68 protein-coding genes and 1 pseudogene (1 of these 69 cut by a window edge) are annotated in these 81,977 nt (G+C 65.4%); 17 read left to right on the top strand and 52 right to left on the bottom strand.

Annotated elements, in window-relative coordinates:
* The 6 genes and pseudogenes from glyA to Q8M85_RS22455 form a co-directional block, all read right to left on the bottom strand.
* Positions 1–141 (bottom strand): annotated as a pseudogene (gene glyA, locus Q8M85_RS22480) (serine hydroxymethyltransferase); the annotation flags it as partial.
* Positions 142–159: 18 nt separating this feature from the next.
* Entirely contained in the window at positions 160–2,811 is a 2,652-nt protein-coding gene (locus Q8M85_RS22475; protein WP_305549014.1) for a phosphoenolpyruvate carboxylase, read from the bottom strand.
* Positions 2,811–3,779 (bottom strand): D-glycerate dehydrogenase, encoded by a 969-nt coding sequence (locus Q8M85_RS22470; RefSeq protein WP_305549011.1) that lies wholly within the window; start codon positions 3,777–3,779, stop codon positions 2,811–2,813. The genes Q8M85_RS22475 and Q8M85_RS22470 overlap by 1 nt, the downstream gene beginning before the upstream one ends.
* 14 nt (positions 3,780–3,793) lie before the next feature.
* A complete protein-coding gene (gene sucD / locus Q8M85_RS22465) occupies positions 3,794–4,687 on the bottom strand; it encodes a succinate--CoA ligase subunit alpha (RefSeq protein ID WP_305549007.1) in 894 nt (297 codons plus the stop codon).
* On the bottom strand, positions 4,687–5,877 hold the full coding sequence (locus Q8M85_RS22460; protein WP_305549004.1) for a malate--CoA ligase subunit beta: 1,191 nt from the start codon (positions 5,875–5,877) through the stop codon (positions 4,687–4,689). Before Q8M85_RS22460 ends, sucD begins: the two co-directional genes overlap by 1 nt.
* A 12-nt stretch (positions 5,878–5,889) precedes the next feature.
* Positions 5,890–7,137 carry an aminotransferase class V-fold PLP-dependent enzyme gene (locus Q8M85_RS22455; protein ID WP_305549001.1) on the bottom strand — a complete coding sequence of 416 codons (1,248 nt, stop codon included), beginning with the start codon at positions 7,135–7,137 and terminating at the stop codon, positions 5,890–5,892.
* A gap of 311 nt (positions 7,138–7,448) precedes the next feature.
* Between Q8M85_RS22455 and Q8M85_RS22450 the strand changes: the two genes are divergently transcribed.
* On the top strand, positions 7,449–8,051 hold the full coding sequence (locus Q8M85_RS22450) for a response regulator transcription factor (protein ID WP_305549029.1): 603 nt from the start codon (positions 7,449–7,451) through the stop codon (positions 8,049–8,051).
* An 81-nt stretch (positions 8,052–8,132) separates the two neighbouring features.
* Entirely contained in the window at positions 8,133–9,110 is a 978-nt protein-coding gene (locus tag Q8M85_RS22445; protein ID WP_305548998.1) for a CoA ester lyase, read from the top strand.
* 232 nt (positions 9,111–9,342) lie between these two features.
* Here Q8M85_RS22445 and Q8M85_RS22440 read toward each other — a convergent pair whose 3' ends face one another.
* From Q8M85_RS22440 to yajC, 4 genes are read right to left on the bottom strand one after another with little or no spacing between them, the layout of a single operon-like run.
* The gene (locus tag Q8M85_RS22440) at positions 9,343–9,699 is read right to left on the bottom strand and encodes an Mth938-like domain-containing protein (protein WP_305548995.1); all 357 of its coding nucleotides are present in this window, start codon (positions 9,697–9,699) and stop codon (positions 9,343–9,345) included.
* A 4-nt stretch (positions 9,700–9,703) separates the two neighbouring features.
* Positions 9,704–10,675 (bottom strand): protein translocase subunit SecF, encoded by a 972-nt coding sequence (gene secF / locus Q8M85_RS22435; protein WP_305548992.1) that lies wholly within the window; start codon positions 10,673–10,675, stop codon positions 9,704–9,706.
* Positions 10,676–10,687: 12 nt separating this feature from the next.
* Positions 10,688–12,355 carry a protein translocase subunit SecD gene (gene secD, locus Q8M85_RS22430; RefSeq protein WP_305548989.1) on the bottom strand — a complete coding sequence of 556 codons (1,668 nt, stop codon included), beginning with the start codon at positions 12,353–12,355 and terminating at the stop codon, positions 10,688–10,690.
* A gap of 10 nt (positions 12,356–12,365) precedes the next feature.
* Positions 12,366–12,698, bottom strand: a complete 333-nt coding sequence (yajC, locus tag Q8M85_RS22425) for a preprotein translocase subunit YajC (protein WP_305548986.1) — start codon at positions 12,696–12,698, stop codon at positions 12,366–12,368.
* Positions 12,699–12,882: 184 nt separating this feature from the next.
* On the opposite strand from yajC, the gene serS reads away from it, so the two are divergent.
* The gene (serS, locus tag Q8M85_RS22420) at positions 12,883–14,172 is read left to right on the top strand and encodes a serine--tRNA ligase (protein ID WP_305548983.1); all 1,290 of its coding nucleotides are present in this window, start codon (positions 12,883–12,885) and stop codon (positions 14,170–14,172) included.
* 62 nt (positions 14,173–14,234) lie between these two features.
* Complete coding sequence (locus tag Q8M85_RS22415; RefSeq protein ID WP_305548981.1) at positions 14,235–14,942, top strand: hypothetical protein; 708 nt, start codon at positions 14,235–14,237, stop codon at positions 14,940–14,942.
* Between the two features lie 60 nt (positions 14,943–15,002).
* Here the strand turns inward: Q8M85_RS22415 and der are convergent, their stop codons facing one another.
* The 5 genes from der to Q8M85_RS22390 all read right to left on the bottom strand — a co-directional run bounded on the left by der (position 15,003) and on the right by Q8M85_RS22390 (position 24,009).
* Positions 15,003–16,472 carry a ribosome biogenesis GTPase Der gene (der, locus tag Q8M85_RS22410; protein ID WP_305548978.1) on the bottom strand — a complete coding sequence of 490 codons (1,470 nt, stop codon included), beginning with the start codon at positions 16,470–16,472 and terminating at the stop codon, positions 15,003–15,005.
* 48 nt (positions 16,473–16,520) lie between these two features.
* On the bottom strand, positions 16,521–17,876 hold the full coding sequence (locus tag Q8M85_RS22405) for a PQQ-binding-like beta-propeller repeat protein (protein WP_305548975.1): 1,356 nt from the start codon (positions 17,874–17,876) through the stop codon (positions 16,521–16,523).
* 44 nt (positions 17,877–17,920) lie between these two features.
* A complete protein-coding gene (locus Q8M85_RS22400) occupies positions 17,921–18,577 on the bottom strand; it encodes a tetratricopeptide repeat protein (protein WP_305548972.1) in 657 nt (218 codons plus the stop codon).
* 81 nt (positions 18,578–18,658) lie between these two features.
* Positions 18,659–22,015 (bottom strand): caspase family protein, encoded by a 3,357-nt coding sequence (locus Q8M85_RS22395; protein WP_305548969.1) that lies wholly within the window; start codon positions 22,013–22,015, stop codon positions 18,659–18,661.
* A gap of 98 nt (positions 22,016–22,113) precedes the next feature.
* On the bottom strand, positions 22,114–24,009 hold the full coding sequence (locus Q8M85_RS22390) for an ABC transporter ATP-binding protein/permease (RefSeq protein ID WP_305548966.1): 1,896 nt from the start codon (positions 24,007–24,009) through the stop codon (positions 22,114–22,116).
* A gap of 83 nt (positions 24,010–24,092) precedes the next feature.
* Between Q8M85_RS22390 and Q8M85_RS22385 the strand changes: the two genes are divergently transcribed.
* Positions 24,093–24,461, top strand: a complete 369-nt coding sequence (locus Q8M85_RS22385; protein ID WP_305548963.1) for a helix-turn-helix transcriptional regulator — start codon at positions 24,093–24,095, stop codon at positions 24,459–24,461.
* Here the strand turns inward: Q8M85_RS22385 and Q8M85_RS22380 are convergent.
* The gene (locus tag Q8M85_RS22380) at positions 24,422–25,897 is read right to left on the bottom strand and encodes a LysM peptidoglycan-binding domain-containing protein (protein WP_305548960.1); all 1,476 of its coding nucleotides are present in this window, start codon (positions 25,895–25,897) and stop codon (positions 24,422–24,424) included. The two genes, Q8M85_RS22385 and Q8M85_RS22380, sit on opposite strands and share 40 nt — an antisense overlap.
* A 94-nt stretch (positions 25,898–25,991) precedes the next feature.
* Here Q8M85_RS22380 and Q8M85_RS22375 point away from each other — a divergent pair, with 94 nt between their 5' ends.
* The gene (locus Q8M85_RS22375) at positions 25,992–26,549 is read left to right on the top strand and encodes a TIGR00730 family Rossman fold protein (protein WP_305548957.1); all 558 of its coding nucleotides are present in this window, start codon (positions 25,992–25,994) and stop codon (positions 26,547–26,549) included.
* 56 nt (positions 26,550–26,605) lie between these two features.
* On the opposite strand, the gene Q8M85_RS22370 is transcribed toward Q8M85_RS22375, so the two are convergent.
* From Q8M85_RS22370 to Q8M85_RS22335, 8 genes are all read right to left on the bottom strand, one after another.
* A complete protein-coding gene (locus tag Q8M85_RS22370; protein ID WP_305548954.1) occupies positions 26,606–27,208 on the bottom strand; it encodes a superoxide dismutase in 603 nt (200 codons plus the stop codon).
* A 123-nt stretch (positions 27,209–27,331) separates the two neighbouring features.
* Positions 27,332–27,739 carry a hypothetical protein gene (locus Q8M85_RS22365; RefSeq protein WP_305548951.1) on the bottom strand — a complete coding sequence of 136 codons (408 nt, stop codon included), beginning with the start codon at positions 27,737–27,739 and terminating at the stop codon, positions 27,332–27,334.
* A gap of 113 nt (positions 27,740–27,852) precedes the next feature.
* Positions 27,853–28,398: a sarcosine oxidase subunit gamma gene (locus Q8M85_RS22360; protein WP_305548948.1), complete on the bottom strand. Its 546-nt coding sequence runs from the start codon at positions 28,396–28,398 to the stop codon at positions 27,853–27,855.
* A complete protein-coding gene (locus Q8M85_RS22355; RefSeq protein WP_305548946.1) occupies positions 28,391–31,309 on the bottom strand; it encodes a sarcosine oxidase subunit alpha family protein in 2,919 nt (972 codons plus the stop codon). Before Q8M85_RS22355 ends, Q8M85_RS22360 begins: the two co-directional genes overlap by 8 nt.
* Positions 31,306–31,641, bottom strand: a complete 336-nt coding sequence (locus Q8M85_RS22350) for a sarcosine oxidase subunit delta (RefSeq protein WP_305548944.1) — start codon at positions 31,639–31,641, stop codon at positions 31,306–31,308. The genes Q8M85_RS22355 and Q8M85_RS22350 overlap by 4 nt, the downstream gene beginning before the upstream one ends.
* Positions 31,642–31,666: 25 nt before the next feature.
* Positions 31,667–32,422 (bottom strand): FkbM family methyltransferase, encoded by a 756-nt coding sequence (locus tag Q8M85_RS22345; RefSeq protein WP_305548941.1) that lies wholly within the window; start codon positions 32,420–32,422, stop codon positions 31,667–31,669.
* A gap of 60 nt (positions 32,423–32,482) precedes the next feature.
* Complete coding sequence (locus Q8M85_RS22340; RefSeq protein WP_305548939.1) at positions 32,483–32,833, bottom strand: hypothetical protein; 351 nt, start codon at positions 32,831–32,833, stop codon at positions 32,483–32,485.
* Positions 32,834–32,936: 103 nt separating this feature from the next.
* The gene (locus Q8M85_RS22335; RefSeq protein ID WP_305548937.1) at positions 32,937–34,184 is read right to left on the bottom strand and encodes a sarcosine oxidase subunit beta family protein; all 1,248 of its coding nucleotides are present in this window, start codon (positions 34,182–34,184) and stop codon (positions 32,937–32,939) included.
* Positions 34,185–34,429: 245 nt separating this feature from the next.
* Here Q8M85_RS22335 and ccmI point away from each other — a divergent pair, with 245 nt between their 5' ends.
* The 3 genes from ccmI to Q8M85_RS22320 are packed head-to-tail and all read left to right on the top strand — an operon-like array spanning position 34,430 to position 36,332.
* Positions 34,430–35,626 (top strand): c-type cytochrome biogenesis protein CcmI, encoded by a 1,197-nt coding sequence (gene ccmI / locus Q8M85_RS22330; RefSeq protein WP_305548934.1) that lies wholly within the window; start codon positions 34,430–34,432, stop codon positions 35,624–35,626.
* Positions 35,623–36,105, top strand: coding sequence for a Holliday junction resolvase RuvX (gene ruvX / locus Q8M85_RS22325; protein WP_305548931.1), 483 nt, complete (start codon positions 35,623–35,625; stop codon positions 36,103–36,105). The genes ccmI and ruvX overlap by 4 nt, the downstream gene beginning before the upstream one ends.
* Positions 36,102–36,332, top strand: a complete 231-nt coding sequence (locus tag Q8M85_RS22320) for a DUF1289 domain-containing protein (protein ID WP_305548928.1) — start codon at positions 36,102–36,104, stop codon at positions 36,330–36,332. The genes ruvX and Q8M85_RS22320 overlap by 4 nt, the downstream gene beginning before the upstream one ends.
* 118 nt (positions 36,333–36,450) lie before the next feature.
* Here the strand turns inward: Q8M85_RS22320 and Q8M85_RS22315 are convergent, their stop codons facing one another.
* Positions 36,451–37,191: a hypothetical protein gene (locus tag Q8M85_RS22315; protein WP_305548925.1), complete on the bottom strand. Its 741-nt coding sequence runs from the start codon at positions 37,189–37,191 to the stop codon at positions 36,451–36,453.
* The gene (locus Q8M85_RS22310) at positions 37,185–38,003 is read right to left on the bottom strand and encodes a sulfite exporter TauE/SafE family protein (RefSeq protein WP_305548922.1); all 819 of its coding nucleotides are present in this window, start codon (positions 38,001–38,003) and stop codon (positions 37,185–37,187) included. Before Q8M85_RS22310 ends, Q8M85_RS22315 begins: the two co-directional genes overlap by 7 nt.
* Before the next feature lie 189 nt (positions 38,004–38,192).
* On the opposite strand from Q8M85_RS22310, the gene Q8M85_RS22305 reads away from it, so the two are divergent.
* Entirely contained in the window at positions 38,193–39,386 is a 1,194-nt protein-coding gene (locus Q8M85_RS22305) for a multidrug effflux MFS transporter (RefSeq protein ID WP_305548919.1), read from the top strand.
* On the opposite strand, the gene dusA is transcribed toward Q8M85_RS22305, so the two are convergent.
* The 5 genes from dusA to Q8M85_RS22280 all read right to left on the bottom strand — a co-directional run bounded on the left by dusA (position 39,365) and on the right by Q8M85_RS22280 (position 43,926).
* Positions 39,365–40,357, bottom strand: coding sequence for a tRNA dihydrouridine(20/20a) synthase DusA (dusA, locus tag Q8M85_RS22300; RefSeq protein WP_305548915.1), 993 nt, complete (start codon positions 40,355–40,357; stop codon positions 39,365–39,367). The genes Q8M85_RS22305 and dusA overlap by 22 nt on opposite strands.
* Before the next feature lie 151 nt (positions 40,358–40,508).
* Positions 40,509–41,114, bottom strand: coding sequence for an ABC-type transport auxiliary lipoprotein family protein (locus tag Q8M85_RS22295; protein ID WP_305548912.1), 606 nt, complete (start codon positions 41,112–41,114; stop codon positions 40,509–40,511).
* A gap of 3 nt (positions 41,115–41,117) precedes the next feature.
* Positions 41,118–42,023 (bottom strand): MlaD family protein, encoded by a 906-nt coding sequence (locus Q8M85_RS22290; RefSeq protein ID WP_305548909.1) that lies wholly within the window; start codon positions 42,021–42,023, stop codon positions 41,118–41,120.
* Entirely contained in the window at positions 42,023–42,817 is a 795-nt protein-coding gene (locus tag Q8M85_RS22285; RefSeq protein ID WP_305549026.1) for an ABC transporter ATP-binding protein, read from the bottom strand. Before Q8M85_RS22285 ends, Q8M85_RS22290 begins: the two co-directional genes overlap by 1 nt.
* Positions 42,814–43,926 carry an ABC transporter permease gene (locus tag Q8M85_RS22280; protein ID WP_305548906.1) on the bottom strand — a complete coding sequence of 371 codons (1,113 nt, stop codon included), beginning with the start codon at positions 43,924–43,926 and terminating at the stop codon, positions 42,814–42,816. Before Q8M85_RS22280 ends, Q8M85_RS22285 begins: the two co-directional genes overlap by 4 nt.
* A gap of 352 nt (positions 43,927–44,278) precedes the next feature.
* On the opposite strand from Q8M85_RS22280, the gene Q8M85_RS22275 reads away from it, so the two are divergent.
* Positions 44,279–45,280: a sensor histidine kinase gene (locus tag Q8M85_RS22275; protein WP_305548904.1), complete on the top strand. Its 1,002-nt coding sequence runs from the start codon at positions 44,279–44,281 to the stop codon at positions 45,278–45,280.
* On the opposite strand, the gene Q8M85_RS22270 is transcribed toward Q8M85_RS22275, so the two are convergent.
* The 3 genes from Q8M85_RS22270 to Q8M85_RS22260 all read right to left on the bottom strand — a co-directional run bounded on the left by Q8M85_RS22270 (position 45,277) and on the right by Q8M85_RS22260 (position 55,085).
* On the bottom strand, positions 45,277–53,799 hold the full coding sequence (locus Q8M85_RS22270) for a GH36-type glycosyl hydrolase domain-containing protein (RefSeq protein ID WP_305548901.1): 8,523 nt from the start codon (positions 53,797–53,799) through the stop codon (positions 45,277–45,279). The two genes, Q8M85_RS22275 and Q8M85_RS22270, sit on opposite strands and share 4 nt — an antisense overlap.
* On the bottom strand, positions 53,796–53,990 hold the full coding sequence (locus Q8M85_RS22265; protein ID WP_305548898.1) for a hypothetical protein: 195 nt from the start codon (positions 53,988–53,990) through the stop codon (positions 53,796–53,798). Before Q8M85_RS22265 ends, Q8M85_RS22270 begins: the two co-directional genes overlap by 4 nt.
* Positions 53,991–54,212: 222 nt before the next feature.
* Positions 54,213–55,085 (bottom strand): UTP--glucose-1-phosphate uridylyltransferase, encoded by an 873-nt coding sequence (locus Q8M85_RS22260; protein ID WP_305548896.1) that lies wholly within the window; start codon positions 55,083–55,085, stop codon positions 54,213–54,215.
* Between the two features lie 144 nt (positions 55,086–55,229).
* Here Q8M85_RS22260 and Q8M85_RS22255 point away from each other — a divergent pair, with 144 nt between their 5' ends.
* Entirely contained in the window at positions 55,230–56,099 is an 870-nt protein-coding gene (locus tag Q8M85_RS22255; RefSeq protein WP_305548893.1) for a B12-binding domain-containing protein, read from the top strand.
* A 407-nt stretch (positions 56,100–56,506) separates the two neighbouring features.
* The gene (locus tag Q8M85_RS22250; RefSeq protein ID WP_305548890.1) at positions 56,507–56,698 is read left to right on the top strand and encodes a hypothetical protein; all 192 of its coding nucleotides are present in this window, start codon (positions 56,507–56,509) and stop codon (positions 56,696–56,698) included.
* A 159-nt stretch (positions 56,699–56,857) separates the two neighbouring features.
* On the opposite strand, the gene Q8M85_RS22245 is transcribed toward Q8M85_RS22250, so the two are convergent.
* On the bottom strand, positions 56,858–57,772 hold the full coding sequence (locus tag Q8M85_RS22245) for a hypothetical protein (protein ID WP_305548887.1): 915 nt from the start codon (positions 57,770–57,772) through the stop codon (positions 56,858–56,860).
* 157 nt (positions 57,773–57,929) lie between these two features.
* Between Q8M85_RS22245 and Q8M85_RS22240 the strand changes: the two genes are divergently transcribed.
* Genes Q8M85_RS22240 through Q8M85_RS22230 form a run of 3 tightly spaced genes read left to right on the top strand, consistent with a single transcriptional unit; the run spans position 57,930 to position 60,487 of the window.
* Entirely contained in the window at positions 57,930–58,427 is a 498-nt protein-coding gene (locus tag Q8M85_RS22240; RefSeq protein WP_305548884.1) for a PepSY domain-containing protein, read from the top strand.
* Between the two features lie 45 nt (positions 58,428–58,472).
* On the top strand, positions 58,473–59,132 hold the full coding sequence (locus tag Q8M85_RS22235) for a response regulator transcription factor (protein WP_305548881.1): 660 nt from the start codon (positions 58,473–58,475) through the stop codon (positions 59,130–59,132).
* Positions 59,132–60,487 (top strand): sensor histidine kinase, encoded by a 1,356-nt coding sequence (locus tag Q8M85_RS22230; protein ID WP_305548878.1) that lies wholly within the window; start codon positions 59,132–59,134, stop codon positions 60,485–60,487. The genes Q8M85_RS22235 and Q8M85_RS22230 overlap by 1 nt, the downstream gene beginning before the upstream one ends.
* A gap of 130 nt (positions 60,488–60,617) precedes the next feature.
* Here the strand turns inward: Q8M85_RS22230 and Q8M85_RS22225 are convergent, their stop codons facing one another.
* The 16 genes from Q8M85_RS22225 to Q8M85_RS22150 form a co-directional block, all read right to left on the bottom strand.
* Positions 60,618–61,862, bottom strand: a complete 1,245-nt coding sequence (locus Q8M85_RS22225; protein ID WP_305548875.1) for a glycerate kinase — start codon at positions 61,860–61,862, stop codon at positions 60,618–60,620.
* Complete coding sequence (locus Q8M85_RS22220) at positions 61,862–62,860, bottom strand: LacI family DNA-binding transcriptional regulator (protein WP_305548872.1); 999 nt, start codon at positions 62,858–62,860, stop codon at positions 61,862–61,864. The genes Q8M85_RS22225 and Q8M85_RS22220 overlap by 1 nt, the downstream gene beginning before the upstream one ends.
* Positions 62,860–64,023: a dihydrodipicolinate synthase family protein gene (locus Q8M85_RS22215; protein WP_305548869.1), complete on the bottom strand. Its 1,164-nt coding sequence runs from the start codon at positions 64,021–64,023 to the stop codon at positions 62,860–62,862. The genes Q8M85_RS22220 and Q8M85_RS22215 overlap by 1 nt, the downstream gene beginning before the upstream one ends.
* Positions 64,024–64,183: 160 nt before the next feature.
* Positions 64,184–64,501 (bottom strand): Dabb family protein, encoded by a 318-nt coding sequence (locus Q8M85_RS22210; protein ID WP_305548866.1) that lies wholly within the window; start codon positions 64,499–64,501, stop codon positions 64,184–64,186.
* Positions 64,498–66,072, bottom strand: coding sequence for a GMC family oxidoreductase (locus Q8M85_RS22205; RefSeq protein ID WP_305548863.1), 1,575 nt, complete (start codon positions 66,070–66,072; stop codon positions 64,498–64,500). Before Q8M85_RS22205 ends, Q8M85_RS22210 begins: the two co-directional genes overlap by 4 nt.
* A gap of 97 nt (positions 66,073–66,169) precedes the next feature.
* Entirely contained in the window at positions 66,170–66,928 is a 759-nt protein-coding gene (locus tag Q8M85_RS22200) for a 3-ketoacyl-ACP reductase (protein WP_305548860.1), read from the bottom strand.
* A complete protein-coding gene (locus tag Q8M85_RS22195) occupies positions 66,925–68,412 on the bottom strand; it encodes a GMC oxidoreductase (protein WP_305548857.1) in 1,488 nt (495 codons plus the stop codon). Before Q8M85_RS22195 ends, Q8M85_RS22200 begins: the two co-directional genes overlap by 4 nt.
* The gene (locus Q8M85_RS22190; protein WP_305548854.1) at positions 68,413–69,525 is read right to left on the bottom strand and encodes an ABC transporter ATP-binding protein; all 1,113 of its coding nucleotides are present in this window, start codon (positions 69,523–69,525) and stop codon (positions 68,413–68,415) included.
* Positions 69,526–69,583: 58 nt separating this feature from the next.
* Positions 69,584–70,822 carry an ABC transporter substrate-binding protein gene (locus tag Q8M85_RS22185; protein WP_305548851.1) on the bottom strand — a complete coding sequence of 413 codons (1,239 nt, stop codon included), beginning with the start codon at positions 70,820–70,822 and terminating at the stop codon, positions 69,584–69,586.
* A 98-nt stretch (positions 70,823–70,920) separates the two neighbouring features.
* A complete protein-coding gene (locus Q8M85_RS22180) occupies positions 70,921–71,799 on the bottom strand; it encodes a carbohydrate ABC transporter permease (protein ID WP_305548848.1) in 879 nt (292 codons plus the stop codon).
* Positions 71,796–72,689 (bottom strand): carbohydrate ABC transporter permease, encoded by an 894-nt coding sequence (locus tag Q8M85_RS22175; protein WP_305548846.1) that lies wholly within the window; start codon positions 72,687–72,689, stop codon positions 71,796–71,798. Before Q8M85_RS22175 ends, Q8M85_RS22180 begins: the two co-directional genes overlap by 4 nt.
* A 115-nt stretch (positions 72,690–72,804) precedes the next feature.
* Positions 72,805–74,055, bottom strand: a complete 1,251-nt coding sequence (locus tag Q8M85_RS22170) for an ABC transporter substrate-binding protein (protein WP_305548843.1) — start codon at positions 74,053–74,055, stop codon at positions 72,805–72,807.
* Between the two features lie 40 nt (positions 74,056–74,095).
* On the bottom strand, positions 74,096–75,676 hold the full coding sequence (locus Q8M85_RS22165; protein WP_305548840.1) for an aldehyde dehydrogenase family protein: 1,581 nt from the start codon (positions 75,674–75,676) through the stop codon (positions 74,096–74,098).
* A 2-nt stretch (positions 75,677–75,678) separates the two neighbouring features.
* On the bottom strand, positions 75,679–76,458 hold the full coding sequence (locus Q8M85_RS22160) for an enoyl-CoA hydratase/isomerase family protein (RefSeq protein WP_305548837.1): 780 nt from the start codon (positions 76,456–76,458) through the stop codon (positions 75,679–75,681).
* Positions 76,455–78,026: an acyl CoA:acetate/3-ketoacid CoA transferase gene (locus Q8M85_RS22155; RefSeq protein WP_305548834.1), complete on the bottom strand. Its 1,572-nt coding sequence runs from the start codon at positions 78,024–78,026 to the stop codon at positions 76,455–76,457. Before Q8M85_RS22155 ends, Q8M85_RS22160 begins: the two co-directional genes overlap by 4 nt.
* Positions 78,023–79,024, bottom strand: a complete 1,002-nt coding sequence (locus Q8M85_RS22150) for a Gfo/Idh/MocA family protein (protein WP_305548831.1) — start codon at positions 79,022–79,024, stop codon at positions 78,023–78,025. The genes Q8M85_RS22155 and Q8M85_RS22150 overlap by 4 nt, the downstream gene beginning before the upstream one ends.
* Positions 79,025–79,183: 159 nt before the next feature.
* Here Q8M85_RS22150 and Q8M85_RS22145 point away from each other — a divergent pair, with 159 nt between their 5' ends.
* A complete protein-coding gene (locus Q8M85_RS22145) occupies positions 79,184–79,948 on the top strand; it encodes an HpcH/HpaI aldolase/citrate lyase family protein (RefSeq protein WP_305548828.1) in 765 nt (254 codons plus the stop codon).
* A 70-nt stretch (positions 79,949–80,018) separates the two neighbouring features.
* On the opposite strand, the gene Q8M85_RS23455 is transcribed toward Q8M85_RS22145, so the two are convergent.
* A protein-coding gene (locus Q8M85_RS23455) for an aminotransferase class V-fold PLP-dependent enzyme (protein ID WP_371135339.1) crosses the window boundary here: on the bottom strand, positions 80,019–81,977 show its 3' portion. The gene runs 15 nt beyond the window's last position; the window shows 1,959 of its 1,974 coding nt (coding positions 16–1,974); its start codon lies off the right edge, out of view — the gene reads right to left on this strand; the stop codon is at positions 80,019–80,021.

The following is an 81,977-nucleotide window of genomic DNA, read 5'->3' as shown; positions in this document are numbered from 1 at the left end:
GGAGACGATGTTTTCGCTGGCGATCAGCTCGATCTCGTGGCGCTGGCGGCCAAGTTCCTGAGTGACCGCGCCGAAAAGCTCGGGATCGCGCGAGGACAGGGGTTCGGTGAAAAAGCCGGTGTCGCGGTGGGAAGCGTTCATGGGGGGGCTCCTTTTGGGTCAGCCGGTCCAGCCGAGGCCGGAGGCGATGCAGGTCATGGATTGCATGAGGGGGACGGTCGTGCCGCCCGTCCCTTGGCGGGACTGGCGAAGAAGGCTGATCTGAAGTCGGTTCAGGCGGTCAAGCTGCGGGCGGATGTCCTCGCAACGGGCCTGCATCTTCGGGAAGCGGAGGCCAAGCACCGTGCCGGTGATGTCGCGCAAGCCTGCCAAAGCGGCAGAGTGCTCCGCCTGGATGCGGCTGAGGATCGGAGTACGGATGGCTTCGTCTTCGACAAGGCCCGCATAGGCCGCGGCGATGTCCATGTCGGTCAGCATCAGGGACTTTTCCACCTCGTCCACCATCAGGCGGAAGAGCGGGTGGCGCGTGTACATCTCGGTGAGGAGGTGGTCGGCGGCGGGGCCGCGGACCTGGCGGAAGGCGCGTAGGGCCGAGCCGAAGCCGTACCAGCCGGTGATCATGTGGCGGTTCTGCGACCAGGCGAAGACCCAGGGGATCGCCCTGAGGTCCGCCAAGCTGCGCGCGCCGAAGCGGCGGGCCGGGCGAGAGCCGATCTTGAGCATCGCCAGCTCCTCGACCGGGCTGGCCTGCTGGAAGTAGTCGAGGAAGCCGGGCATCTGCAGGAGGTTGACGTAGGCGGTCTGTGAAAGGCCCGCGAGGGCTTCCAGCGCGTCGATGTGTTCGGGATCGGCGGCAGGCTGGACGCGGATGGGGAGGTGGCTCAGGACCGAGGCGGCGAGGAGTTCGAGGTTGCCGACAGCGGTGCCGCGGTTGGCGTATTTCGACGAGACCACCTCGCCCTGTTCGGTGATGCGCAGACGGCCCTGCACGGTGCCGACGGGTTGGGCGGCGATGGCGCGGCCGGTCGGTGCCCCACCCCGACTGACCGAACCGCCGCGACCGTGGAAGAACACGGGCCGCAGTCGGTGGCGAGCGAGGCTTTGGGTCAGTCGGCGTTGCGCCTTGTCCAGTTCCCAGGTCGAACAGAGGAAACCGCCGTCCTTGTTGCTGTCCGAATAGCCAAGCATCACTTCGACCGTCGCGTCGCGGGACCGCAGGGAGCGTTCGGCGAGGGGGACCTTCAGGACAGCATCGAAGACCTCGGGCGAGCGGCGGAGATCGTCGATCGTCTCGAACAGGGGGACGACCTGGAGGTCCAGCTTTTCGGCCCCCAAGCCGGCGTGCCGGGCAAGAAGAAAGACGCCAAGGATGTCGTCGGCAGTACGGGTCATCGACAGGATGAACGGACCGATGGCCTCGGGGTCCTCGGACATGCGGGCGTGCCGCATCAGGGCGAGGAGGTCGAGGAGTTCGCGGGCTTCAGGGGTCAGCCGGTCCCGGTCAGCATGGGCGAGGTCGGCGCGGCCAAGTTCGTCGCGCAGGCGGCGGGACCAGTCGACAGTGCCGTAGGTGGGGGCGTCACCCGTCAGGGACCAAAGTTCTGTGATGACAGCGGTGGTCACGGTGGAGTTCTGCCGGACGTCGAGGGTGTGGGTGCGGAAGCCGAAGACCTGTGCCTGCCAGCGGAGCGGCGTTATGTAGCGGGCGGCCAGGCGGTCGGCGCGGATTGCATGAAGAGCGTCTTCCAGGCTGCGCAGGTCCGTCAGGAAATGGCTGATCGACGGGTAGCCCCCTGCCCCGCCGTCAAGCATCGCCTGAAGCCGGTCAGCGATGGCGGTGAGCGCCTGGCGAAAGATCTCGCCCGGGTTGCGGGTGGCAAGGTCGGTGGCGCGGAGGCCGAGGATGGCCTGGATTCGAGCGTCATGCGCGGCCGGGATCGGCATGATCCGGGTCGTGATGCTGATCCGCGCGGCAGCGGTCCGGGCGGCGTCGATGTAGCGATCGACGACCGCACGGCGCGACCGTTCAAGCGCGTCGCGGGTCGTTGCGGTGGTGACGTTCGGGTTGCCATCCCGGTCGCCGCCGATCCAGGAATGGAAGCGGACGCAGGGCATGATCGCCAGTCCCTCGCCGAAGCGGTCAGTGGCGGCGGCGGTGAAGCGGTCGAAAAGTTGCGGAATGGCGTCGAAAAGCGCGTCGCGAAAGAATTGCAGGCCCCATTCGATCTCGTCGGCAAGGCGAGGACGTTCGATCCGAAGTTCGCCCGTCATCCAGAGCAGGTCGATTTCGGATTCGATGTCGGCCAGAATGTCTTCGCGTTCGCGCGGCGTCCAACGCTGAGTTTCAAGCGAGACGAGGAGCCGGTAGATGCGGCGGTGAATCTCGAGGACGGTGACGCGCTTGGCTTCCGTCGGATGGGCGGTCAGTGTGGGGCCGACCGACAGACGGGTGGAAAGCTGGGCGAAATCCTCGCGGCTGAGGCCGGGGTCCATGGCCGCCAGCGCGGCAGAAAAACTGCCATCCACAGCTTGTGCGCCTTGCGTCGCCTCGATCAACCGGCGGCTGCGCATGGCAGCGTTTTCGTCAATTATTCTAGTAAGTTGGAACCAGATGTTCACAGCTTGCATCAACGGGATCGCAGCCTGATCAGACGGGAGATGGGCTGCCGGCGTCAACGCGGCATAGAGGACCTCGGGCGCGCGGCGCTGGATGACATTGCTCCACAGACGGCGGAGGTCCTGACGCAGGGACGCGGTATAGTCGTCGACGTCCTCGGCCAGCGGATCGGTCAGTTGTTGGGCGGCGGGCATCAGGCGACCCGGTCTCGGGGGGATCGACCGTCGAAGAAGGCTGTGAGGTTTTCAAGGACACGGAAGCCCATCGCCTCGCGCGTTTCGCGGGTGGCCGAGCCGAGGTGCGGAAGAAGGACGAGGTTGTCGGCGTTGAGAAGCGCGTCGGGGACGGAAGGTTCACGTTCGAAGACGTCGAGGCCCGCGCCGGCGATGGTGCCGAACCAGAGGGATTGGGAAAGGGCGTGTTCATCCACGACCTCGCCCCGCGCGGTGTTGATGAGGAAGGCGGAGGGCTTCATCAGGTCAAGGCGGCGGGCGTTGATCAGGTGCCGGTTGGCCGCACCGCCGGGGCAGTGAAGCGAGACGAAGTCTGCCTGCGGCAGGAGGTCCTCGATGGTGGGAACCTGGGTGGCGTTGTAGCGGGCAAGGACCTCGGGCGGGACCGGAGAGCGGTTATGAACGATGATCCGCATCCCGAAGCCGAAGTGGGCGCGTTGGGCCATGGCCTGCCCGATGCGGCCGAATCCGATGATGCCAAGCGTCGCGCCAGAGACCTTGGTGCCGATCAGGTGCGTCGGGCGCCAGCCGGTCCAGCGGCCTTCGCGGAGTTCACGCTCACCTTCCCCTGCCCGACGGGCGACCATGAGAAGGAGCGTCATCGCGATGTCGGCGGTACATTCCGACAGGACGTCGGGCGTGTTGGTGACGGCGATGCCGCGAACCTTGGCGGCCTCGGTGTCGATGTGGGCGAAACCGACGCCGTAGTTGGCGAGGATGCGGGTCCGGGGGCTGCTGTCGAAGACAGCCGCCGGAAGTTTGTCGGTGACGGTGGGGAGGATGGCGTCATAGCGGGTCATTGCGTCGCGGAAGTCGTCCTGGGACAGCGGTGTGTCCGCGCTGTTCAGGTCGACGTCGAAGTTCGCGGCCATCTGCGCTTCGACCGCCTGCGGCCAGCGCCGGGTGACCAGGACCTTGGGCTTTTGCATCCTCCCCTCCCCCATCACGCGGCGCGCTTGGCCATGACGCGTGCAACGGTTTCGCCGATGACCGAGGGGTTCTCGGCCACGGTGACCCCAGCGGCGGTCAGGATCTCCACCTTTTCCGACGCGCTTTCGCCGAAGGCCGAGATGATCGCGCCCGCGTGGCCCATGGTGCGGCCCTTGGGGGCGGTCAGGCCCGCGATGTAGGCGATGACGGGCTTGGTCATATGCTCCTGGATATAGGCGGCGGCTTCGGCTTCCTGCGGCCCGCCGATCTCGCCGATCATGCAGACGATGTGGGTGTCGGGATCGGTTTCGAACCGCTCCAGGATGTCGCGGAAGGACGAGCCGTTGATCGGGTCGCCACCGATGCCGACCGAGGTGGAGATGCCGATGCCCCGGTCCTTCAACTGCTGGGCGGCCTCATACCCCAAGGTGCCCGAGCGGCTGACGATGCCGACATTGCCGGACAGGTAGATGTGGCCCGGCATGATCCCCAGAAGCGCCTTGCCGGGGCTGATGGTGCCGGCGCAGTTTGGGCCCGTCAGGACCATGCGGCGTTCGCGGGGATAGCGCATCATGTAGCGCTTTACCCGGATCATGTCTTGGGCCGGGATGCCGTCGGTGATGCAGACGCAGTAGCGGATGCCCCCGTCGGCGGCTTCCATGATGCTGTCGGCGGCGAAGGGTGGCGGCACGAAGACGAGGGAGGTGTCGCAGGACGTGGCGGCGACGGCCTCTTTCATCGTGTTGAAGACGGGGATGCCCATGACGGTTTCCCCACCTTTGCCGGGCACAACGCCCGCGACGACGTTGGTGCCGTAGTCGAGCATTTCCTTGGTGTGGAACTGCGCCATGCGGCCGGTGATGCCTTGGACGACAACGCGGCTGGAACGGTCGAGAAAGATGCTCATCACACGGCCCTCATCATTTGCTTGCGGTCGTTCTGCCAGGCGATCACGGCGCGCTCGGCGGCCTCCATCAGCGTGTTGGCGCGGATGATCGGCAGGCCGGATTGGGCGAGGATCTTCTGGCCTTCCTCGACGTTGGTGCCGGAAAGGCGGACGATCACGGGGACGTCCACGGGTTCGGCGCGCAGGGCCTGGACGACGCCTTCGGCCACCCAGTCGCAGCGGTTTATACCGGCGAAGATGTTCACAAGGACCGCCTGCACGTTCTTGTCGGACATCACCAGACGGAAGGCCTTGGCCACACGTTCGGGGGTCGCCCCGCCGCCAATGTCGAGGAAGTTGGCGGGTTCGCCCCCGGCCAGCTTGATCGTGTCCATCGTCGCCATCGCGAGGCCCGCACCGTTCACGATGCAGCCGATGTTGCCCGACAGGCCGATGTAGGCGAGGCCCCGGTCGGCGGCCCGGCTTTCGCGCGGATCTTCCTGGGACTTGTCGCGCAGTTCGGCGATCTGCGGGTGGCGGAACAGCGCGTTGGTGTCGAAGGTCATCTTTGCGTCAAGCGCGAGGATGCGGTTGTCGGCAGTGACGACCAGCGGGTTGATCTCGACCATCGTCGCGTCAAGGTCACGGAAGGCGCGGTAGCAACCTTGCAAGGTGCGGACCATCTGCTGCGTCAAGGCAGCGGGGATGCCCAGCTTGTAGGCGATCTCGCGCGCCTGGAACTCCTGCAGGCCGACGGCAGGTTCCACTGTGGAGCGCACGATCGAGTCGGGGCGCGAGGCCGAGATTTCCTCGATCTCCATCCCGCCTTCGGAGGAGGCGACGATCATCACCCGCTGGGACGAACGGTCGAGGACGAAGCCAAGGTAGATCTCGCGGTTGAAGGCGACGGCGGCCTCGACGTAGACGCGGTAGATGCCCTTGCCCTCGGCGCCGGTCTGGTGCGTCACGATCTTGCGGCCGAACATGCCTTCGGTCGCTTCGTGGATGTCATGTTCGGAATTGCAGAGCTTCACGCCCCCCGCCTTGCCGCGGCCCCCGGCATGGACCTGGGCCTTGACGATCCAGCGGTCGCCCCCGAGTTCGCGCGCCCGGTAGGCCGCCTGTTCGGGGCTGTAGGCGAGCGCGCCCGCAGGCACGGCGACGCCGAATTTGGCAAGGATTTCCTTGGCCTGGTATTCGTGGATGTCCATTGGTTCCTCCCGTTATTCGGCGGCGAGGGCGGCGGCGTAGTGGGATTCCAGCGCTTGCAGCGCCAGGCCCACATCGACATTCGCGCCCATCGCGTTCATCTCGGCGGCAAAGCGGGTCACGATCTCGGTGATCGCGGCCTCAGAGAGTTGATTCAGGATGCCGATGCGGACCTGAACGGGTTCCGACAGCGTCGGCCAGATGCCGAAGCCCTTGGAGCGGGCCGATGCCACCAGTTCCTTCTCGCGGCCGGCAAGCGCGCCGGGCAGGTTCAGGACGACGAGGCTGGTCATGTTGGACGTGACCTCACACCCCAGGGCCTGCACAGCGGCGCGCAGGGCGGCCTCGTGGTGAGCATAGTCCGCGGCCTTCTGGGCGCGGCCGTGCTGAAGGTTGATGCGCAGCGCCTCGTGGAAGGCGGCGACGGCATAGCCGGAATGGGTGCGGTGATAGGTGCCTGCGGCCACGTCCTTGCCGTCGACGATGCCCCAGTGGCGGGCCTCGAAGATCGGGTTGTGGACGAAGGTGTAGCAGCCGTTTTCGCGCAGATGGGCGATGTAGCGGTCGGTGAAGCTGACCGGGGCGTAGGTCAGGGGCAGACAAAGGACGCCCTTCTGCGGGCATGAGGCCCAGCCGACGACACCGGGGAAGTCATCGATGGAGAAGTCCTCGATCCCGAGGGAGGAGACGGCGTCGACAAGGCCCATGACGTTGTGCTTGAGGCAGGCGTCCGAGAAGCCCTGGATGTCGTTGATCCGGCCCGAGCCGGTTTCCCAATGCGCCATCGTGGCCCAGGTGGGTTTGTGCTGGGCCAGCGCCTGTTCGATGATCTCGGCAGTGACCGACTGGCCGTGCGGGACCTGGATGACGGTCACGTTCGCGGGCTTGGGGTCCAGCGCGTTGGCCTTCAGGTCCTCACGGGTTGCGGCGCGGGTGCGGACGGTCAGGGCGTCGATGCCGGAAAAGGTGCCGTTCACGAAGCAGACCACCGTGTCGCCTGGCAGGATCGCGGAGAAAAGGGCGTCAAGGCCGCTCCAGCCCGTCCCGGCGACGCCAAAGGTGTAGGTGTTCGTGGTGCCCCAGACTTGGCGCAGCATGTGCTTAGATTCGATCATCCCACGCAGGACGTCGGCCTGCATGTGATCGGCCAGACCCGCATTGGCGAAGCTTGCCAGAACCCGCGCGTCGGTGTTGCCGGGACCGGGGCCAGCGGCCAAAGTCTCGGGGATGACAAGTTGCGGGAAAAGTTCGGTGTCGGTCATGCGGCGCCCCTCCCAAGGCCTGTGGCGTTTGGACCGTCATCTGGGCGGGACCGGCGACGCTTCCGGGTGCAGCGGAAGAAAGTGTCGCGGGGTCTGCCTGGACGTTGGTCCTTACGCATAGGAAAGCGGCAGTCGACAAATCCCGCAACAGTCGTATATCCTGCCAATGGATATCTATTTGGGTGGGTTTACCCCTACCTGAAGCGGTTGATATGCGGCGGTATACCGAAACTACCTACCCGAGTGGGTAGGGTCAGGAGCATCTTATGGCCCTTTGGGATGACGAGCAGAAGATGGTAGCGGTAACGCTGATGTTGGCGGACGCGAACCCCCTGATGCTGGCAGCCATGTCGGAAATCTTCGAGAAGGATCGCCGATTCTCTTTGGTGGCCACGGCGGCCACGGCCGAGGGGTTCCTGGGCATGGCCATGCGGATGCCGGTGCAGGTTGGGGTGATCGACTGGAACCTGCCAGCCTTGGGCGGCGCGCGGCTGATCGATGTTTTGCGCACCCAGGCAAATGCGCCGCGTCTGGTGGTCTATGCCGAAGACACCGGGGACATCCCCAGGAAAGCGATGGCGGCGGGGGCGGCGGGGTTCGTCTCACGCTCCGAATCGGTGGAGCGGCTGTTGGAGACCTGTGCGGCGGTGGCGAAGGGGCAGATGGTGTTCCCCTTCCTGGACGTTCGAGGGTTGAAGCAGGACCCGATTGAATCGCTGTCGCCAAGGGAGCGGACTTTGTTGGAAGCACTGTCGAAGGGGCTGACCAACCGGGAGCTCGCCCGGGACCTGGAAATCAGCGCGAATACGGTAAAGTTTCACCTGTCGAACCTGTTCGAGAAATTGTCCGTCAAGAACCGCGCGCAGGCGATTGCGTTCTATTATTCCAACCGGGCGTCGCGCGGAGAGATGTAGGTGTGCATTTTCCGGCTTGACGAAGTGGGCTTGCTTCGCCGATGCGTAGAGTGGGTGCAGCTCCTGACTTAGGAGCCCAACATGTCTTTCCACGTCATCACACAGGCGCCCGCGCGCCTGAACCGCAGCGAGCTGGCCGTTCCGGGCAGCGCCCCCCAGATGTTCGAGAAGGCCGCCGCGTCGGACGCGGATGTGATCTTTCTCGACCTCGAAGACGCTGTCGCGCCGGACGACAAGGCGCAGGCACGCAAGAACATCATCAAGGCGCTGAATGAGCTCGACTGGGGCAAGAAGACCATGTCGGTGCGGATCAACGGGCTGGACACGCATTTCATGTACCGCGACGTGGTGGATGTCGTGGAGCAGGCCGGCGAGCGGCTGGACCTGATCATGATCCCGAAGGTCGGGACGGCAGCCGATGTCTATGCGGTCGACATGATGGTCACCCAGATCGAGGACGCGAAGGGTCTGAAGAAGCGGATCGGGTTCGAGCATATCATCGAGACCGCGCTGGGTATGCAGAACGTCACCGAGATCGCGGGGGCGTCGAAGCGGAATGAAAGCCTGCACTTCGGGGTGGCGGATTATGCGGCCTCCACGCGCGCGCGGACGACGATCATCGGCGGGGTGAACCCGGATTATTCGGTGCTGACCGACACCCTGGAAGATGGCTCCCGCGCGGTCCACTGGGGCGATATGTGGCATTATGCGCTGGCCCGGATGGTGGTGGCAGCGCGGGCGAACGGGCTGCGGCCGGTGGATGGGCCGTTCGGCGACTTTTCGGACCCCGATGGCTACCGGGCAGCAGCGAAGCGGGCGGCGGTGCTGGGCTGCGAGGGGAAATGGGCGATCCATCCGTCGCAGATCGCGCTGGCGAACGAAGTGATGAGCCCTTCGGAGGCCGAGGTCACGCGGGCGCAGCGGATCCTGGCGGCGATGGAGCAGGCGGCGGCCGAGGGCAAGGGAGCCGTCTCGCTGGACGGGCGGCTGATCGACTATGCTTCGATCCGGCAGGCGGAAGTGCTGGTTCAGAAGGCCAGGCAGATCGCGGCGGGATAAGGGCTGTCCACGCAGGACGGGTCTGGACACCGCTGCAATTTCAAGCCCTTGGCTGTGGGCGTTCAGACCTGTTTAACCAAGCTCTGCTCAGAACTGCCGGATTGGCGGTCGCCCCCTGTCGGTCTGCCCGAATGATCTGTCGGATGCCTCCGGCGGGGATATTTGGGCAAAGATGAAAGCGGGAGCAGCCGGGCCTGTCACTAGCCCGGTGCCGATCTTGCGTAGGGGGGGCCTAGTCGACCGGCAGCAAGGCCACGGCGACGCGGCGGCCTTCGCCGAGGAGGACATTGTAGGTGCGGGCGGCGGTGGGGGAGGCCATGACCTCGACCCCGATCCCCTGCCCTTCCAGCGCGGCACGGAAGGCGCCGGGCACATGAGCGATGCCGGTGCCGGTGCCGACGAAGAGAACGTCGATCTTGTCCGCCAGGCTGAGGGGTGCTGCGGTATCCTCGAACCCGCCCCAGGGACCGGCGTCCCAGGGGGTGATCAGGCAGGGGCCGCGCAGGACGTGGCCGGCCACGCGGAAGAAGCCGGGGCCGTATCCCTCGATTGCTTTCGCGTTACCGTAGGTGACTTCGGTCAGGCGCATCGGATCAGGCGTCGACGTTGGCAAATTCACTCTTGTCGGACTTCTTCGGCTTGTCGCCACGGTCCAGCCCGATGAACAGTACCAGGTTCTTGGCGACGAAGACCGAGGAATAGGTGCCCAGGATGACACCCATGAAGATCGCGAAGGTAAAGCCGCGGATCACGTCCCCGCCCAGGACCAGCATCGCCCCGAGCGCAATCAGCGTGGTGCCCGAGGTCATGATGGTGCGGCTGAGCGTCTCGTTCACCGAGAGGTTCATCACGTCCTTCAGCGGCATTGCCTTGTACTTCTGCAGGTTCTCGCGCAGGCGGTCGAAGACAACCACCGTGTCGTTGATCGAATAGCCGAGGATGGTCAGCAAGGCCGCCACGATCGTCAGGTCGAACTTGATCTGGAAGATCGCGAAGATCCCGATGGTGATGAAGATGTCGTGGATCAGCGCGATGATGCCACCGAGCGCGTACTGCCATTCGAACCGCAACCAGATGTAAAGCATGATGCAGAAGGAGGCCGCGACCATCGCGATCACGGCTTTCCAGATCAGCTCGCCCGAGACCTTGGGTCCGACCGACTCGACGGATGGGAAGGTGATCGACGGCGCGATTTCCTTGAGCCGCTGTTCCACGGCAAGGATCGTATCTTCAGTCACCGATTCCTGACCGTCGAGCGGAGCGATGCGGATCTGGGCGACATGCTGGTTATCGGCGAAGCTGGGGTCGAAGACCTCGGTTATGGCGACATCGCCAACTTCCAGCCCGGAGAGCGCCTCACGGTAGGCACCGACATCGACGGGTTCAACGGCCTCGGTGCGGATGGTGGTGCCGCCACGGAAGTCGATGCCGAAGTTCAATCCCATCACCATCCAGGCGACGATGGCCACCACCGTCAGCATCATCGAGCCGCCGAAGGTCAGCCACTGGGCGCGGAAGAAATCGAAGTTGGTCTTTTCGGGAACGACACGGAAACGGAAGGCCATTGTTCTTTTCCCCTAGACGACGACAGTCGCAGGCTTGCGGCTTTGGTACCAAAGCTCGACGAAGACACGAGTTACGAAGATGGCCGTGAAGACCGAGGTGATGATCCCGATTCCCAGCGTGATCGCAAAACCGCGCACCGGGCCTGCCCCGACAAGGAATAGCACGACGGCGGTGATGAAGGTGGTGATGTTGGCGTCGATGATCGCGCTGCGCGCCCGTTCGTAGCCAAGCGCGATGGACCGTCCCGGGTTCTTGTTCGTGCGCAATTCCTCGCGGATGCGTTCAAAGACCAGCACGTTGGCGTCGACCGCCATCCCGATGGTCAGGACGATGCCCGCGATCCCCGGCAGGGTCAGGGTTCCGCCAATCGTCGACAGGACGGCGAAGATCAGGGCCATGTTGATGATCAGCGCAATGTTGGCGAAGAGGCCGAACAGGCCGTAGGACAGGAGCATGTACACGACGACCGCACCGCCGGCGACCATCGCGGCGATCTTTCCCGCGTCGATCGAATCCTGTCCAAGTTCAGGGCCGATGGTGCGTTCTTCGAGGAACGTCATCGCGGCCGGAAGCGCACCGGCGCGCAGAAGCACGGCGAGACGGGTCGATTCTTCGAGGTCGAAGTTGCCGGTGATGATGCCCGAGCCGCCGGGGATGTGGCTTTGAATGACCGGGGCCGAGATCACCTCGTCATCCAGAATGATGGCGAAAGGGGCGCCTATGTTGGCGGCGGTGTAGTCGCCGAAGGCACGCGCTCCGGTCGAGTCGAAGCGGAAGCTGACGGCGGGCTGGCCGTTCTGGTCGAAGGAGGGCTGGGCATCCACCAGATCCTCGCCCGAGACGACGGGCGTCTGTTCGACGATATAGTAGACACCCGCTTCGTCCATCGAGGGCAAGAGAAGATTGCGCGGACCCGGGTCGGCGGCAGCGTTCGTGGTGCGGCTGATCACGGCGTTGAAGGTCAGCTGGGCGGTCTGGCCGATCAGGGCCTTCAATTCTTGCGCCGAGCCGATGCCCGGAACCTGGATCAGGATACGATCCTCGCCCTGGCGCTGGATGGTGGGTTCGCGGGTCCCGGCCTCGTCGACGCGGCGGCGGATGATTTCCAGAGATTGCTGGATCGTGCGCCCGTCGGTGGCCTGCTTTTCGGCCGCTGAAAGCTGAACGACGATGTCGTTGCCTTCGGACGTGACGTCGATGGTACTTTCGCCGATCCCGGTCAGGGTTATCACGCTGGAGCCGAGGGCGCGGACGGCGTCGAGTGCGGCGGGCAGCCCTTCAGGATTCGAGATCGTCACCCGCAGCACGTCATCGGGCGAGGGCGCGCGGCGGACGGCGCCGACCTGGTCGCGCAGGTCGCGGAGGGTGTCGCGGACCTCGGGCCAGAGGCCGTCCATGCGGGTCTTGTAGACGTCTTCGACCTTGACCTCGGCCAGAAGATGCGCCCCGCCCCGAAGATCGAGGCCCAGGTTCATCAGCGCCGAGGGCAGGAAACCAGGCCATTCGGCCAGGGCATCCGCCTGTTCGGGGGTTGCGGTTCCTCCGGCGGCCTCGATGGCGGCTGCGGCGTCATTGTGGCGCTCGACCTGGGTGTAGAAAAGATTCGGAGTGGCGGCAATGAGGCCCCAGCCACAGACGAGCAGGATGAGCACGCGCTTCCACAGCGCCATCGGTTCCATGATGCGAGACCTAGTTCGCCGCCGGTTCGGTCTTGTTCAGCACGGTCGTGATGGTGTGCTTGAGGACCTTGACCTTGACGCCATCGGCGATCTCGACCTCGACCATGCCGTCGTCCTGGACCTTGGAGACCTTGGCGACGATGCCGCCCGAGGTCACGACCTGGTCGCCCCGGCGCAGGGCTTCGACCATCGCGCGGTGTTCCTTCATCTTCTTCTGCTGCGGACGGATCAGCAGGAAGTAGAAGATCACGAAGATCAGAATGATCGGCAGGAACTGCGCGAAGACGGCGGCGCCTCCGGGCGCGGCTGCGGCGTCCTGGGCAAAAGCGGGCGTGACGAACATGGGCATCCTTTCCTGCGGGGTCGGAGGGTCGGTCTTGCCGCCCACCTTCGAGATTGTCGGCTGATGTAAGGCCTTTCGCGGCGCTTTGCCAGAGGGGGGACGCGGTTACCGTGTGGGGCGACGGCTTCCACCCTGCCGCGATATCGGGCATAAGCGCCGGCGTACCATTCCACTGAGGTCCGCCATGCACGACATACGCTTCATCCGCGAGAACCCGGCCGCCTTCGATGCGGCCCTGTCGCGTCGGGGGTTGGCGCCGATGTCGGGGGAACTGCTGGCGATGGACGAGGCGCGGCGGGCGAAGATCCTGGCCGCGGAAACCGCAGCGGCGGCGCAGAATGTGGCATCGAAGGATGTGGGTGCCGCGAAGGCGCGCGGGGACACTGCCGAGTTCGAGCGGCTGCGGGCGCTGGTGGCCGAGAAGAAGGCCGAGGGCGCGCGGCTGACCGAGGAGGCCGGGGCCGAGGATGCGCGGCTGCGCGATGCGCTGATGCGGATCGCCAACCTGCCGCTGGACGAGGTGCCCGAGGGACCGGACGAAAGCGGGAATGTGGAGATCCGGCGCTGGGGTTCGCCGCGCTTCATGGACTTCAAGCCATTGGAACATTTCGATATTCCTGCGGCAAGGGACGGGTTGGACTTTCAGACGGCGGCCAAGCTTTCCGGCAGCCGCTTTGTCGTGTTGCGTGGCGCGGTGGCGCGGGTGCATCGGGCCTTGGCGCAGTTCATGCTGGATCTGCACACCTCCGAACATGGGCTGGCCGAGACCTGGACCCCGGTCCTGGTCAAGGAAGACGCCATGTATGGCACCAACCAGCTGCCGAAGTTCGCCGAGGACAGCTATCAGACCACCAACGGCTGGTGGCTGATCCCGACGTCCGAGGTGACGCTGACCAACTCGGTCGCGGGCGACATTCTGGACGAGGCCGCCCTGCCCCTGCGGATGACGGCGCACACACATTGCTTCCGGTCCGAAGCGGGAAGCGCGGGCAAGGATACGACAGGGATGCTGCGCCAGCACCAGTTCGAGAAGGTCGAGATGGTGACGATCTGCACGCCGGAAACCGCGCTGGCGGAACACGAGCGCATGACGAAATGCGCCGAGGCGGTGCTGGAGCGGCTGGGGCTGCCCTATAGGACCATCGTGCTGTGCACCGGCGACATGGGATTCGGCGCGCAGAAGACGCATGACTTGGAGGTCTGGCTGCCGGGGCAGAACACGTTCCGCGAGATCAGCTCGGTGTCGACCTGCGGGCAATTCCAGGCGCGGCGGATGAATGCGCGCTATCGACCGGCGGGCGGCAAGCCCGAATTCGTGGCGACGCTGAACGGCTCGGGCCTGGCGGTGGGGCGCTGCCTGATCGCGGTCCTGGAGAACGGGCAAGAGGCCGATGGCAGCGTGACCTTGCCAGCGGCGCTGGTGCCCTATCTTGGCGGCAAGACCCGGATCACGGCGGACGGTGTGCTGGTCTGACGCAGGAACCGGCCGAGGAGGGACGGGTTCCCCCTACCCTGTTGTTTTTATTGGAGGCCGGAATGTCCCGACCGCTTGCGCTGATCCTGTTGCTTGCCACCATCGCTTTCGCCGTGGCCCCTTTCATCACACCCCCCTTCACGGGATACCGGTCCGGCCAGTTTCCGGTCGAGATCCTGCGCCCGGCGATCCAACCTGCGGGATATGCCTTTTCCATCTGGTCGGTGATCTATCTGTGGCTCATCCTTCACGCGGGGTTTGGGCTGTGGAAGCGGCCTGACGACCCGGCCTGGGCGCGGGTGCGGCCCGCGCTGACGGTGTCGCTGGTGCTGGGCACGGTGTGGCTGGCGATTGCCGGAGCGAGCCCGGTCTGGGCAACTGCGGTGATCCTGGTGATGGCCGGCGCAGCGATCCTGGCCTTCCTCAAGGCCCCGACCGAGCCGGACCGCTGGCTTCTGTCCGCACCGCTGGCGATTTTCGCGGGGTGGCTGACGGCGGCTTCACTGGTATCGACGGGGATCCTGCTCGCAGGATACGGCTATACCGGCAATGAGGAAGCGGCCTATGACATGCTGGGCGTGGTGCTGATCCTGACGCCGCTGATCCAGTCGCGCAGGCCCCGGATGCCGGTCTACACCCTGACGGTGGCCTGGGCGCTGGTGGGCGTCGCGGTGGCGAACTGGGGCGCAGGGACCTATGTGGCCTGGGCGGCACTCGGTATCGGCGCCGTGGTGCTTGCGGCGGCGGCGTGGTTCTGGCGCCGGGGGTAATCGGGGCCAAATTCCTTCGAAGGAATTTGCAAAAGTTTTCGAAAACTTTTGCGCGCTCCGTTACTGCCCGGTGTTCTTTTCCTTGTGCTTTCTCAGTCGCGAGGGCGTGTGGAACTTACGGTCCTTCCACGGGTTCTCGTTGCCCTGTGAGCGCAAGAAAAGTCGGATCGGCGTGCCGGGCATGTCGAAGTGGTCGCGGAGGCCGTTGACCAGATAGCGCCGGTAGCTCTCCGGGAGTTCGTCGGGGCGTGAGCACTTGATCATGAAACCCGGCGGCCTGGTCTTGGCCTGCGTCATGTAGCGCAGCTTGATCCGGTGGCCGCCGGGGGCCGGCGGGGGGTGTGCCTCGGTCATCGCACCAAGCCAGGAGTTGAGCTTGGCCGTGGGGATGCGGCGGTTCCAGACGTCATGCGCCTTGCGGATCGCGTCATGCAGCCGGTCAAGGCCCCTGCCTGTCTTGGCGCTGACGGTGATCAGCGGCGCACCACGCAGCTGCGGCAGCAGACGGTCAAACATCTCCTTCAGCTCGGCCAGCTTTTCCTGCTTGTCGTCTTCCAGGTCCCATTTGTTCACCGCGACCACGACGGCCCGGCCTTCAGTTTCGGCGAAGTCGGCGATGCGGAGATCCTGCACTTCGAACGGGATTTCAACGTCGAGGAGAACGACGACCACTTCGGCAAAGCGCACGGCGCGGATGCCGTCGGAGACGGAAAGCTTTTCCAGTTTTTCGGTGATCCGGGCCTTCTTGCGCATGCCTGCAGTGTCAAAGATGCGGATCGGGGTGCCCTGCCATTCGGCACGGACCGAAATGGCGTCGCGGGTGATCCCCGCCTCGGGCCCCGTCAGCAGGCGGTCGTAGCCGAGGATCTTGTTGATCAGCGTCGATTTTCCGGCGTTCGGGCGGCCGATGACCGCGATCTGCAAGGGCTTCTTGACGGTCGGGTAGTGGGCGGTCTCATCCGCTTCCAGTTCGGCGTCGGCTTCGGAGAGGTCGATGTCGACTTCGGGGGCGTTTTCGGCCTCACGCTCGGCGAATTCGCCTTCGAGGGGTTTCAGTTCGCGGTAGAGGTCGTCCATCCCCTCGCCATGTTCGGCGGAGATGCGGATCGGTTCGCCAAGGCCAAGCGAGTAAGCCTCCAAAGCGCCGGAATCTCCGGCCTTGCCCTCGGCCTTGTTCACCGCAAGGAACACGCGCGCGTTCTTCTTGCGCAGGATGTCGGCGAAGACTTCATCTGTGGGGGTGACGCCAACCCGGCCGTCAATGACGAAGAGGCAGGCGTCGGCCATTTCGACCGCGCGCTCGGTCAGGCGGCGCATGCGGCCCTGCAAGCTGTTGTCGGTGACTTCTTCCAGCCCTGCCGTGTCGATCACGGTGAAGCGCATGTCGAAAAGCTTGGCGTCGCCCTCGCGCAGGTCGCGGGTCACGCCCGGCTGGTCGTCGACCAGCGCAAGCTTGCGGCCCACGAGGCGGTTGAAGAGCGTCGACTTGCCCACATTGGGGCGGCCCACTATGGCGAGCGTGAAGGTCATGGTCTTGGTCCGGCAATGGCGAAGCGGTTGCCATACACGGGATGGGCCTTAGCGGAAAGCGTGAAGTTGCCCGTTGCCGCCGACGACATAGAGCGTGCCGCCCGCGACGGCGGGTTGTGCTGCGGCCCCGCCGGGGATTTCGGCGGTGTAGGTGAGGGTGCCATCGGTCGGATCGAAGGCGCGAAGCAGACCGTCAGAGGAGACGACCATGATGCGGCCCCCGGCCAGGACGGGTCCGTAATGGGCGAATATCCCCTTGCGGCGCTTGGGTTTGTCGTTGGTGAAGTAGGGCATCTCGACGGACCAGATCACTTCGCCCGTTGCGGCATCAAGGCGGACGAGCCTGGCTTCGTCGTTGACCAGAAAGAGCGAGCCTCCCGCGACAGCGACGGGGCCAAGGGCACCTTCGCCAGCGGACCAGATGCGTTCGCCCGACGAGGCGGACATGGCGACGGTACGGCCATTGCCGGTGCCGGCGAAAAGCGTCTTGCCGGCGATGACGGCGTCGCCGGTGACGTCGGCGGTCAGGGCGTAGGCGCGGCCAAGGCGTTTGCCGGCCAGCGAGGATTGCCAGACCTTTGTGCCGCCGCCGATCTTGAGGACGGCCATGAGGTCCCCGGCGGCCGAGGGGAAGATCACCGCGCGGTCGCCCACAGTTGGGGCGGCCGTGCCGACGTAGGCCGTCTTGCCGGGAGTGCCGACGACCTGCCAGATCACCTTGCCGTCCGCGGCACTGATCGCCCAGGCAGACCCGTCGCGGCCCGAGACATAGACGGTCTGGCCATCAGTGGCCGGGGCGCCGCTGATCGGCGCGTCGACGCGCTGGCGCCAGATCACGGCACCGGAAGCCGCGTCGAGGGCGACGAGTTCTCCGTAGCCGGTGGTGGCGTAGAGCCGGCCGTTCGCGGTGGCAAGACCGCCCGAGGATTGGCCGCCGCTTTTGTCGAAGCTGGCGGTGAGGTCGGTGGACCAGAGCGTCGCGCCGTTGGTAGCGGTGGCAGTCACGCCGGTCCCGGCGTCGATGGTGAAGATGCGGCCGTCGGCGACGACGGGGGCGGCGGAGATGCGATTCTTGCGGCTGGAGCCGGAGCCTATGTTGGCCGACCAGACGCGCTGCGGCGTGGCCGACAGAGCGGCGTGCGGCATCAGGTGGCGGGCGTTGCCGGCGCGGTGCGTCCAGTCGCCGCCGGTCTGCGGTCCCAGCGAAATGGCGACGCTTTGATTCTCGGGCGCGGCAGGGGCGGTCGGGGCGGGTTGGCCTTCGACCGGGACAGAGGCCTCAAGGTCGGCGCGAACCGGGAAGCGTTCGCCGGAGAGGATCACTTCGCGCTGACCGCAGCCCGCCAGCAGCGCCAGAAGACCGATCCCGGTCACCAGCCTGCCGCCCATCCGTCTGACCTTCATGCCTGCCACCTGAATCGACCTTTCCGATCTTTCCATAACCCGCCTCAGCCGCCCGCGGTTTCGGGCAAGGTGCCACCAAGCGCAGTGACGACCTGAGCCAGCCGCGCGCGGAGCGAGGCCGAAGCCTCTTGATCCTGCATCAGGGTGGTCAGGGCGGTGATCGCCTCGTCCGGCTTTCCCTCTTCGATAAGAAGGTAAGCCAACTGTTCCTCGGCCAGCGCGCGGTAGGGGCGGCCCGGAGCGGCGATGCTTTGCAGGGCAGTCCGCCGTTCGGCAAGAGGCTGGTCGGCCCCGGCCACCAGCACGCGGCGCAGCGTCGCGAGGTCGCGGTAGGGAATGGCAAGCGTTGCATCCGCTGCCACCTTGTCCAGAGCAGCAAGTGTCGTGGCCTTGTCCTCGTCAGGGTCGGAGGCAAGGATAAGCTGCAGTATCGCAGTCTGCCCGGTATCCGAAGGAACGGCAGCCAGCGCCTCGCGGCGTTCCTCGGGTGTGCCCTGGTCAAGCGCGTCGATCAGGGCATCGCCGAAAGCTTCGGCCCTGGCGGCGTCGCGTGCGGTCGACCATTCGGTCCAGGCGGTGCCGCCGACGAGGCCCAGGATGATGACCACACCGACCCAGCCATATTGGCGGAAGAGCCGGAACAACCGGTCGCGGCGCACCTCTTCGGTGACTTCTTCGATGAAGCTGTCGGGATTGCTCAACGCCGTTGCCTCTGCTGTCGTTTGCCCCGTCTTACAGGCAAAGCCCGCACATTGCCAAGCCCTGCCCCGCCGCGTTGGCGGTCAGAAGTCCGTAGGCAAGCCCAACGCCTTGCGGAACCCGGCGATCCAGCCGTCATAGCCCTGCGGCAAGCTGCCGGTGGCCTGCATCTCTTCCAGGATCGCCAGCGCCTCGCGGTTCTGGGCTGCTGGGTCCTGCAGAAGGACGGCCGTCTGGTCCAGCGCGCGGACGACGTCGATCCTGTACCAGGGATCGTCCGGGTAGGCGGCGGCAAGATCGCGCATGATGCGCAGGGAATCCTCCTGATGCACAAGCGCGGTATCAAAGTCGTCGCGGTCGGACAGCGCCGTTGCGACATTGGCGTGGCTGAGCGCAAGGTTGCGATACCAGAGCGGATTGGACGGGTCCTGCGCCACCAGCCAGTCGCGCAACGCCAGCGCGTCCTGGTGGCTTTTCAGCGCGGCGGCCACGTCTCCCGTGGCGCTTTGCGCATTGCCAAGCCGGTCCAGCGCCAGCGCCAGATCATTGGCCCAAGCGGTGCTGTAGGGATCGACATCGAGAAGCCGATTGCCCTGGTCGACCATCGCCTTGAAGGACCGTACTGCGGCAAGGTTGTCGCCAAGGGCCACCTGCGCATCGCCCAGCCGGTTCAGGGTCACCAGCCTGTCATGCATGTGGTCCGGCACCTCTGGTCCCAGTTGCAAAAGCCGGTCGGCGGTTTCCAGCGAGGCCGTTGCCACCGAAACCGCCTCGCTGTTGCGGCCAAGCTGCATCAGGGTCGAGGCGTGGATGTTCTGGGCGATGGAAAGGTCGCGCAAGGCCAGCGTGTCACCCGGAGCCGCGCCCGCCAGCAGGGTCTGGCGCCCGACCGCGTCGGCGATCAGCGGCTCGGCGGCGGCGGGGTTGCCGTCCGCCAGGTCCAGTTCGGCCATCGCAATCAGGGAGAGGGCAGCATCGCGCTGGAGCCGGGGCAGCGGGTCGGCATCGGCGACGGCAAGGCGCAATGTCAGGGCAGATTGCAGCATGTCGCGGGCGCCGGCACTGTCGCCCATCGCGGCCTTGATGTCCGCGATCTTTTGCAGAGCAAGGCCAAGGTCGGCCTGCCGGGTCGGATCGTCGGGGCTGAGCGCGACAATGCTCTCGGCGATGGCACGTGCCGTTTCTTGCGCATCAAGGGCCGCAACGAAGTCGTTCGCCCCGAAATGCAGGTCGCCCATCCGGTCAAGGCTGACGAGCAGATCCTGCTGCCAGACCATGTTTGTCGGATCAAGCGCCGCCAGGTTCTGCCGGATCGACAGGGCCGCCTGATGCGCCAGCAATGCCGAATCCGTGTCGCCGATGAAACGCTGCGTATCGCCAATGCGGTCGAAGTTGATGGCAAGGTCGCGCTGCCGCGGCTTGTTGTCGGGGTCGAGCGCGGCCAGTTCCTCGCGGATGGTCAGCGCCTTGCCGTAGGTGTCCAGCGCGGCAGGGTAGTCGCCTTCATCGACCAGCATATCACCGATGCGTTCGTAGCTGACCGACAGGTTCCGGCGGATCACGGTGTCGCCGGGATAGTCGGCCACCAGGGCCTCGGAGATGGCAAGCGCGGTCTCGAAGGCGGCTTTCGCGCCCTCTTTGTCGCCAAGGTCAAGCTTGGCGTCGCCGATCCGTTCCTGGGTGTAGGAGATGTCCATTCGGTAGGTGACATTGGTCGGGTCGCTGTCGAGCAGGGTCTGGGCAATCCCCAGCGCCTCGACATGGGCGTCAAGCGCGCCCTGGCCGTTGCGGCGGGCCAGGCGGATCGATCCGACGCGGTTCACCGCCACCTGGCGGTCGCGCATCAGGTCGACGTCGTCGGGGCGCTGGTCGGCTTGCCACTGGGAAAATTCAAGCGCGCTGGAATAGGCGGTTTCGGCTTCTCTGAGGTAGCCCTGCTGCTGGAGCACGCTGCCAAGATCATTCAGCGACCAGACCAGTTCCCGCACCCAGTCGACGTCGGTGGGATCAGACTCGACCCTTGTCTGCGCGAAGGTCGCGCGGGCGCTGTAGGCGGACCAGGCGGCTTCGGTGTTGCCGGCGACGAGGTGCAACTCGCCCAGGCTGGTCAGGGCCGTGGTGTAAGAGAACTGCGCGTCGCGGTCGATGCCCTGGTCGGCCACCTCGGCGTAAAGGGCTGCGGCTTTCGTGAGGTCGGATATGGCAAGGTCGTAGCGCAGGTCGGTCCGGGCCGCGTTGGCGTTCAGCATGTGGGTCGCAGCTTCGGACAGGGTGCGGGAGAGGTAGGTTTCCTTGATCGTGGTCCGCGCGGTGGCGTCGATCTGGGCGGCATCCGTCAGCAGCGACCGGGCGGCGTCGAAGGCACCCAGGGTCAACTGTTCTTCGGCCTGGGCGCGCAGGGCGGCGACGCGGGGGTCGTCGGACTGGAACTTCTGCAACTCGGACTGGAATTTTTCATAGGACTGCGCCGCCTCGGTCAGCATGGCGGCGCGTTCCTCGGGAGTCTGGCGTTCGAGGTCGGCAGAAAGCAGGGCAGCGTAGAGGGGCGCGAGGGGCAGGTTGCGGGCGGTCGCAAGGGTTTCGACCTCGGCCCGGATGTCGGGGGTGAGGCTCGCCATCGCGATCAGAAGCTGGTCGCGTTCGGGTAGCGCGCCCTGGCCGGTGATGAAGACCAGCTCGGGCAGGCCGGATTCGATATAGGGAAGCTGCTTGCCACGGCTGCGGTCGTAGACGTCCTGCTGGACAAGGGTAAGGGCAGTGCGCAGTTCCACCCCGGCGGTGGCAAAGTGGCGGACCAGGGCCGAGGTGAAGGGCGAGTTCTGGCCGTCGCCGTCCGAGGCCGTTTCCCCCGGCGCGGCGGCAAAAGCGAAGAGGACACCGTCGGCGCGACCGATCCGGCCGAGGCCGGGTTTCGGCCTGGGCGCGGTGGGCGGGTCGTCGTCCAGCGCGGCGGCGCCCCGGCCTTCGGTGCCGCCGCCAGAGAACGGGTCGTCGCGGCAGGCGTCGAGGAGGATGATGGCGACCGGGGCTACGGACTGGATGGCCGCTTGCGCTTCGGCCAAGGGCAGAGATGTGGCGGCAAGCCGTTCAGCCGAAGAGGCATCGGCGTCGGTGGGCAGAAGGTAGTTCACCCCATCGATGGCGACGCCATGCCCGGCGAAGAACAGGAGTGCCACGTCGGCCCCTGCAGCATCTTCCTTGAAATCCTCCAGCGCGCGGCGGGTGCGCTTCAGGTCGCGGTTCGTCTCGATGAAGACCTGGAAGTCGAGCTTCTCCAGCACCGCTTCCAGCGCGCGGGCGTCATTGGCGGGGTTCGCGAGGGGACGGATGTTGCGGTAATCGTCGGCCGCAATCAGGAGCGCCACGCGCTTGTCGGCCAGCGCGGCGGTCAGGCCGCAAAGCCAGAGCAAAAGAACCAGTCCGATACGCCGGAACAGCATCGCCCACTCCCATCGGGTGCCGGCAGAATGGGGAAGCCTGACCGGATGGTCAAAGGAAAAAGCCTGTCATGTGGCGGGCTTCACGGCAGCGAGAGCAATCAGGACCCGGCTGCCAGGCGCGCGACCGGGGGCTGGTCCTGGGTCGGATCCAGTACCCCGTCCTCGATCTCGATTTCGCCTTCCATGACCTGTCTTTGCCACATGGCAAAGTAGACGCCGCCAAGGTCCAGAAGCGCATCATGCGTGCCGCGTTCGATGACACGGCCTTCGTCCAGCACCAGGATCTGGTCGGCGTCGGCGATGGTGGACAGCCGGTGCGCGATGGTGATGACGCTGCGACCCTGCCCCATCTCAGCCAGGCTTTCCTGGATCGAGCGTTCGGTCTGGGTGTCAAGCGCACTGGTCGCCTCGTCCAGGATCAGGATCGGCGGGTTCTTCAGCAGCGTCCGGGCGATGCCGACGCGCTGCTTTTCGCCGCCCGAAAGCTTCAGCCCACGCTCACCGACCTTGGTTTCATAGCCTTCGGGCAGTCGGGTCACGAAGTCGTGGATGCGCGCTGCGCGCGCGGCGGCAACAATCTCGGCCTCGGTGGCATTGGCTTTGCCGTAGGCGATGTTGTAGCGGATCGTGTCGTTGAAAAGGACGGTATCCTGCGGCACGACGCCGATGCTTGCGTGAAGCGAGGACTGCGTCACGTCGCGCAGGTCCTGCCCGTCGATCCGCACAGCGCCCGAGGTCACGTCGTAAAAGCGGAAGAGAAGCCGCCCGATGGTGGACTTGCCGCTGCCCGAATGGCCGACGAGAGCCAGTTTCTGACCAGGTTTCAAAGTGAAGGAGACGCCCTTCAGGATCTCGCGCGTCGGTTCATAGCCGAAGTGGACGTCGTCAAAGGTGATCTCGCCTGCGCTGACGAGCAGGGGCTTGGCGTCGGGTGCATCGATGATTTCGGCGGGCTGGCCGAGAAGCCCGAACATTTCGCCCATGTCGACCAGCGCCTGGCGGATCTCTCGGTAGACAGTGCCAAGGAAGTTCAAGGGCATGGTGATCTGGATCATGTAAGCGTTGACCATCACGAAATCGCCCACGGTCAGCGTGCCAGCCTGCACGCCAAGGGCGCTCATCGCCATGACGATGACAAGGCCGGTGGTGATCAGCGTGGCCTGGCCCATGTTCAGGAAAGACAGCGACAAGCCGGTCTTGACCGCAGCGGTTTCATACTGGCGCATGGCCCCGTCATAACGGTCGGCCTCGCGCTGTTCGGCGTTGAAATACTTGACGGTTTCGAAGTTCAGGAGGCTGTCGATGGCCTTCTGGTTGGCATCGGTGTCCTGGTCGTTCATCTCGCGCCGCAGCTTCACGCGCCATTCGGTCACCTTGAAGGTGAAGAGGACGTAAAGCGTGATCGTGATGATGACGACCGCCGCATACTGCCAGCCGAAGACCCAGGCGAAGATACCCGCGACCATCGTCAGTTCCAGGATGAGCGGCCCGATGGAAAAGAGCATGAAGCGCAAAAGGAAGTCGACGCCCTTGACCCCGCGTTCGATGATGCGGCTGAGGCCCCCGGTCTTGCGGGTGATGTGGTAGCGGAGCGACAGCTGGTGGATGTGGGTGAAGGTCTCGATAGCAAGGCGGCGGATGGCGCGCTGGCCGACGCGGACGAAGACGGCGTCACGGAGTTCGCCGAAGACGACTGCGCCCAGACGGGCCAGGCCATAGGCGACGACCAGACCCACGGCCCCAAGGCCCAGGATCATCCCGGTATCAGGGGCAACGCCGCCCAGCCGGTCCACGGCAAGCTTGTAGACATAGGGGGTTGTGACCGACACAAGCTTGGCCAGAAGCAGGAAAACCAGCGCAATGATGACGCGGCGTTTCACCCAGGCCTGCCCTTCGGGCCAGAGATAGGGGGCGACACGGCGCAACGTGGTCACGGCGGGGGAGCGGGCGGTCCCCTGGTCGGAGGAGGTGGCAGTCGAGGTGGTGCGGCGCATCGGTTTTCCTGGCCCGCCAACGGCGTTGCGTGACGGTCGTGATTGGGGTAATGTCAATTCAAGGTTTCTTGAATAGTTGAACGATGGACCGAAGTAAAGCCCTCGCCGCCCTTTCGGCACTTGCGCATGAGACGCGGCTGGACCTGATCCGCCTGCTCACTCCGCAGGGCGATGACGGTATGGCCGCGGGACAAATCGCCGAGACCCTGGGCATCGCGGCACCGCGCCTGTCGTTCCATCTGTCCGCGCTGGAGCAGGCCGGTCTCTTGCGGTCGCGCAAGGTGGCGCGGAACGTCTTTTACAGCGTCGATCCGTCCGGGATCGGGCAGACGATTTCCTATGTCCTGAACGATTGCTGTTCGGACCATCCCGAGGTGCTTGCAGCCTGCACACACAAGGTCGCGGGCTTGGCTCAGGGTGGACTGGCGGTTTCAGGGACCGAGAAGACCTGACCGGGGTAGATCAGGTTCGGGTCCTTGATCTTGTCCTTGTTCGCCTCGAAAACCTGAACGTACATCACCCCGTCGCCGTAGCGGTCCTGGGCAATACCCCAGAGAGTGAAGCCGGGCTGCACTGTGACGGTTACCGGGGCCGCAGCGTTGGCCGGGGCGTCAGCCTGGGCGGCTGTCGGGGCATCAGGGGTCTGGGGCGTGGCAGCGGGCTGGTCCAGAGCGGCGATCTCGGTCGGGTCGGCTGCAGGGTCGGTGGGGTCCTCGGGCATCGCGGGCTGGGCCGGGGCTTCGGTGGCGGCGGTCTCCTGCAGCGCCGGTTCGGAGGTCGTCAGTTCGGAGGTCACCGGTTCGGAGGTCGTCAGTTCGGAGGTCGTCAGTTCGGGGGCCTTGCCCTGGACTTCGGCAAGCGCCTCCAGCGTCTCGCGCTTGAAGGGGGTCTCGAAGCGCGAGGTGACCTTGCCCGCTGCGTCCAGTTGATCGACCCGCAGGGAGTAGACCCCGGGGGCGGTGTCGGGCAGCGTCGTGCTCCACAGGCCCGTGTCGGGGATCTGCAGGGTCAGCTTTTCGGCATTGTCGAGATAGATCCGCAGGCCCGACCCGGCCGCCCCGCGTCCGCCGACCTGAACTTCGCCCTGGGGCGTGTAGGTTATGGTGTCGATCATCACGGTGGTCGAAAGCGGGAGTTCGGGGCGGGAGGGTTCCTGCAGGACCACAGCGCCTTCCTCGGACAGCAGAAGAGCGGGAGGATTTGCGGCAGGGTCCGCGGTCGCGGCAGCATCGGCGGCTGCGACCTCGGTCTCAGGCGTGGTCTCGGCGACGGCCGCGAGGGTCGGTCCCGCGATGGGCCCAAGCGCCACCATCTGAGCAGACAGGACGGGGGGCTGGTCCGCCACCGACATGGACAGCCACATCAAACTGGGCATGGGGTTGGGCGCCAGGGTGAACAGGATGGCAAAATCGCCCGAACCCGTGGCCTCGCCACTGGCGACAACCGTGTCGTCCACCACGACCGAGACGGTCGCGCCCGGCGCAGCGCTGCCCGAGACGACCGCGGCACCATCGGAGGCGACGCGCCAGGTGTCGATGATCGGCCCGGCGAGGGGGGCGGTCGCCTCGGCTGCGGCGGGTTCCGGGGCGGGTTCGGGGGCGGGTTCGGGGGCTGATTCCGGGGCAAGTCCGGTGACGGCCTCGGGGGCGACCTCGGGGGCGACCTCGGCGGGGGCTGATTGACTGGCGGCGGCGATTTCGGTGCCGGTCGCACCGGGAGCGGTATCGGCGGCAGCGGGTTCGGAGGCGGCGAGGTCTGTTGGGGCCACCGACGTGGGCGTGGGCCGGAGGGCTTGCCAGCCGAACCACCCGGCCCCGGCCAGAAGCGCCGCGGTCAGTGCCACGACAGCCAACCGCGTTCCTCGGCCCAAGGCCCCGAATTCCGACATCCCCGTCTCCCCCCGGCGCTTCCCGCCGCTTTGCGTTTCTTGTGATCAGGAATCTCTATATGACGGTGCAAAGCAACCATTTTCAGGCCCGGTCATGTCCCTTCGCTCTGTCTGCGTCTTTTGCGGCTCTCGCGCGGGCCGGAACCCTGCCCATGTCATCGCGGCCCGCGAGACGGGCGAGATGCTGGCCCGCAACGGCTGGCGGCTGGTGTTCGGGGCGGGAGATGTGGGCCTGATGGGCGAGGTGGCAAAGGCGGCGGGCGCGGCGGGCGCGCCGATGCTGGGAGTCATCCCGGTGCATCTTCTGGGCCGCGAACGGACGGACCGCGACCGCGCCGCGCTGGTGGTCACCGAGGACATGCATGAGCGCAAGAAGGTGATGTTCATGAATTCGGACGCAGTGGTGGTGCTGCCGGGCGGGGCGGGATCGCTGGACGAGTTCTTCGAGGTCCTGACCTGGGCACAGATCGGCCTGCACCGGAAGCCGATCCTGCTGCTGGACGTGCAAGGCTACTGGGAGCCGCTGTTGGGGTTGATCGACCACGTGATCGCGGAGGGCTTCGCGGACACCTCGCTGAAAGGGCATTTCCGCGCGGTGTCGGATGTCACTGCGCTGGAGGCAGAGTTGACCCTGGCGTTGGAACAAAGCTAGAATCGACAACGGCCCGCAGAGCGATCTGCGGGCCGTATTTCATTCTTTTCAACCGACTAGAGAGCCGCGGCGACAGATTCCCAGTTCACCAGCTTTTCCAGGAAGTTGGTCAGGTAGGCGGGACGCTTGTTGCGGAAGTCGATGTAGTAGGAATGTTCCCACACATCACAGCCCAGAAGCGCGGTCTGGCCGAAGCACAAGGGGTTCACGCCGTTCTCGGTCTTGGTGACCTTGAGGCTGCCGTCCTTGTCCTTGACCAGCCAGGCCCAGCCCGAGCCGAACTGGCCGGCACCGGCGGCGGAAAAGTCGTCCTTGAACTTCTGCACCGAACCGAAGCTGTCAGTCAGCGCCTTTTCCAGCGCGCCCGGCATCCCCTTGTTCTCGCCCGGAGCCATCCAGGTCCAGAACATGTTGTGGTTCCAGTGCTGGGACGCGTTGTTGAAGATGCCGTTCTGCGCGACGGCACCGGCCTGGTAGGTGCCGCGTATGATGTCCTCGACGGACTTGTCTTCCCATTCGGTGCCCGCAATCAGCTTGTTGCCATTGTCGACATAGGCCTTGTGGTGGAGGTCGTGGTGATACTCCAGCGTCTCCTTCGACATGCCAAGCGAGGCGAGCGCGTCGTGGGCATAGGGCAGATCGGGAAGGGTGAAGGGCATGGGAGTTCTCCTGTTGAGTGCTTGCGACGAATAAGAGGGCTCGGCGCGGGAAGGTCAAGGCCAAGCGGCATCAAGAGAACGGTTGGCAGGAGGAAGAGGTTCCCGGAAGGATGCCCGGTCAGGTCAGACCGGCCTGCAACGGCCGCGGCCTTCGAAGGTGTTGCTGTAGTCTCCTCCCGGCGCGGCGCGGACAACAAGCGTCTGGTCGCCTTTGAAGAACGACGCGCGGAACTGCATGTTGGCGGTCTGGCCGGTGCGGTTGGTCATGCGGACTTTCCAGGTGAGGACCAGCTTCTTGGCCGTGTCCTCGGCGACCTGGGCCGTCATCGGCTGTTCGTCGTTGAAATAGAGGATCAGGCCGTCCGAGACGATCGCCTGTCCGCTGGCCGCATCATGCTGCAGGATATAGACGTCGGTGATGTAACCGCCCCCAGCGTTCGAGCGGTTGATGCTGCATTCCAGGGTAAGGGCCTGCAAGAGCGAGGGAAACGCCATGAGGGCTGCAGATAGCACAAGGCTGCGACGGGTCATGCGATCACTCGTCCGGGTTACGGGGGTCCAGTGAAGGCGAACGGCGACAGCCCCGTCAAGGGAGCCGTCGCCGCAGCTGGTTCAATGCCCGGTCATGCCTGTCGTCGTGCCTGTCAAAGCTCGCTGCCCGGCTGGGCCGAGTGGGTCAGAAGACCCATCACGTAGCCCGCGACCGAGCGGAAGCAGACCACGGTGAAGCCTGCGTCCTGCGCCCACATCGCAGCGGCGACCTGGGCGGCACGGGTGCGGCGAAGCTCTCCGGGTTGCAGCATCTCGAAATCGACGGGCGAGAGCTTGCGCAGGACGTCGGCGGCCTTGTCGCCCTCGACCCGGAAGATCGCGCGGGCGTCCGACACGTCGACGGCAAGGTGATGCTCACCCGCCAGGGACTTGGCCAGAGAGGCGAGGGTTGCGGAGACCTCGGCGTAGGGCACGATCAGCAGGTATTCGTCCGGGCTCATCCAGCCACAGGCCTTTTCGCCGTTGATCTCGATCCGGCGCGGCGCGGGAAGCTTGGTGTCGGTGACAGCCTTCACCGCCTTGTCCAGCGCCTTCACTCCCTTGGCACGGAGCGTGATCATACCCAGGGGGCCGATTTCCCGAATGGTGGCAAAGCCGTGGAAGCTGGCGCCACCCAGTGCGCTGACTGGTTCAGACATTCTGCTTCTCCCCATCCTTGTCAAAGAAGACCGCGTCGCGGACGCGGGCCTTCACGGTGCCACCGGCGGCGGTGTTGAACTCCACGATCTCGCCCATGCGGGTCGGGCCATGCTTCAGAAGCCCCATCGCGATGCCGCGCTTGAGGGTCGGCGAATAGTAGGTCGAGGTCACGCGGCCCTGCACGTTGCGCTGGCCGTTGCCGTTCACGCCATCGGCGATGATGTAGCTGCCGTCCGGGACGACCGAGCCGTCAAGCGTGTCGAAGCCCACCAGTTTCCAGCGATCTGGGCTGGCCAGGAAGGTGCGTTCCTGGCCGCGCTTGCCAAGGTAGTCTGCCTTCTTCTTCGAGATCGCCCAGTCAAGGCCAAGGTCCTGCGGGATGACGGTCCCGTCGGTTTCGTCCCCGATCATGATGAAGCCCTTTTCGGCCCGCATGATGTGAAGACATTCCGTGCCGTAGGGCATGGCGCCAAGAGCTTTTCCTGCTTCGACACAGGCGTCCCAGAAGGCCGCGCCGTGGCTGGCGGGGACGGCGATTTCGTAGGAAAGTTCACCCGAGAAGCTGATCCGGTAGGCACGGACCGGGAAACCGCCAAGGGTGCCGTCCACCCATTGCATGAACGGGAGCGCCTCTTTGGAAACATCCATGCCGCCAAGGACTTGGAGGAGTTTCCTTGCGTTCGGGCCGACGACCGCGACCTGGGCGTATTGCTCGGTCACGTTGGCGGTGTAGACCTTCCAGTCCCACCATTCGCATTGCAGCCAGTCCTCCATCCAGGCGTGGATGCGGTCGGCCCCGCCCGAGGTCGTGTGGCAAAGCCAGGTGTCCTCGTCGATCCGGGCGACGACGCCGTCGTCCGAGAGGAACCCCTGTTCGTTGCACATCAGCCCGTAGCGGCATTTGCCGATGGGAAGCGTGGACATGACGCCGGTGTAGAGCATGTCGAGGAATTTCCCGGCATCGGGGCCCTTGACGATGATCTTGCCGAGCGTCGAGGCATCCAGCAGGCCGAGGTTCTGGCGGGTGTTCAGGACCTCGCGGTGGACGGCCTGTTCGTGCGTCTCGCCAGCGCGCGGGAAGCAGTAGGGGCGGCGCCAGAGGCCGACGGGTTCGAAGTAGGCGCCTGCCGCTTCGTGCTGGGCGTGCATGGGCGTGCGGCGGAGCGGCTGGAAGATGTCTCCGCGCGATTCGCCTGCCAGCGCGCCGATGGTGACGGGCGTGTAGGGCGGGCGGAAGGTGGTGGTGCCGACCTGCGGGATCTCTTGACCCAGACTGTCAGCAAGAACGGCGAGTCCGTTGATGTTGCTTAGTTTTCCCTGATCGGTCGCCATGCCAAGCGTGGTGTAGCGCTTGGTGTGTTCGACGGAGACATATCCTTCGCGGCTGGCGAGTTGGACGTCACTGACCTTCACGTCGTTCTGGTAGTCGAGCCACATCTTCGAGCGCAGTTGGATCGGTGCGCCTTGCGGCATGACCCAGACGGGCGGGATTGTGACGGTCGCGCCCGTAAGGGTGAGGTCCCCGGCGGCGCTGCCTACGACTTCGACCATTGCCGAACCGTCGTGGTTCAGCGGCGGGCGGGAGGGGTCGGGGATGAAGGCCGAGAGGGTCTCGTCCCAGGTGAGCTTTCCGCCGCAGTGGCTCCACAGGTGGACGACGGGGGACCAGCCGCCGGACATGGCGACGGCCTCGCAGGCGATTTCTTCCTGGACCGAACCTTCTCCAGCTTGCGCGCAGACGGCGACGCCGGTGACGCGCTTGCCGCCTTTGACCTTGGCGATGGCCTTGCCGGTCAGGACGCGGATGCCAGCGGCGCGGGCGGCTTGCGGCAAGGCGCCGTCAGCGGTTTCGCGGGCGTCGAGGATGGCGGGGACGTCAAGGCCAGCGGCCTTGAGCGCCAGCGCTGTCTGGTAGGCAGAGTCGTTGTTGGTGACAACGACGGTACGGTCGCCGGGCGAGACGGCGTAGTTCACCACATAGTCACGGACCGCGGCGGCCAGCATCACGCCGGGGATGTCGTTTCCGGCGAAGGACAGCGGGCGTTCGATGGCGCCAGTGGCGGTGACGATCTTGCCCGTGCGGATGCGCCAGAGGCGGTGCTTCGGGCGACCGTCGCCGGGTGTGTGGTCTGCGACGCGTTCGTCGGCCAGGACATAGCCGTGGTCATAGACGCCGAAACCGCAGGTGCGGGTGCGGATCGTCACGTTGTCGCGGGCCATGAGGTCGGATTCCATCGCGGAGATCCAGTCCTCGACCGGCTTGCCTTCAACCTCGGTGTCATCGACCGGGGCACGGCCGCCGAGGATGGGCGTCTGCTCCAGCAGGATCACGCGTTGGCCCGCGTCAGCGGCGGCTTTCGCGGCTTTCAAGCCTGCGACCCCTGCCCCGACAACCAATACGTCGCAGAAGGCATATGCCTGTTCGTAGCGGTCGGCGTCACCTTCGGTGGGCGCCTTGCCCAGACCGGCGGCACGGCGGATGATAGGCTCGAAGAGGTGCTTCCACGCCGGGCGCGGGTGGATGAAGGTCTTGTAGTAGAAGCCTGCGGGCATGAAGCGGGCGGCGTAGTTGTTCACCACGCCCACATCGAATTCCAAGCTGGGCCAGTGGTTCTGGCTGGTGGATTCGAGGCCGTCGAACAGCTCGGTGGTGGTGGTGCGCTGGTTCGGTTCAAGCCGACCGCCCGCGCCAAGGTTGACCAGCGCGTTCGGTTCCTCTGGCCCAGCGGCGACGATGCCGCGCGGGCGGTGATACTTGAAGCTGCGACCGACAAGCATCTGGTCGTTGGCCAATAGGCCAGCGGCGAGGGTGTCGCCCTGGAAACCCTTCAGGCGCTTGCCGTTGAAGGAGAATTCGACAGGCTGGGTCCGGTTGATCAACCGGCCGCCCTTGGCGAGACGCGTGCTCATTTCGTGACCTTCCCATCAGGCTGCCAGCCGGGGCGGCGGGCCTGGATCTTTGCGATGATGTCGGCGGGGGGTTCGGAGACCTGCGCGGGGTAGGTCCCGAACACCTCAAGCGTGGCGGTGCAGCGGGCGGCAAGGAACCATTTGCCGCAGCCGTAGGTGTGCCGCCAGCGTTCGAAATGGACGCCCTTGGGGTTCTTGCGGGCGAACATGTAGGCTTCGAATTCTTCCGGCGAGGCGCCGGGGCCGAAGCGCTTCAGGTGCGCCTCGTAGCCGGGCGAAAGTTCGGTCTCTTCGGCCTTCACGCCGCAGTAGGGACATTCAAGGATCAGCATGAGGGTCTTCCCAATTGTGCGGGGGTCATTCTTCGTCGTCCTGCGCGGCACCAAGGCCCTTGCGGAAAAAGGTGAGCAGCTCTTCCAGCGGGATGGACAGGCGGTCGGGTGCGACGCCAACAAGCCAGTCGGCAACCCGGAACGGCACCATGTTGGCGGCGGCAAGTTGTGCGATGCAATTGTCCTCGCCCGAGGTGCCCGGCGTGGTGTGGACCAGGACCAAAGACGGGCCGAGGGCCGCGAGGTCGAAACTTTGCATGACCTGCACCTCATGGCCGCCGGCATTGATCGCGACTATCTGAGTGCTGGCGACACCCAGTTCGCGCAGGACGGCATCAAGGCGCAGGAAAGGGACTTCAGTCGCAACGACAAGGTCGTCCGGCGTGTCCGACGGCACGATGCGGTCACGGATCAGCGAGGCCCGGCCACGTGGACCGCGACGACTGCGCGCTTCAGCCTGAGGCGTGAGGGAATAGAGCGGCAGGTTGGCCGGGACGTCCGACACACCGAGGTTCAGCACTGCCACGCGGTCGCTGGCGGAGTGAAGCTCTTCCAGGCGGGCGAAACTGGCGGGGTGCGGCTCGACCAGAAGGCCGGACCAACCGTCATCACGGAACCGCTGCAGGAAGGGAAGCCCGGCCTCGCCGGTGCCGCAGCCGATGTGCAGCACGAAGACCCGCCCCTTGTGTCGATCATGCACCCCGTTCAGCAGCATCGCCAGGATCGCCGTGTCCAGCTTGTGCGCCCGGCGCGGGGTGAAGGGGCCAAGGTCGCGGATCATGGCCGCGCCCCCGGCCAGGACAGGGCGCGCGCCGCTGGGCGCGCGCCACGAAGGCCCGTGTTACGGGTTGGTTGCAGGTGCTGCCGGAGCGGTCTCGACCGGCTCGGCAGGGGCAGGCTCGACCGGAGCGACCGGTTCGGCAGCGGGCTCGTCCGCGTCGATGGTGACATTGGTCGTGCTGTCGGCAGGCGCAGCTGGTTCGACAGTGACATTCGTGGTGCCGGCAGCCGGGGTGTTGTCGACGACAGAGCCGCCGGTGTTGCCGAAGACGAGCCAGAGGATGAAGCCCACAGCGACGACAAGGCCGCCGACGATAAGGGCCATACTGGCGCCGGAGCCTTCGGTCGTGCGCGTGTCGCGGACGTAGGTTTTGGTTGTGTCGTAGGTTTTGGTCGTGTCGTTGTCGGCCATTGGAGCATCTCCATGCACAGTTGATCTGGCATGGAAACGCGGGCGACGGACGCAAGGTTCCGCCCGGTCAGAAGATCGGCAGGGAGTCGCCGATCCTGGGTCATCAGTGCGCCACCCCGGCGGCGACGGATTCGTCGATGAACTGGCCTTCCTTGAAGCGCCACATGCTGAACTCGGCCGCAAGTGGCCCGGGCTCGCCCTTGGCCATCAGTTCGGCCATCGCCCAGCCCGAGCCGGGGATCGCCTTGAACCCGCCGGTGCCCCAGCCGCAGTTGATGAAGCAGTTGCCAAGCGGCGTCTTGGAGATCAGCGGTGAGCGGTCGCCGGTCATGTCGACGATGCCGCCCCACTGGCGCAGCATCTTGAGGCGCGAGATCATCGGGAAGGTCTCGACCAGGGCGCGGAGGGTTTCCTCAATGTGGTGGAAGGACCCGCGCTGGGTGTAGTTGTTGAAGCCGTCGGTGCCACCGCCGATCACCATCTCGCCTTTGTCGGATTGCGACATGTAGCCGTGGACGGTGTTGGCCATGACGACCACATCCATGCAGGGCTTTATCGGTTCGGAGACAAGCGCCTGAAGTGCCACCGCTTCAATGGGCAGGCGGAAGCCGGCCATCTCGGCCAGTTGGCCGGAGTGTCCGGCGACGACCATGCCAAGCTTCTTGCAGCCGATGAACCCGCGCGTGGTGTCGATGCCGGTGACCTGGCCGTTTTCCGACCGGACGCCTTTGACTTCGCAGTTCTGGATCACGTGCATGCCCATGGCCGAGCAGGCGCGGGCGTAGCCCCAGGCGACCGCGTCGTGGCGGGCAGTGCCGCCGCGCGCCTGGTAAAGCGCGCCGAGGATCGGGTAGCGCGGACCGTCGATGTTGATGATCGGCACCAGTTCCTTGACGCGTTGCGGCGAAATCCATTCCGTCTGCACGCCCTGCAGGGCGTTGGCGTGGACTGTGCGCAGGTAGCCGCGCACCTCGTGGTGGGTCTGGCCCAGCATCAGAAGGCCACGGGGGCTGAACATGACGTTGTAGTTCAGGTCCTGCGACAGGGTCTCATACAGGCTGCGCGCCTTTTCGTAGATCGCGGCCGACGGGTCCTGGAGATAGTTTGAGCGGATGATCGTAGTATTCCGGCCGGTGTTGCCGCCGCCAAGCCAGCCCTTCTCGATGATCGCGACATTGGTGAGCCCGTAGTTCTTGCCCAGGTAGTAGGCGGTCGCGAGGCCATGCCCCCCTGCCCCGACGATGATCGCGTCGTAGGACGCTTTCGGCTCGGGCGAGGCCCAAGCGCGTTCCCAGCCCATATGGTAGCGGGCAGCTTCGCGGGCGATGGCAAAGACCGAATAGCGCTTCATCGGGGCCTCTTGTCGGACGGAGTGCGCCGGACAGTCCGGCTGTGATGTCTTGGAACGGTTGTGGGTTATAGCCACACCCCACTGCGGCACAATCGGGAAAAATGCGACATTCGATGCAGGCAGGCAGGGGGCGTCGGTCGCAGCCGCGCCCGCTGCGGCCGAATACCCCTTTCTTGGCCAGTCTGGAAACACTATGTCGGGCGGGAAAAGTGGGCGGAGTGAAAGTGGGCGGAGTGACGGGCACCATGACAGCGGGAGTGTTCTGGGCAGTGGCCATCGGCCTGGCGGCTTTGGTCGCCTATATGCTGATCGGAGCCTTGCGCCGGGTGCCTGGCCAAAACAACAGCGCCGAAGCCGACTTGGCCGTCTACCGCGACCAGCTGGCCGAGATCGAGCGCGATCTGGCGCGCGCAACAATCGCGGCGCCGGAAGCCGAGCGGCTGCGTGCCGAAGTCGGCAAGCGCGTGATCGAGGCGGACAAGGCACGCATGACCGGATCTGTCACGGCGGGAAGCACTTCGACGGCGGTCCTCGTCGCGGTCATCATCGCCGTCGTCGTGCCGGGGGGCATGGCGGCCTATTGGGCGCTGGGTGCCCCCGGCTATCCCGACATGGCGCTGGAACCGCGGCTGGCCGGGCTGGATGACGCGATCCGGGCTCGCCCCTCGCAGGAGGCCGAGCTGGCGACCCAGGGCCGCACACGCGACATGGCGCTTGATACGCGGCTGTCGGCCGAGCTTGCGGCAGCGACCGATACGGAAGCACTGCGCGCCCGTTTCCAGCAACATTTCGAGGCTGGCGAGATGCAGGCAGCTGTCCGGGTGCAAGAGCGCCTGATCGCCCTTCAGGGCGAGGCCGCCTCAAGCCAGGGATACGCGATGCTGGCTTTGGCACTGACCCTGGAAGCGCAAGGCTACGTGTCACCGGAGGCGGAGGGCGCTTTGCGGGCCAGCCTCCAGCGCGACGCCTCGAACGAGATTGCGCGCTATCTGGTCGGCGAGATGTTCCGCCAGGGCGCGCGCTTTGACCGGGCCTTCCAGTTCTGGCGACCCATCGCCGAGAGCGGCACTCCGGGATCGCCCTTTGTTGCGGACGTGCGGGCCAAGATCGAGCAAGTCGCGGAACTTGCGGGAGTCCGCTATGCCCTGCCGGCCTCCGTCGCCTCTGGCCCGACAGCCGGTGATGTGGCGGCCGCGGCGGAGATGGCGCCCGAGGAGCGCCAGGCGATGATCGAGGGCATGGTGGCGCAGCTGTCGGACCGGCTGGCGACCGAGGGCGGTAATGTCGAGGACTGGAACCGGCTGATCCGGTCGCTGGCGATCCTGGAACGGTTGCCTGAAGCGCAGAAGATCTACGACGAGGCGAAGGACAGATTCCAGGGACGGCCGGCGGAGTTGTCGTTCCTGCGGCTTGCGGCAGTCGAGACGGGGCTGAGCCCGTGATCTGCGCGACGGTCGAGGCGTTCCTGGCCTCCCTGCCCCCGAACCGGGCGATTGCTGGCCTGGACCTTGGCGACAAGACGATCGGCGTGGCGCTGTCGGACCTGCGTCGGCGGGTGGCGACGCCGATCGAGGTGATCCGGCGCGAGAAGTTCACTGTGGATGCCGCCAAGCTATTGGCGCTTCTGGAGGCACGGGGGGCCTTCGGGATCGTGCTTGGATTGCCGCTGAATATGGATGGATCGGTGGGTCCTCGCGTACAGGCGACGCAGGCCTTTGCGCGGAACCTTGAGAAGCTGACGGCACGGCCGATCTGCTATTGGGATGAGCGTCTGTCGACAGTTGCGGCAGAAAGGGCACTCCTGGAGGCGGATACGTCAAGAAAGCGTCGCAAAGAGGTGATCGACCAAGTGGCAGCGGGCTATATCCTGCAAGGCGCGCTGGACCGGATGGCGCATATGGGGCGGGGTGAGCTTTCGTGAAGGACGATGTCTGGAAGCGTGACGAAATCGCCTCGCCTTGCGTGAAGCTGTGCGTGGTCCACCCCGAGGCGCGGATCTGCGTCGGCTGCTTTCGGTCGATCGACGAGATTTCCGGCTGGTCGCGGATGACGCATGAGGAGCGGGCCTCGGTGATGGCCGAACTGCCTGCCCGCGCGCCGACGCTGGCCAAGCGACGCGGCGGGCGCATGGCCCGGCTGGAGCGCTAGCTGAGCGGAGCGCCTTGCGGCGCGGAGTCTTCAGGTCGCCTGCGCGGGACTTGCGCCCGCTTGGCTTCAGATGGGGGTTTCACCCCCAAACCCCCAGGATATTTGTGGACAGGAGAAATCAGGGCTGGGTCAGCCAGGCCTCGACCGTCACAAGCTGCGGACGGAGGTACGCGATGATCCGGCCTTCGGGCGGGGCTTCGTCCTGGGGTTTCCAGGGAGCGACGCCGTGCAGGGTGAGGCGGTGGAGGAGCGTGGCTTCTCCGGGTCTGGCGGGAAGTTCGATGCGGCGGCAGGTGGCGAAGATTTCGCGGCGCGCCTGTTGGTAGGGTTCTGTGATGTCGATTTCGCCCCAGGTTTGCGGGGGGTGGGGCTTGAGCGCCTTCAGCAGCGCGGTGCGGATCAGTTGGTGGCTACCCTCCCAGACGGTGAGCGGCGAGGCCCGGGTGTCGTTCAGGGGCAGGCCCAGGATCCAGGCGTGGGGTTCCTTCACCATCCGACGCTTGTCGGGGCCGACCGGGAGAAGGCCGTCAAGATGGGCGGCATCGCGGTCGCGGCGGAAGGCGAAGGCGGCGGGCCTTTCCTCGGGCGAGGGCTGCGGGTAGCCGGGGCGGATGACCGACAGCTGGGCCTGGTGCAGAGGTTCGGGCGTGAGCGGCAGAGCGTCCCAGGGGAAGGGCGTGCCGTTGATCGCGCCATAAGGAGTGTTGGGCAGGGCATCTACGCCGACGAACCAGGTGCCGCCGCAGCGCCAGCGTTCGGTCGTGGTGGCGAGGGTGTCAAGGGCGGCTGCGCGGGCAGTGTCCGCCCAGGCGGTGATCGCCGGGTGTGGACCGATCTTCTGCCAACCCGTCCCTACCATCCCAGGACCTTGCGCAGCATGTTCAGAGCGACAAGCGTCAGGAAGACAGCGAAGGCGCGCTTCAAGGGTTTGGGGTTCATCGCGTGGGCAAGGCGCACGCCCAGCGGCGTGGTCAGTAGCGTCGTGCCGATCACCACAAGGAAAGCGGGAAGGTTCACGGCCCCGATGGTGTAGGGGGGCGCGTCTGCGATGGAAAGGAGCAGAAAGCCCAGGACCGAAGGCACGGCGATCAGGACTCCGAAGCCCGAGGCGGTGGCAACGGCGCGGTGGATCGGCATGGCGTAAAGTGTCATCAGGGGTACGCCGAAGGTGCCGCCGCCGATGCCCATCATGGCGGAAAAGAAACCGACGGCCCCCGCCAAGAGGCTGCGGACCGGCTGGCCGGGCATCTGGGTGCCCAGCCGCCAGTTGTCACGGCCGAAAGCCATCCAGAGGCCGGCCAGACCCGCGAGCGCCCCGAAAACCGCCTGCAGCGTCATCGATGAGACCTTGCCGGCCACGAACGTCCCGATGGCGGCGGCGATCACCAGACCCGGGCCCCAGGTCTTCAGCACCTCCCAATCGACCGCGCCCTTCTTGTTGTGCGAGGACACCGACCGCAGCGAGGTGATGACGATGGTCGCCATCGAGGTCGCGACGCAGACCTGCATGAGCTGGTCGCCGCCATAGCCCAGGTGGCCGAAGGCATAGAAGAAAGCCGGGACAAGGACGATCCCGCCGCCAACCCCAAGTAGGCCGCCGACCACGCCTGCGAAGGCTCCGATCACCAGAAGGACTGCGAGCATGGGAAGAAGGTCGGCAAGTTCGGGCATGGGTCACCTTCGGTCTTGGCCCTTGGACATAGCCCGGAGCACAGCGCGTGGCCAGTGGCGAAAGGGGGGGCGAAAGGGGGGGCGAAAGGGGATGGCCAACATGGATACCGAATGGTATGTAGCCGGTCCCACAGGCGAGTCGAGGTCGACCGGCCCATCCGCCGAAAAACGCGTTTCACAGGTTTCCAAATGTCTGACCGAATTCTTCGCCCGGCGCTGGTGCTGGGGTTATTGTCGTCGATCGGGCCTTTCGCCATCGACATGTACCTGCCCGCGATGCCCGAGATCGGGGCGGCCCTTGGCACGACGGTACAGGGGATGCAGGGCACCATCGTGGCCTATTTCATCGCCTTCGGCCTTGCGCAACTGATCTACGGGCCCTGGGCCGACCGTTCGGGCCGCAAGCCGCCGCTTTATGCCGGGATTGTGGTTTTCATCCTTGGCTCGCTGGTCTGCACCTTTGCGCCGACGGTGGAGTGGTTGCTGGTGGGCCGGGCCATTCAGGGACTGGGTGGGGCCGCGCTGATGGTGGTGCCCCGCGCGATCATCCGCGACCTTTATACCGGGCATGCGGCGACGCGGCTGATGGCGGCGGTGATGATGGTGATCTCGGTATCCCCGATGCTCGCACCCCTGGCGGGATCGGGGCTGATGGCGGTCGCCGACTGGCGCTGGATCTTCGGCGCGCTGGTTGTGGCGGCGGTCGCAAGCCTGACGATCCTGGCCTTGTTCCAGCCGGAGACATTGCACGAGGCGGACCGGCAACCCTTCAACCTGGCCGCGATGCGGCGGGGGGCGGGCGTGTTGTTCACCGATCCCCTGTTCATGGGACTGACGTTCCTGGGCGGGTTTGGCATGGCAAGCTTCTTCGTCTTCATCGCCAGCGCAAGCTTCGTCTACACCGGGACTTTCGGGCTGTCGCCCACGGGCTTCTCGCTGGCCTTCGCGGTCAATGCGATCGGCTTCTTTGGTGCCTCGCAGGTAGCCGGGCCTTTGGGATTGCGGCATGGCGCGCCGAAGGTAATGGCCTGGGCCTCGGCAGGGTTCGCGGTTTTTACGGTGGTGCTGTTCGCGCTGGCGCTGGCGGGGTTCGTCAGCCTGTGGCTTTGCATGGTCGGACTCTTTCTGGCCAATGCCTGCCTGGGGCTGATCATCCCGACGGCAATGGTGATGGCGCTGGACGAGCATGGCGATATCGCGGGGCTTGCCTCGTCCTTGGGCGGCACGCTGCAGATGCTGGCGGGCGGGCTGATGATCGTCGCGGTGGGACCGTTCTTCGACGGAACCGCCGTGCCGATGCTGGGCGCGATCGCCTTGTGCGGCGTGCTGGTTCTGGCGCTGTCTCGGCTGGTCCGGTCGCGTCAGGCGGCGGCGCTGGCCTGAAGCTCAGCCATCGCGCGGTCGATCACGTCAAGGCCCGCGCCTGTGCGTGAGGCGTTTTCCGACAGAACCCGGCGCCAGCCTCTGGCGCCAGGTTTTCCCGTGAAAAGGCCCAGCATGTGGCGGGTGATCTGGTGCAAACGGCCGCCATTGGCGAGGTGCTCGGCGATGTAGGGGCGCATGGCGTCGACGACGGCGAAGGCGTCTGGCGCATAGGCATCACCCCAAAGCGCGTCGGCCCCGATCAGAACCGAGGCTGGGTCGTGGTAGGCCGCGCGGCCAATCATCACCCCGTCAAGGCCCTGATCGAGCAGGCCTTTTGCCTGGTCAAGGGTCGTGACGCCTCCGTTGATGCAGATCGTCAGTTCGGGGAACCGCTGTTTCATGCGCAGGACAAGGGCGTGGTCGAGGGGCGGGATCTCGCGGTTTTCCTTGGGGGAAAGGCCCTGGAGCCAGGCCTTGCGGGCGTGGATGATGATGTGGCGCACCCCTGCCCCGGCGATGGTCTCGACGAAGGCGGGCAGAGCGGTCTCGGGGTCCTGCTCGTCGACGCCGATCCGGCATTTCACTGTAACAGGGGCTTCGGTCTCGGCCTGCATGGCGCGAACGCATTCGGCAACGAGGCCGGGGCGTTCCATCAAGACGGCACCGAAACAGCCGGACTGCACCCGGTCAGACGGGCAGCCGCAATTCAGGTTGATCTCGTCGTAGGCCCAGGGCTGCGCGATCCGCACCGCCTCGGCCAGTTCACGCGGGTCCGAGCCACCGAGTTGCAGCGCGACCGGGTGTTCGACCGCCGAGTAATCCAGGAGCCGGGGCTTCGGGCCGTGCACGATAGCAGGGGCGGTGACCATCTCGGTATAAAGCATCGCCCGCCGGGTCATCTGCCGGTGAAAGACACGGCAATGCCGGTCCGTCCAGTCCATCATGGGCGCAACCGATAGCCGAAATGCCACTTTCTCTTTTTCAGTCAATGGTTTATTCCGACACTTTCGGTTTGCTGAACGCTGACTCCAGTCAGTGCCGCCCAATTGCACAAGGACGGAACGCTTGGGTATACCGTCGGCGTTCAGATCAAGAAAGTCGGAAAGTTTCCGGCACGCGCCCGAACCAGTCGCCCGGCCATTATCTGGCCGTCCATGCAACGATTTCAAGCAGCACACTCTGCAACGCACTGTCGAATCCACTGACCAAAGTCCGAGTGTCGTCGGATGCAACCGTCTTTGCCGCGGAAAAGCGCCGAGAGGTGACGATCTGGCGGTCGGCCTCACGGATCAGAGTCATCATCATGCTGATCCGAATGACGAACTCACCCCCTTCCGGCCCCAAGGGTTCAACCTGAAAGTCCTGAAGCTCGGTCATCAGCGTGTAATCGGGGTTAAGTCCGTTTGCGGTCCGACCAACCAGTTCGAACCCTCCGAGGTTCTGAAACGATGCGACGAGGAGGGTTTGCAGAAGCGCCGGAGCGGGTTCGGACCATCGGCCGTCAGGCAGATATTGCGCCTGATAGGGGACCGGCTTGATCAGTATCCGGTCGGTAGCCAGCGCACCGGCAGAGCTTGGCAATTCGACAATCAGGTGCCCTCTGCCGCCTCTTGCCGTTCCAACGCTGCGGGCGGGCGTCAAGGTATAGGCATCAAGCTCGGCACCTGCCTTGGAAAGGGAGGACAGCGCCCCGCAACCCGAAACCGGGGAAAGGGCGATGACAAGGGCGGTAGCAATCCAGCGCATCTTTCAATTCCTGTATTCGGGGGTCTGAGTGCCAAGAAGGAAGCGACCTGGGTCACGTCCGATACGGTCGGCCACGGCGCCGATGTTGGCAATGACCTTGCGCGCGTCAGATGCAAGGTCGCGATATTGCGGCAGGGCAGAGCGCGCAAAGGTCTTCAGTTCGGTCGCGGTGGCTCCGACGTCGGCGACGGTCGATTTCAGTTCGTCGACCAGACCGGGGATGTCACCAGTGATCACAGCATCCGCACTTGAAAAGGCGGCCTCTGCCTTGCCCAGCGCCGCATCGGCGCGGGCCAGTGTCCCTTCGGCGGCCGTAACCAGCCGTTCTGCGCGCGCTGCTATCGCATCGACGCGGGAGCTGACAGTCTCGACGTTCTTCAGGATCGCTGCAACGGCCTCGCGGTTCTGTGGAGTGGTGAACTGGCGCACGTCTTCGATCAGGGCGATGGCCTCTTTCAGAAGATTGGGGGCGGCGTTGGTCAGTTCCTGCACGACCGAGGGCTGCGAGACGATGACCGGGACCTCGGCGGGGGGGATCACTTGCAACGGGTTGGACATCGGGCTGCCGCCCTCTAGCGCAACGAAGGACACTCCGGTCACACCTTGCGACGAGAGCGTCGCCCTGGTGTCCTGCCGTACCGGGGTGGTGGCGCGGATTTCGATCCGAACGCGCACGAACTGGGGGTTCTGACGGTCCAGATCGATCGACAGGACCTTGCCTACATCGACGCCATTGTAGCGCACCACGCTGTCCTGGCTAAGGCCCGAGACAGTCTCGAACACGATGTCATATTGCGCATAGGAGCGGTTGATTTCAAACTGAGCCAGCCAAAGCAGAAAGCCCAAGAGCGCTGCAATGGCGCCAAGGGTGAATGCCCCGACCAGAATGTAGCGGGCTTTCGTTTCCATCAGGTCGCCTCTTGCAGCTGGGCCGCATGGGCGCGGGGTCCGTGGAAGTAGGACCGGACCCAAGGGTCGTCGACCTGCATCATCTCGGCCATCGTGCCGGTCACCAACACTTTCTTCTGCGCCAGAACGGCGATCCGGTTGCAGGTGGCGTGCAGCGTGTCGAGGTCGTGGGTGACCAGAAATACCGTCAGCCCCAAAGCCTTTTGCAGCGAGATGACAAGGTTGTCGAACTCCGACGCGCTGATGGGGTCAAGGCCGGCCGTGGGTTCGTCCAGAAACAGGATCTGCGGATCAAGTGCCAGGGCACGCGCCAGCCCGGCACGCTTGCGCATGCCGCCGGAAAGCTCGGAGGGATAAAGATCGCCAGCCGTCGCGGGCAGGCCCACCATCGCGATCCTAAGATCCGCCAGCGCGGCACGGGTCGCTGCATCGATTGCCAGCTTCTCGCGCATCGGGGCTTCGACGTTCTCGCGGACGGTCAGCGACGAGAACAGCGCGCCGTCCTGGAACATCACCCCCCAGCGGTTCTGCACCGCTGCCGGGTCGCGGGTATCTGGTTCCGTCCGGGTGGGCGGATCGGTCAGCACCTCGGTCCCCAGGACGGTGATCGTACCTGTCGCAGGTTTTTGCAGGCCGACGATGCTGCGCAACAGGACGGACTTGCCGCTGCCCGAAGCGCCAACCACGCCCAGCACCTCGCCCCGTCGCACATCGAGGTCAAGGTTCTGGTGGACGGTGGTCTTGCCGAACCGGTTGGTCAGGTTTCGCACGGTGATGACCGCATCATCCATCAGACCCCCCAGACCGAAAAGAAGATCGAGGCCAAGGCGTCGACAACGATGACCAGGAAGATCGCGACGACCACGGACCGCGACGTGCGGCTGCCAAGCGAGTCGGTGTTCCCCTCGACCTGCAGCCCCTGGTAGCAGCCGACCAGGGCAATGATCATTGCGAACACGGGTGCCTTTGACAGCCCGACCAGCGCGTGACTGACCGTCGTGTTGACGGCCAGCTGCGTGCGAAACATCGCGGGCGAAATCCCGAGGTCGATCCAGGCCATGAGAGCGCCGCCCAGAAGACCGGCCATGTTGGCCACAAATCCAAGGATCGGGAGCAGGATCAGCAGGGCCAGGACACGGGGAATGACCAGAAGTTCGATGGGATCAAGGCCCAGCACGCGCATCGCATCAATCTCTTCGCGCATCTTCATGGACCCGATGGCAGCGGTGAAGGCCGAAGCCGACCGTCCGGCAACGATGATCGCGGTCAGCAGGATGCCCAGTTCGCGCAGCATCGAAATCGAAATCAGGTCGACGACGTAGATTTCGGCGCCGAACTGTTCCAGCTGTGACGCCCCCTGGAAGGCCAGAACGATCCCGATCAGAAACCCCATCAGACCGACGATGGGCACAGCGTTCAGACCTGCCTGCTGCATGTGATGGGCAAGAGCGGTCACCCGCAGGCGCGAAGGACGCAGGATGGTCGTGGCAAGCCGGGTCAAGACCAAGCCCAGGAAGCCGAGCGTCTTGCCAAGTTCGACCGCGAACACCGAAACCGACCTGCCAAGCTCGAACAGCATGTCGCCGGCCTCGTGGTGAGGCAGGCGGCGACGGCGCTTGCGGCTTGCGGGCATCGCATCGGCGACGGTCTGCAAGAGCAGCACCTGCGCGCTGGTGGCATTGTCTATGGCAACCTCTCGCCCTTTGGACTTTTGCGCCATCTGGAACGACGCGATGGCCCAGGCACCGGCGGTGTCAAGCTGGGTGACTTCGGACATATCAAGGACGCTGACCCCCGATTGTCCGTCAAGAAAGCTGCGCTGCGTGGCCAGGTTGGTCAAGGTAACAGCGCCGACGAGTCTGGCACGGTCCGCTTTTCCGTCTTCGGGACTTTTCGTGGACATCGATCAGACTTGAACGGACCGGCGTCCGACATGGACTGCCGCGCCATGCGAAAAGCGCCGTTGCATGACAGCCTTTTCCACTTAACCACCTATCCCCCTAGAACCTTGAAAAAGCGCAGGCTGATTGCGCCGGAAAAGCCGCGCCGGACCGAGCCTTCTCGGAACCTAACGAAACCAAAGCGCAAACGGTTCCCTGCGGGCTGCCGTGGCCTGCGAGGGGGATGTCGCGTGGCCGCGCGGGATTGCGCGGGTCCGAAGGCCAAGTGTCCCCTCCGGGTCATTGACCCCTTGGACCCGAAGCCCCATAAGGCGCGGGCCGGCCGACCCTATCAGACCGTTAGTGGAGGCTATCATGACCACCCGCAGCAGTTTCCATGCACCTTGGGGAGAAGACGCCCTGCGACGGGCTGTCGACGCTGCGGGCATTGCACTGTGGGAATGGAATGTCGACACCGATGCCTTCGTCATGGACGAACGCGGCTTCGAACTGTGGGACGTCTCATCGGTAGAGGCCCTTACGTTCGAGCATCTGTCTGCCAAGATTCACCCCGCCGACCGTGACAGGGTCCGTGCGGCCTTCTTTGCGACACGTGCAGTTGTCGGCCCCTACGAGATTGACTTTCGCACGCTGGTCGGGACCGACGTTCGGTGGATATCGGCGCGGGGGCGGGGCAGCGACGAGGACATCGTCAAGCGCGCGATGGTCGGCGTGTTTCTGGATGTAACCGGGCGCAAGCAGGCCGAAGAAAGCAGCGAACTTCTTGCCGGCGAAATGAGCCATAGGGTGAAGAACCTCTTGACCATCGCGTCCTCACTTGCGCGCATCACGTCCCGGTCGTCGTCCTCGATCGAGGATATGCTGGCCCAGTTGACGAACCGGCTGACTGCCCTTGGCCGCGCACATGATCTTGTCCGGCCTTTGCCGGGACACGAAGGTGGCGCTGCGCTGCTTGGCGACATCTTCACGGTCCTGCTGGCACCCTATGACGATCAGGGTGCGTTTGCCGGTCGTGTCCGCATTGCCGTTCCCCGAATGGGCGTGGGTGAACGGGCGGCGGCCGCGTTGGCCCTCGTGGTCCACGAACTGGCCACCAACTCGCTGAAATATGGTTCGCTTTCCTCGAACGAGGGCGTTCTGGATGTGTCCGGCAGTCTGGCGGACCAGCACGTCACCCTGACCTGGACCGAGCAGGGTGGCCCCGAGATTGCGACACCTTCCGAGACGCAGGGCTATGGCAGCAGACTGCTTCGCGCCACGGTGGAGGGGTCTTTGGGCGGGTCGCTGACCTATGATTGGCTGAAGACCGGGGTCACGGTCGCCTTGGAACTGAACAGCGAGCTTTTGTCGGTCTAGCCCGACTGGTCCACCCCTGCGGCCAAGGCGGGAGAGACGGTGTTCCGCGACGGCGCTGCCGACGCTGGTTGGCTGAGGGTGACCACAAGCAGATGGCTGCCGTCCCGCAACGGCCAGGACAGCTGGCCCTCGGTCACGGCCAAGGGTGCTCCATTCAGGTCAGCCGACCCGATGCCTTGTCCGGTTCCGCCAGGATTGAGGATCGTGATCCCGTAGCGGGCAGCACCAAGCGCGATGGTCAGGGACAGTTCGGGCCAGGACGGCGGGAGGCACGGATTCAAGGAAAGGGTGTCGCCGTTGCGGGTCAGCCCGACGATACCCTCGATGCCCGCGCGATACATCCAGCCGGCCGAGCCGGTATACCAGGTCCAGCCGCCTCGACCGGCGTGCGGCGGGGTCGAGTAGACATCGGCTGCAATGACGTAGGGTTCGACCTTGTAACGCTGGGCATCGGCGTCTGTCAGGGCATGGTTGATCGGGTTCAGCATGGCAAAAAGCTGGTGCGCGGCGTCCCCCTGCCCCAGTCTGGCCTGCGCAAGGATCGCCCACATCGCGGCGTGGCTGTATTGGCCGCCGTTTTCGCGCAGGCCGGGCGGGTAGCCCTTGATGTATCCGGGGTCTGCCGCCGTCCGGTCGAAGGGGGGCGTGAACAGCAGGGCGATGCCCGCGTCGAGCCGGACAAGGTGCTGTGTCATCGACGCCATTGCAGTTCGCGCGCGATCCGGGTCCGCAGCCCCGGAAAGGACCGCCCAGGACTGCGCAATGCTGTCGATGCGACATTCCTCCGAGCTTGCCGATCCCAGCAGACTGCCGTCATCATAAGTTCCCCGCCGGTACCAGGCACCATCCCAGCCCCGTGTTTCGATGGCCTCCAGTACCGATTTCGCATGGGCGCGCCAGCGTGCCGCCCGCCCAGGGTCACGGCTTTCGGCGAAGGGGGCCATCAGGTCGATGGTCGCGATCAAGAGCCAGCCAAGCCATACACTCGTGCCCCGGCCGCCCTCGCCGACGCGGTTCATCCCGTCATTCCAGTCGCCAGTGCCGATCAAGGGCATGTCGTTCTCGCCAGTCAGCAGAATGGCTTGATCCAGGCCCCGCGCGCAGTGCTCGAAAAGGCTTGCCGTATCTTCGGATGTGTCCGGCCGGAAGAAGTCGTCATGCGCTTCCGGTGGCACGGGCGGACCCTGCAGGAAGGGCACCTGCTCATCCAGGATCGCCGTGTCGCCGGACACGGCAATATAGCGCGCGACGCCGTAGCCGAGCCAGACGCGGTCGTCGGAAATGCGGGTGCGCACGCCCTGGCCGGAATGTGGCAGCCACCAGTGCTGGACATCGCCTTCCGGGAACTGTCGCGAGGCGGCGCGCAGCAGGTGGGCACGCGTCATCTCGGGGCGCGAGAAGGTCAGGGCCATCCCGTCCTGCAACTGGTCCCGAAACCCGTAGGCGCCGCTGGCCTGGTAGAAACCGGCTCGCGCCCAGATGCGGCAGGCCAGGGTCTGATACATCAGCCAGCCGTTCAGCAGGATGTCCATCGCGCGGTCTGGCGTGCGAACCTGGACCGTGCCCAAAAGTGAGGCCCAGTGGTCCTTGACCCGGGACAGCAGCTCTTTTGCATCGGTCGCGCGAAGGCGCTGGACCAAGGCGCTGGCGGCAGCTTCGCTTTCGGCTTGGCCGATCAGGAATGTCAGCGTCACCGTCTCGCCCGGGCGAAGTGTCAATTCCCGTTGCAGGGCCGCGCAGGGGTCCAGGCCCGGCCCCGTCGCACCGGACAGGGGTCTGCCCTGCACGCCCGCTGGCGCGGAAAGTGACCCGCCCGTTCCGATGAACTCGACCCGGTCGGCGGTCAGGCTGTTTACTCCCGCACCGAAATCGGCAAAGGCGATGCGCCCCGGAAAGGCAGTGCCAAAACTGTTCTGCGCCAGGATCGATCCGGTCTCGGGATCGGTGTGGGTGATGATATAGGGTGCGCTTGCCCCGCGCGATGTGCCCAGGACCCATTCGGCATAGGCCGTGACCGACAGGCGGCGTGGCGTCGGTCCCGCATTGCGCAACTGGAGACTGGTGACCTTGGCAGAGGCATCCAGCGGCACGAACTGGGTCATGTCCGCCGAAATGCCCTGGGCGTCGTGCTGGAAGCGAGAATAGCCGAAGCCGTGGCGCGCGATGTAAGTTCCGGGTCCCCGGATCGGCAGCGCGGTCGGAGTCCAGACATGGCCGGTTTCCATGTCTCGCAGATAGATCGCCTCGCCCGTCGGATCGCACACCGGATCGTTCGACCAGGGGGTGATCTGGTTTTCGCGGCTGTTTTCCGACCAGACGTGCCCGCTGCCCTCGGCCGAGACCTGGAAGCCGAAGCCCGGGTTGGCGACGACGTTGATCCAGGGGGCCGGGGTGGTGCGCCCGGCTTGCAGGATGGTCACATACTCGCGCCCATCGAGGTCGAAGCCGCCAGTCCCGTTGAAGAATTCAAGTTGCGGAAGTGTCGGCGCCGAAGCTGCGGCTGGAAGTGGCAGGGCGCTTGCGGGCCTGCTGATGGGCCGGGCAAGAAGCCGCGCGAGTTGACTGGCAAGGTCGCCCCGGCTGGCAACCAGAATGATCCGCGCCACCGAAATCAGCTGCTCGCGTGCGCCCAGATTCAAGAGGTCGGTCCGCAGCACGTGGATCGTCCCGTTGACCGGCGCGTGCACCCCGGAAGCCCGGGGCCGCGACCGCGCGGCGCGCACGGCACTTTCGATGGCGATCTGCAAGTCCTGCACATAGGACGAGGTCCGGTCGTTCAAGACGACCAGGTCCACTGCGTGCTGATGCACCTGCCAGTATTCATGCGCGCTGATCGCCTGATGCAGGACAGAAATGTCGGCTGCATCGTCGATCCGCAACAGCACGATCGGCAGGTCGCCCGATATGCCCAGCGCCCAAAGCGCGGACTGCAGCGCCGCACCGGACACGATCTGCCCAGGCGAAGCGCGCAGGCGCGCGTCATTGCGGATCAACATCCCGCCAAGTGTCTGGAAATCGGCCGCATCGGCATGCGTGATGCCCAGATGCCGCAACTGCACCTGCGCCTGGGTCCAGGCCAGAGTGGCGGCGCGCGCGAAGGCCGAAGGATCGCGGTGCCGGTCCACCAGATCAAGCAGCGCGTCCGGCGTATCGGCCACCATCGTCCAGAAGGTGACCCGCGTCGTGCCGCCCGCCGGAACCCTGACCCGACGGCGGATCGAGAAGATAGGGTCCAGCACGGTGCCGGTGGTCCCGGACAAGGGCTGGTCCATCATCACCGCCGAGCCGATATCCCGTCCGCGCCCGATGAACCTGGCCCGGTCCGTCTCGATCTGGATCGGCGCGGTATCCTCGCCTTCCACCACGGCGATATGGGCGGCCCAGACCTCGGGATCAGACGGAGAGCGGCGACGCCGGGTTGCGATGACGACCCCAAGTTCGGGAAGATAGTCCGTCACCACAAACATCTTTGAAAAGGCCGGGTGCGCCTGATCGGCCGCCGCAGCGGCAAGCACCAGTTCGGCGTAGGAGGTCACGTCGATCTCGCGGTCGCGACGACCGCTGTTGGTCAGCGTCACGCGCCGCGCTTCGGCATCGTCTTCGGCCGAGACGACAACCTCGGTCAGCGTGGTCAGCCGCGGCATCTGATGGGTGAAGGCGGCATGGTGTTCGCAGAAGACAGCCCGAGGACCCTCGTCCCCGACCCCTGTCGGTTGCAGGCCCGCGGACCATACCTCGCCCGAGGCAGTGTCTCGCAGGAACAGGAACGACCCAAGCGCCGCCTGCGCCGCTTCAGCCCGCCAGCGGGTGATCGCAATGTCGCGCCAGCGGCTGAAGCCTTCGCCCGTCGCGGTCAGCATCACCCCGTAGTTGCCGTTGGATAGAAGATGGGCGGTCGGCATTTCGGACCCGGGGTTTTCGAAGGTCCGCACGGCGGGCGCGTCGTGGTGTTCGACCGGGGCCACCAGCACTTCGGTCGCGCGTGGCGGGGCACTGGCGACGTCGCGCGGGATGCGCTCTTGCAGCAGAAGCTCGACGCCCTGGATCATCGGCTCGGCATGAAACCTATCTCGCAGGCGGCCATGCAGCAGGGTGTTCGCGATTGCGGTGATCGTCATCCCCTGATGGTGCGCCATGAAGCTGCGGACGATGACCTGGCTTTCGTTCGACGGCACGCGCGCCGGGGTGAAGTCCACAGCCTCATAAAAGCCGTGACGCCCTTCGGCCCCAAGCTTGGCCAACGCGGCATAGTTCTGCACAGCGGCCACCGGGTCGATCATCGCGGCAAGCCCTGTCGCATAGGGTGCGACCACGCGGTTCTCGCTGAGCCCGCGTTTCAGCCCAAGCCCCGGAACGCCGAAGTTGGAATACTGGTAGGTCATGTCCAGATCGCGGGCGTTGTAGGAGGATTCAGAGATCCCCCAGGGAATACCAACGGCCGCTGCATAGCTGCGCTGGCTGGCCACGATCAGGCGCGTGGTCTGTTCCAGCACCGATCCCGCCGGTGCCCGCATCACCAGCGACGGCATCAGATACTCGAACATGCTGCCCGACCACGAGATGAGTGCCGACCCCGATCCGACCGGGGTTGCCGCACGTCCCAACCGGAACCAGTGCCGCGTCTCGACATCCCCTTTGGCGATGGCGAACAGACTTGCCAGACGCGCCTCGGAGGCCAAGAGGTCGTAGCAGTTGGTATCCAGCCGATTGTCGGCGACGGAGAATCCTATGGAGAGAAGCTTCCGGTCAGGCTCCAGCAGGAAAGCGAAGTCCATCTCAAGCGCCAGGGTGCGGCAGAGGGTCTCCACCTCGCCCAAGAGCGTTGTGTCCACCGCGGCGGCCCGGTCTGCCAGATGATCGGCAAGCGCGGACTGCATGGCAAGGGTCCAGAACTTCGCATCCGACGCCGTGTCTCCGGTCAAGGCCACGGCGCTGTCCATCGGACCTGTCAGCGTGGCGAGGGGCGTCGATGGATCGGCCGCCGCCGCGGCAATCGCGGCAAGGGCGCGGATCAGGTCCAACTCTTCGGCATCTACGCCAAGCGACCGGCGGGCCAGGACAGCGCAGTCGCCCATCGCCTGACGCACGGCCGCCTCGGTCGTTGCCGCGCCTTCAGCCCAGTCGTGACACGCCCGCGCCACGGCGATGAGGTGTCCCGCAAGGTTTCCGCTGTCGACCGAGGACACATAGGCCGGGTCCAGGACCCGCAGGTCGCGCGTGTCGTGCCAGTTGTAGAGGTGACCGCGAAAACGCGGCATCCGCTGGATGGTGCGCAGGGTGTCGCGCAGCCGCTGCAAGGCGGCCTGGCGCCCGATCCATCCCATATCGTGCGCAGCCACAGTGGACAGCAGGTAAAGGCCGATGTTGGTGGGCGAGGTCCGAGTAGCAATGGCGGGCCGGGGGATCTCCTGGAAATTGTCCGGCGGCAGGAAGTTCTCTTCCGGCGTGACGAAGGTCTCGAAATAGCGCCAGGTGCGGCGGGCGATCAGCCGCAACTCTTGCGCCTGCGAAGCGGAAAGCGCGGCCACGGGCAGTTGCGCGCGCGGAAGGCTGATTGAACGGGCAATGGCAGGTGCTGCAGCCCACATCAGGCCGAAGATGGCCGGCAGTGGCCAGACCACGGGGTTCAGGACCCAGGCCAAGGCGCAGGCTCCAACGCCAAGGGCCAGTCCGGGAAACATCGAGGCATATTGGCCGAGGACCCCGGGACGGGCGCTGCCGCCAATCTGAGCCGCTGTCATCCATTCCAGCAGATGCCGCCGCGAGATGCGAAGCCGCCACGCGGTCCGCACGACCGCGTCCAGCATGGTGGCCGCCGTATCGGCAAGCAGCACCAGGCTGACCACGAACTGACCCAGCGCAATCAGGGTATCGGTCCAGAGGGCCGCGAAATGGCTGCTGAGCGTGACCCCACTGCGCGAGGGGAACAGGCCGAACGGCAAGGCCAGAAGCCGCGGAAGCGCAAGGATCGACAGCGTCAGACCCGTCCACATCAGGGCAAGGGGAAGCGGCAGCATCCAGCCCGCGACAAGCGACAGCAGCGCCACGGGCGCCAACAGCGACCGGCGCAGATTGTCGATCATCTTCCAGCGCCCGATTGCCGGGACTCCGCCCCGATCCTGACTCCGATTGCCAAAAATCCACGGCAGAAGCTGCCAGTCCCCGCGGACCCAACGGTGCTGGCGGCGGATGTCGACATCGTGGCGGGCAGGATAATCCTCGACCACTTCGATGTCCGAGGCCAGAGCGGCCCTGGCGAAGGTGCCCTCGAAAAGGTCATGGCTGAGAAGGCAGTTCTCGGGCACGCGCCCGTCCAGAGCGGCCTCGAAGGCATCCACGTCGTAGATGCCCTTGCCGGTGAAGGTGCCCTCGCCGAAAAGGTCCTGATAGATATCCGACGTCGCCGCTGCATAGGGCTCGATCCCACCCGGGCTGGAGAAGAGCCGCTGGTAAAGCGAGCCGTCCTGACCGGTCGGCAGGGAGGGGCTGACCCTGGGTTGCAGGATGCCATAGCCGCCCGTGACCCGCTGCAAGCCCGCGTCCAGCCGCGCGCGGTTCAGGGGATGCGCGATCTTGCCCACCATCTGCGCGACGGTCCCGCGCAGAAGGCGGGTATCGGCATCCAGCGTGATGACATAGCGCACATTGCCCGGCAAAGTGCTGCTGACCACGGCAAAGGTGGTATCGGTCGCGCCGCGCAAAAGCCGGTTCAGTTCGACCAGCTTTCCGCGCTTGCGTTCCCATCCCATCCAGACGCCCTCGGACGGATTCCACAATCGACGGCGGTGCAGGAAGTAAAAGCGCTGGCCGTCCTGGCTGGGGTAACTTGCGTTCAGCCGGGCAATCGCCTCGGTCGCGGCGGCGGTAAGCGCTGCATCATCTGCATTGGTCTCTGTCCCGGAGTCTGGCCCATCCGAGAGCAATGCATAGTGCACGGCACCACCCGCACTGGACAAGTGGTGGATCTCCAGCCGCTCGATCTGTTCGGCAATGTCGTCCGCGCGGGTCAGCAGGACCGGGACCGCAACCAAGGTTCGCAGTTCGTTGGGAATCCCCTTCATCAGGTAAAGCCCCGGCAAGGGTCTTGGCGGCACCGACCGGGTGATCACGGTGTTGACGATCGCCGTTGCCAGGTCCCCCGCAAGCCACAGAGCCAGAATACCAAGAAACAGCAGGCCCATCGGCCCGGCGCCTGCGTTCGCCATCACCAGCATCGGCGGGATGAAGATGACCACGGCGACCACCGCAATCGCCGTCAGATAGCCGCGCAACCCCCACCGCCCGATCTGTCGAAATGCCGCCAACCGGGCAGGTGGGCGGAAACCGATCGCATCTTCCAGCTCGGCTCTTCCTTCACCGATCAGCCAGTGACCTGCGTCCCGCCGATGCTCCTGGTCGCTGTTCGCCGCGAGGTCCAGGGCAGCATCGGTCACTTCGCCTTCGGTCATGGGCGCGTTCTGGGCAAGGATCTCGATTTCGGTCCGGTATTGGTTCCGCGTGGCGAAATCCATCGCGGCATAGGTTGGGCTGTCGCGCAGGCGGGCATCAACCAGGCTTACCTCTTCGAAGAAGTCGGCCCAGTCCATCTCGGACGCCAGCCGCATCGAGGTGACGATGTTGCGCATGGTCACGTTGGAAGCGCCAAGGCGGGTCTGCGTGTTGGTGATCACCTCTTCGACTGACGTGCCCTGACGGGACAAGCGGTCCTCCAGCCAGCCCAGAAGCGGGGTCTGCAACGGGTCCAGGCCCCGCAACCGCTTGGCGATCTGGCTTGCGACGATTTCGGGAAGCGGGCCGGCCTCGTAACGCTCGACCGCGCGCTGCATCACCGAGAACGCGGACGATGAACTGACTGTGCTGCCCAGCACCACGTCGACGAGGGCGTCCGCCTCCAGCCGCAAGGCGTGTCCTTCGACGATCTGCTGCGCCAGTCTCCGCATATTCTCGATCAGGACGATTCTCAGGGTGATGGCGACAGCCCAAAGCTCGCCGATCATCAGCGGCTGAACCTGCTGGTAAGCCTGGACAAAGCGTTGCAGGACCGGGCCGGACATCAGGCTGTCGGTGTGCGCGACATAGGCCCAGGTCAGCCCGAACACCCGCGGATAGCCTTCGAAAGGACCATCGGCCAGTTTCGGAAGCTGTCGATAATACCCAGGCGGCAGATCGTCATGGATCTGCCGCAACTGCTGCTCGACAAGATGGAAGTTGTCCAGAAGCCACTCGGCGGCAGGAGCGATCACCTGGCCCGCTTGCAAAGCGCCCGCACAGGTCCGATAGGCCGCCAGAAGGACGTCGGCATTCTCCTTTACTCTGCGGCTTAGCGGCTGAACCCGCAGCGACGGACCCGCAGTGACCGGTTGGGCCGCCGCCAGGCTGAAGGCGTGATGCTCCAGCCGTTCGGTACCGAAAAGGTCTTCCCGAATCGGAGCGCTATCCTGCCAGACGCCGGGGACCGTGGTGAAACCTGCGCGGACCGACCTTCGCAGGCGGCGGATCTTGCCTTTCCAGTCCGTCACTTAGCAGAAGTCTTGAACTCGGCGTCCGTCACGGCAGCTTTCTGGCTGTCCGCTATCGTGGCTGGCAACGGGTCTTGACGTCTGATCGTGCGAAGGCCGACGCCAACCGCGTCAGTCCGCTCGTCACAGAGGTCGGCCCGAATGCGCCGGGTCATCAGCGCCCATTTGGTTTCGATCTGATCCCATTTCATGTTTCGTTTTCCTTTCGGGTCATGGCAGTGCCCACGTCGGGACGTGACATCAGGCTGATTGCCACAGTGCGGCATCCTGTTTCGTCACGTCGGTCTTGTGATCGCAATCGTTGGATAGCCGACAGATCGGAGGCCCGAGACGGGCCTCCTGCATGTCGCGTCGCTGCTGGTTGGCGATGCGTTGTCTGCCAGCCGAAAATTCGCTGTGCCAGAACACTCTTCCTATCCTGCAACTATAGCATGAGCCGGGGCCGCAGGGGTAGCGGAATGCGCCGTCATTTTACCGGCCACGGCAGTTTCCTGCCGGACGGCTGCCTGGCGCGCCACTGCTGCCGCCAGCAATCCGTCATGATTGCCGCAGTCATGCCGTGTCCCACTGAATTTGAAGGCGACAAGGGGAACAATACGCCCAGCCATCGTGATGGCGTCGGTCAACTGGACTTCGCCTCCCTTGCCACTCGCCGTGTTCTCGAGCACGTCAAAGATCATCGGATCAAGGATGTACCGACCAACCGCGCCAAAAGACGAAGGCGCCAGACCGGGTGAGGGCTTCTCGACCATACCGGCAACGGGCAGACATCTGCCCTTGGGCAACCCGCCAAGCCGGAAAATGCCGTACTGCGAAGTTTCCTCGGGGCCAACCTGCATCGCGGCGATCATGTGGCCATCGGTATACTGCGATGCCATTTCCGCCAGGCAGTTCGGACCCATGACGATGTCGTCCGGTAGCAGCACCGCGAATGGACCCGGTAACGTCACATCCCTGCAGCAAAGGACAGCATGCCCCAGGCCAAGTGGAAGATCTTGGTGGACGAAGATGATCTCGGGGCCGATCCCGCGTGGATCACCTGACAAGCAGGGATCGTGACCAGGCGCATGGTCCGCGAGATAGGCCTGGATCGCCCGCTTGGCAGCGCTGATCACCACGACAATCCGCTCTGCGCCAAGGCCAACCGCCTCGTCGATGGCAAAGTCCAGAACCACCCGGTCATAAACGGGCAGTAGCTCTTTCGCCGTCACTTTGGTCGCGGGGAGAAGGCGGGTGCCAAAGCCGGCAGCTGGAATGATGACCGTCCTGATCGACGTGTCTGACACGGCCGCCTCCGCTGGTGTTAGAATGAATGTCCGACGCAACGCGCCGGAAGAGGCTTTGGTTCCCGCGGCCAGCTTGGGCACCTGCAGTTTTCTTTCCGCCCCTGCGCCAAGAACGAACTCCGACAGGTCGGTTGGGAAACTGTCTTGATCGCAGGGCTGGCTGAGCTACTCTCCCGAATTGGGGGGACGTCCATGAAAAGAAATCTGGCTTCACTCGACATCGACGTGTTCGCGCGCACGGCATCGATCTTCTCGGCCAAGCGCGCGACCTTGGCCCCGGAAGCTGTCGAGGTTGTGGCAGGCGACATTGTGCGACGCCTTGCACAATCAACGACTGGCACGCCCAATTTTGATGTCCCGCCGATACCCGAGGAAAGCCTGGACGCCTTTTGCGATGCCTTGATCCTGCCCGATCCTGATGCGGCGCTGCACTTTATCGAGGATCGCCGCGCCGAGGGCATTTCACTGCCTGGCGTATACCTCGGCTACATCTCGGGCGGAGCCCGCTGCCTTGGAGAACGCTGGGAAAGGGACGAACTTTCTTTCCTGCAGGTCACTTGCGGCACCGGCCACCTTTACGCCCTGATGCGGGCACTGAGATCCGAGATCTCATTTGCCAGTCGCAAGTTCGACAACCGCCGGGTCGCGCTGTTTGCGACAGTTCCGGGCGAAGAGCACGGGGTCGGAATCACGGTTGCCGCGGACTTGTTCCGGGAGGCTGGATGGGAGATCGACCTGGAAACCGGAACTGAGCATGACGAACTTGTCGCTCATGTCGAAAAGACGCGACCACACATCATCGGACTATCTCTTAGCACCAAGCACCGGCTGGATGCTCTGGTTCGGCTGGTCGTGGCCCTGCGACTTGTCGTGCCTGGCGCGATCGTCGGTGTCGCCGCTTCAGCTAGCGTCGATGCGGAACACCTTCGCGACCTCGTGGATATCGACCTTGTCTTCTCGGACGCACCGTCGGCCTTTCGTGAACTGGATCGGCTCATGCGGCTTCGCGCCTGAAAGGCCCGAACGCGGACAAGGGCCGCGGGCCGCCGTCTTTTGCCAGGACTATAGGACCGGTCGCCTGCAGTCAGTGCCCAAGACCGGGGTGCGGCATGTGCTTGTGAAAAGACTTCCCTGGGTCGCGGACTTCAACACCAGGCCATCCCATTCTGCACTCCGCTGTCAAACACCCGCAGGTTTCGCGCGCCAAGCCGCGCCGCGCCCCGAGGCCCTTTGCCTCACCCAAGAAATGGCCAGAGACCGGAAAGTGGGCACCGCCGTGGCGGAATGCGGGCCGGATGAAGATGAACCGAAGATGAACGCCAGGTTCGCGACACATTAAACATGGTTTTGGCAGAGTGATTCCAAGATGAGTCGCAATCCGCCAGCAAGAGCGAACGACATGTGTATCTGTGGGGGAAGTCATGCTGCGTTCGTCGACCGAGGAAAATCGCCTGTACCTGACTGCCGACCTGCGGGCCTTTGATGGCCAGCCGCTTCAGAAACGCCAGAAATCCTCGGGCAGCATATTCCCCGCGGATCTGAAGCGGTTCCCGCCGGTCGAGGACGTCGTCGCCGCCCTTGACCGGATTGCCTCCCGGGCGTTCGCCGCCTGAGGTTTCCTGTTCTCCGTTGCGAAGCGAAGGCCATCCGGGTTCCGGGTGGCCTTTTTCATTTGCAACAGTCGATCTTCCAGGGCGGCCAACGCCACAGCGATCGTCTGAAACGCAAGACGGCCGACGGATGGCCGGCCGTTTGCAGTCTGTGTGGTGGAATCAGAGGCCGAGCAGCTTCTTGACCGCGGCCTCGACCTCGTCGGTCACTTCCTTGTTCGCCGCAGCTTCCAGAAGCGACCGCTCCAGCGCAGGCTGGTCTTCGATCTTCTGGGTCAGCTCGTCGATTTCGGCGTCCACCGCTTCATAGGCGACGGCATTGTCATACTCGGCCTGAAGCCCTGCTTCTGCCAGTTCGGCAGCAGTCAGCGTCTCGCGTGCCGTGACAAGCTGGGCATTGATCGCGTCGATTGCGACGGTGTCGGCCGGATCGGTGTTCGCAAGCTGGGTTTCCAGAGCGGTGACGTTGCCCGCTGCGGTTCCCGATTCTTCGACCGCAAGGTCAAGGTCGGTCTTGATCAGGTCAGCCCCGCGCGAGGGCAAGTCCAGTCCAGCAAGCTCGGCTTCCTTCAGCGCAAGTTCATCGGCCAGGGCCTCTCCGGCCAGCACGGAATCGCGGTAGGCGGCGATTCGGCCGACGCGCGAATTCGGCGAGGCGTTCTTCAGCGCGTTCTCGTTGGCATGGGCCGCGTTCAGCGCACCCAGTTCGGACGGATGGACGCCAAGTTCCCCGGCAAGGTCCTTCTTCTTCGGTTTTGCCTTGGCTTTGGCTTTGGCCTTTTCCTTGGTCTTCGACTTGGCACTGTCGCCGCCGGACTTCTTCTTGTCGGCCTTGTCCGACTTGCCGGACTTGTCGGACTTGCCCGCCTTGTCAGCCTTGTCAGCCTTGCTGCTGCCGCCCGACTTGTCAGAGTTGCCTCCGTTGCCGTTGCCGCCGCCATTGCCACCGCCATTGTCATTGCCCGACTTGGCGAACGCCACGTCCGGCATCGACACAGTCGCGACGATGGCGACCGAGCCCAGGAGGGCCACCGAAAGCGAGCATGCCTTCAGGAATTGCAGGGACGTCTTCTTCATCTCTTACCTCTAATGAATTGGTGCGACCTGCTGGGCAGAGTCGACCGGGCCGAACCCGAGTCGCAGGTCCATAACGGCACTAGACACCACGGGCGTTTAACTCATAGAGAACCGGCTATTCATCTTCAGTTCATATCGAATCTGCTAGATCAGCCTCATGAAACTTGGGCTAACCATAGTTCTTATATCGATGCTCGCCGCGGCGGGACCCAGCCTTGCGGCCACTGTCCGTGAGCTGGATGCAGCGGAACTGCGTCAGGCGGCGCGTTCGGGCGACATGATCAGTCTCAAGCGCGTGATCGAAGCGGTGGCGCAGTCGACCGGCGGCGAGCCGATCGAAGCGCGCGCGTTCCAGATCGAGGACGTCTTCTACCGGATCGTCCTGAAGAAGGCGAACGGGTCGGTCATCAGCGTCATCATCAATGCCCGCACGGGCGAGCAGGTGGGCAAGAATTCCGCCATCGGCCGTGATCTTGCTGCCGCAGCCGAAGGTGGCAAGGGTAAGGGCAACAAGGGCAAGAGCCAGACTGCCGGGTCCAATGGCAAGACCGGGGGCAATTCCGGTGGTAATAGTGGCGGCGGCAACGGTGGCGGCGGCAACGGTGGTGGCGGCAACGGTGGTGGCGGCGGCAACGGCGGTGGCGGCAAGAACTGATCTTCGCCTTAATTGTTGCCAAATTGGGGTGTAATCCCTGACGCCATGAGAATTCTCCTTGCTGAAGACGAAGTGGTCCTATGTGACCAGATAAAACGGCTCCTTGCTGCCGAGGGCCGGATTGTCGATGTCGCGCATGATGGCCAGGAAGCGGGCTTCCTTGGGGCGACCGAACCTTACGACATGATCATCCTCGACATCGGCTTGCCGATCCGGGACGGGATATCGATCCTGAAGGAATGGCGCGGGAACGGGGTCACGACGCCGGTCCTGATCCTGACGGCGCGGGATGGCTGGTCTGATCGGGTCGATGGCCTGGATGCCGGTGCGGACGATTACCTGACCAAGCCATTCCACCTGCCGGAGCTGGCGGCCCGGGTCCGCGCGGCGTTGCGCAGAAGCTCAGGGCGGACCAATCCGCTGTACGAACGCGACGGCGTGGTGTTTGACACCCGGCATGGGCGGGCGACGGTGCAGGGCGTTCCCGTGGACCTGACCTCGCAGGAGGTCGCGGTGCTCACCTATCTGATCCACAACGCCGGGCGGCTGATCTCGCGCACCGAGTTGTCCGAGCATATCTACGAGTATGACGGGGACCGCGATTCCAACACCATCGCGGTGTTCATCAACCGGCTTCGCAAGAAACTTGGACCGGATCTGATCCAGACCATGCGGGGCCGCGGATACATGATCGACGCCCCCTGATGCTGTCCCTGCGCAAACGGGCGTGGATCAGCGGTGGCATCGCGGCACTGGTATCGCTGACGATCGGGACCTTCCTTTTGTATTCCTTCCTGAACCAGCGGGTCCTGCAGCGCTTCGACAGGGCGCTGTTCGATCGCCACACGCAGATCGTCGTCGCGCTGAACTCGGTATCCGAGGACGCGGGCCAGCTGGGTGATCTCTTGTTCGATCCGGCCTATCAGACGCCTTTTTCCGGTCGTTACTGGCAAGTCACGCGACCGGATGGGCAGATCTTTACTTCGGCATCGCTTCTGGACGCGACATTGCCCGGTCCGGCTGTCGCATCTACGGCGTTGAACATCCTGTCTGCGGCAAACCCCGACGTCGAAGAGGTGCGTCTGGCCCAGCAACTGATCACGCTGGAGGATGGCAGCACCTGGACGGTTGCGGTGGCCGAGACGCTGGCCGAACTGAACGCCGAACGGTTGGAGACACGGCGGAGCCTGGTCGTGGCCTTCGCTCTGGTTGCTGTCATCGGGTTGGCCAGCGTGCTGGTGCAGACGGCGTCCATCGTGCGCCCGCTGGACCGCCTGCGCCGCGACGTGGCACACCGCTGGGACCGCGACGAAGAGTTGAGCGAGGCGGATTACCCCGAGGAAGTCGCCCCCCTGGTTGCCGACATCAACGGCCTGCTGGCGCGCAACCGCGAGATCATCAGCCGGTCGCGTCGGCAAGCGGCGGATCTGGCCCATGCGCTGAAGACGCCAAGCGCGATCCTGCGCAACGAATTGTCAGTGCTGGCCGAGGGCACGCATGACATGGACAAGGCGCTGGAGGCGCTGGACCGGGTGGATGCGCAGCTGGGACGATCTTTGGCGCGGCTTCGGGCGGCAAATTCCGGCGAGGCGACGCAGTCGCGGACCGATCTCAGCCATTCGGTTGGCCGGTTCGGGCGGATGTTCGGCATGCTGGCCGAACGCGAGGGGAAGGCATTTCGCATTGCCTGCGACCCAGGCCTGACGATCAGGATCGATGCGCAAGACATCGAGGAAGTGCTGGGCAACCTTCTGGACAATGCCCTCAAATGGTGCCGGTCGGCGATGTCCTTGACTGTCCGCAAGCGGCCGGCGGGGATCGAGATCCTGATCGAGGATGACGGGCCGGGCATCCCCGAGGCCGACCGCGCCGAAGCGATGCGCTCGGGCGCGCGGCTGGACACCTCGAAGCCGGGCACGGGGCTGGGGCTGGCCATCGCAAGCGACCTGCTGCAGGCCTATGGCGCGACGATCGCGCTGGAGGAGAGCCGGACGCTGGCGGGGCTGGCAGTACGGATCACCCTGCCCCTGCCCCGGGCGCGGCCGTCGAAAAGGGGCTAGGCGGCGGACCGTGCAAGACATGTGTCCACGGTGGACAAAACCTGATTCATATTTAAATTCAATGAATTGCTTGCGGACGTTAGGGGATTGTTAAGATTTCCCGCCACCACCCTGCCCGCCCGAACTGCCGTCACTCCGGCGGCAGGATCAGGACCGCGCGGAAGTCGTTGACGTTGGTCAGCGTCGGCCCGGTCACGACCTGCGAGCCAGCCTTGGCGAACCAGCTATGGGCGTCGTTGCGGGCCAAGGCATCGGCAGCGCCGGGGGTGTGCAGCGTGACAGGGGAGACCAGCGCGCCCGCGACCTCGGCCGCGCCATCGACGCCGTCGGTGTCGCAGGCGAGCGCGTGGATCTGCGAGTGGCCGTCAAGGGCGAGGGCCAGCGCGAGGCAGAACTCGGCGTTGGGACCCCCTACCCCGTCGCCGGTGCGGGTCACGGTCAGCTCTCCGCCGGAAAGCAGAAGGACCGGGCGGTCCCCCGGCTTCAGGCTTGCCGCGATGTCCCTGGCCATCGCGGCCTGATCTCGGGCAACCTCGCGCGCTTCACCCTCGATCCGGTCGCCAAGGGTGCGGACCTTTGCCAGGGGCGCGGCAAGCTCGGCCGCGGCGGCAAGGGACTGGGCGGGGGCGGCATAGATCACGTTTTCGGTGCGTGACAGGCGCGGATCGCCAGGCGGGACGACGCCCGATTGCGCAAGGGCCGCGCGCGCAGAGGTGGGGACCGGGATTGTCCAGCGGTCGAGGATGGCACGGGCATCATCGGCAGTGGTGCCGTCGCCCACGGTGGGGCCGGAGCCGATGAAGGCGGGATCGTCGCCGGGCACATCCGAAATCATCAGCGCAAGCATCCGGGCCGGGTAGGCGGCGGCCGAAAGCTGGCCGCCTTTGACGCAGGACAGGTGCTTCCTGACCGTGTTCATCGCGACGATTGGCGCACCCGAAGCAAGGAGGGCCGCGTTGACCTGCTGCTTTTCAGCCAGCGTCATGCCATCGGCCGGGGCGCAAAGGAGCGCCGAGGCCCCGCCAGAGATGAGGGCCAGGACGAAATCGTCTTCGGTGAGGTCTTCCAGAAGCTTCAGCATCCGTTGGGTCGCATCGACCCCGGCCTGGTCGGGGACCGGGTGGGCGGCACAGACGATCTCGATGCCCTTGCAGGGCCGGGCGTAGCCGTAGCGGGTGATAACGAGGCCCTGGCACGGACCCCAGGCAGATTCCACCGCCTCGGCCATGCGGGCCGAGGCCTTGCCCGCGCCGATAACCAGGACGCGTCCGCTGGGCTTTTCGGGCAGGAAACCGGCAAGCGAGCGCATCGGGTCGGCGACCTCGACCGCACGGTCGAAAAGGCTGCGAAGGAAGTGGGCGGGGTCTGGGATCATCAGCCGATGCTCGACGCGCGGGGGATCAATGTGACGGGTGTAACGGTTTCCGGCGGCGGGCGATGGTCATTTTCCAGCCATTCCAGCACCGTTTCCGCCATCTGCCGCCCGAACCCGGCGATATCACAGCGGACCGAGGACAGGGCGGGATAGGCCTGGGCGCAGTCTTCGATGTCGTCGAAGCCGACGATCTTCAGCGCCGAGCCGACCGGGCGGCCAAGCTCGGTGCAGCCGGTCAGCAGGCCAAGCGCGGTAAGATCATTGAAGCACAGCACGGCGTCGACCGTCGGGTGTTCCTGCACCAGCCAGCGTGCCGCCTCGCGCCCGAAGGCGCGGCCGGGGCGGCCGGGAAGGTGCAGCGGTTGCAGGCCATGGGCGGCGAGGGTGGCCCGGTAGCCCGACATGCGCAGTTGCGTGACCGCCCGGCCTTCAAGGCCGCCGACAAACGCGATGCGCTGCGCGCCCTGGGCCAGAAGGTGTTCGGTCGCAAGGCGACTGCCGGTCGGGTAATCGGGGGCGGCGAAGGGGAAGCGGTCCGAGGCGACGACCTGGCGCAGGACTTGCAGCACCGGGACATTGGCGCGGGCGACGGCGTCGAAGGCGGTCTCGTCGCCATAGGCCGGCGAAACGATCAGGGCCGCGACCCCGTGTTCCAGCATTGCGCCGACGACCTGGGCTTGCAGGGCGGGGTCTTCGTCGGTGTTGGCCAGGACGGTGGCGTAGCCCCTTGCGGAAAGCGCCATCTGCAGCGAGGTGGCGAATTCGGTGAAGAACGGGTTGCGCAGGTCGTTGATCACGACACCGATCAGCCCGGCGTTGGAGGAGCGCAGGTTGGCGGCGGCGCGGTTGTAGACGTAGCCAAGCTGGGCCATCGCGCGGCGGACGTCCTGACGGGTTTCCTCGCGGACCAGCGGGCTTTGTTGCAGGACCAGGCTGACGGTCGATTTGGAGACGCCCGCAAGCGTCGCCACATCGATGATCGTCGGCCGTTTGTCCATCAGTCCTGGTCAATCCCGTGGAGAGAAAGAAGGGTCTTCATCCGCGCTTCTGCCAGATCGGGGCGGGAAAGCAAGCCTGCGGCGTCGGCCAGGCGAAAGACCTGGGCATAGTGGGTGATGTCGCGGCTGGACTGGAAGCCTGCGGGCATGATGAAATGCGACTGGTGGCCGTTCAGCCAGCTGAGGAACGCGATCCCGGCCTTGTAGCAACGAGTGGGGGTACGGAAGATTTCGCGCGACAGCGGGACAGTCGGGGCAAGGAGGCGGTGGTAGGTCGTCGCGTCGCCCTGGGCGAGGGCTTCGAGAGCCTGGGCGGCGGCCGGGGCAATGGCGGCGAAGATACCGAGAAGCGAGTGGGAAAAATGCGTCCCGTCCCCTTCGATCAGTGGCGCGTAGTTGAAGTCGTCGCCGGTGTAGAGGCGGACTCCATTGGGCAGGCGGGCGCGGAAGGCTTCCTCATGGTGTTGGTCGAGGAGGGAGATCTTGATGCCGTCGACCTTGGCGGGGTTTTCCTCGATCAGGGACAGGACGAAGTCGGAGGCCTTGGCCACGTCGGTGCTGCCCCAGTAGCCGGTGAGGGCGGGGTCGAACATAGGGCCGAGCCAGTGGAGGATGACCGGGTCGCGCGCCCCGTCGATCAGACGGCGGTAGACCGTGTGATAGGTGTCCGGCGAGGCGTTGATGGCGGGGAAGGCGCGGGAGGCCATGAGGATGAGCTGGCCTCCGGCGGCCTCGATCGCCTCGGCCTGGGTCATGTAGGCTGACAGGATGGCGTCGGAGGTGGTGAGATCGGCCCTGTGGTCGGTCCCTGCCCCACAGGCCACGCGGGGCTGCATCGGGTGGGCCCTGGCGGCGCGCATGGTCCGCTGGATGAGTTCCAGAGCCGTCGGCCAGTCGACGCCCATGCCGCGTTGGGCGGTGTCCATCGCCTCGGCGAGGTGCAGGCCCTGGTCCCAGAGCTGCTGGCGGAAGTGCAGGGTGGCATCCCAGTCGACGGCGGGGCGGCCGTCCCAGGGGTTCCGCTCGCGCAGGGGGTCGGAAACGACGTGGGCGGCGGCGAAGGCGGTTCGGGTGAGCGGGGTGCGGGGGGCGCGGGGACTGAGGGGGGTGCCGGAGAGCCGGTAGGGTTCCAGGCGGGCGTCGGTGGTGGGGAGGGTCAGCATGGGGTTGCCTCGTGGGCGGAATGGAAATTGAGCGCTGGCGCGCGCGGTTCTTGTCTCGTCGGCGCGCGTTCGCGCTTCTCCTCGGGGCTTGGGGGTTTTCCACCCCCAAACCCCCGGAGGATATTTGGAGCCAGGTGAAAGGCGCTTTTCGAGTGCGATGTCATCGGTCCGGGCCTTCGAGCGGCAGATCAAAGACGAGGATGCCGTTGATGCCGCCTTCTGCCGCGGCAACGAGGGCGGCTCCGACGCGTTTGTGGTCGGGGTGGACCTGGTAGGCGGCGAGAGCGTCCCAGTCGGCGAAGTCGATGGTGAAGCCGTGGAGGTAGCCGCGTTCGATCTTCTCGGGGCTTTCGGAGCGGCCGGAGTGGATGGCCAGGATGCCGGGCAGGTTGAGGGTGTGGAGGTCGGCGAAGATCGCGGCGATGTGGGCATTGGTGACCTCGGGGCGGGCTTTCAGCAGGACGATGTGACGGATCATTTGCGGGCTTCCTTGATGAGGTCGGCGGCTTTTTCGGCGATCATGATGGTGGCGGCGTTGGTGTTGGAGGAAACGACGGTGGGCATGATCGAGGCATCGACGACGCGGAGGGCGTCAATGCCGTTGAAGCGGAGGGTGGGGTCGACGACGGCCTCCATGTCCGCGCCCATGCGGCAGGTGCCGGCGGGATGGTGGTCGGTCTTGGCGTTCTTCACGGCGTAGGCGAAGTAGTCCTTGTCGGTCTTGACCTGCGGTCCCGGCAAGCGTTCGGCGAGTACGAAGTGTTTCAGGGCCGGTTGGCGCATGATCTCTTGTGCGAGCTTGAGGCCCTTGATCGACATCTCGCGGTCGTAGGGGTCTTCCCAGTAGTTCGGGTCGATCAGGGGGGCGGCTTTGGGGTCTTTTGACGCGAGCCGCACCGTGCCTCGGCTGCGGGGGCGCAGGAAGGCGGAGTTCAGGGTAACGCCGCCTTGGGGCATGGCGGCGACGCCGGCCTCGATCCCGGAGCCAAGGCCGAGGTGGAACTGGATGTCGGGGCTGCGGGCGGAGGGGTCGGCGTACCAGAAGCCGCCGGTCTCGAAGAGCGAGGAGGCGACGGGACCTTTGCGGGTCAGCAGGTATTGCAGGCCTGCGAGGGCCGACCAGTGCGGCTTGGCGTAGCGGTCATAGGTGTGCGGGCCGGTACATTCCGCGATCACAAAGAGGTCGAGGTGATCTTGCAGGTTGGCGCCGACCTGCGGCCGGTCGAGGACCACCGGGATGCCGAGGCGTTGCAGATCGTTCGCAGGGCCAATGCCGGAAAGCTGCAGGAGGCGGGGGGAGCCGATGGCGCCAGAGGAGAGGATGACCTCCCCGTTCGTGCGGTGAGTGGTGTCGGTGGTTTCCACGCCGACCGCCCTGCCCTTTTCGACCACGATCCGCAGGACATGCTGGCCGGTCTTCACGGTCAGATTGGGGCGGTTCAGCGCCGGCTTCAGGAAAGCGGTCGAGGTGGAGGACCGGCGATACCAGCGTTGGGTGAGCTGGTAGTAACCGAGGCCGTCCTGCGTCTCGCCGGTGAAGTCGTGGTTGCGGGGGATACCGATCTGGGCCCCGGCGGCGAAGAAAGCCTCGCAGATCGGCAAGGGCGCGCGGGGCTGGCTGACGCCGAGGGGCCCGTCCTTGCCGTGGTAGCGGTTGTCATGGGTGTCGTTCACCTCGGACTTGCGGAAGTAGGGAAGGACGTCCTCATACCCCCAGCCGGGGCAGCCCATCTGACGCCAGTCGTCGTAGTCCTGTGCGTTGCCCCGGGTGTAAAGCTGGGCGTTGATCGAGGAGCCGCCGCCGATCACCTTGGCCTGGGTGTAGCGGATCTGCATGCCCATCATGTGGCGCTGCGGCACGGTCTGCCAGCCCCAGCTTCCGATGCCCTTGGTCATCTTCGCAAAGCCTGCGGGCAGGTGGTAGAACGGGTGACGGTCGCGGCCCCCGGCTTCCAGGAGCAGGACCTTTGCGCTGGAGTCCTCGGTCAGCCGGGCGGCGAGGACGCAGCCTGCCGAGCCGCCGCCAATGATGATGTAGTCGTAGGTCATTGCAGCGCCTTTGTGCGGCCGGGGGATCGGAATTTTCGAAAATTCCGGGCAAAATTCTTCGAAGAATTTTGCGGTGCGCGGGGTGGAGACGGCATGCTTAAAGCCTTTCGATGGAAAGCCCGCCGTCGACGGGGATGACGGCGCCGGTGGCGAAGGCGAGCTGGCCAGTGACGATGGGGACAACGGCCTGACCAATGTCCGACGGCTGGCCCCAGCGGCCTGCGGGGACGAGGCCATCGGCGATGCGGGTGTCGTATTTGTCCTTAACGCCTGCGGTCATGCCCGTGGCGATGATGCCAGGGCGAAGCTCGAAGACACCGATGTTGTGCGGGGCGAGGCGCAGGGCGAGGGTCTGGGCGGCCATCGCGGCGGCGGCCTTGGAGATGCAGTAGTCGGCCCGCTCGGGGCTGGCCATCTGCGCCGAAACGGAGGTGACGAAAGTGATCGAGCGGTAGTGGCGGCTTGCGGTGGCGAGCATCCGTCTGGCGACCTGTTGGGCAAGGAAGAAGGCCCCGCGCAAGTTGATGCCCATGATCCAGTCGAAGTTTTCGGGGGTGAGGTCCAGCATGTCGCCCCGGACCCTGGCGGCCACTCCGGCGTTCTGGATCAGGGCGTCGAGGGAGCCTTGGGTGGCTTCGATGCTGTCCAGGAGTGCCGGAAGGACGGCAACGTTGGAGAGGTCATGCTGGTAGTAGCGGGCCTCGGGACCAAGGGTGTGCAGGGCCTCTATCACAGTCGCGTCCTGAGGGGTGGAACGGGAGGCGATGGCGAGGCGGAAGCCTTGTTGGGCAAGCGCCTGGGCGATGCCGAGGCCGATGCCTTGCTGGCCTCCGGTGACAAGGGCGAGGGGTTTCATGGCAGGGCTTTCGCGATGTGATCGCCCGCGCGGAGGGCGAGGGCGGCGATGGTGAGCGAGGGGTTCACGGCAGCGGAGGTCGGCAGGACCGACGCATCGACGATGTAGAGGTTGTCAAGGTCATGGGCCTTGAGGTTGGGGTCCACGACGGAGGTCCGCGGGTCCGCGCCCATGCGGTTGGTGCCGCATTGGTGCGAGGGTTTGGATTTGGGAAAGCCTCGGGCCAGGGTGATGGGCCAGCCTGCCTTGCGCATGGCTTGCTTGAGCCGCTGGACGAGGAGGTCGTGGGCTTTCGTGTTGGTCTTCTTCCAGTCAAGGACGACTTCGCCATTCCGCCAAAGGACTCGGGAGTTGGGGTCGGGCAGGTCCTCGGACATGGCCATGATGTGGATGGAGTGGTCGGCGATGTGGTGAGACAGCCAGAGCGGGAGGTTTGCCTCGCCCGCAAGGATCGGGCCGGTAATGCGGCCGAGCATCTGGATATTGCCGAGGGGCTCGCAGTTGGGGCCGCCGGTCAGGTAGAAGTCGTTGATCTGGATGGTTTTCTCATAGGTGGTGCGGTTCCGGCGGAAGGGGTTGTAGGCGACCATGCCGGTCAGGTTGTGGTTCATGAAGTTGCGGCCGACCTGGTCGGATTTGTTCGCAAGACCGGTGGGGTGGTCGTCGTTGGCACTGGCGAGGAGGAGGGCGGAGGAGAGGATGGCTCCTGCGGAAAGGACAACGACGGGAGCGGTGAGGGTCTCGCGGGTGCCCTGGCGGTCGACCTCGACCCCGATGACGCGGCGGCCTTCGGAGAGGAGGCGGAGGGCTTTCGTGGAGGTCTGGAGGGTGACGTTGGGGTGTTTGAGGGCGTGAGCCAGGGCGCAGGATTCGGCGTCGGATTTGGCCCCGGTCGTGCAAGGGAAGGCGTCCCAGCCGGTTTTGGCGCGTTTGAGCCAGGCGTCGATGTCGACGCCCAGGGGGAGGGCGGAGACGTGGAGGCCCTGGGCCTGGAAGGCCTGACGGAGGCGTTGGATGTCGGGCTCGTCGGGGACGGGAGGGAAGGGATAAGGGGCGGAATGGGGCGGCTCGGAGGGGTCGTTCGTGACGTCGCCCCGGACGCGGTAGAGGGTTTCGGCCTGGGAATACCAGGGTTCCAGATCGGCGTAGCTGATCGGCCAGCCGGGGGTGGTGCCTTCGATGTGGCGCAAGGGCGCGAAGTCCTCGGCCCGGTAGCGAAGAAGGACGGCGCCGTAGAACTTGGTGTTGCCGCCGACATAGGCGTAGTTGCCGGGGTGCAGGGGCGCCCCCGAGATGTCGCGCCAGGTCTCGTTCGGCTTGAAATGGCCGCGCTGGAAGATGGCGGCGGGGTCGCGGGCCTCGGGGCTATCCTTCAGGCGCTCGCCGCGTTCCAGGATCAGGATGCGGCGGCCGGTGGGGGCCAGGGCGGCGGCGAGGGTCGCGCCGCCCATGCCGGAGCCGATGATGATGATGTCAGGGGTCATTCAGGGGGTGATCCGTTCCTCGGTGGTCGGATCGAAGGCTACAGCCTTTTCCATGTTCACTGCGAACTCGAATGTCTGCCCGGCAGCGACAGCGGCGTCGGCGCGCATCCGGGCGATGGTGTCGCGGCCCGAGAGGGTCATGGTGACGAAGGTGTCGGAGCCTGCGGGTTCGGTGACGGTGACGCGGTTGGTCAGGGGCTGGATGTTGCCGGACTTGCGGTCAGCGCCTTCGGGGTCGGTGATCGCCTCGGGGCGGATGCCGAGGAGGATGGGCTTGCCCTCCCACCGGGCGAGGTTGGGTTGGGAGAAACGGAGGTTGCGCGGGGTGCCGTCGGCGTCGGTGATCGCGGCGTGGGGGTGGCCGTTTTCCATGACGACGGTGGCGGGGACGATGTTCATGGCAGGCGAGCCCATGAAGGTGGCGACGAACAGGTTCGACGGTGTGTCGTAAATTTCCTTCGGGGTGCCAAGCTGCTGGACGTGGCCCTTGTTCATCACCGCGATGCGGGTTGACAGGGTCAGCGCCTCGATCTGGTCGTGGGTGACGTAGACGATGGTGGTGCGCAGCTTCTGGTGCAGCTTCTTGATCTCGGTCCGCATGTCGACGCGGAGCTTGGCGTCGAGGTTGGAGAGCGGTTCGTCGAAGAGGAAGACGTCGGGGTTCCGCACCAAGGCGCGCCCCATCGCGACGCGCTGGCGTTGGCCGCCGGAGAGCTGGCCGGGTTTGCGGTCGAGGAGGGTCTCGATCTGCAGGAGTTTGGCGACGTCGGCCAGCGCGCGGTCACGTTCGGGCTTCGGGACGCCGTGCATTTCAAGGCCGAAGGTCATGTTCTGGCCGACGGTCATGTTGGGATATAAAGCGTAGGACTGGAATACCATCGCGATGTTGCGCTTTGACGGATGGACCCCGTTCACCACGCGGCCCTTGATTGCGATCTCGCCGCCCGAGATGCCTTCCAGCCCGGCGATCATGTTCAGCAGCGTGGATTTCCCGCAGCCCGAGGGGCCGACGAGGACCAGGAACTCGCCCTCCTCGACCGCGATGTCGATGCGGTGCAGGACCTGGACCGGCCCGTAGGATTTGGTGACGTTGCGGATGTCGAGAAAGCCCATTTTGGTCCTCATGTTTTGGTGGCCCCATCCCACGGGAGGGAGGGATGGGGCCGTTGCCTTACCGGGCCGCCGCAATGGCGTCGGCAAGGGCGGTTGCGGCCTCTTCGGGGGTCTGATCCGAGTTGAAGAAGGCGGTGATGGCGTCGGTTGCGGCCCCCACGACAGCAGCGTTGGCGGCGTGGGTTCCCGCGAAGGTAGGGACGGCGGTGCCTGCGGCGTCGTTGGTCTTGAGGGCTACGGAGGTGGCTTGCGCACAGGCGTCCATCGCCGCAAGGTCGATGTCGGTGCGGGCCGGGATCGCACCCTTGGCCTGATTGAAGGCGATCTGGACGGCGGGGTCCATGATGGCGCTGGCAAGCACTTCCTGACCCTTGATCAGGTCGGGGTCGCTCTGGGTAAATAGGCTGAGCGAGTTTACCAGATAGACGAAGGCATCGCCCTTGGCTTTCGGCACGGGGATGCAGGCGTAGTCGTCGCCAGGCTTCTTGCCTGCGTTGGTGAATTCGCCCTTGGCCCAGTCGCCCATGATCTGCATCGCGGCCTCGCCGTTGATGACCATCGCCGAGGCGAGGTTCCAGTCGCGGCCTGGGGCGTTGGGGTCGACCATGCGACGCAGTTCGGCCATTTCGGCGAAGACGGCGACCATTTCGGGGCCGCGCAGGGTGGCGTCGTCGAGGTCGATCAGGGCCTTGCGGTAGGTCTCGGCGCCAAGGATGCCAGAGGCGACGGCTTCGAACATGTAGGCCTCTTGCCAGGCCTGTCCGCCGTGGGCGAGCGGGATGATCCCGGCCTCCACGAACTTTGGCGCAAGGGCGTTCAGTTCTTCCCAGGTCGTCGGATAGGCCGCGCCGATCTTGTCGAAGGCGGCCTTGGAGGCCCAGATCATGTCGGTGCGGTGGACGTTGGTCGGCACGGAAACGTAGTGGCCGTCGATCTTGGTCCAGTCCTTGACCGCCTGCGGCAGGGCGGCGTCCCAGCCTTGGGTTTCGGCCAGAGCGTCCACGTTGCCCAGCATCCCCTCGGCGGCCCAGTCGGTGATCGTCTGGCCCAGCATCAGCATGGCAGCGGGCGGGTTGCCGCTGGCGATGCGGGCCTGAAGCGCAGTCTTGGCTTGGTCGCCACCACCGCCCGCGACTGGCGCGTCGGTCCAGATGACGCCCTCGGCTACGACCTTGTCGCGGACGGCCCCAAGGGCGGCGGCCTCGCCGCCGCTGGTCCAGAAGTGCATGACCTCGACCGAAGGGTCGGCGCAGGCGGGGGTCGCGAGGATTAGGGCAGTTATGGACAAGGCTCTCATATGCAGTAATCCTTCCGGTGTTCGCCCTTGTTGGTCGTGAAAGCGGGCTTGGGTTGAACAAAGACCGTCGGGCGGTTGCCGCCGCCCGACGGTCGGCCTTACCCCTTCACTGACCCCGCCATCAGCCCGCGCACGAAGTAGCGGCCTGCGACGATGTAGACGATCAGGGTGGGAAGGGCGGCAAGGATCGCGCCCGCGAAGTGGACGTTGTATTCCTTAACGCCGGTCGAGGATTGGACGAGGTTGTTGAGTGCGACTGTCATCGGCTGGCTGGTGCCGCCGAAGCTGACGCCGAAAAGGAAGTCGTTCCAGATGTTGGTGAATTGCCAGATGACCGAGACGACGGCGATGGGGCCGGAGACCGGGAGCAGGATGCGCCAGAAGATGCGGAAGAACCCTGCCCCGTCGATCATCGCGGCGCGGACAAGCTCGGTAGGGAACGACGCGTAGTAGTTGCGGAAGTAAAGCGTGGTGAAGCCGATCCCGTAGACGACGTGGACAAGGATCAGTCCGGGGACGGTGCCTGCGAGGCCAAGCTTGCCCAGGACCACGGCCATCGGGATCAGGACGATCTGGAACGGGATGAAGCAGGAGAACAGCATCAGCCCGAAGACCCAGGTATCGCCCCGGAAGCGCCATTTGGTCAGCACATAGCCGTTCAGCGCACCGACGATGGTGCTGATCGCAACGGCTGGCACGACCATGAGGATCGAGTTGAGGAAATAGGGCTTTAGGCCCGTCGGTTCGACCCCGATCTGGGCGGTGGACCAGGCGGACCGCCAGGGGTCCAGCGTCCACTCGGACGGCAGCGCCATCATGTTGCCGCCAGTGATCTCGGCCAGGGGTTTCAGGGAATTCACCCCCATCACGTAAAGCGGCAGCAGGTAGAACAGCGCAAAGAGGAGGAGCGTGAGGTAGATCAGCGCCCGCGTCGCGCGGCCGGTGGAGACGGCGGTGTCTTGCGTGGCGACGCTCATGCCTTCTTCTCCTTCAGCTCGGCGTAAAGGTAGGGGACCATGATCGCGGCGATGGTCATGAGCATGATCACGGCGGAGGAGGCGCCGATGCCCATCTGGTTGCGGGTGAAGGTGTAGGAATACATGAAGGTCGCGGGCATCTCGGTCGCCCGTCCCGGCCCGCCGCCCGTCAGCGCGATGACCAGGTCGTAGGACTTGATCGCGAGGTGCGACAGGATCACGAAGGCGGACAGGAAGGCCGGGCGCAAGAGCGGAATGACGATCCGCCGGTAAAGCTGCCAGTTCGACGCGCCGTCGATCTGGGCGGCTTTCAGGATCTCGTTGTCGATGCCGCGCAGGCCGGCCAGGAACATCGCCATCACGAAGCCACTGGTCTGCCAGACGGCCGCGATGACGATGGTGTAAAGCGCCATCTGGCTGTCCTTGATCCAGGTGAAGGTGAAGCTTTCCCAGCCCCACCCCTGCATGATCCGTTGCAGCCCGATGCCGGGGTCGAGAAACCATTTCCAGGCCGTGCCGGTGACGATGAAGCTGAGAGCCATCGGGTAAAGGTAGATCGGTCGCAGCACGCCCTCGCCCCGGATCTTCTGGTCCAGAAAGATCGCCAGCATCAGGCCGATCACGGTGCAGATGACGATGTAAAGCGTGGCGAAGATGGCGATGTTGGTGATCGCGGTGGTCCAGGCGGGCAGCGCGAACAGCTTCTGGTAGTTCTCGAACCCCACCCAGTCATAGCGGGGCAGCATCTTGGACCCGGTGAAGGACAGGACCACGGTGAAAAGGATGAAGCCGTAGACGAAAAGCAGGGTCACCGCGAACGAGGGCGCAAGCACCAGCTTCGGCAGCCAGTTCTGTAGCGTTGTGCGGAAATCGGCCTCGGTGCTGGCCATCTTGTCCCTCCCCTTTTGTTCTGGTGGCCAAAATCCTTGGGCAAGGATTTTGACAAATTCCTTGCTTAAGGAATTTGGTGCGGGGGGCAGCGCGGTGCCGCCCCCCGCCAAAGGCTTACTGCGCGGCGGCGACGGCTTCGGCCAGCGCGGCAGCGGCAGCGGCCCCGTCGGCATACTCGCCGTTGAAAGCCGCGGTGATCACGTCATAGGTCGCGTTCTTCACCGAGGCCGGGGCCGCGTGGCCATGTGCCATCGAGCCGAAAAGTGTGCCCGAGCTGTTTGCCTCGGCCAGGTCGGCCATGCCCTTCTTGCCGCAGTCATCGAAAGCGTCGTTTGACACGTCGGTCCGCGCCGGGACGGACCCTTTGACCACGTTGAACGCCGACTGGAAGGCCGGATCCATGATCGCGGACGCCATCGCAGCCTGGGCATCCTTGGCGGCATCCGACCCCACGTTGAACATCGCGAACTGGTCGGAATTGAAGGTCACCGCCCCTTGCGTGCCGGGGAAGCGGATGCAGACGAAGTCGGTGCCGGGGACCTTGCCGGCCTTCAGGAACTCGCCCTTGGCCCAGTCGCCCATCATCTGCATGCCCGCTTCGCCGTTGATCACCATGGCAGAGGCGAGGTTCCAGTCGCGGCCCGAGAAGTTGGCGTCGACATAGGTGCTCAGCTTGATCAGGCGGTTGAAGGCTTCCGCCATCTGCTCACCGCCCAGCGCCGCCGGGTCAAGGTCGATGAAGGCCGCCTTGTAGAAGTCGGTGCCCATGCCCAGCACGATTCCGTCGAATACGGTCGCGTCCTGCCAGGCCTGGCCGCCGTGGCCCAGCGGCGTGATCCCGGCTTCCTTCATCTTGTCGAGGACCGCGACCAGGTCTTCCCAGGTCGCAGGCTCGCCAAGGCCGGTCGCATCAAGCGCTGCCTTGTTGATCCAGACCCAGTTGGTCGAGTGGACGTTGACCGGCGCCGCGATCCACTTGCCGTCGGACTTCGAGAAGCCCTGCAGCGCTGCCGGAACCACGGCATCCCAGCCTTCGGCGGTGGCAACTTCGGTCAGATCGCCCAGCGCACCCTCGCCAGCCCAGTCCAGGATGTCGAAGCCCAGCATCTGCACTGCGGTCGGCGGGTCGCCGGCCGTGACGCGGGCACGCAGCGCAGTCATCGCCGCCTCGCCGCCGCCCCCGGCGACGGGCATGTCGACCCAGCCGATCGACTTGGTGCCAAGGTCGTCCTTCAGCACGTTCAGCGCGGCCGCCTCGCCGCCCGAGGTCCACCAGTGCAGGACCTCAACATCCTCGGCCATCGCAAGCGAGGTGGACATCACCAGCGCGGCGGTTGCAGTCAGGGTTTTTCCGAAAAGGCGCATTTGGTTTCCTCCCATTTGGTGCGCGTATCTTGCCCGCCGTTCAGCGGGGTCTTACCCAAGGCGCACGGGTGCGGCCGATCCGCATGACGAGCGACTTGATCTCCATGAATTCGTCGAGGCCCTGGCGACCGATTTCGCGGCCAAGGCCAGACTGCTTGACGCCCCCGAAGGTCACTTCTGGGAAGCCATCCATCCAGGTGTTGGTCCAGACCGTCCCGGCCTGAGCGCCGCGGGCGAAGGTCAGGCAGGTGTGTATGTTCTCGCTCCACACGCCCGCCGACAGGCCGTAATCGGCGTCGTTCACCAGATGCAGCGCCTCGTCCAGGGTGCGGAAGGTCAGGACGGTCAGGACCGGACCGAAGACCTCCTCCCGAGCGATGGCCATGTCAGGGGTGACGTTGGTCACGATCGTGGGCTGGTAGAACTGGGGGCCAAGACCGGGGACCTGCAGTGCAGCACCGCCGAGGGCGACCGTGGCACCAGCTTTGCGGGCGGCGGTGACATAGGCATCGATCTTGGCGCCGTGGTCGCGGCTGACGATGGCCCCAACTTGCGTCGCGGGGTCGAGCGGGTCGCCGAAGGCCACCCGGCGCGACAGTTCGACGACGCGCGCGGTGAAGGGCTTGGCGATGTCTTCGTGGACGATGATCCGGCTGCCGGAGTTGCAGCACTGGCCGGTGTTGAAATAGACGCCGAAAACCACGGCATCGGCGGCGGCGCCGAGGTCGGCGTCGGGGAAGATCACCTGCGGGTTCTTGCCACCGAGTTCAAGGGCGACCTTCTTCAGCGTGCCCGAGGCCGCTGCTGCGATCCCGCGCCCCACGGCGGTCGAGCCGGTGAAGGTCACCATGTCGACGCGGGGGTCCTGGGCCAGCGTCGCGCCGACGGGCTGGCCGTAGCCGAGGACGATGTTCACGACACCCGCCGGAAGGCCCGCTTCGATCAGCAGCTCACCAAGGATCACCGTGGTGGACGGGGTAAGTTCGGAGGGTTTGACGACACAGGTGCAGCCTGCGGCAAGAGCGAAGGGCAGCTTTTGGGACAGAATCCAGAACGGGAAATTCCAGGGCGTGATGATCGAGACGACACCGATTGGTTCCTTGAGGACCACGGCGAGCATGTCCGGTCCCAGGGAGTTGTGGCTGTCGCCGTGCAGCGTCCGGGCCAGCGCGGCGGCATAGCGCCAAAGGTCGGCGGCGCCTGTGATCTCTCCCCGGGATTGCGTGATGGGCTTGCCGGACTCCAGTGTCTCGATCAGGGCCATGCGGTCCGCGTTCGCCTCGATCAGGTCGGCGACTTTCAGAAGGACGGTGGCGCGCGCCTTGCCGGACAGCGCGCTCCAGCGACCATCGTCGAAGGCGCTGCGGGCGGCGGCGATCGCAAGTTCGGCAATTTGGATCGTTCCAATCGGCGCGCGGCTGACCACAGTGCCATGCGAGGGGGAGAGACGCTCGATCCAGCCCGAGTCCCCGTCCCGGGCTTGACCCGGGACCTCGGGGGTGACGGCGGAGGTCCCGGGTCCAGTCCTGGACGGGGTAAACACGCCATCGATCAAGTGCCGGTTGATCCGCACCTCGGGAAGGGTCGCGCCGCTGGCGGGGATCACAGTCAGGTCAAGCATCCTCAGGTCCCCGGAAATTCTGGTTTGCGTTTGTCGCGGAAGGCGGCGACGCCCTCCTCGCGGTCGGCAGTTGCAGCGATGGCGGCAGAGCCGAGGGCTTCGATCAGGGCGGCGCTGTCCTCGCCCCGGCCGGCGTGGATCATCGCCTTGGTGATCTCGGTCGCGCGGGGGGAGAGGGTGACGGCCTTCGCGGCGATGGTCTGGGTGGCGGCACGGGCGTCGTCGGCCACTTCGGCGACGAAGCCGCAGGAGAAAAGCCTTCCGGCCCCGATGCGGCGACCGAAGAGGGCCATTTCCTTGACCATTCCTTCCGGGACGAGGCGGGCAAGGCGTTGGCTTCCCGACCAGCCGGGGACGATGCCGACGCCCGCTTCGGGCAGGGCAACGGTGGCATTGGGGGTGATGACCCGGATGTCGCAGGCTGCGGCGAGTTCGAGGCCGCCGCCGAAGGCATGGCCGTTCAGGGCGGCGATGGTGGGTTTCGACAGGCGCGCCAGGCGGTCGAAGATGCGGTGACCGCTGCGGACCCAGTTCCTTGCGAAGTCGGCGGGGGAAAGGCCGCCCCACGCATTGATGTCGGCACCAGAGCAGAAGGCGCGGTCGCCCTCGCCCGTCACGATCACGGCGCGGACGTCGGGACGGCCCTCGATGACGTCCAGGTGGCTGGCAAGCTGGGCCAGCATGTCCACGGTGAAGCAGTTGAGCTTGGCCGGGTTGTCAAGCGTGAGCGTTGCCAATGGTCCATTGATGTGAAGGCGCACGCCAGCGGTCTGGTGGGTCATGGCTGCCACCCCATCGGGCCTTCCGTGAGGAGGGAAAGCGGCATGAGGGCCGCGTTTTCGGCCACTGCAACCCGGCCCTGAGACGCCGCGATGATGTCGCGGGCCGGGTCAATGCCGGGCATGATCTCGGTGGCGACCAGGCCCGTGTCAGTCAGCCGGATCACGCAGCGTTCGGTGATGTAGAGGACCTCTTGCCCGGTGGCGCGGGCGCGTTTGCCGGAGAAGGTGACGTGCTCCACGCGGTCGACCATCTTGCAGAACTTGCCGGGGGTGGTGACAGTCAGCCCCTGCGGCCCGAGCGAGACCCCTGCCCCGGCTTCGAACCAGCCAGAGAAGACGATCTTGCGGGCATGGGCGGTGATGTCGACGAAGCCGCCGCAACCGGCAGTGAGGTACGGCTTCTTGCCAAGTTTGGAGACGTTGACGTTGCCGTCGGTGTCGATCTCCATGAACGACAGGAACGACAGGTCGAACCCCGCGCCCTGGAAGTAGATGAACTGCTGCGGCGAGGGCATGTAGCCCCAGGCGTTCGACGCACAGCCGAAGGCGAAGCCGGTCAGCGGCATGCCCCCGACCGCGCCCTGTTCGATGGCCCAGGTGACGGCCTCGGGGTGACCTTCCTCCAAAAGGATGCGCGGGACCATCGCACTGATGCCAAAGCCGAGGTTGGCGGTCATGCCTGCGCGAAGTTCCAGCGCGGCGCGGCGGGCGATGATCTTCTCGACCCCGTGTTCGGCCAGCGTGAAGGAGGACCAGGGCCGCATGATCTGGCCCGAGATGGCGGGGTCGTAGGGGGTTTCGCAGGTCTGCTTCTGGTCGGGATCGAGCACGATGAGGTCCACCAGATGCCCCGGCACCCGCACGTCATGCGGCCTCAGGGACCCGGCGGCAGTCAGGCGCGAGACCTGAGCAATCACGAGGCCCCGGTTGTTGCGCGCGGCGATGGCCTGCTCCAGACCGCCAAGATAGGCGCCTTCGTGTTCGTAGGTGAGGTTCCCGTTCTCGTCCGCCGTGGTGGCGCGCAGGATGCAGACGTCAGGCTGGATGTTGGGGAAATGGAGCCAGGTTTCGCCGCCGAATTCCACCCGGTGCACGATCGGGGCAGAAGCGCCGCGCGCGTTCATCGAACAGCCTTCGCGGATGGGGTCGGCAAAGGTATCGAACCCGACCTTCGTCAGGACACCGGGACGGCGGGCCGCAGCCTCGCGGTGCATGTCGAACATGATACCCGAGGGGACATTGTAGGCGGCGACGCGGTCCTCGACGATCATCTTCCAGATTTCGGGCATCGGCAGATTGGAGGAGCCGGAGGGGTAGGACCCGGCAAGCACCCGCGCCAGAAGCCCGTCTTGCGCGATCCAGTCCATGCCCTTGACGCCATACATGTCGCCCGCCGCGATGGGGTGCAGCGTGGTGATGTTCGTCGGGTGCCCTTCCGCGCGGAAGCGGTCACCCAGCGCCTTCAGGACCAGGTCAGGGCACCCAAGCGCCGAAGAGGATGACACGGTGACGACCGCGCCATCCGCGATGCGGGCTACCGCCTTTTTTGCTGAAACCAGTTTGCTCATCCCGCCCTCTCGTAGTCCACAACCTGCCGGATGCCGGTCCTTGCAGCCTTGCGCACTGCCAGTGCCACGGCCAGCGAGGCGACCCCGTCCCAGCCGGTCGCGGCAGGCTGACCCTTGCCCTCGACGGCGGCCAGGAAATCGGTGACCCCCTGGAGGTAAAGGTCATGCGGCGAAAAGGGCACCGCCGTACGCCCTGCTGCCGTCACCAACGCAATCTCACCGACCGGAAGTTGCATCATCACGCCCGTCGCGAAGATCGAGCCTTCGGTACCGTGCACCTCCAGCCCGGACCCGGCGAACGGATGGGTGAAGCTTTCGTGGGACAGGACCATCGCACCCGAGGGCATCGACCAGACCGACATCGCCGAATCCTCGACCCCCTGCCCCAAACCGCTGGCACCCATCTGGGCCACAACGGCCACCGGGTCCTCGCCCAGCAGGAAGCGAGCCACATCGGCGTCATGCACCGTGATGTCGGGGATGACCCCACCGCCGGCAGCAGGGTCGTTGATCCGCCAGCCCTGCAGGTGCGGCGGCAGGTGGACGGCGTGGAACAACCGCAGGGACAGGACGCGACCGATGCGGCCGGCGCGGATCAGGTCGCGGACCGCGCGGTGGCTGCCAGAGCAGCGGAGGTGATGGTTCGTGGCAAGGACCACACCCTCGGCCTCGGCCAAGCGGGCCATGTCGACAGCCTCGACCACGGTCATCGCCAGCGGCTTTTCGCACAACACATGCTTGCCTGCCGCGATGGCCGCCAACGTCTGTGCCCGATGCTTTTCATTGGTGGACGAGATGTAGACCGCAACGATCGACGCATCCTCCAGCACCAGATCCAGCTGATCGCTGGCGGCGGGAATGTCATGGTGGGTGGCGTAATCCTGCGCCCGGGACATCGACGTGCTGACCACAGCCGCAATCACATCCCCGGCGGCACGGATGGCCCCGATCATGTGCTGGCTGGCAATGGTACTTGCCCCGATCAGCCCCCAGCGCATGATTCCACCCCCAATATTGGATCGTTCCAAAACTATATATGGAACGATCCAATCCGGGTCAACCGCTTTCCTTGTCTTTTTCAGCGGCAGCGGCGACGAAGACTGGCATCTGTCGACGCGCCGTCTATTCTAAGCCGTCTACAGATCATGAAGGCCCCGATGACCGCTCCCCTCAACCGCCTGAAACACCGCCTCGCCGCCGGAGATACGCTGTATGGCTGCTGGCTTGGCATGGCCGACCCCTATGCCGCCGAAATGGCCGCGACCTGCGGCTTCGACTGGCTTCTGATCGACGGCGAACACGCGCCGAACGACCTGCGCTCGACACTGGCGCAGCTTGCAGTGATCGAGCCCTCGCCCAGCCTGCCTGTCGTGCGCCTGCGCGATGACGACCCGGCGCGGATCAAGCAGGCGCTGGACGCGGGGGCGCAAAGCCTTCTCATCCCGATGATCGAGTCCGCAGAACAGGCCCGTCGCGCACTGGCCGCCACCCGCTATCCGCCCCAGGGCATCCGAGGCGTAGGCTCCTCGCTGGCGAGGGCCTCGCGGTTCTCGGCTTTGCCGGATTACCTACTGACGGCGAACGAGCAGATCTGCCTGATCCTGCAGGTCGAAAGCCGCGCAGGGCTGGCGGCGCTGGACAGCATCCTGGCGCTGGAAGGCATCGACTGCGTGTTCATCGGCCCCTCGGACCTTGCTGCCGACATGGGTCATCTCGGCAATGCAGGCCATCCCGAGGTTCGTGCCGCCGTGCTGGACGCGCTGAGCAGGATCGCCGCCTCGGGCAAGGTGGCCGGGATGCTGTCGACCGAAGACGGATTCATTGCCGACTGCGTGACAGCCGGTGCGCGATTTGTCGGCGTCGGGATCGATGTCCTGGCCTATGTCGGCGCGCTGCGGGCAAGGGCGCGGCAGTTCAAGTGAAGCTCCTCGTGCGCCTTCGGCTTCTCGTCGCGGGGACGCCCGAGGAGAAGCCGAAGGCGCACGACGAGGTTTATCCCGGAACCAGCGCCAGCGCCCGGATGGGTGAGCCGGTTCCGTCCTTGATCTTGAGAGGCGCAGCTATCAGCACTGCGCCCTTCGGCGGCAGCTGATCAAGGTTGCACAGGCTTGCAAGGCCAAAGCAGTTGTCCCGGTGCAGGAAGTTGTGCGCCGGGAAGGGCGGGCTGAACTTGCCGGCCATGCCCGCATCGGTGCCAATGCACTGGGTGCCCCAGCCGACGATGCCCTTGCCAAGCAGGTAGTCGATGCAGTCCGTAGAAGGGCCGGGGGAATGGGAGCCATCCTCGAACGGGTCCGGGTCCTCGTTCAGGAACAGCTCGTCGTCATGCGACCGCTTGTCCCAGTCGGTCCGCATCAGCACCCATTCGCCGGGGCCGATCTCACCATGCTTGGCCTCCCAGGCCTTCACATGGGCCGCCGTCAGCAGGAAATCGGGGTCCGCTGCCGCATGGGTCGAGCAGTCGATGACATTCGCGGGCCCGATCAGGCGCTGGACCGAAAGGGTGTCGGTGAAACCATCCGGGTGGTCCCTTCCCGACAGCCAGTGGTGCGGCGCATCGAAATGAGTGCCGGAGTGTTCGCCAAGCTCCAGCCAGTTCCAGGCCCAGAACGGACCATCCTTGTCGTATGCGCTGATCCGGTGGATGGCGACCTTGGGGGTGTTCTTCGCCAGGTCTTCGGGCAGGCGGAGGATCGGTGTCTCGGGGCCGAGCTGGGCAGTAAGGTCGACGACTCTGACGCCGCCGCTGGCGAGGCCGGAGGCCAGCGCGGTCAGCACCTCGGCAGAGCCCTTCTGCGCCTCCCCCTGCCCTGCGAAGCGACGGCGGCGGCGGGCCATCACCTCTTCGACCATGTCGAAGACCGCATCCACAGCGCGGTCCTCGGTCACGAAGCCGGGCGACATCCGCAGGATCGGGCCACGGGCGTCGACCGAGTAACCCTCGACCCCCAGGGCCCCCACGCAGGCGGCGGCCTCGGCCTTGTCGGGCATGCGGATCATCACCGCCCCGCCGCGCCTGTCGGGGTCACGCGGGGAATGAAGCGGCAGGTCCAGCCGGTCGGCGCGGGTAATGACCCGGTCCACCAGACGGCGGTTGTGGGCGGCAACGTCACGCAGGTCCTGTTTCGAGAACCACTCCATCGCCGGAAGCGAGGCGATGGCGGCCACCGACCCCGGCGTGCCGGTGTCGAAGCGGCGGACATCGGGGGCATATTCGAACTTATCGAGGTCCCAGGAGAACGGGTTGTTCTGGCTGAACCAGCCGCGACCCTCGGGCGTCAGTGTCGGGATCAGGTCCTTGTCGGCGTAAAGTATGCCCGCGCCGGGGGTGCCGCACAGCCATTTCAGGCTGGTGGAAACGACGAAGTCGACCTTCGGCTTCATCGCGTCGAACGGCATCAGCCCCGCGCCTTGGGTGATGTCGGCGACCATCAGGCTGCCCATCTGGCGACCGTGGGCGACAAGGGCGGGGTAATCCATCTTCGACGAGCCGATCGAGGTGACCCAGGTTAGGAGAGCCAGGCCCACGTCGGGGCCCCAATGGGCCAGGAAGTCCTCGGTCTCGACCCAAGCGCGGCCCTGCGAAAGGGGGACGGTCGTCAGGGTGAAGCCCATCTTCGGGGCAAGTCCCTGGAGGAGGAAATGCAGCGAGGGGAAGCAGTCCGCCGCCGCCAGCACCCGCTTGCCGCGAAGGCTGCCTTCCGGCAGGGCGCGGAGGATCTTCTGCAACCCCTCGGTCACGTTGTCGACCGTGGTCAGGCTGCCCTTGGGCACGTTGATCAGGCGGCGCCAGCGGTCGATGAAATCCTGCCGCTTGCGCAGGACATACCCCCACTGCTTATCGTTCGGAGCGGCCCAGACCTGGGAGAACTCGGCCATCGCCAGGGCCAGGTCATCTTCCTTGCCTGGGTAGATGCCGATGGAATGGTAGAGGAAGTAGCCCCCCTCGGA

It is taken from the genome of Tabrizicola sp. (assembly GCF_030694085.1).
In the GTDB taxonomy this organism is placed as follows: Bacteria; Pseudomonadota; Alphaproteobacteria; order Rhodobacterales; family Rhodobacteraceae; genus Tabrizicola.
This window is presented reverse-complemented; position numbering and strand designations above follow the sequence as displayed.

Coding starts and splice junctions, on each gene's coding strand:
- Q8M85_RS22475 (WP_305549014.1), bottom strand. CDS start 2,811: ATGCCCGCCGCCCAACAACTGACCGATCCGCTGGCCGAGGACGTCGAC.
- Q8M85_RS22470 (WP_305549011.1), bottom strand. CDS start 3,779: ATGCAAAAGCCCAAGGTCCTGGTCACCCGGCGCTGGCCGCAGGCGGTC.
- sucD (WP_305549007.1), bottom strand. CDS start 4,687: ATGAGCATCTTTCTCGACCGTTCCAGCCGCGTTGTCGTCCAAGGCATC.
- Q8M85_RS22460 (WP_305549004.1), bottom strand. CDS start 5,877: ATGGACATCCACGAATACCAGGCCAAGGAAATCCTTGCCAAATTCGGC.
- Q8M85_RS22455 (WP_305549001.1), bottom strand. CDS start 7,137: ATGACCGACACCGAACTTTTCCCGCAACTTGTCATCCCCGAGACTTTG.
- Q8M85_RS22450 (WP_305549029.1), top strand. CDS start 7,449: ATGTTGGCGGACGCGAACCCCCTGATGCTGGCAGCCATGTCGGAAATC.
- Q8M85_RS22445 (WP_305548998.1), top strand. CDS start 8,133: ATGTCTTTCCACGTCATCACACAGGCGCCCGCGCGCCTGAACCGCAGC.
- Q8M85_RS22440 (WP_305548995.1), bottom strand. CDS start 9,699: ATGCGCCTGACCGAAGTCACCTACGGTAACGCGAAAGCAATCGAGGGA.
- secF (WP_305548992.1), bottom strand. CDS start 10,675: ATGGCCTTCCGTTTCCGTGTCGTTCCCGAAAAGACCAACTTCGATTTC.
- secD (WP_305548989.1), bottom strand. CDS start 12,355: ATGGAACCGATGGCGCTGTGGAAGCGCGTGCTCATCCTGCTCGTCTGT.
- yajC (WP_305548986.1), bottom strand. CDS start 12,698: ATGTTCGTCACGCCCGCTTTTGCCCAGGACGCCGCAGCCGCGCCCGGA.
- serS (WP_305548983.1), top strand. CDS start 12,883: ATGCACGACATACGCTTCATCCGCGAGAACCCGGCCGCCTTCGATGCG.
- Q8M85_RS22415 (WP_305548981.1), top strand. CDS start 14,235: ATGTCCCGACCGCTTGCGCTGATCCTGTTGCTTGCCACCATCGCTTTC.
- der (WP_305548978.1), bottom strand. CDS start 16,472: ATGACCTTCACGCTCGCCATAGTGGGCCGCCCCAATGTGGGCAAGTCG.
- Q8M85_RS22405 (WP_305548975.1), bottom strand. CDS start 17,876: ATGAAGGTCAGACGGATGGGCGGCAGGCTGGTGACCGGGATCGGTCTT.
- Q8M85_RS22395 (WP_305548969.1), bottom strand. CDS start 22,015: ATGCTGTTCCGGCGTATCGGACTGGTTCTTTTGCTCTGGCTTTGCGGC.
- Q8M85_RS22390 (WP_305548966.1), bottom strand. CDS start 24,009: ATGCGCCGCACCACCTCGACTGCCACCTCCTCCGACCAGGGGACCGCC.
- Q8M85_RS22385 (WP_305548963.1), top strand. CDS start 24,093: ATGGACCGAAGTAAAGCCCTCGCCGCCCTTTCGGCACTTGCGCATGAG.
- Q8M85_RS22380 (WP_305548960.1), bottom strand. CDS start 25,897: ATGTCGGAATTCGGGGCCTTGGGCCGAGGAACGCGGTTGGCTGTCGTG.
- Q8M85_RS22375 (WP_305548957.1), top strand. CDS start 25,992: ATGTCCCTTCGCTCTGTCTGCGTCTTTTGCGGCTCTCGCGCGGGCCGG.
- Q8M85_RS22370 (WP_305548954.1), bottom strand. CDS start 27,208: ATGCCCTTCACCCTTCCCGATCTGCCCTATGCCCACGACGCGCTCGCC.
- Q8M85_RS22365 (WP_305548951.1), bottom strand. CDS start 27,739: ATGACCCGTCGCAGCCTTGTGCTATCTGCAGCCCTCATGGCGTTTCCC.
- Q8M85_RS22360 (WP_305548948.1), bottom strand. CDS start 28,398: ATGTCTGAACCAGTCAGCGCACTGGGTGGCGCCAGCTTCCACGGCTTT.
- Q8M85_RS22355 (WP_305548946.1), bottom strand. CDS start 31,309: ATGAGCACGCGTCTCGCCAAGGGCGGCCGGTTGATCAACCGGACCCAG.
- Q8M85_RS22350 (WP_305548944.1), bottom strand. CDS start 31,641: ATGCTGATCCTTGAATGTCCCTACTGCGGCGTGAAGGCCGAAGAGACC.
- Q8M85_RS22345 (WP_305548941.1), bottom strand. CDS start 32,422: ATGATCCGCGACCTTGGCCCCTTCACCCCGCGCCGGGCGCACAAGCTG.
- Q8M85_RS22340 (WP_305548939.1), bottom strand. CDS start 32,833: ATGGCCGACAACGACACGACCAAAACCTACGACACAACCAAAACCTAC.
- Q8M85_RS22335 (WP_305548937.1), bottom strand. CDS start 34,184: ATGAAGCGCTATTCGGTCTTTGCCATCGCCCGCGAAGCTGCCCGCTAC.
- ccmI (WP_305548934.1), top strand. CDS start 34,430: ATGACAGCGGGAGTGTTCTGGGCAGTGGCCATCGGCCTGGCGGCTTTG.
- Q8M85_RS22315 (WP_305548925.1), bottom strand. CDS start 37,191: ATGGTAGGGACGGGTTGGCAGAAGATCGGTCCACACCCGGCGATCACC.
- Q8M85_RS22310 (WP_305548922.1), bottom strand. CDS start 38,003: ATGCCCGAACTTGCCGACCTTCTTCCCATGCTCGCAGTCCTTCTGGTG.
- Q8M85_RS22305 (WP_305548919.1), top strand. CDS start 38,193: ATGTCTGACCGAATTCTTCGCCCGGCGCTGGTGCTGGGGTTATTGTCG.
- Q8M85_RS22295 (WP_305548912.1), bottom strand. CDS start 41,114: ATGCGCTGGATTGCTACCGCCCTTGTCATCGCCCTTTCCCCGGTTTCG.
- Q8M85_RS22290 (WP_305548909.1), bottom strand. CDS start 42,023: ATGGAAACGAAAGCCCGCTACATTCTGGTCGGGGCATTCACCCTTGGC.
- Q8M85_RS22280 (WP_305548906.1), bottom strand. CDS start 43,926: ATGTCCACGAAAAGTCCCGAAGACGGAAAAGCGGACCGTGCCAGACTC.
- Q8M85_RS22275 (WP_305548904.1), top strand. CDS start 44,279: ATGACCACCCGCAGCAGTTTCCATGCACCTTGGGGAGAAGACGCCCTG.
- Q8M85_RS22265 (WP_305548898.1), bottom strand. CDS start 53,990: ATGAAATGGGATCAGATCGAAACCAAATGGGCGCTGATGACCCGGCGC.
- Q8M85_RS22250 (WP_305548890.1), top strand. CDS start 56,507: ATGCTGCGTTCGTCGACCGAGGAAAATCGCCTGTACCTGACTGCCGAC.
- Q8M85_RS22245 (WP_305548887.1), bottom strand. CDS start 57,772: ATGAAGAAGACGTCCCTGCAATTCCTGAAGGCATGCTCGCTTTCGGTG.
- Q8M85_RS22240 (WP_305548884.1), top strand. CDS start 57,930: ATGAAACTTGGGCTAACCATAGTTCTTATATCGATGCTCGCCGCGGCG.
- Q8M85_RS22235 (WP_305548881.1), top strand. CDS start 58,473: ATGAGAATTCTCCTTGCTGAAGACGAAGTGGTCCTATGTGACCAGATA.
- Q8M85_RS22230 (WP_305548878.1), top strand. CDS start 59,132: ATGCTGTCCCTGCGCAAACGGGCGTGGATCAGCGGTGGCATCGCGGCA.
- Q8M85_RS22225 (WP_305548875.1), bottom strand. CDS start 61,862: ATGATCCCAGACCCCGCCCACTTCCTTCGCAGCCTTTTCGACCGTGCG.
- Q8M85_RS22220 (WP_305548872.1), bottom strand. CDS start 62,860: ATGGACAAACGGCCGACGATCATCGATGTGGCGACGCTTGCGGGCGTC.
- Q8M85_RS22215 (WP_305548869.1), bottom strand. CDS start 64,023: ATGCTGACCCTCCCCACCACCGACGCCCGCCTGGAACCCTACCGGCTC.
- Q8M85_RS22210 (WP_305548866.1), bottom strand. CDS start 64,501: ATGATCCGTCACATCGTCCTGCTGAAAGCCCGCCCCGAGGTCACCAAT.
- Q8M85_RS22205 (WP_305548863.1), bottom strand. CDS start 66,072: ATGACCTACGACTACATCATCATTGGCGGCGGCTCGGCAGGCTGCGTC.
- Q8M85_RS22200 (WP_305548860.1), bottom strand. CDS start 66,928: ATGAAACCCCTCGCCCTTGTCACCGGAGGCCAGCAAGGCATCGGCCTC.
- Q8M85_RS22195 (WP_305548857.1), bottom strand. CDS start 68,412: ATGACCCCTGACATCATCATCATCGGCTCCGGCATGGGCGGCGCGACC.
- Q8M85_RS22190 (WP_305548854.1), bottom strand. CDS start 69,525: ATGGGCTTTCTCGACATCCGCAACGTCACCAAATCCTACGGGCCGGTC.
- Q8M85_RS22185 (WP_305548851.1), bottom strand. CDS start 70,822: ATGAGAGCCTTGTCCATAACTGCCCTAATCCTCGCGACCCCCGCCTGC.
- Q8M85_RS22180 (WP_305548848.1), bottom strand. CDS start 71,799: ATGAGCGTCGCCACGCAAGACACCGCCGTCTCCACCGGCCGCGCGACG.
- Q8M85_RS22175 (WP_305548846.1), bottom strand. CDS start 72,689: ATGGCCAGCACCGAGGCCGATTTCCGCACAACGCTACAGAACTGGCTG.
- Q8M85_RS22170 (WP_305548843.1), bottom strand. CDS start 74,055: ATGCGCCTTTTCGGAAAAACCCTGACTGCAACCGCCGCGCTGGTGATG.
- Q8M85_RS22165 (WP_305548840.1), bottom strand. CDS start 75,676: ATGCTTGACCTGACTGTGATCCCCGCCAGCGGCGCGACCCTTCCCGAG.
- Q8M85_RS22160 (WP_305548837.1), bottom strand. CDS start 76,458: ATGACCCACCAGACCGCTGGCGTGCGCCTTCACATCAATGGACCATTG.
- Q8M85_RS22155 (WP_305548834.1), bottom strand. CDS start 78,026: ATGAGCAAACTGGTTTCAGCAAAAAAGGCGGTAGCCCGCATCGCGGAT.
- Q8M85_RS22150 (WP_305548831.1), bottom strand. CDS start 79,024: ATGCGCTGGGGGCTGATCGGGGCAAGTACCATTGCCAGCCAGCACATG.
- Q8M85_RS22145 (WP_305548828.1), top strand. CDS start 79,184: ATGACCGCTCCCCTCAACCGCCTGAAACACCGCCTCGCCGCCGGAGAT.